This is a genomic window from Streptomyces inusitatus (assembly GCF_014651115.1).
Lineage (GTDB): Bacteria > Actinomycetota > Actinomycetes > Streptomycetales > Streptomycetaceae > Streptomyces > Streptomyces amakusaensis.
Map to the genome: position 1 here is coordinate 1 of NZ_BMWG01000007.1, position 113,361 is coordinate 113,361.

Sequence of the window (113,361 nt, forward strand, 5' to 3'; positions counted from 1 at the left end):
GCGCCGGCCGGGGCCCGCCCCCCCGGCCGGAGCGGCCGCCCCCCGGGGCGGGCCCCCCCGCCCCGGGGGGGCGGGGCCCGGCGGGGGGGGGGGGCGGACGCCGCGGTGACGGCGGCCGACGCCGCCCCGCCGGGCGCGAGCCAGATCGCGACCGCGGCGGCCGGGACGGCTCCGGTCAGCGAACCGGCCAGCCCCAGCGCCGCGCCCTCAGTCAGCACCAGCCGGGCGATCGTCCGGTCCGTCCAGCCGGTGGCCCGCAGGGTGGCGAACTCACCGGCCCGGTCGCGGATGTTCAGATACATGACATCGCCGACGGCGACCGCGGCCAGCAGCGCCATCAGCGTCACGGCCGCGATGTCCGTGCCCCGCACCCGTACCGAGACCGCGTCGCCGAGCAGCGATCCGGCGAGCACTCCGTCGAAGGTCACGAGGGCCGCCATCAGCAGCGTGACCGAGCCCGCCGCGATCGCCGACGCGGCGATGCCGAGCAGGGCGCGGGCCCGGGAGCGGGCCGTGTTCACCAGCGCCAGCCGCCCGACCCCGCCCACCGGGCGGGCCCGGCGGCCGACCGCGACGGGCGGACGCAGCGCCTCCAGCGGCCTCGCCCGGGACGCCCGCCAGGCCGAGGGCACCCCGCCGAGCACCGCGACGCCGATCGCGCCGGGCACGGAGAGCAGGGCGTACGCGGTGCTCACGGCCGTGTCCAGCATCGCCGACGCGGCCAGCGCGAGGCCTGCCCCCAGCACCCCGGCGAGGGCCCCGAGCACGAGCAGCTCCCCGAGCACGGCGGTGAACAGCCGCCCCCGGCTCCAGCCGACGGCACTGAGCAGCCCCAGCTCCGCGCGCCGGGCGCGCACGGACGCGGCGGTGGCGTTGCCGATGAACAGACAGCACACGGTGAGCATCAGGACGAGCAGCACCACGCTCTTGCGGTCCACCGCCTCAAAGACCGCGGCCACCACGTTCTTCTTGCTCCACCACTCTTGAAGCCGCAGCTCGGGGCGGCCGAAGTCGCCTGCGGGCAGCTCCACCGCGCGGGCGGCGGGCGAGGAGCCGAGCACGATGTCCACCGCCAGGCCGGTGCGGCTCGCGAGGGCCTCGGCGGCGACCCGCACCCGTTCCCGGGAGACGGCGTCGGCCCCGGTGACGCCGGCGACCGAGACGCGCACGGCGGAGATCGGGGCCCGCGCCTGCCGGTCGGTGAGCAGCCCGGCCCGGCCGAGCCAGCCGACGGCGTCGAGGGTGGTGAGCATGAGCGGCGGCTGCTGGGGATAGCCGGTGGGGGAACCGGCGGGCAGCAGCGGCTTCCCGCCGAGGCGCTCGCGTGAGGCCCGGTCCGCGCCGTGCAGCCCGGGGGCGGTGTACGCGCCCATCGGCACCCGGGCGGCGGCGTCGTACGCGGGCAGCCGCCCCGGGTCGAAGACGCCGGTGTTCCGGCCGTGCACGGCGGGCGGCGCGGCGGGGGCGGCCGGGCGCGACAGCGGGCGGAACCAGCGGTCGCGCCCGTCGAGGGCCAGTTCGGCGGAGCGCGGCACGGCCCGGGGCCGCAGCGTGCCGTCCGGGGCCGCCGTGTGGCGCACCGGTCCCGCGACCACGAGTTCGCCGAGCGGGCTGACGGTGCCCGGCGCGCTGTCGCGCACGGTGTCGGTGGTGGACAGCTCGGCCCGGTGCAGGGGCGCGCCGCCGCCGCTCCGGCGGACCTCGGTCCGCAGGGTCAGGCCCGTCGTGGCCCCCCGGGCGCGCAGCAGGGGGAGTTCGGTGGAGTCCGCGTACCCCTCCTCGCCCTCGACCGTCACCGGCCGGCCGGGGGTGAGATAGCGGCCCGAGGTCAGCGCCCGGTCCAGGCCGAACAGCTCGGCCTCGGCCGCCGGGTCGATTCCGGCGAGGACGTAGGAGGAGGGGAAGGTGAGGACGGCGACGGTCGGCGCGAGATCGTGCCCGGCGCCGGGCCCCTGGTGGCGGCTGGTGACGCCCGCCCAGGAGAGACAGAGGACGGGTTCCTCCGAGGTGTGGAGGTTCTTCGCCGAGGGGGCTTCGTGGCGGCCCCGGCAGACCTCCGCCTCCTCGCCGGACGGCAGCCGTTCCCGATAGCGGTTGGTCACCCGCCGGCTCCCGCCGGCCAGTGTCACCGTCGGACCCTCCTCGACGGTGATCGGGTTCGGGGTGAGGTAGACGCGCCGGCTGCTCTGCCGGATCGTCGAGAGCCCCTGGTCGTACGTCCAGTCGCGGGTGATCTCGAAGGAGCCCCGGGTCCCCCTCGGCAGGATCCGGGCGAGGTCGAGGGTGGCGCGTCCGGCCGTCGGCGCGAAGCCCAGCACGGCGATCGGGGCGGCGACCCGGACGCCGGGGGTCCGCCGGATCCGGGCCAGCTGGGCGGTGGTGATGCCGCCGTGGACGTCCGACACGGCGTTGGGCCGCACCAGGTTCAGCCGGGTCTCCAGCTCTCCGGCGGCGCTCCGGGGGCGGACGAGGATGTCGTACGCGCCCCGGGTGCGGGACAGCTCGCCGTGCACATCGAGCCGGGAGGACTCGGTCGTGGAGGAGAGCACCACGAAGGAGGAGACGGCCGTCAGCACCCCCAGCAGCAGGGCGAGCGATCTCGCGGGCCGCCCCGCCAGCTGTCGCCGGACGAAGAGAAACACCCGGTCCTCTTCCTCTCCTCCCGCCTTCGTGCGGGCTCTCGTGGTGGTTCGCCGCGTCCGCCGCGTCCGCCGCGTCCGCCGCGTCCGCCGGGTCCGCCACGTCCGCCCGGAGCGGACGGACCCGGCGGCCGGGATCCGTCAGCAGGCTCCGACGGTGTGCCAGGGCTCGCAGTAGGGGCGCGGGCAGGCCGATCCATAGGCCTGGTAACAGCAGCGCTCCTGCTTGAGCCCGCCGTTGCACCTGGTCTCCTTGCGGACCGGGCAGGCCCCGCTGGTGCAGGTGAGCGCGCGGGCCTCGGTCTCCGGCACGAGCTTGCTCAGCAGGGTGTCGCCGATCTTTCTGAGAGCTCTCATGTGATCCCTTTCGCAGGTCCGGTTCCGGTGTCGCGCCGTTCCTCGGGGGAACCGGACCCCCGCCCGGGCGAAGGGCTGGATCCGGTGACAGGTCCGCTCAGCAGAACGACCGGGTGAACTCCCATTCACCGCAGTAGGCGTTCATGCAGGCAGGGGGGCGGGCCATGTAGCAGCACCGCTCATGGAGCCGATTGACGATGCACTTGTACTCCTTGCGGGACGGGCACGCCGTACCGCAGGTCACCGCTCTGGCCTCGGCCTCGGGGACCAGCTTCCGCAGTAACGCGTCGCCGACTCGCCGCAGGGCGTTCATACGATCCCTTTCATCGGGGATGAAGCGGCTGAAGTGGATCACTCGTCCGAACCGGGCCGCAACGCTGCGTTCATGATTGTGATCCAGTTCACATTGACGCTTCGCCGGGCCCCTGCACCGGCGGCCCACCGCCCCCACGCCCCCCAGCAGTAGGGGTGGCAGAATCGCCCATGGCGGACGCCGTCCGCCGCCGGCCCCTGGTGGGCGACCTCATCACGTGATGGCCGGCCCCACGACACCAGGGACGACGCGACCCGTGCGAGCATCCGCCCCCAACAGCTCCGCCGCTTTGGACCACGCCCTGTGAGCACCTATCGCGACTTCGCCCACCGGGGCTCCGCCCGGGCCACCGTCCTGCGCACCGTCGGCACCCGCGAGCGGCGCTCGCACCTCACCGCGCCCCGCGTCCCCACCGTCGGGATCGACATCGGCGGCACCAAGGTGATGGCCGGCGTCGTCGACGCCGACGGCGTCATCCTGGAGAAGGTCCGCACCGAGACCCCGCACAAGTCCAAGAGCCCCAAAGTGGTCGAGGACACCATCTGCGAACTCGTCCTCGACCTCTCCGACCGCCACGACGTCCACGCGGTCGGCATCGGCGCGGCCGGCTGGGTCGACGCCGACCGCTCCACGGTCCTCTTCGCCCCCCACCTCGCCTGGCGCAACGAACCCCTGCGCGACGCGCTCTCCGCGCGCCTCGCCGTCCCCGTCCTCGTCGACAACGACGCCAACACCGCCGCCTGGGCGGAGTGGCGCTTCGGCGCCGGACGCGGCGAGGACCATCTGGTCATGATCACCCTCGGCACCGGCATCGGCGGCGCGATCCTGGAGGACGGCCGGGTCAAGCGCGGCAAGTTCGGGGTCGCCGGAGAGTTCGGCCATATGCAGGTGGTGCCCGGCGGACACCGCTGCCCCTGCGGCAACCGGGGCTGCTGGGAGCAGTACAGCTCCGGCAACGCCCTCGTCCGCGAAGCCCGTGAGCTGGCCGCCGCCGAGTCGCCGGTCGCCCACTCCCTCATCGACCGCGTCGGCGGAAACGTCGCGGACATCACCGGCCCGCTCATCACCGAGCTGGCCCGCGAGGGCGACGCGATGTGCGTCGAACTCTTCCAGGACATCGGCCAGTGGCTCGGCGTCGGCATCGCCAACCTCGCCGCCGCCCTCGACCCCTCCTGCTTCGTCATCGGCGGCGGCGTCAGCGCCGCCGACGACCTCCTCATCGGCCCCGCGAGAGACGGCTTCCGCCGCCATCTCACCGGCCGCGGCTACCGGCCCGAGGCCCGCATCGTCAAGGCCCAGCTCGGCCCCGAGGCCGGCATGGTCGGCGCCGCCGACCTCGCCCGCCTCGTCGCCCGCCGCTTCCGCCGCGCCAACCGCCGCCGCCTCGAACGCCACGAACGGTACGAGCGCTACGCCCAGGCCCTCCGCAACTCCGCCTCCCCCCGAGGCACCACCCCGGAGTCCTGAGGCCATGTCGGGATTCCGTCCGACCGCCGCACCCCGGCGCGCGCCCCGGGGCGGCGCGCCCCGGCGTACCCCCAGGTCCGGGCGGGTCCACCCCGCGGACTCCGGCGAAACCGTACACTTCGGTTCAGTCCGCCCTCCCCGGAACCGCCCAGGAAACCCCGCAGTCATGACCGTGCCCCGCCAGTCCGCCTCCCCGGACGAGACCTTCCGGCCCCCCGAGGGCCGCCGAAGGATGATCGTCCGCCGCTGGCTCACGGCGATCATCATCGTTCTCCTCGTCGGCATCCCGGCCGGCTATCTGGTGATCTCCGCCGAGCAGAGCCGCGAGAGCGGCCGGCACAAGGCGGCCGAGTCCTCCGCGAGCGGACTGCGGGACAACTGGCCGTCCCAGATGAAGCGCCGGGTCTTCGAGATCCCGATCCCGATGAAATCCACCGACGTCGCCTACTTCGAAACCAGCAACTGGCAGACCAGCCGACTCTACGTCCAGTTCACCACCACCGCCGCCGGACTCGACCGCTTCCTCGAAGAGATCGGCACCGGCCGCGAGGCGCTGACCGAGGGCGAGATCGCCATCAGCCAGCGCCACGCCGAGACCGTCGGCTGGGACTTCGGGGGCGACCTCTCCTGGGCGAGCGTCAGCCAGACCAACCCCCACCCGCGCCCCAGCCAGGACATCACCGTCGACCAGACCGACCCCGACCGCCCCAGGGTGTTCGTCGTCTCCGCCGCCAACCCCTGAGCGGCCCCGGCCGCCACACGGCGACAAGGGGCCGTCCGCTCGGAAAGCGGCTGTGTCACCCGGCCACACGGAGGGTCACCCGGTCACACGGAGGACACCATCGCCACCAGACAGGCGAACAGACCGCAGCCGAGCACGGCTGTGGCGCAGACGGTCCCGATCCTGGACCGGGACAGCCCCTTGGCCCGCCCCACCGCCAGGACCACCGCTCCCGCGACGAAGGGGAGGGCCGCCGCCCCCAGCAGGGTGAGACCCCACCCGAGCGAGGGTGAGGCGCCTTCGGCCAGCTCCGCCCTCCCCAGGGCGCCCAGCGTGTGCTGTGCGCCATTGAATGTGAGCGGAAGAGCCGCCAGGAGGGCGGGGACGAACGCCAGGCCGATCCTGGCCACCGTGCCGAGAGCGCGGCCCGGTCGGTTCACTGTCATCGCCTTCATCGTTTCCCCCTGCTGGCTGTTCGACGAGGACACGGCTTCGCCCTGTCCTCCAGGTGCCCCTTGACCGACGTGTACTGCCAGTATGTCCTGCCCATACGCGTCACCCCGATCGGGTTGCCGCCCGCAAGGCCGCGGCGCTCACCCTTGGGGAGGGGGGCCTCGCCCGCCCCCCTTCCGTGAGAGATTGTGAGATATGGGAGCGTGAGCGGGTGAGTGAGACGACGACCAAGACCCTGCAATACCGCGTTGACGGGCCGGACGACGCACCCGTCCTCATCCTGGGCCCCTCCCTCGGCACTACATGGCACATGTGGGACCGGCAGATAGCGGACCTGTCCCGCGAGTGGCGGGTCTTCCGCTACGACCTGCCGGGCCACGGCGGCGCACCCGCCCACCCCGCCGCCGCCGTCGGCGACCTCACCGACAGACTCCTCGCCACTCTCGACGGACTGGGCATCCAGCGCTTCGGCTACGCGGGCTGCTCCGTCGGGGGAGCGGTCGGCATCGATCTGGCGCTGCGCCACCCTCAGCGCGTCGCCTCCCTCGCGCTGGTCGCCGCCTCCCCCCGGTTCGGGACGGCCGACGAGTTCCGCAGGCGCGGGGTGGTGGTGCGCACCAATGGGCTCGACCCGATCGCCCGGAGCGCCCCGGAGAGCTGGTTCACCCAGGGCTTCGCCGCGGCCCAGCCCGCGATCGTGGAATGGGCCGTGCAGATGGTCCGCACCACCGACCCCGGCTGCTACATAGCCGCCTGCGAGGCGCTCGCGGCCTTCGACGTCCGCGAGGAGCTCGGCCGGGTCGGGGTGCCCACCCTCGTGGTGGTCGGCTCGGAGGACCGGGTCACCGGGCCCGCCGAGGCCCGCACGCTGGTCGCCGGGATAGCCGACGCCCGGCTGGCGCTGGTGCCGGGGGCCTCGCACCTCGCGCCCGTGGAGCAGCCGGCCGCCGTCACCGACCTCCTGGCCGGTCACTTCGCCGGGGTCGCCCAGGACACCCACTCCGCGATCCCCGCGCCGCCCTCCGCCATGCTCTCCGCGCCCGTCGCCCCCATCGCCGAGATCGCCCCCGCGATGCCCCAGATGACCGCGTCGGGCCGCCCCGACCCGTACGAGCCGGGCATGAGGATCCGCCGGGAGGTCCTCGGCGACGCCCATGTCGACCGGGTGGGCGCCGAGACCGACGGCTTCAACGCCGACTTCCAGGAGCTGGCCACCCGCTACGCCTGGGGCGAGATCTGGGCCCGGGACGGCCTGGACCGGCGCACCCGCAGCGTGGTCACGCTCACCGCCCTGGTCGCGGGCGGCCACCGGGAGGAGCTGGCCGTCCACACCCGGGCCGCCCTGCGCAACGGCCTCACCCCCGACGAGATCCGGGAGATCCTCCTCCACACGGCCGTGTACTGCGGGGTTCCGGCCGCCGCCGCGGCCTTCGCGGTGGCCCGTACGGTCGTCCAGGAGGAGACCGCCCCCGGTCCGTAGCAGGATGGGCCCATGAGGCTCACCAAGAAGAGGCACTCCTGCGTCCGGCTGGAGAAGGACGGGGCGACCCTCGTCATCGACCCCGGCGGCTTCAGCGAGGAGGACGCCGCGGCCGGCGCCGACGCCGTGCTGATCACCCATGAGCATCCCGACCACTTCGACGAGGGTCGCGTCCGCGCGGCCCTCGCCGCCGGGGCCGAGGTGTGGACGCTCCGGAGCGTCGCCGAGCGGCTCTCGGCGGCGTACCCGGGGCGGGTGCGGACCGTCGGGCACGGCGACGCCTTCACCGCGGCCGGCTTCGGCGTCCAGGTCCACGGCGAACTCCACGCCGTGATCCACCCCGACCTCCCCAGGATCACCAATATCGGCTTCCTGGTCGACGGTTCGCTCTTCCACCCCGGCGACGCGCTCACCGTGCCGGACCACCCCGTCGACACGCTGCTGCTCCCCGTACAAGCCCCATGGAGCAAGATCTCCGAGGTCGTCGACTATCTCCGCGAGGTCGCGCCGGGGCGCGCCATCGACGTCCACGACGCGCTGATCACCGATCTCGCCCGGCCGATCTACGACACCCACCTCGGCAATCTCGGCCGCGCGGAGCACGGCCGGCTGGCCCCGGGGGAGAGCGCCGATCTGTGACTGTCGTACCCCGGCGCTAGGCTTCCTCCCATGCGCATCGCCACCTGGAACGTCAACTCGATCACCGCCCGTCTGCCCCGGCTGCTGGCCTGGCTCCAGAGCAGTGGTACGGACGTCCTGTGCGTCCAGGAGACCAAGTGCACCGAGGCCCAGTTCCCCGCCGAGGCGCTGCGGGAGATCGGCTACGAGTCCGCCGTCCTCGCCGACGGCCGGTGGAACGGCGTCGCGCTCATCTCCCGGGTCGGCCTGGCCGACGTGGTCAAGGGCCTCCCCGGCGGCCCGGAGTACGACGGGGTGCAGGAGCCGAGGGCGATCTCCGCGACCTGCGGCCCGGTCCGCCTCTGGTCGGTCTATGTGCCCAACGGCCGGGAGATCACCCACGCCCACTACGGCTACAAGCTGGAGTGGCTCGGCGCGCTCAAGGACGCGGTCGCGGCCGACGCGGCGGGGACGCGCCCCTTCGCGGTCCTCGGCGACTTCAACATCGCGCCCGCCGACGAGGATGTGTGGGACCGCGCCGCCTTCGAGGGCGCGACGCATGTGACCGAGCCCGAGCGGGCGGCGCTGACCGCGCTGCGCGGCACCGGCCTCACCGATGTGGTGCCCCGCCCGCTGAAGTACGCCCACCCCTTCACCTACTGGGACTACCGCCAGCTCGCCTTCCCGAAGAACCGGGGCATGCGCATCGACCTCGTCTACGGCAATGAGCCCTTCGCCGCCGCCGTCAAGGACGGCTATGTCGACCGCGAGGAGCGCAAGGGCAAGGGCGCGTCCGACCACGCGCCGGTCGTGGTCGACCTCGACGTCTGAGGGACGTCTGAGGGCCTTGACGGACCCGCCGTCCCGGTCCGGGGCCCCGCCGTCCCGGAACTCCCGGCGGGACGGCGGCGCGCGCCTGTGGTGTGCGCGGGTGCCGGGGTGCGAGGGTGGGCGGTATGAACATCCCTTTCCTGGGCAACTGGCGCAGGAGGCACCCGGCCGCCCCGCCGCCCGGGGACCCCGTCGCCGAGGAGGACCCCGAGCGCGCGGCGGCCATCGCCGAACTGCTCTCGGAGTGCGAGCTGCTGAGAGTCCGCGCCGAGGGCCTCGGGCTCGCACTCGACGACACCCCGGCCTCCCTCGCCGCCCTCGACCAGCTTCCGCCGCGCTGGCGCGAGGACCCCGAGGAGCTGCCCTGGGTGGGCAATGACGCGGGCCTCTACCTCGGCACCGTGATCGTCCGCACGGTGCCCGGGGCGCACTGGCACATCTGGCCGAGTGGTCACCCAGTGGTGAGACTCGCCTCCGGGCGAGAGATCGCCGTGGTGGAGGCCGGTCTCGACTGGGCGGTCAATGGAGCGCCCCAGTTGTCCCAGGTTTACGCGGAGGCCGCCGAAGTCTGAGCCGGCCGGGACCGGGCCCCGTGGGCCCCGGCCGGCCAAGCCGATAAATACGGCTTATGCCCTATTTATGCGTGTCGTGCGCGAAGTCCCTTATCGGGATGGATAGTTTGCGCTGACCTCGACACAGCGATGAGTGGGTAGGGCAGCGTATGGCCGTCGTCGATCCGTTGATCGAGCTGCGGGACGTCAATAAGTTCTACGGACAGTTGCACGTACTCCAGGACATCAATCTCACCATCGGGCGCGGGGAGGTGGTGGTGGTCATCGGGCCGTCCGGCTCCGGGAAATCGACCCTCTGCCGGACCGTGAACCGGCTGGAGTCGATCGAGTCGGGCACGATCACCATCGACGGACAGCCCCTGCCGGAGGAGGGCAAAGGGCTCGCCGCGCTCCGCGCGGACGTCGGCATGGTCTTCCAGTCCTTCAATCTCTTCGCCCACAAGACCGTGCTCGCCAATGTCTCGCTCGCCCAGATCAAGGTCCGGCGCAGAAAGAAGGACGAGGCCGACCGGCGCTCCCGGGAGCTGCTGGAACGGGTGGGCCTCGCCTCCCAGGCCGACAAGTACCCCGCCCAGCTCTCCGGCGGCCAGCAGCAGCGGGTGGCCATCGCCCGGGCGCTCGCCATGGACCCCAAGGTCATGCTCTTCGATGAGCCCACCTCGGCCCTCGACCCCGAGATGATCAACGAGGTGCTCGAAGTGATGCAGCAGCTCGCCCGGGACGGCATGACCATGGTCGTGGTCACCCACGAGATGGGCTTCGCCCGCTCCGCCGCCAACCGTGTGGTGTTCATGGCCGACGGCCGCTGCATCGAGGACCGCGCCCCGGAGGACTTCTTCAACCATCCGGAGAGCGATCGCGCCAAGGACTTCCTCTCCAAGATCCTCAAGCACTGACGGGGGCACGGCAGATGCCACGTACACGACGCGCCCTCGCGGCGCTGGCGCTCGCCCTCCTGGCGGTCACCGCGGCCTGCGGCAAGGAGGGCAGCCCGCCGGTCAAGGGCCCGCAGCCCGACCAGCTCCCGCACTACCGGGTGAACACCGGCTTCCAGCTGGACGCCTCGCCCACCTGGCGAAAGGCGAGCAAACGCGGCCACTTCGTCGTCGGGGCCAAGGAGGACCAGCCCTATCTCGGCGAGAAGGACCCCGCCACCGGCCTGTACTCCGGCTTCGACATCGAGATCGCCAAAATGGTCTCCGCCTCGCTCGGGCTCGACCCCGCGCGGATCGTCTTCCGGACCATCGCCTCCGCCAACCGCGAGACCGCCCTCCAGAACGGCCAGATCGACTACTACGTCGGCACCTACACCATCAACGACAACCGCAAGAAACTCGTCGGCTTCGCGGGCCCCTACTACCTCGCCGGCCAGTCCCTGCTGGTACGGGCCGACGAGAAGGACATCAAGGGCCCCCAGGACCTCGCGGGCAAACGGGTCTGCTCCGCCGCCGGATCCACCCCGTACCAGCGCATCCAGCAGGACTACCCCCGGGCCGACCTCGTCGCGTACGACACCTACTCCGTCTGCGTCGACAACCTGCTGACCTATCAGGTCGACGCCGTCACCACCGACGACGCCATCCTCATCGGCTACGCGGCCAAGGCCCCCGACGAACTCAAGGTCGTCGGCAAGCCCTTCTCCGAGGAGCCCTACGGCATCGGCGTCCCGCGCGACGACAACGCCCTGCGCTTCGCCATCGACGACGCGCTGGAGGCCGACGAGAAGAATGGCTACTGGAAGGAGGCGTACGACGCCACCCTCGGCCTCTCCGGGGTCCCGGCGCCACAGCCGCCCCCGATCGACCGCTACCCGGCGAGCTGAGGCAAGGAAGAGGACGGACATGGACGTACTGACCGACAACTTCTCCCTGTACGCCGAGGGCTTCCTCGGCACCGTCCGGCTGACGGTCTACTCCTCGCTGCTCGCCCTCGTCCTCGGCTTTCTGATGGCCTCCTTCCGGGTCGCCCCCGTCGGCTCCCTGAGGGCCATCGGCACCGTCTGGGTGACCGTGCTCCGCAACACCCCGCTGACCCTGCTCTTCTTCGCCGTGCTGCTGGGGCTGCCGCGCTTCGGCCTGGTCCTGCCGTTCACGGTCTTCGCGGTCATCGCCCTGGGCTGCTACACCTCCGCCTTCATCTGCGAGGCGCTGCGCTCCGGCATCAACACCGTGCCCACCGGCCAGGGCGAGGCCGCCCGCAGCCTGGGCATGAGCTTCGGCCAGACACTCACCAGCGTGGTGCTGCCCCAGGCGTTCCGCACCGTCATCCCCCCGGTCGGCTCCACGCTCATCGCCCTCGCCAAGAACTCCGCGATCGCCGGGGCGTTCAGCGTCACCGAACTCCTCGGCACCTACAAGACCCTCAGCGAGCTGGGCTACAACATCATCTGGACCTTCGTCTGGATCGCCGTCGGCTATCTGATCATCACCCTCACCATCAGTGCGCTGTTCAACGTGCTGGAGAAGCGCTATGGAGTCGCCCGATGACCGATTCCACCGCCCTCTACGACATCCCGGGGCCCAGAACCCGCCGCCGCCACCGGCTCTACGGGATCATCTCGACCGCCGCCATCGCGGCGCTGCTGGGCTGGATCGTGTATCTGCTCTTCGACACCGAGCAGTTCACCGCCGAGAAGTGGACGCCGTTCGAGTACAAGGGCATCCAGGAACTGCTGCTGCGCGGGCTCGGCAACACCCTCAAGGCCTTCGCCTACGCCGCCGTCCTCTCCCTGGTGCTCGGCGGGATCCTGGCCTGCGGCCGGCTCTCCGACCACCGGCCGGTGCGCTGGGTCGCGACCCTGCTGGTGGAGTTCTTCCGCGCCATGCCCGTACTGGTGATGATCTTCTTCATCTTCGTGGCGCTGAAGGTCCAGCCACTGCCCGCGCTGGTCGCCGGGCTGACGCTCTACAACGGCTCGGTGCTCGCCGAGGTCTTCCGGGCGGGCGTCAACTCCGTCGACCGGGGCCAGCGGGAGGCCGCTTACGCGCTGGGCCTGCGCAAGACCCAGGTCATGACCCATGTCCTGGGCCCGCAGGCACTGCGCGCCATGCTGCCCGCCATCATCAGCCAACTGGTGGTCGCGCTGAAGGACACCTCGCTCGGCTATCTGATCACCTACGAGGAATTCCTCCACGCGGGCAAGCTCATCGCCTCCAACCTCGACTACGATCTGCCGTTCATCCCCGTGGTGATGGTGATCGCGCCGATCTACATCGGGCTGTGCATGCTGCTCTCCTGGTTCGCCAACTGGGTGGCCAGAAGACAGCGGCGCAATCCGAAGACGAAGGCCGCGGACATCGCCCCGGCCGAACCAGGGACGCTGCTGACCCAAGGCCCCAAGGCGCCCGGAAGGACGTAGGGGCCCGGACAGCAGCTCATGGGGCATGAACCGGCCTCCCCGGGAAGGGGGCCACGGCGGCAGCCGGTGATCACTTCTCGCGCAGCGGGACCGACAGATACGACGGGTCGGACGCGGGCGAGGAGAAGGTCAGCTGCGCGCCGGCCGGATTGTGCTCGATGTAGAGCGGGTCGACAGTGTCGACGACCACGGCGAGACGGTGGCCGGCCGGAACGTCGTAGGCGGTGGAGAACAGCTCCAGGTCGACGGCGAACGGCTTGCCGGGCGTCTTGCCGTGGAAGGTGTACGGGGCATTGCCGACCAGCTTGCCGAGGCCGAGCGGGCCCACGTCGTAGAGATGGGCGACGAGGGTGCCGCTCTCCTTGGTGCTGGTGACCGTGGTGTGCAGTTCGGCGGCGCCGCGGATCCGCCGGGGGGACGCGTACCGCTCCGACTCCCACACGGCCGCGAAGGCGCGCGGGAGCAGTGGGACCGAGACCGCCGGGGGCAGCTTCGCGAACTGGTCCAGCGCGCCGGAGAGGAAGACGAGCCCGCCGTTGGCCCCCGAGTCGATGTTCGTGTGGATCCGCCGGCTCTCCGGCAGCGGGATCCGCTCCCGGTCCGGACCGGCCGACGGCCAGTCCGGATAGCTCTCGTACGCCTCTGAGGTGCGGGGCTTCAGCCGGACCGGGCGCTCGCGGTCGACCCCGTTGTCGACACCCCTCAGATGGTGGTCGAGCCAGCGGTGCGCGCTGGTCCAGGTGTCGTTGGGGAGCCCGAGCAACCCGGTCGCCTCGGCCGTGACATGGTCGCCGGGCCGCAGCTCCAGCCGTTTGGGTACGGTCAGCCGCTCGAAGAAGTCGGTGTACTGGTTGGGCGGGAAGAGCGAGTCGCCCCAGGCGTTGCCGAGCATCACGGCGGTGCCGTTGGCGTTGATCCGGTCCACCCGGGCGGCGGGGGAGCGCAGCGCGCCCCACTTGAGCATCTTCTCCTCCTCGGCCAGGTTCGAGCCGAGGAAGTCCTTGAGGATCTCGCGCAGTTCGGGCCCGGGCCGGCCGGTCGCCAGGCCCGCGACGCCGAGCGCCAGCGCGGCCTGGGAGTGCTGGGTCCGGCCGCTGTAGACGGAGTCGATCAGATCGGCCCAGCCGCTCAGCGCCACCACCGCCCTGACGCGCGGGTCGTGAGAGGCCGTCAGCAGGCTGATGCCCGCGCCGTACGACACTCCGGCCATGCCCACCCGCTCCGGGTCGGCCGGAGTGTTGGCGAGCGCCCAGTCGATCACCCGGGAGGCGTCGGCGACATCCCGGGGTCCCGCGACCTCGATCTCCCCGCCCGACTGCCAGAAGCCGCGCGCGTTGTAGCTGACCACCACATAGCCCGAGGCGGCGAGCTTCTTCGCCTGGGCGAGGTACTCGATCTGCGGCATCGCCCAGCTGGTGGGCAGGACGACGACGGGGTGGAGCCGTCCGGAGCCGGTCGCCGGGGTGACGACATTGGCCTTCAGTACGGTGCCGCCGTCGCCCGCGATGTCCGTGAACCGGACCTGGGGCGTCATGGCGGTGCCGACCGGCAGCGGCCGCGCGGTCGCGGCCGGCGCGCCGGCCACCGCCGGTCCGGCCAGCAGCGCGGCCAGCGCGACACCGGTCAAGGCGGTGCGCAGAGCCCTGTGCGACAGTCCCGCGGATCCCATGGGCAACTCCTCACTTGTGTGCCTCAGTTGTGCGCCACTCAGAAGTGACCCGACGGTAACCTCAAGGACTTACTGTCAGTAACTCCCCGGTCGGTCACGCACGGATAACGATTGCCGGTGCGCCGCCGGTGCGTTGGCGCGACCTGTGTCCGCCCGGTGGGGGCGCGGCCCTGTTCCGGGGAGTCCTGACGCCGGGCGGCCGGTGACGTTACAGTGCGCGGACATCCGCTGATCCGGAGGTTTGGATGAGTCGCTCAGCCGCACGGAATCTGTCCGTTCTGGCCGTCGCCGTGGCCCTGGTCTCGTCGGTCGGCGCCGCCGCCCCGTTAACCGCCGCCCCCGCCCCACCGGTGAAGACACCTGTCGCGGTCGGCCACGGCGGGGCGGTCGCGAGCGTCGACGCCGATGCCTCGGCGGTCGGGATCGAAGTGCTGCGGCGCGGCGGGAACGCCGTCGACGCGGCCGTGGCGACCGCCGCCGCGCTCGGCGTCACCGAGCCGTACTCGGCGGGGATCGGCGGCGGCGGGTACTTCGTCCACTACGACGCCCGCACCCGTTCCGTCCAGACCATCGACGGCCGGGAGACCGCGCCGCGCTCCGCCGACTCCGCCCTGTTCCTGGAGAACGGCCGCCCCATCCCGTTCGACGAGGGGCAGACCAGCGGACTGGGCGTCGGCACCCCCGGCACCCCCGCGACCTGGGACGCGGCCCTGGAGGCCTGGGGCACCCGATCGCTGGGGCAACTGCTGAAACCGGCCGAGCGGCTGGCGAAGAACGGATTCACCGTCGACTCCACCTTCCGCTCCCAGACCGCCGCCAACCAGGCCCGGTTCGCCGACTTCCCCGCCACCGCCGAACTCTTCCTGCCCGGCGGCGAACTGCCGAAGGTCGGCTCCGTCTTCAAGAACCCGGACCTGGCGCGCACCTACCGCGAACTGGGCCGCGAGGGCGGCCGCGCCCTGTACCGGGGCGACATCGCCCGGGACATCGTCCGCACCGTACGCACCCCGCCGGTCGGCGAAGGCGTCACCCGCGAGGTCCGGCCCGGCGATCTGACCACCCGTGACCTGCGGTCGTACGACACCGTCCGCCAGGCCCCCAGCAAACTCTCCTACCGGGGCCTGGACGTCTACGGCATGGCCCCCTCCTCCTCCGGCGGCACCAGCGTGGGCCAGGCGCTCAACATGCTGGAGCGCACCGATCTGTCGAAGGCCACCGACGCCGGGTATCTGCACCGTCTCATCGAGGCGAGCCGGATCGCCTTCGCGGACCGGGGCCGCTGGGTCGGCGACCCGGCCTTCGAATCCGTGCCGACCAAGCAGCTCCTCTCCCAGCGCTTCGCCGACGCGCGCGGCTGCCTCATCAAGGACGACGCGGTGCTCACCAGCCCGCTCGCCCCGGGCGACCCCCGCTCGCCGGTGGCCTGCGGCAGCGCGGGACCGGCGGTTCCCACCGTGTACGAGGGAGAGAGCACCACCCATCTGACGGTCGCCGACAAATGGGGCAATGTCGTCGCCTACACCCTGACGATCGAGTCCACCGGCGGCAGCGGCATCACCGTGCCCGGCCGGGGCTTCCTGCTCAACAACGAGCTGACCGACTTCTCCTTCGCCCCGGCGAACCCGGCGGTCCACGACCCCAACCTCCCCGGCCCCGGCAAGCGCCCGCGCTCCTCCATGGCCCCGACGATCGTCCTCCGGGACGGCCGTCCGGTGCTCGCGGTGGGCTCCCCGGGCGGTGCCACGATCATCACCACCGTGCTCCAGTCCCTGACCGGCCGTCTGGACCGAGGCCTTCCGCTGGTGGAGGCGATCGCCGCGCCCCGCGCCAGCCAGCGCAACCAGACCACCACCGAGCTGGAGCCCGGACTCTGGAACAGCCCGCTCAGGGCCGAGCTGGAGGCCATCGGCCACGCCTTCCGGCAGAACCCGGAGATCGGCGCGGCGACCGGCGTCGAGCGACTGCCCGACGGCCGCTGGCTCGCGGCCGCCGAGAAGGTCCGCCGGGGCGGCGGCTCGGCGATGGTCGTCCACCCCGCCGGTCGGGGTTAGCCCTGGCCGGGGTTAGCCCGTCCGGCCCCAGAGGTCTCGCGGCCCGTCCGGCGTCAACCGCCGGGCGGGCCGCCCGTTTTGCCGCCGGGCGCGGGCCCGGCCCCGGACGTGGGGGGATCGGTTCCGGCCGGGAGCGGGTATGGACGCTTCTCCCCACCGAAAGGCGAGCCTCTCCATGCACTCTCGTACTCTCGCGCTCTCCGCGGCCCTCGGCGTGGCCGTCGTCCCCGGAGCGGCCCCGCCCGCCGGGGCCGAAGGCGTCCAGCAGGTCCTGGTGCCGAGGGCGCACGGCGTGTCGGGGTCGTACGGCGTACTCGGGTCCTACGGCGTACGGGGGGACACGGCCGGGGCGGCCGAGCTGCTGGACAGGGTGAAGGAGTGCGCCCAGATCTCCCGGGGCGCGTACCACGAGGACGCGAACGCCCCGGCGGACGTGCCGGTCTGCGAGAAGAAGGGCGCGGTCTTCTGGAAGGCCGACATGGACATCGACTGCGACGGGCAGCGCACCGAGCGGTGCAACGCCACGACCGATCCCCACTTCCTCGCGCAGACCGCCTTCCGGCAGTCCGACGGGCGACCGCTCAACGCGGAGAAGCTGCCCTTCGTGGTGGTGCCGGGGGCCGGTGATCTCTGGAAGCCCTCCGCGTCGGGCATCGGGGGCGGGGGAGTGGTCGCCGTCATCCACGGGGGCCGGGTCCGGTACGGAGTCGTCGGGGACACCGGGCCCACGCGGATCATCGGCGAGGCGTCCTACGCCATGGCGCGGTCGCTCGGTGTCGACCCGGACCCCCGGACGGGCGGCGTCGACTCAGGGGTCACCTACATTCTCTTCAAGGACTCCCGGGTGGACCCGATCGAGGACCACGGCGCGGCGGTGACCCTCGGGGAGTCGCTGGCCAGGAAATTCCTCAAGGAGAACTGAGGCGCCCCGCCCGGGGCCGGGCCGGTCCCGGCGGGGGGACCCGAGCGCGGTCCTGTGCGTCCCGGTCAGAGCGCGGTCAGCACACGCGGCCCCTCGTCGGTGATCGCCACGGTGTGCTCGGAGTGGGAGGCGCGGCTGCCGTCGATCGTGCGCATGGTCCAGCCGTCCCGGGCCGTGTAGTGGTCGTCCGAGCCGCCGGCGATCACCATCGGCTCGATGGCCAGCACCATGCCGCGCCGCAGGGGCATGCCCCGGCCGGCCCGGCCCTCATTGGGCACGCCCGGGTCCTCGTGCATCTGCCGGCCCACGCCATGGCCCCCGAAGCCGTCCGGTATGCCGACGCCCGCGGTGCGGCACACCCGGCCGATCGCATGGGCGATGTCGCCGATGCGATTGCCGACCCTGGCGGCCGCGATGCCCGCCGCCAGGGCCTCCTCGCCCACCTCGATCAGCCGGCTGTCCTCGGGGCGGGCCCGGCCGACCGTGAAGCTGACGGCGGCGTCGCCCGCCCAGCCGTCCAGGATCGCGCCGCAGTCGACGCTGACCAGATCGCCGTCGCGCAGCGGCCGGGCGTCCGGGATGCCGTGCACGATCGCGTCATTGACCGAGACGCACAGGACCGCGGGGAAGGGCACCGGGGCCCACTCGGGGTGATAGCCGAGGAAGGGCGAGCGGGCCCCGGCCTCCCGCAGCACCTCGCGAGCCACCCGGTCCAGCTCCAGCGGGCTGACGCCGACCGCCGCCGCCTCGCGCGCGGCCGTCAGCGCCTGGGCCACCACGCGGCCGGACGCACGCATCGCCTCGATCGAGGCGTCTGTCTTGATCTCCACCATGCCAATTACTATACCGGTCGAGGCGTTATTCTCATACCGGCTCGACCGGCATTAGAATAACGGCATGGTCCGTACCCCCCTCACCCCGGAAGAGCGCGAACGCGGCGAGCGGCTCGGCCGCCTCCTGCGTACCGCGCGCGGCGAACGCAGCATGGTGGAGGTCGCGGCGGCGGCCGGACTCTCCGCCGAGACCCTGCGCAAGATCGAGACCGGCCGCGCCCCGACGCCCGCCTTCTTCACCGTCGCCGCCCTCGCCACCGCCCTCGAACTGTCCATGGACGACCTCATGACCCGCTGCGCGCCCACACCCGCTATCTGACCCGACCGGAGTGGGCGTTCACTCTCCCCGCACCGGCCCGACGGCGTACCCTCGCACCGTGACCGCCGAGGGATTCGCCGCCGCCAGGTACATCAGCCTGACCACCTTCCGCAAGAACGGGACGGGAGTCGCCACCCCCGTCTGGTTCGTCCAGGACGGCGGCAAGCTCCACGTCCTGACCAACCGCGAGTCCTGGAAGGTGAAGCGGCTGCGCAACGACGCCCGCGTCACCGTGACCGTGTGCGACGCACGCGGCAGGATCGCCGACGGCGCGCTGAGCGCGGGCGGCACCGCCGAGCTGTTCGACGACCTCGGCGACACGCGCAAGCTGCTGGCCCGCAAATACAGCTGGCAGTTCTGGCTGATGGACCGGCCGGCCGCGCTCGTCCGCCGGGGAAAACGGCCCCAGACCGGCATCGCGGTGACTCTCTCCCCGAACAATGAGAACGGCTTGTAACAGCGCGCACCCACGGCCGTCACACGGCCGGGGTTCGATGCCAGCGGATTCCCCGGACATCTCCGGACAGGAGCGGCGGCGATGGCGGTCAACCAACTCCCCTCGGAACGCGATGCCCTCGCACAGTACCTGCGAGGACTGACCGCGCTCCTCGACCAGGACACCGGCTGGTACGCCGTCTTCCGGCAGCGCGACCCCGAAGGGGTGCGGGAGTGCCTGGAAGGCGTCGAAGTCCCCCCGTGGGACGTGGTCGAGGCCCTGCTGCACGACCTCGCGGCGGCCCGCGGCGCGGGGATCGCGGCACGCGAGGAGCCCCGGGCGCGCCGGCTGCACACATCCGCCGCCGCCGCGTACGACCGCCGCCCCGGCGGCCGGGAGGCCCTGGCCGAACGCGTGGAGCTGATGCGCCAGGAGCTGATCCGCTCCACGCTCCGCGCCGAGGAACTGGTCCGCAGACGGACCGCCGAACCGGCGGGCCCGGCCGCCGCCCGGCTCGACCACGAGCTGGAGTGGACCCGGGACGACCAGGCCAGGGCCACCGCCAGACTGGCCGAACTCCGCTCCCGGCTCACCTCCCTGACCACCGTGCCGCCACCGCGCCCCGGGGAGAGCGACAGCGCCCCCGGCGAGGGCTGGTTCGGCCCCGGCCGCGAACGGGAGAGCGGCGAGCCCGCCCCCCGCGCCCCCCGCCCCGCCGACCCCCACCCGGCCGACCCTCGCGCCCCCCGCCCCGACCTGCCCCACCCGCGCCCCTTCGGCCCGCCCCCCGAGCCCGGGCCCACCGCGCCCGCCGAGGCCGCGCCCGCCGAGGCCGCGTCCGGCCGGGCCCACCGCCGCGGCCTGCTGAGAGGCGCGCGGTTCGCGGGCGCGGCCCACTCCGGAGACACCCCCGACACCGCGACCGGCGGCGGACCCCTCCCGCAGCCGCAGGCCCCCGCCCCGCCCCCGCGCGGCGCGCGCCACGGCACCGCCGCCGCCGAAACCGCCGTACCGGCCGCCGAGGCCCCCGCCGGCCCCGGCCACGCCGCCGACACCGCGCGCGAGGTCGTGCGCACCCTCTCCCGGCTGCGCACCGCCGAGCGCGGCGGGGAGGCGCACGCCGTGCTCTGCGAGGCCGCGGTGCTCCCCGCCGCCTGGCTGCCGGTCCTCGCCGGGGAACTCCACCGCGCCGGGCTCGACGCCGACTGGACCACCCTGCTGTGGGAGGCCGCCTCCCAGCCCCTGCCCCGGGTCGCGGCCATCGCCGGAGCGCTCGCCGCCGAAGGACGCGAGAGCGACGGCGAACGGCTGCTCCGACAGGGCGTCGCCCGTCCCGTCGAGGAGATCGCCCGGGCCGCCCTCGAACTCGCCGACCAGGGACGCCTCCCCGAGGCCCACGCCCTCCTCACCGCCTGCGTACAGCTGCACCCCGCCGCCGAAGCGGCCCGAATCGCCGCCGACGCCCCCCAGCGCCTCGTACCCCTGCTGCTCAAGGCGGCCCGCGCCCAGTCCCGCTCCCACGAACACCGGCTCGTCCACGCCCTGCGCGTCGCGGGCCATCTCGCCACCTGAACCGCACGGCACCGCACCGTGCCCGCCGGCCGGGTGAATCGAGATCGACCGCGCCGGTTCACGGCGATGGCCTTGCCCCTGTGTGTGACGGGGCTTACGTTCTCCCTCTACGCACCGCGTCCACCCGCGTAGAGGCTCGCTGACGCCCGGCCGAAGGAGCAGCTCATGGCCCAAGTCGTACGCGCCGCCCTCGTCCAGGCGACCTGGACCGGCGACACCGAATCCATGATCGCCAAGCATGAGGCACACGCTCGTGAGGCCGCCCGCCGGGGCGCCGGGATCATCGGATTCCAGGAGGTCTTCAACGCGCCCTACTTCTGCCAGGTCCAGGACCCCGAGCACTACCGCTGGGCCGAGGCCGTCCCGGACGGCCCCACCGTCCGCCGGATGAGTGAACTCGCCAGGGAGACGGGGATGGTGGTCGTGGTCCCGGTCTTCGAGATCGAGGCCCCGGGCCACTACTACAACACCGCCGCCGTGATCGACGCCGACGGCTCGTATCTCGGCAAGTACCGCAAGCACCACATTCCCCAGGTCAAGGGCTTCTGGGAGAAGTTCTACTTCAGGCCGGGAAACGCCGGCTGGCCCGTCTTCGACACCGCCGCCGGCAAGGTCGGCGTCTACATCTGCTACGACCGCCACTTCCCGGAGGGCTGGCGTCAGCTGGGTCTGGAGGGCGCCCAGCTGGTCTACAACCCGTCCGCCACCTCACGCGGCCTCTCCGCCCATCTCTGGCAGCTCGAACAGCCGGCCGCCGCCGTCGCCAACGAGTACTTCGTCGCCGCCATCAACCGCGTCGGCCGGGAGGAGTACGGCGACAACGACTTCTACGGCACCAGCTACTTCGTCGACCCCCGGGGCCGGTTCGTCGGCGACGTCGCGAGCGACAAGGACGAGGAGCTGCTCGTACGCGATCTGGACTTCGGCCTCATCGACACCGTGCGGCAGCAGTGGGCGTTCTACCGGGACCGACGGCCCGACGCCTATCAGGGGCTGGTGCGGCCATGAGCCTCTTCGAGCGGCACCGGGCCGTCATCCCCGACTGGGTGGCGCTCTACTACCGCAGCCCCATCGAGATCACCCACGGCGAGGGCCGCCGGGTGTGGGACGCGGACGGCAACCGCTACCTCGACTTCTTCGGCGGGATCCTCACCACCATGACCGCCCACGCCCTCCCCGAGGTCACCAGGGCGGTCACCGAGCAGGCGGGCCGGATCCTGCACTCCTCCACGCTCTACCTCAACCGCCCGATGGTGGAACTCGCCGAACGGATCGCCGCCCTCTCCGGCATCCCCGACGCCCGGGTCTTCTTCACTGCCTCCGGCACCGAGGCCAATGACACCGCCCTCCTCCTCGCCACCGCCCACCGCCGCTCCCCCCAGGTGCTGGCGATGCGCAACAGCTACCACGGCCGTTCCTTCTCCGCCGTCGGCATCACCGGCAACCGCGCCTGGTCGCCCACCGGCCTCTCCCCGCTCCAGACGCTGTATGTGCACGGCGGCGTCCGCACCCGGGGTCCCTTCGCCGGGCTCTCCGACGCCGAATTCATCGCGGCGTGCGTCGCCGACCTGGAGGATCTCCTCGGCCACACCCGCGAGGTCGCGGCCCTGATCGCCGAACCGGTCCAGGGCGTGGGCGGGTTCACCTCACCGCCCGACGGCCTCTACGCCGCCTTCCGCGAAGTCCTGGACCGGCACGGCGTCCTGTGGATCTCCGACGAGGTGCAGACCGGCTGGGGGCGCACCGGCGACCACTTCTGGGGCTGGCAGGCCCATGCCGGAAACGGCCCGCCGGACATCCTCACCTTCGCCAAAGGCATCGGCAACGGCATGTCCGTCGGCGGTGTGGTCGCCCGCGCCGAGATCATGAACGGCCTCGACGCCAACTCCATCTCCACCTTCGGCGGCTCGCCCATCACCATGGCCGCCGGCCTCGCCAACCTCTCCCATCTGCTGGAGAACGACCTCCAGGGCAATGCCCGCCGGGTCGGCGGACTGCTCATCGAGCGGCTGAGGGCGATCGCCGCGACCGTGCCCGCCGTACGGGAGGTCCGCGGCCGAGGACTGATGATCGGCGTCGAGCTGGTCCGCCCCGGCACCGACGAGGCCCACCCCGAGGCCGCGGCGGCCGTCCTGGAAGCCGCCCGCGAGGGCGGCCTCCTCATCGGCAAGGGCGGCGGCCACGACACCAGCGTCCTGCGCATCGCGCCCCCGCTCAGCCTCACCGTCGCCGAGGCCGAGGAGGGCGCCGAGATCCTGGCCGGGGCGCTGCGCCGGGCCTGAGCCGCACTCAGACAATCCCGTACCCGTACCCGTACCCGCCTCCGTACCCCTGTACCTCCGTACCCCCGTACCCGAGGGAGCGCACCGCCCATGAGCAGCATCCGCACCCTGGTCCGCGGTGGTCTGGTGATCACGGCGACGGACGAGATCCACGCCGATGTGCTGATCGAGAACGGCAGGGTCGCCGCGCTCGCCGCACACGGCTCGGAGGTCGCGAACGCCTGGACCGCCGAACATGTCATCGACGCCTCGCGGAAGTATGTGATCCCCGGCGGGGTCGACGCCCACACCCATATGGAGATGCCCTTCGGCGGCACCTTCTCCTCCGACACCTTCGAGACCGGGACCAGGGCGGCGGCCTGGGGCGGCACCACGACCATCATCGATTTCGCCATTCAGCCCAAGGGGGGCACTCTCGGCGAAGGGCTCGAAGCGTGGCACGGGAAGGCGGACGGGAAGTGCTCGGTCGACTACGCGTTCCACATGATCATGTCCGATGTGAACGCGTCCTCGCTCAGGGAAATGGACCGACTGGTCTCGGGCGGAGTCAGCTCTTTCAAGCTCTTCACCGCGTATCCGGGGGTATTCCTCTCCGACGACGGCCAGATCCTCCGGGCCATGCAGCGCGCCGGATCGAACGGCGGTCTGGTGATGACGCACGCGGAGAACGGCCTCGCCATCGATGTGCTGGTGGAGCAGGCGCTGGCCCGAGGTGAGACGGATCCCCGCTACCACGGGGAAGTCCGCAGGGCGCTCCTGGAGGCGGAGGCGACGCATCGGGTCATCACCTTGAGCCGGGTCGCGGGCGCCCCTCTCTATGTGGTGCATGTGTCGGCGCGGGAAGCCCTCGCCGAATTGACGCGGGCCCGGGACGAGGGTCTCCCCGTTTTCGGCGAGACCTGTCCGCAGTATCTGTTTCTGTCGACCGAGAATCTGGCGGAACCCGGCTTCGAGGGCGCCAAGTATGTGTGCAGCACTCCGGTGCGCCCGAAGGAGCACCAGGCGGCCTTGTGGCGAGGGCTGAGGACGGACGACCTCCAGGTGGTCTCCACGGACCACTGCCCCTTCTGCTTCACGGGCCAGAAGGAGATGGGTCTCGGCGACTTCTCCCGGATCCCGAACGGCATGCCGGGGGTGGAGAACCGTATGGATCTGCTCCACCAGGCCGTGGTGGACGGGCACATCGGCCGCCGCCGCTGGATCGAGATCGCCTGCGCGTCACCGGCCCGGATGTTCGGCCTGTACCCGCAGAAGGGGACGATCGCCCCGGGGTCCGACGCCGACATCGTCGTCTACGACCCCCACGCGGAGCAGATCATGTCCGCCGGTACGCATCATATGAATGTCGACTACTCCGCCTACGAGGGCAGGCGGGTGACCGGGCGGGTGGATACGGTGCTCTCGCGCGGCGTCCCGGTGATCCGGGACCGGGAGTACGTGGGACACCCGGGCCACGGCGGCTATCTGCCGCGCGGACTCTGCCAGTACGCGAGCTGAGATCCCCGGCGGCCTCACCCGGGCGGTCGGGCCGGGTCGGAGCGTGCGAGCAGGCCGCGCGCGGCGGCCAGGGCCTTCGACTCCTCGTGGGTCCCGGTCAGTACGCAGAGGGTGTAGACGATGCCCTCCATCCGGGGGTGGATCGAGGAACTCGTGTGGCGCACGCCGTGGCTTCTCAGCGTGTCGTAGCGGTTCACCAGCTCGCGCACGACCCCGGGGTCGGCCTTCGGCGCCATCGGCCCTCCTTCGGCCCGGTCCGTCCGAGGCCGTCTCTCCCGATGGTGCCGCGCCGGACCGGGACCCGCCACCGCGGGCGGGCTCATTTCTTTCACGGAAAACCGGGAATGGGATCGCGACGGGGTGGGGAACATTCGACGGATGGACGCCTCGCCATGGCACACTTCTGCTAAATCGGGCCCGTGGGCCGCCCGGGCCGGCCGCATATCCTTTCTTTTCGAATCCATTTTCGCGATGTAAATAAATTCCGCAAAATGGATTCTTTTATTTTATTCTCATTTTACTTATGGTCCACCTCTTTTCTTCCGCCCTCTCCGTGAATATCGTGCCCTGGAAGATTTGACGTGGCAGCGACAAGAATTCTCCTGACGGGAGACCATCCGCAGCCGGGGGCCCCTGTGCCGCCCTGTGTGCGGATTGTCGTGCTGCGCGGATCCGTGAAAGGAGATGGAAGTGCTGGAATCCAGAGGAAGAGATTGGTCCCCCAGGGCGGTCGTGTTCGACTGTGACGGGACCCTGATGGACAGCGAGAGGCACTGGGTGGATGCCCGCAGACAGGTACTCGGTGAATACGGGGCAGTCCCGGACGGGGAGTTCTGGGAACTGTCGAAGGGAGTCCACTACACCGAGTGCGGGGACCTCATGGCGAAGGTGGCCGGACGGAAGGAACTGGCCGGACGGATGACGGATCAGCTCCTGGACGCGTTCCGGACGCTGGCCTCCGGGGATCCGGTCGTCTGCCCCGGAGCGTCCACCGTGGTGGAGGCCGCGGCCGGGAGACTCCCGCTCGCGGTGGCCAGCAACTGCCCCGGTGACGTGGTGGAGGCGTGCCTGGGGTCGGCGGGGCTCCTCGGCCACTTCCGCGAGGTCGTGGTACCGGTCGGCCGGATGAGGCCCAAACCCCACCCCGATGTGTACGCCCACGCGGCGGACCTGCTGGGGGTGGATCCCGCCCGGTGCCTGGCCGTCGAGGACTCGCTGTGCGGGATCCGCTCCGCCGTGGACGCCGGGATGCCCGTCATCGGCGTCGGCGCGGACCCCTCCGCCGAGAGCACCGCCCTCGCCGACGCCTGGGTCGAGTCCCTGGAGGACGAGGAGCTGGCCGCCTGGATCGCGCGCTGGGGCGATCAGGACCACCCGCCCGGAGGCTGAGCACACCTCCGTACGCCCGTCCCCGGACCGCGGTGCGACACGCCGTCCCCGGGGGCGGGGGTACGCGGGTTCAGCCGAGCACCCCGGCGTGGGTGATCCGGGCGGGGTCGGGCAGCCGGGCGGCCGGGCCCGGTTCGTGGACGCGTGCCAGTGCGATGAGGACGAGGGCGACCGCGACCGCGCCGGGATCGGGCCGGCCGGTGCCGTGGGCGCCCGTGTAACTGGCCCTGCCGAGGCGGGCCGGGAGCGCGGCGGTGGCGAGCGCCCCGTCGATGGCGGCCCGCGCGGCGGCGGTCACCGCACGGTGACGGTCCTCCGGCGGCGCGGCCGTGAGGGACCGGGCCGCGGGGGCGAGGGCGTCGAGCAGGGTGCGGTCACCCGGCACGGCGCCGCCGACGGCGCTGATACGGGTGAGCGCCTGCTGAAGGGCGGCGGCGAGCCGGCGGACATCGGCCGGGACGCGGTCGGCCACCGGCGCCATCGCGGTGAACAGCAGGCCGAACAGCGGGCCGCTGGAGCCCCCGACCCGGTCACGGAAGGTGTCGGCGAGGGCGGCCGTGCCCGCGAGGCCGCTCTCGCGGGCATGCCGCGCCGCCTCGGCGACCCCGCCGCGGAAGTTGTCGCCGAAATCCCCGTCCCCGGCCGCCTGGTCGAGCGCGGTGAGATCCGCGTGCGCCGCCAGGACCAGCCGGTGCAGTTCCCTCAGGAACGCGCCCTCGGCCCGGGGCGCGTTCCTGAGGGAAGCGCGGCGGGGGACGCCGTCCGACAGCCGCGGGGGAGTGAGCGCCGTACCGCCGCCGGCCGGTCCGGGGAGGCGCAGGGGCGTGTCCGTCGGCGATGTCCACAGCTCCAGCCAGCCGGGGGCCGTACGGGTGAGCGTGATGCTGAACCCCGCCATGTCCAGAGCGGTGGCGTAGACCCCCGCGGCCAGGGAGCGCACCGGTGTCCCGCGCGCGGTCAGCTCCCGGTGGACCAGCGCGCTGATCGCTCTCAGTTCCAGCTCCCCGGTCCCTCCCAGCCCCGAGATCACCGCGATCACCCCGTCGTCGGCCCGGGGCCGGGAGGGACCGTCGGGGAGGCCGGTGGGGAGAGTGGTGGGGAGGCCGTCGGGGAGGGCGGCCAGCAGCTCGTCGAGCATGCGGCCGACGGTGTGCTCGACGGGCCCGGAGGCGGCGACCGTACGGGCCGCGCGCTCGCCGTGGATCCCGACGCCGTAGTCCAGCGCTCCCGGCGGCAGGGGGAACGCGGGCAGACCGAGCGAGGGGGAGGTGTGGGCGCGGGCGCAGACCGCGAGGCTCCGGGTGGCGGCAGCCACGCGCGAACCCAGCTCGGCCAGGGCCGCGAGGCCGGCGCCCCGGTCGGCCATCGCCCCCAGCATCTTCTCCACGACCAGGACACCCGCCGTCCCGCGCCGCCCCGCAGCCGTGCCCGCGGTGGCGAGATCGTCGTCCACCACCACCTCGGCCACCTCGATCCCGGCGGCCCGGACCCGCTCCGCCGCCAGGGCGAAGTTGATCCGGTCCCCGGTGTAGTTCTTCACGATCAGCAGCACACCGTCCCGCGCGCCGAGCGCGGCGGCGGCCCGGGCCCCCGCCTCCACCTGGGCGCCGGTCGGAGAGGTGAACACCGGGCCCGGCACCACGGCGTCCAGCCCCCCGCGCCCCAGCAGCCCCGCGTCGAGCGGCTCGTGCCCCGCGCCGCCCCCGGCCACCAGCGCCACCCTCCGCCCCGGGGAGGGACGGGTCGCCAGCAGATACAGCGGGTCCGGACAGACCCCGATGCCCGGATGAGACAGCGCCAGTCCCCGGCACCCCAGCAGAACCGCCTCATGACCGGGAAGGAAGAAGCTCATCGGGACCTCCAGAGGAGAGGGCCTCAGCACAGGAGCGCCCCGCGGGCCGCGGTTCGGCCCGCGCGGCCGGGCCCGCGAAACCGTCCGCCCGGGGGAACATCGCGCGGAACCCCATTGTCGCCCCCGTCGCGCCGCCCGCAACGCGAGCGGCTCCCTGAGCTGCCCCCGGGCGCCGTCGGCGCGGGGCGGGAGACCCTCTTCCCAAAGCGCGGGAGGCGGACCAGGATTGTCCCTCCGCGACGCGCGCCCGTGGCGTCGTCGTACCGGGCCCGGCACGGCCCGATGTGGAAGGATCTTTTCGAGGAGGCCGCACGGGGGCAGTGCGCCCCGCGCGGCATCCGTCGGCACCCGAACGAAAGGCCGGCCATGGACTTCGGACTCGTTCTCCAGACGGACCCGCCGTCCTCCACCGTCGTCGAGCTGATGCGGCGCGCGGAGAACCAGGGCTTCCGCTACGGCTGGACCTTCGACTCGGCGGTGCTCTGGCAGGAGCCCTTCGTCGTGCACAGCCGGATCCTGGAGCACACCGAGAGCCTGATCGTCGGCCCCATGGTCACCAACCCGTCCACCAGGACCTGGGAGGTCACCGCCTCCACCTTCGCCACCCTCAATGAGATGTACGGGAATCGCACGGTCTGCGGCATCGGGCGCGGCGACTCGGCGATGCGCGTCGTGGGACGCCCGCCCAACACCCTCGCCACGCTCGGCGAGGCGATCGGCGTCATCCGCGATCTCGCCGAGGGCCGCGAGACGGCGGTGAACGGCCGCCCGCTGCGGCTGCCCTGGGTGCGGGACGGCAGGCTGCCGGTGTGGATGGCCGCGTACGGGCCCCGGGCGCTGGCCCTCGCCGGGCAGCGGGCCGACGGATTCATCCTCCAGCTCGCCGACCCCTTTCTCGCCGAGTCGATGATCACCGCCGTGCGCACGGCCGCGTCCGACGCGGGCCGCGACCCCGCCGCCGTCACCGTCTGCGTCGCCGCGCCCGCCTATGTCGGGGACGATCTCGCCCACGCCCGGGACCAGTGCCGCTGGTTCGGCGGCATGGTCGGCAACCATGTCGCCGACCTGGTCGCCCGCTACGGAGAGCACTCCGCGCTGGTGCCCGAGGCGCTCACCTCGTACATCAAGTCCCGGCACGGATACGACTACAGCCACCACGGCCGCGCCGGGAACCCCTCGGCGGACTTCGTGCCGGACGAGATCGTCGACCGCTTCTGTCTGCTGGGCCCGGCCGAGGCCCACATCGAGAAACTCCGCGCCCTGCGCGCCCTCGGTGTCGACCAGTTCGCCGTCTACGCCATGCACGACGCCAGGGAGACCGTCATCGACGCCTACGGGGAACGGATCATTCCGGCGGTCGGCGGCTGACACCGGCGCACGGCGGCTGACACCGGGCCGCCGGACGGACGGGTCCGGCGGCGGGCGGTGCGAAAGCGCCGGTTCAACGGTTGGAGCTCGCCCCGTCCGCAGGGCTCAGGGGAGCGCTCGGGGGCGCCTTCGGACGGCTCCAGCGGCGCATGACGGGCATTTCCACGGCGTGGTAGAGCACCCAGCTGATCAGGAGGGTGAGCGCGAACCAGCCGCCCGTGCGCACGATCGCCTCGAACACCCCCCACTGCCGCCCGGTCCCGAGGGCCACCGGCCCGTGGTACGCCACGGCCAGATGCACCATGTAGAAGGCGAAGGACAGCTCCCCGAGGCGTACCGCCTTTCTGCCGCTCAGCAAGGAGGGCCGACCGGCCGCGTCGGCATGGGCTCCGCTGGCCACCACGAGGGCGAGCGGAATGACCGCGGGAGCCACCAGTCCGTACGAGCCCGGCAGCCAGACCGTCAGAAGATAGCCGGGCACCACCGAAAGCATCGCCATGGTGCGGCTGATCGGAATCCACCGGCCGGTCATCACGATACGGGCCAGGAGAATTCCGATGACGAATTCGAAGAGCCGGCTGGCCGGCAGGAAGTAGACGGCCCAGAACTGCAACCATCCGAATTTTGCGCCGGCTGCGGGTTCATTGGGCAGCAGTGTTTCCGCCAGTATCGGGACGGCGAGCACGCACAGCATCATGATGCCGGCCCATTTCCATAGGCTGCCCGGGCGGATCTTGTTCACGAGCAGAAGCAGGGCCGGGAAAAGCAGATAGAATATTAATTCCACGGAGAGGGACCACGCCACCCCGTTCATTCCGTAGAGGACCTCGTACTTCGGCACCCAGGCATGGACGAGGAACAGGCCGGGGGCGAACTCGGTCATGGACACCGCCCGGCCGGTCAACAGGATCAGCAGCAGCCCGCCGATCCAGGTGACGAAGTGGGTCGGGTAGATCTTCGCCAGCCGGCGGCGCCAGAACAGCAGCGGCCGGTCGTCGGCGCGCGCCGACCAGGTGAGCACGAAGCCGCTGAGGATGAAGAAGAACGAGACTCCGATGCTGGCCAGCATGCCGAAGTATTTATCGATTTCCTTGTTCAGCTGCTGATCGGTGAACATCCGGGCCAAAGACATGTGGGCGAGGAAGACCAGCAGTGCGGCGATGAATCTCATACCGGTGAGGGACGGCAGTGCCGTTGGGCGCGGAGAGGGGCTCTTCTCTGACATGCGCTTTCCTCGCCTTTTCGGTATTCGCTTGACCGGAACGGTGCGGCGGTAAATCCGACTGGGCCCGTGCAGGCATTTACCGAGGGGGACTGTACAGAGCTGTCTCCCTGTTCCGTCAATCAAAAGTCAACCGGCGAGTAATGGGTGGTAAACCTTCTGCTTCCGCCGATGCCGAAAAGGGGATGGTCCCGATGCCCGCGGCTTCGGGACCATCCCCTTGACCGCGCGGCCGAGCCCCTCACCGGGGGGGGGGGGGTCAGGGCACGCGCGCGGTCCACTCGTCGTTCTGGAACTTGGTCCTGACCAGATCCCGGGCGCGCGCCATCTCCTCGTCGGTGACCTCGCCGTCCGTGAGGCCGTAACGCCCCCGGAAGGATTCGATCATGCGCTCGATGACGGCCTCACGGGGCAGCCCGGTCTGCCGGCGCAGCGGATCGACGCGCTTCTTGGCGCTCTTGGTGCCCTTGTCGGAGAGCTTCTCCCGGCCGATGCGCAGGATGTCGAGCATCTTGTCGGCGTCGATGTCGTACGCCATGGTCACATGGTGCAGCACCGCGCCGGGGCCGCCGTCCGGGCCTACCACGCGCTTCTGGGCGGCTCCGGCGACCTTGCCCATATCGGTGGCGATGTCGTTGAGCGGCTGGTACCAGGCCTTGATGCCCATGTCGCCGAGCGCGCCGAGGACCCAGTCGTCGAGATACGCGTACGAGTCCGCGAAGGAGAGACCCGAGACGAGGGACTCGGGGACGGCGAGGGAGTACGTGATGGTGCTCCGCGGCTCCGCGAACATCGCGCCGCCGCCGGAGATCCGGCGGACCACCGTGGCCCCGTGGCGGGCCGCGCCCTCGGGGTCGACCTCATTGCGGAGCGACTGGAAGCTGCCGATGATGACGGCCGGCGAGTCCCACTGCCAGACCCGGAGCGTCGGGGGCCGCCGGCCGGCCGCCACCTCGCCGGTGATGACCTCGTCGAGCGCCATGTGCAGGGCGGGGGACTGGGGAGCGTCATGGATGAGCTGCCAGTCGTAGTCGCGCCAGTCGGTGGCCTGCGCGAGCGCGCGGCGCACCGCGACGGCCACGCTCTCGGCGGTGAAACCGAAGAGGACCGCCGACTCGGGCAGCGCGGCGACGATGCGCGAGGTCAGGCCCTCGGTGCCGGTGTCGGCGGGCGCGCCCTCCAGCGCCGCGTCGATCAGCAGGATGGCGTCGTCGGGCTCCAGGAAGAAGTCTCCGGCCACCCGGACGTTCTTCAGGAGGCCGTCGTCGACCTCCAGGTCGACGACCACCAGCTTGCCGCCGGGGACTTTGTACTCGCCGTGCATGGTTCCTCCGCGGCCGTGGGCGCTCAACGGCCTCAAGCCGTTCTTGAAGTCGTTCCTGCCGACTCCAACGCGACCGGGCCCCGGAGTGTTCCTGCGGCGGGCCCCGACCCGACACCGCGATGTCACAGGGCCGTGCTTAGCTGGTCATATGATCGATGACTATCTGGCCGGTGACCTGTCCGCCGTCGAAGAGGCGATCCGGAAGGCGGCCGCCGCCGAGATCATGCCGCGGCACCGGCAGCTCGCCGCGCACGAGATCGTGCAGAAGAGCGGCCCGCACGATTTGGTGACCACGGCCGACCGTCTCGCCGAGGAACACCTCACCGCCTCCCTGACCGCCCTGCTGCCCGGCTCGGTCGTGGTCGGCGAGGAGGCGGTCCACGCCGATCCGTCGGTCTACGGCGCGCTCGGCGGGGACGCGCCCGTGTGGATCGTCGACCCGGTCGACGGGACCCGGCAGTTCGTCCGCGGCGAGGCCGGTTTCTGCACCCTGGTGGCCCTCGCGGTCCGCGGCGAGGTGCTGGCGTCCTGGACCTACGCGCCGGTGCTCGACTGGATGGCCACGGCCGTCAAGGGCCGGGGCGCCTGGCTCAACGGCGAGCGGCTGCTCCCGGGCCCGCCCGAGCCCGGCGCGGATCTGAGAGTGGCGATGTCCCACCCCGACTACACCACCGAGGACCAGAAGCGCGCCCTGCTCGTCCTCGACACACCGGGGGTGCGGGCGCGCCCCTGCGGTTCGGCCGGTCTCGAATACCTCGGGGTGGCCCGGGGCGATCAGGAGGCAATCGCCTTCTCCTGGGAGAACGCCTGGGACCACGCGGCCGGACTGCTGCTGGTGACCGAGGCGGGGGGCGCGCATCTGACGCTCTCCGGCGAGGAGTTCCGCATAGCCGGGGACAACGCCATGCCGTTCACCGCCGCCCGCACACCCGAGACGGCCGAGCGGATCCGCGCGCTGCTCGCCTCCGCCTCCTCCGGCTGACCGCGCCGCCCCCGCGCAGGGGTACGGGGGTGGCGCGCGGCGTATTTCAGTGCGCCCCTCGCCCGCCCCCCGGCACCCCGTGAGCGGCCGGAGTGCTCCTCCCGCGCCCCGCGTCGGGGCGCACCCGCCGACGTGCCGCCCCCGCGCCGGAATATCCTGGGTCCTCCGGGCCACCGGCCTACCGAAGGAGTCGTTGGAGTGAGGGCGATGCTCGACGCCGTCGTCGTGGGGGCGGGTCCCAACGGACTGACGGCCGCGGTCGAACTGGCGCGCAGAGGCCGTACCGTCGAGGTCTTCGAGGCCAAGGAGACGGTCGGGGGCGGTGCGCGCACCGAGGAGCTGACCCTCCCCGGCTTCCGCCACGACCCGTGCTCCGCCGTGCATCCGCTCGGCATCGGCTCCCCGGCCTTCGCCGGGATGCCGCTCGACCGGTACGGGCTTGAGTGGCTGCACCCCGAGCTGCCGATGGCGCACCCCTTCGACGACGGCACGGCCGCCGTCCTCTCCCGCTCGGTCGCCGAGACCGCCGCCTCCCTCGGGCCGCGCGACGCGGGCGCCTACCGACGGCTGCTCTCCCCCTATCTCGGCACATGGGACGTACTGGTCCGCGACTTCATGTCGCTGCCGCTGACCGCGCTGCCCCGGGACCCGGTGGGGCTGGCCCGGTTCGCCGCCGCCGGACTCCCCCCGTACAGCTGGCTGATGCGCCGCTTCCGGGACGACCGGGCCCGCGCCATGATGGCGGGGCTCGTGGCCCATGTGATCGCCCCGCTCACCGGCATCGCGACCAGCGGCGTCGGACTGCTCTTCGCGCTCGCCGCGCACGAGAAGGGCTGGCCGCTGCCGCGCGGCGGCTCCCAGTCCATCGCGGACGCCCTCGCCCGCCATCTGGCCGACCTCGGCGGCACGGTCCACACCGGTTTCGAGGTCAAGCGGCTGGACGATCTGCCCCCGGCGCGCGCCTATCTCTTCGACACCTCGCCCACCGCGCTCGCCCGGATCGCCGGTCTGGGCCGGAGCTACGAGAACTACCGCTACGGCGCCGCCGCGTTCAAAATCGACTACGCGCTGGACGGGCCGGTCCCCTGGACGGCCGAGGAGCCCCGCCGGGCGGGCACCGTCCAGATCGGCCCCTCCAGCCGGGAGATCGCCACCGCCCTCGGCGCGGCGACCGGGGGATCGGCCCCCGCCACCCCGTTCCTGATCACCGCCCAGCCCAGTCTGGTCGACCCCTCCCGGGCCCCCGAGGGCAAGCATGTCTTCTGGGCGTACGGCCATGTGCCCAACGGATGGGACGGCGATCTCACCGACGCGATCGAGCGGCAGATCGAGCGCTTCGCCCCCGGCTTCCGGGACCGGGTCCTCGCCCGGGCCACCGCGGGCCCCCCGGAGCTGGAGGCGCGCAACGCCAACTACGTCGGCGGAGACATCGCCTGCGGGGCCGCCAGCGGACTGCAACTGCTGCTCCGCCCCACCGTCTCGCTCTTCCCCCACCGCACCCGGCACCCCTCCGTCTTCCTCTGCTCGGCGGCCTCCTGGCCCGGCCCCGGAGTGCACGGCATGTCCGGGCACAACGCGGCCAAGGCGGTCTGGCGGGCGCTGCGCGCGGCCGACGCGCGATGAGCGCGCGGGGGCCGCGCGAGCGGAGGTCCGGGGAGTGTCAGGACCAGGCCCCGGCCGCCGCCGCCCCGGCCGCGTACTCCTCGAAGGACCGGGCCGGCCTGCCGAGCAGCTTCGGCACGCCGTCCGCGGGCGCGGAGGTGTGCCCCGCCCGGAACAGGGTGAACATCGAGTCCAGCGCGGTCACGAAGGACTCCGGCACACCGGCGGCCCGCAGTTCGGCGACGTACGCGTCCGGGGTCAGCTCCTCGAAGACGACGGGCCGCCCGGCGGCCCGCGCCATGGTCTCGACCGCCTCGCCGAAGGTGAGGGCGCGCGGTCCCGACAGTTCGTAGATCCGGCCGTGGTGCTCGTCGCCGGTCGCCGTGAGGAGTACGGCCGAGACCTCGGCGACGTCCGAGACATCCACGAACGGCTCGGGCACCGACCCGGCGGGCAGCGCCAGCCGGCCGGACCGCACGGGCGGCCCCCACAGGTCCTCGTCGAAGTTCTGGTTGAAGTTGTTGGGGCGGATCACCGTCCACTCCACCCCCGACTCGCGCACCGCCCGCTCCGCCTCGGCCATCCCCGCGCCGAAGTCGCTGGAGTCGCCGGAGTGCTCGATGCCCCGGCCGGACAGCACCACGAAGCGCGTCACCCCGCCGGCGACGGCCTGACGCACCAGGGCGCCGACGGGCTCCGGGTCCTCCGGGGCCACCAGTTGGACGGTGTTCGCGCCGTCCAGCGCGGGGGCCCAGGTGTCCGGGCGGTCCCAGTCGAACGTCACTTCGCCGGAGCGGGAGGCGGCACGCACCCGGTGCCCGGCGGCTCGCAGCAGCGGCACCAGCCGGCGTCCGGTCTTGCCGGTCGCCCCGAGCACCAGGATTTCCTTTGTCACATGATCGGTCATACGGTCAGCCTGCCGTCGGCGACCGCCCCTGACCATGGCCGACGGTCCGCGCCCCATGTGTGTGCGTACGGTGGGCGGATGGATCCCTTGGACGACCTGTTACGGGGTGTGCGGGCGGACGGCGCGCTGTTCGACCGCTCCGTGCTCACCCCGCCGAAGACTCTCCGGCTGGGCGGGGGAGCGTCGCTGACGCTCTGTGTGCCGCTGCGCGGGGAGGTGACCGTCCGGCAGGGACGGGAACGGCGGACGCTGCGGCCGGGCGATGTGGCGGTGCTCCACGGCCCGGAGCCGTTCGCCGCCTCCGCCGCCGCGGGGTCCGCCGAGGACACCGCGCTGCTGGCCGGGGTCTACCGGGTGCGCTCGGCGGTGCCGGGCCGGCTGCTGCGGATGCTGCCGGGCTTTCTGCTGCTGCGCGAGGAGTACGACTGGACCGTGACCCGTGACCATCTGGAGGCCGCGGTGGCTGTCACCGGTCCCGCGCACCAGGTGGTGCTGGACCGGCTGCTCGACTGGCTGCTGGTCTGCACCCTGCGGCAGTGGTTCGACCGGCCGGACGCGGACCCGCCGGCCTGGTACCGCGCGCTGGGCGACCCGGTGGTGGGCCCCGCGCTGCGGGCGATGCACGAGCGGCCCGGCCAGGCCTGGACCCTGGCCGCCCTCGCGGCCGAGGCCGGGGTCTCGCGCACCACGCTGGCCAAGCGTTTCCCCGAGGCGGTGGGGGAGTCGCCGATGAGCTATCTGACGGGGTGGCGGATGGCGCTCGCCGCCGATCTGCTGGCCGAGTCGCGGGCGACGGTCGCCTCCGTCGCCCGCCGGGTCGGCTACGCGGACGCCTTTGGCTTCAGCGCCGCGTTCAAACGCACCAGGGGCGTCAGCCCCACCGCCTTCCGGGCCGACGCCAACGCCGCGGCCGACACCGAGACCGCCGAGGCCGTCGAGGTCGCCGGGGCCGTCGAGGTCGTCGGCCCCGGCCCGACGGCGGCGATCGTGAGACGGCCGCCGTCGGGCCCGAAGCGGGATCCGCTCAGCTCCAGGGGTTCGACGGCTGGTCGTTGATCGCCGTCCAGAAGCGGGTGCCCAGCGGAACATCACCGTGGGCGTAGTAGCTCCAGCCGCCCGAGTACGCCAGATTGGGCCCGTACCGGCCGTCGTGGAACTCGGCCATCCGCCAGCCCGCGCCCAGGCTGTTCGCGCACACCTGGTCCGCGATGGCCCGGCTGGTCAGCCGCGTCCCGCGAATGGGGCTGGTCGCGGCGACCGTGCCGCGCGCCCAGCCCGCGTAGAAGTCGGGGGTGATGCCCGCGGGGACCGGGCTGCCGTCGATTCTCAGACACAGCAGCGGGAGCGAGGCGGTGGTGGCGGTGTCCCCCGTGTACGGGTTGCTCAGGGGGCCGCCGCCGACCCGGACCGTGCCGCTCGGTCCGTCCCCGAGCAGGGTCCATGTCATCGCGGACGCGGCGGCCGGGGCGGGCGGGGCGGCGGCGGACACGGGGGACACGGCCGTCGCCAGGGCCGCCGCGACGGCGGCGACGACAGCGAAACCTGATGTGATCCTGCGCAAGGGGGTCTCCTCACTCGCGTGAACACAGAATGTGCTTCACCGCTGGTGGATTCTTCACGTTCTCCATGTCTTCGCCATAGGAGAGAACCGGTCAGCATCCCCACCCGACCGACCGCCCCGGGCGCAGCACCAGCCCCACCCGAGCCGCTCCCACCTCCGCCCCCGACCGCCCGATTCCCGCCGGGGGCCGCTCCCGCGCGCCGCCCCGCCGCACACGGAAAGGGCGACCCGGCCGTATCCGCCGCCCCGGGGGCCCGGACCGCCGACAGCCTCGCCGATGAACTTCAGCCGCCGCCCGCCACCCGTCGTTCCAGCAGCTCAGAGCGATCGACGGCCCCTTCCCCACTCCTTCGGCCGGTCCGCGCGAGCGGCCCCGAGCAGCCCCGGCGGCGAAAGGCTGATGTCGTTTTCTCGCCAGCATCACCCGATGCGATGCCCGATGCTTGACCTATGCACGCCGACACCGAGCGCTGTGTACGCGCCGTCCAGTCCAAGGACGCCCGATTCGACGGCTGGTTCTTCACCGCCGTACTGACCACGGGCATCTACTGCCGCCCCAGCTGCCCGGTCGTTCCCCCCAAACCCCAGAACATGACCTTCTACCCGAGCGCCGCCGCCTGCCAGCAGGCCGGCTTCCGGGCCTGCAAGCGCTGCCGCCCCGACACCAGCCCCGGATCGCCCGAGTGGAACGCCCGGGCGGACGCCGTGGCCCGCGCCATGCGGCTGATCGGCGACGGAGTCGTGGACCGCGAGGGCGTGCCGGGACTCGCCGCCCGCCTCGGCTACTCCACCCGGCAGATCGAGCGCCAGCTCCGCGCCGAACTGGGCGCGGGCCCGCTCGCCCTGGCCCGCGCCCAGCGCGCGCAGACCGCGCGGCTGCTCATCGAGACCACCGCCCTCCCCATGGCGGAGATCGCCTTCGCCGCCGGTTTCTCCTCCGTGCGCACCTTCAACGACACCGTCCGCGAGGTCTTCGCGCTCTCCCCGGTGGAGCTGCGCGCCCGCGCCGCGCGCGGCGGCGTCCGGCCCTCGCCGACCCCGGGGGTGATCGCGCTGAGACTCCCGTACCGCGAGCCGCTCAACCCGAGCAATCTCTTCGGCCATCTCGCCGCCACCGGAGTCCCCGGCGTCGAGGAGTGGCGCGACGGCTCCTACCGGCGCACCCTGCGGCTGCCGTACGGACACGGCGTCGTCTCCCTCGCCCCGGCCACCGGGCACATCGCCTGCCGGCTCGCCCTCACCGACCCGCGCGATCTCACCATCGCGATCAGCCGGTGCCGCCGCCTCCTCGACCTGGACGCCGACCCCGTCGCCATCGACGACCGGCTCCGCGGCGACCCGCTCCTGCGCCCGCTGGTGGACGCCGCGCCCGGCCGCAGAGTGCCGCGCACCGTGGACGCGGCCGAGTTCGCCGTACGCGCGGTGCTCGGCCAGCAGGTCTCCACCGCCGCCGCCCGCACCCACGCGGCCCGGCTGGTCCGGGCCCACGGCGAACCGGTCGAGGACCCCGAGGGCGGTCTCACCCATCTCTTCCCCTCGGCCGAGGCGCTCGCCGGGCTGGACCCCGACTCCCTCGCCCTGCCCCGCACCCGGCGCACCACCCTCACCACCCTGGTGACGGCGCTCGCCGACGGCGCGCTGAAGCTCGGCACCGACAGCGACTGGGAGGAGTCCCGCGCCCGGCTCGCCGCGCTGCCCGGCTTCGGACCCTGGACCGTCGAGGTGATCGCGATGCGCGCCCTCGGCGACCCCGACGCCTTCCTCCCCACCGACCTCGGCATCCGCCGCGCGGCGGCCGGCCTCGGACTGCCGCCCACCCCGGCCGCCCTCACCGCGCACGCGGCGGCCTGGCGGCCCTGGCGGGCCTACGCGGTCCAGTACCTCTGGGCCACCGACACCCACCCGATCAACCATCTCCCGGACTGAGGAAACAACCATGATCAGGCAGCACACGGTCCTCGACAGCCCCTACGGCCCGCTCACCCTCGTGGCCACCGACGGGGTCCTCAGCGGGCTGTACATGACCGACCAGCGCCACCGCCCGGACGAGGAGACCTTCGGCGAGCGGGACACCGCCCCCTTCGGCGAGACGATCCGCCAGCTCGACGCGTACTTCGCCCGCGAGCTGACCGAGTTCGACCTCCCCATGTCACTGGCGGGCACTCCCTTCCAGCGCGGCGTCTGGGAGCGGCTCCTCGCCATCCCGTACGGGGAGACCCGCACCTACGGAGAGCTGGCCGAGGAACTCGGCAACCCCAACGCCTCCCGCGCGGTGGGCCTGGCCAACGGCAAGAACCCCGTCTCGATCATCGTCCCCTGCCACCGGGTGATCGGTTCCACGGGAAGCCTCATCGGGTACGGGGGAGGCCTCACCCGCAAGCAGCGCCTGCTCACCTTCGAATCCGGCGCCTCCGCCGAACCGGAGGCCGCCCTCTTCTGAACCACGCGGGGGCGTCAGCCCCGGAGGCCCGGAGCCTTCGCCGCCCCCGAGCCCACCGGCCGCCCGTCCACCAGCTCCACCGGCCCCGCCCCGGCGGCCAGCGCCTCCAGCGCCGCGTTGAGCCGGTCGCCGAAGCGCCCCGGGAGCAGCTCGTACAGCTCGTCACGGGCGACCAGCCGCCAGGACAGCAGCTCCTCCTCCTGGAGCCGGATCGCCCCCAGCTGCTCGTCGCTCAGCACCCCGCCGTCGTACAGATGGAGCGTGATCGGCGGCCTGAGGTCGCTGCGCGTCCAGTCCACCGCCAGCAGCGCCCCCGGCTCCACATCCAGCCCGATCTCCTCCAGCGTCTCCCGCCGGGCCGCCTCCCGGGGCGTCTCCCCGGCGTCCGACTCGACGGTCCCGCCGGGCAGCGTCCATCCGTCCCGGTAGTTCGGCTCGACCAGCAGAATCCGGCCGTCCCGGTCCCGCAGGACGGTCGAGGCACTCGCGAGGATCTTGGGCAGGGAGGCGATGTACGCCGTGTAGTCCATGGTCACACCGGCAGACTAGGGCCTGTCGTTCGGATCAGGAGGACATCGAGGCCAGGCGGACCGTGCGGGCGGCGAGTTCGCTGATGCGCGCGCCGTCGAAGCCGAAGACCGCGCTGCGGACCCGGTCGTGGAGCGGATCGGTCCAGACGGCGGGGATGGCGCGCGCGCCGTACAGCACCCCGGCGACCGAGCCGGCGGTCGCGCCGTTGGAGTCGGTGTCCAGGCCGCCGCGGACGGTCAGGGCGATGGTGCGGGTGAAGTCGCCCGCGCCGTAGAGCAGCCCCGCGGTGATCACGGCGGCGTTGGGCACGGTGTGGATCCAGTGGAGCGAGCCGGTGCGGGACTCCAGCTCGTCCAGCGTCCCCGACCAGTCCGTCCCCGACTCGTGCAGCGCCGTCGTGTGGCGGACGGTACGGGCGAGCCGGCCGCCCGCGGGGATGTGTTCCAGGGCGGCGTCGATCGCCTGCCGGGGGCCGTCGGCGGTGAACGCGGCGGCGATCAGCGCGGCCGCCCACATCGCGCCGTGGACGCCGCTGCCCTGGTGGGAGAGGACGGCGTCCCGGCGGGCCAGCCGCGCGGCGCGGTGCGGATCGCCGGGCGAGGTCCAGCCGAAGACATCGGCGCGGATCAGCGCGCCGATCCACTCCTGGTAGGGGTTGTCGTACGTCGCGGTGCGCGGCGGCTTCAGCCCGTTCGCGAGATTGCGGTAGGCCGCCCGCTCGGCGGTGAACGTCTGGAGGTACGGCAGCCGCCGCAGCCACATCTCGCCCACCTGCTCGGTGGTGAACGAGAAGCCGTGGGCCTCCAGCAGATGCAGCCCCAGGATCGCGTAGTCGACGTCGTCGTCGCGGCAGCTGCCGTTGATCCTGCCGCGTACGCACTGGGGCCACTCCGGGCGCAGCTCGAATTCGCCGGGCTGGGCGTCGGGCGGGGGAGCGGGCAGATAGTCGGTGAGCGGGAGCGCTCCCGTACGGCGCAGATAGCGGTCGATGCGCTCCCGTGTCCAGTACCCGCCGCGCTCCACGGGTTTGCCGAGCATATTGCCCGCGACCCTGCCCTGCCAGCCGCCGAGGATCCGGTCGGTCAGCTCCGAGTGATGTAGACCCATGTCTCTGGTGTACCCCGGAGGGAGCGCCCCTCCTCCGGGAACACGACGAGGGCCCGGGCGCCAGATGCGGCCCGGCCCCCGAAGGGGGGGAAACCAGGGGAACTGTGGCGCCCCCGCCCCACCGGGGGTGGCAACGAAGGGGGTGGCGGCGCGTGCGGTGGCGAAGAGCGGGATCACCGCGCCCAGCACCACCTGGAGCGCACAGCCGGTCTGGAGCAGGAGCTGCCCGTTGGGGGCGTCGAAGGCCCAGGCCGCCAGCAGCCCCATCGCGGAGACGATCCAGCCGAGCATCGCGACCGCGAGGATGCCCCGCGGCTTCGGGTACTCGACCCGGCTCACCATCAGCCATGCCGTGCCGATGATCGCCAGGAGGGTCGGTACGAAGGGCAGCTCCAGCAGCACGATCGAGACGATCGTGAGCGCTCCGAAGGGGCTCGGCATGCCCTGGAACATGCCGTCCTTCATCGTCACACAGGAGAATCTCGCGAGCCGCAGTACCACCGCCAGCAGCACCACGATGGCGGCCAGGGCCGACACCTGTTCCACCGCGTCCGCCGTGACCATGCCGTACACGAGCACGAAGTACGCCGGCGCGAGTCCGAAGCTGATCAGATCGGAGAGATTGTCCAGCTCCGCGCCCATCGGCGAGCTGCGGAGCTTGCGCGCCACCAGCCCGTCGAAGAGGTCGAAGATCGCCGCGAGCAGCATCAGGATGACGGCGGTCGCGGCGCTGTGCCGCGCCATGCCGGACTCCTGGCTGCCCTCCAGATGCGGAATGAGGATTCCGGTGGTGGTGAAGTACACCGCCATGAATCCGCAGGTCGCGTTGCCGAGGGTGAGCGTGTCCGCTATCGACAGCCGCAGAGAGAGAGGCATCTCCTCCGCTTCTTCCTCGGCCTCCGCGGTGGCCTCGGCGACCCAGCCCGCCTGTGTCTCAGGATCAATCACGGTCAATGCGAGTCACCCCCGCGGTCGTGGTCTGACCGACCTCGACCGCGACCTCGACACCTTCCGGCAGATAGATGTCGACGCGCGAACCGAAGCGGATCAGACCGATCCGATCCCCCTGCTCGACCTTCGTGCCCTGGGGCACGTACGGGACGATGCGCCGGGCGACGGCGCCCGCGATCTGCACCATCTCGATGTCACCGAGCTCGGTGTCGAAGTGCCAGACAACGCGCTCGTTGTTCTCGCTCTCCTTGTTGAACGCCGGCACGAAGCCGCCGGGGACGTGCTCGACCGATGTCACGGTGCCCGCCAGCGGGGCGCGGTTGACATGGACGTTCAGCGGGCTCATGAAGATCGCGACGCGGGTGCGCCCGTCCTTCCACGGCATGATGCTCTGCACCACTCCGTCGGCGGGCGAGATGACCCTTCCCTGGGTGATCTCGCGCTCGGGGTCGCGGAAGAACCACAGCATGCCCGCCGCGAGCGCGGTGGTGGGCACGGCGATGACCGCGGCCGCCCGGGAGCTGCGCGCCCGGGCCAGGCTGAGGGCGGCGGTGGCGACGGTCGGCAGGAGCCACGGCGATGCTCCGCGCGCGAGGCGGACACGGCCGCGAGGTGCAGAGGTTTGGCTGTGGGGCATGGATGACCTTCGTGGCGGACGATGCCGCACTGGTTGACGGGTACTGCGGCTTTCCGTCGATGCTATCGGGTGGGAGCCGCAACTGGGAAAGCCAGGAACCGAGTCGGCGGCCGGAAGCGAATGACGAGATGTGATCTTCTTCGCGGAGAAAGCACCCCAAACAAGACAATCAACCCTCGATTCGGTACTCCTCCAGCAAACGCCGGCCGATGATCATTTTCTGGATCTCGGCGGTACCTTCACCGATCAACAGCATCGGGGCCTCCCGGTAGAGGCGCTCGATCTCGTACTCCTTGGAGAAGCCGTAGCCGCCGTGGATGCGGAAGGCGTCCTCGACGACTTCCTTGCAGTACTCGGAGGCGAGGTACTTCGCCATCCCTGCCTCCAGGTCGTTTCGTTCCCCGGAGTCCTTTTTGCGTGCAGCCTTCACCATCATCGCATGGGCGGCCTCGACCTTGGTGGCCATTTCGGCCAGCTTGAACTGAATGGCCTGGTGGTGGGCGATGGCGCGGCCGAAAGTGTGCCGCTGCTGGGCATAGGAGATCCCCAGCTCGAAAGCACGCTGCGCGACGCCGCAGCCACGCGCGGCCACATTGACCCGGCCCACCTCGACGCCGTCCATCATTTGGTAAAAACCTCGGCCGGTGACCCCGCCGAGCACCCGATTCTCCGGAATGCGCACCCCATCCATGATCATTTCGGTGGTGTCGACACCCTTGTAACCCATCTTGTCGATCTTCCCCGGGATGGTCAGCCCCGGACGGACCTCGCCGAATCCCGGCTCCTTCTCGATCAGGAAGGTCGTCATCGACTTGTGGGGAGCCGTTCCCTCGGGGTGTCCTTCGTCACTTCGCACCAGAACGGCCACCAGATTCGAGGTCCCGCCGTTGGTGAGCCACATCTTCTGGCCGTGCAGCAGATGGCCGTCGCCGTCGCGCACCGCCCTGGACGTGATCGCGGACACGTCCGAGCCGAGCCCCGGCTCCGACATCGAGAACGCGCCCCGCACCTCGCCCAGCGCCATCCTCGGCAGAAAGGTCTCCCGCTGCTCCGGGGTGCCGTGCTGCTTGATCATGTACGCGACGATGAAATGGGTGTTGACGATGCCCGAGACCGACATCCATCCCCGGGCGATCTCCTCGACGCACAGGGCGTAGGTCAGCAGCGACTCGCCGAGCCCCCCGTACTCCTCCGGAATCATCAGCCCGAATACGCCGAGTTCCCTCAGCCCCTCCACTATCCGGGTCGGATACTCGTCCCGGTGCTCCAGCTCGGTCGCGACCGGGATGATCTCCTTGTCGACGAATTCCCGGACCGTGGCCAGGATCTCCCGCTGGACGTCGGTCAGCCCCTCGGTCTGGGCGAGTCGCGCCACCGTCACCCCTCCCTCTTCGCTTCCCCGGCCGAGGGGGTCCCCGGCTCCGGGCGGCCGGGCTGCTCCCCGCCGCGCTCCTCGATGTACGCCTCGGTCGGCACCATCACCTTGCGCCGGAAGACGCAGACCAGCGTCCCGTCCTGCTTGTGACCCCGGGTCTCGACCGTCACGATCCCCCGGTCGGACCTGGACCGTGAGGGGGTCTTGTCCAGTACGGTGCTCTCGCCGTAGACGGTGTCGCCGTGGAAGGTCGGCGCGAGGTGCCGCAGCGACTCGACCTCCAGATTGGCGATCGCCTTCCCGGAGACGTCGGGCACCGACATCCCCAGCAGCAGCGAGTACACATAGTTTCCGACCACGACGTTCCGCCCGAAATCGGTGCTGGTCCCGGCGTAGTGGGCGTCGAGATGGAGCGGATGGTGGTTCATCGTCAGCAGACAGAAGAGATGGTCGTCGTACTCGGTGACCGTCTTCCCCGGCCAGTGCTTGTAGACGTCCCCGACGGCGAACTCCTCGTAGGTACGGCCGAACCGCATGGCGCTCACACCTCCGGGGCCGTGAAGGAGGAGGTGCGGACCATCCCGGCCGCGCGGCCCTTGCCCGAGACGACCAGCGCCATCTTCCGGCTCGCCTCGTCGATCATCTCGTCGCCGAGCATCGCCGAGCCCTTCCGGCCGCCCGCCTCCGAGGTGTGGTGGTCGTACGCGTCGAGAATCAGCTCGGCGTGGTCGAAGTCCTCCTGCGAGGGCGAGAACACCTCATTGGCCGCCTCCACCTGACCCGGGTGCAGCACCCACTTGCCGTCGTAGCCCAGCGCGGCCGCCCGCCCGGCGACCTCCCGGAAGCCGTCGACATTCCTGATCTGGAGATAGGGGCCGTCGATCGCCTGGAGGTCGTGCATCCGGGCGGCCATCAGAATCCGCATCAGGATGTAGTGGTAGGCGTCCGCCGGATAGCCGGGCGGCTGCTCGCCCACCACCAGCGACTTCATATTGATGGACGCCATGAAGTCGGCGGGGCCGAAGACGATCGTCTCCAGCCGGGGGGAGGCCCCGGCGATGGCGTCGACGTTCACCAGCCCCCGCGCGTTCTCGATCTGCGCCTCGATGCCGATGCGGCCCACCTCGAAGCCCATCGCCTTCTCGATCTGGGTCAGCAGCAGATCCAGCGCCACGATCTGCTGGGCGTCCTGGACCTTCGGCAGCATCACACAGTCCAGATTCTGGCCGGCCCCCTCCACCACGGTCACCACATCGCGGTAGGTCCACTCGGTGGTCCAGTCGTTCACCCGGACGACCCGGGTCTTGCCGGTCCAGTCGCCCTCGTTGAGGAACTTCACGACGGTGTGCCGGGCGTCCGGCTTGGCGAGCGGGGCGCAGGCGTCCTCCAGATCCAGGAAGACCTGGTCGGCGGCGAGCCCCTGGGCCTTCTCCAGGAAGCGGGGGTTGGAGCCGGGGACCGCCAGGCAGGAGCGGCGCGGGCGCGGACGGTTCACGGGCCGGGTCATACGGAGACCTCCAGAGGGTCGAGGTTGTTGGCTTTCCGGATCTCGTCGACGATACGGCCGATGATCTCCGTGATGCCGAAGTCCTTCGGGGTGAAGACGGCGGCCACCCCGGCCGCCCGCAGCGCGGCCCCGTCCGCCGGGGGGATGATCCCGCCGACGATCACCGGAATGGGGGTGTCCCCGGTGTCGCTGGTACCGCCGGTGTCGCTGGTACTGCCGGTGCCGGTGCCGGTGCCGGTGCCGTCGCCTGTGCCTCCGCCGGGCGCGGAGTGGCTCGCGCCCGCCGCGCGCAGCCGCTCCAGCACCTCGGGCACCAGCGCGGTGTGCGAGCCGGAGAGGATCGAGAGCCCCACACAGTGCACGTCCTCCGCGAGCGCGGCGGACACGATCTGCTCGGGGGTGAGCCGGATGCCCTGGTAGACCACTTCAAAACCGGCGTCCCTGGCGCGCACCGCTATCTGCTCCGCGCCGTTGGAGTGCCCGTCGAGCCCCGGCTTGCCCACCAGCAGCCGCAGCCGCCCGCAGCCCAGCTCGGCGGCGGTCCTGGCCGCCATCGACCGGACCCGGGCCAGCGGGGTGCCGGGCTCGGCGGCGACGGTGAGCGGCGCGCCCGAGACCCCGGTGGGGGCCCGGAACTCGCCGAACACCTCGCGCAGCGCCCAGGACCACTCCCCGGTGGTCACCCCGGCCCGCGCGCACTCCACGGTGGCGGCCATCAGATTCCCGCTGCCCTCGGCCGCCTTCCGCAGCGCGGTGAGCGCCTCGGCCGCCCGGAGTCCGTCGCGCCGCTCCCGCCACTCGTGGAGCGCGGCCACCACCGTGGCCTCGTTCGCCGGGTCGACCGTCATGACCGCCGAGCCGAGGTCCGCCGTGAGCGGGCTCCGCTCGGTCGCCTCGAAGACATTGACGCCGACGATCTTCTCCTCGCCGCTCTCGATCCTGGCCCGCCGCTCGGCGTGCGAGGAGACCAGCCGCGACTTGAGATAGCCGGACTCGACGGCCGCCATCGCCCCGCCCATCGCGTCGATCCGTTCGATCTCCGCGAGGCACTCGGTCACCAGCGAGGCCACCTTGGCCTCGACGACATGGGAGCCCGCGAAGATGTCCTCGTACTCCAGCAGATCCGACTCATGGGCCAGCACCTGCTGGATCCGCAGCGACCACTGCTGGTCCCAGGGGCGCGGCAGCCCCAGCGCCTCGTTCCAGGCGGGCAGCTGCACGGCGCGGGCCCGGGCGTCCTTGGAGAGGGTGACCGCCAGCATCTCCAGCACGATCCGCTGGACGTTGTTCTCCGGCTGCGCCTCGGTCAGCCCGAGGGAGTTGACCTGGACGCCGTAGCGGAAGCGGCGCTGCCGGGCGTCCTCGACCCCGTACCGCTCACGGGTGACACGGTCCCAGATCCGGGAGAACGCCCGCATCTTGCACATCTCCTCGATGAAGCGGACGCCGGCGTTCACGAAGAACGAGATCCGGCCGACCACCTCGCCCCGGCGCTCCCGAGGCACCTGGCCCGAGGCGAACACCGCGTCGAGCACGGCGATCGCGGTGGACATCGCGTACGAGATCTCCTGGACCGGGGTGGCCCCGGCCTCCTGGAGGTGGTAGCTACAGATGTTGATCGGGTTCCAGCGGGGGATCCGCTCGACCGTGTAGGCGATCATGTCGGTGGTCAGCCGCAGGGAGGGGCCGGGCGGGAAGACATGCGTCCCGCGCGACAGATACTCCTTGACGATGTCGTTCTGGGTGGTGCCCTGGAGCGCGGCGGGGTCCGCGCCCTGCTCCTCGGCGACGACCTGGTAGAGCGCCAGCAGCCACATCGCGGTGGCGTTGATCGTCATCGAGGTGTTCATCCGCTCCAGCGGGATGTCCCGGAAGAGCCGCCGCATGTCGCCGAGATGGGCGACGGGGACGCCGACCCGGCCGACCTCGCCCCGGGCGAGGAGGTGATCGGGGTCGTACCCCGTCTGGGTGGGCAGGTCGAAGGCGACCGAGAGCCCGGTCTGCCCCTTGGCGAGATTGCGGCGGTACAGCTCGTTGGAGGCGTCGGCGGTCGAGTGGCCGGCATAGGTCCGCATCAGCCACGGCCGGTCCTTCTGGCGCTCTGTCATGGTCGGTGCGGCCCCTCAGGCGTCATGGTCGGCGCGGAAGAGATTGATGGAGTCGAGATGCCGCGCGCGGGTCTCGGGATCGCGGACCCCGAGGCCCTCGCGGGGGGCCAGCGCGAGCACGCCGACCTTGCCCTGGTGGACATTGCGGTGGACGTCGTACGCGGCCTGGCCGGTCCGCTCCAGCGGATAGACCCGGGAGAGGGTGGGGTGGATCTTTCCCTTGGCGACCAGCCGGTTGGCCTCCCACGCCTCGCGGTAGTTGGCGAAGTGGGAGCCGATGATCCGCTTCAGTGACATCCAGAGGTAGCGGTTGTCGTACTCATGGGTGTAGCCCGAGGTGGAGGCGCAGGTGACGACGGTGCCGCCCTTGCGGGTGACATAGACGGACGCGCCGAAGGTCTCCCGGCCGGGGTGCTCGAAGACGATGTCGACGTCCTCCCCGCCGGTCAGCTCGCGGATGTGCTCGCCGAACCGCTTCCACTCGCGCGGGTCCTGGGTCCGCTCGTCCTTCCAGAACCGGTATCCCTCCGCGCCCCGGTCGATGACCGCCTCGGCCCCCATCGCCCGGCAGACCGACGCCTTGCGCTCGCTGGAGACGACACAGATCGGATTGGCCCCGCCGGCCAGCGCGAACTGGGTGGCGTACGAGCCGAGTCCGCCGCTCGCGCCCCAGATGAGCACATTGTCGCCCTGCTTCATCCCCGCGCCGTTGCGCGAGACGAGCTGGCGGTAGGCGGTGGAGTTCACCAGGCCCGGGGCCGCCGCCTCCTCCCAGCTCAGATGGTCGGGTTTGGGCATCAGCTGATTGGATTTGACCAGGGCGAGTTCGGCGAGCCCGCCGAAGTTGGTCTCGAAGCCCCAGATCCGCTGCTCGGGGTCGAGCATGGTGTCGTTGTGCCCGTCGGAGGACTCCAGCTCGACCGAGAGACAGTGGGCGACGACCTCGTCGCCGGGCCGCCAGGCGTTGACCCCGGGGCCGGTGCGCAGCACCACGCCCGCCAGGTCGGAGCCGATGACGTGGTACGGGAGATCGTGCCGCCGGGCCAGCTCGGAGAGCCTGCCGTAGCGCTCCAGGAAGCCGAAGGTGGGCAGCGGCTCGAAGATCGAGGTCCAGACCGAGTTGTAGTTGACGGAGCTGGCCATGACGGCCACCAGCGCCTCGCCGGGGCCGAGTTCGGGCACGGCGACGTCCTCGATGTGCAGGGACTCGCGCGGGTCCTTCTCTCTGCTCTCCAGCCCTTCGAACATCGCGGCCTCGTCCTTGTGGACGGTGACGGCGCGATAGGACTCGGGGACCGGCAGCGCGGCGAAGTCGGCGGCGGTGCTGTCCGCCGATTGGATCGCGTCCAGGATTTCCTTCACGGTGTTGCCTCCGGCGAAGCGCGTCGGGGCGCAGAGGGACGCCCCGTGCTGAGTGAGGGTCGGGCTTGCTGCTGTGGAGGTGTGCCGTCGGTTCGGCGAGTGGTGACACAGGTGACACAGGTGACGCGGGTGAGCGGCGCCGGGTGGGCGCGGTGGGGAGCCTGTGACGCAGGCGTCCGGGCGCGGGGGCGCGATGGCCCCCGGGGACAGCCGGTGTACGAGAGTTCTCCGTACCGGCCGCCCGGACGGTTTCAACGTATGGCACTGCGTGTCGGCTGACAAGGCACTGCGTGCCATTACTTGTCTCAGATGCCATCGACGCGGCACGCATGAGCGAGAACGGCCGCCCCCGGGACTCACCGGGGACGGCCGTGACAGGGCAGGGGTCTAGTTCCGGCGGTCCTTGAGCGCCCGCTCGATCGTGCGCATCACCTCGTCCAGCGGCGCGTCCGTACGGGCCACCGCCACCAGTACCTCGTCCGCGCCGTCCACGGAGGCCGAGACCGGGGCCGGGGGCAGAGCCGGCTCACGGCTCTCGGCCGTCTGCTCCGGCGGCCGGGGGCCGCTCGCGCCGATGCCGGTGCCGAAGGTGTCCCGGACGATCGCGAAGGCGTGGTCCAACTGGGCCTCCACATCGCCCTCGCCGCCCGCCCGCAGCCAGCGGCGCAGCACATGGTTGTGCGCGGTGACCACGGCGGACGCGGCCACCTCCGCCAGCAGCGGATCGTCATTGCCGTCGTGGTGGTCGCGCTCGTCGAAATGGCCCAGCAGATAGCGGGTGAACAGCCGCTCGTAACGCGCCACCGAGGCGATCTCCCGCTCCCGCAGCGTCGGCACCTCACGGGTCAGCCGGTAGCGCTCCACCGAGACCGAGGGGGAGGCCGCGTACATCCGCATGACCTCCTTGATGCCCCGGCACACGGTGTCCAGCGGCGGTTCGTGCGCCGGGGCCGCGTTGAGCACCGCCTCGGCGCGCACCAGCGTGTCGTCGTGGTCCGGGAAGATCGCCTCTTCCTTGGAGCGGAAGTGACGGAAGAAGGTGCGCCGCGCGACCCCGGCGGTGGCCGCGATCTCGTCCACGGTCGTCGCTTCGTACCCCTTGGTCGCGAACAGCTCCATGGCCGCCGCCGCGAGTTCGCGGCGCATCTTGAGCCGCTGCGCGGCGGCGCGGACGCCCGCGGCGCTCCCGGGGGCGCCGGCGGTGATCTTCGGGCGGATGGCCTTGGCGGGCTGGGGCATGACCTGAACGTACTGCATTCGCGCAGGAGAGCGCGCTCGCGGGTGGTCCGCGCCGGACCGGAAGCGCCCCCTCCGCAGGGGTGCTCCCGGTGCTCTCCGGTGCGCCGGGCGCACCCTGCCGGGGCGGGCCGTCAGCGCCCGCGGTGCGCGCGGAAGCCCCGCCCGGTCTTCCGGCCGAGACAGCCCGCCGCCACCAGCCGCTCCAGCAGCGGCGCGGGTGCGAGCCCCGGATCGCGGAACTCCCGGTGCAGCGCCCGCTCGATCGCCAGCGAGACATCGAGCCCGACGGCGTCGAGGAGCTCGAACGGCCCCATCGGATAGCCGCCGCCCAGCCGCATCGCCGTGTCCACGTCGTCGAGCGAGGCGTAGTGCTCGCCGACCATCCTGACCGCGCTGTTCAGATAGGGGAAGAGCAGCGCGTTGACGATGAAGCCGGCCCGGTCCCCGCACTCCACCGGATGCTTCTTCAGCGACGAGACCACCGAGCGCACGGTGTCGTGGACCTCGTCCCCGGTCAGCACCGTACGGACGACCTCCACCAGCCGCATCGCCGGGGCGGGATTGAAGAAGTGCATCCCGACGACGTCCTGCGGCCGCCCGGTGGCGCGGGCGCACGCCACCACCGGCAGCGAGGAGGTGGTGGTCGCGAGCACCGCGCCCCTCTTGCAGACCTTGTCCAGCGCGGCGAACAGCTCCCGCTTGACCGCCAGATCCTCCGCGACCGCCTCCAGCGCGAGATCCACCTCGAAGAAGGCGTCGAGCGAACCCGCCGGAGTGATCCGGTCCAGCGTCAGCCGTCTCGCCTCCGCCGTCGTGCGCCCCTTGCCCACCGAGCGGGCGAGCGAGGCCGCGATCCGGTCCCTGGCGGCCCCGGCCTTCTCCGCCGAACGGGCCGCGATCACCACCTCGTACCCGGAGGCGGCGAAGACCTCGGCGATGCCGCTCGCCATCGTCCCGGAACCGGCCACTCCCACGGACCGCACCTCACGGCCCGAACCCCCGCGCCGGGTGGGGCGCGGGGTGAGGGAGTCGCCGACCACGGCCGGGGCGCCGGCCGCCGCGTAGGAGTAGAAGCCGCGCCCCGCCTTGCGGCCGGTCAGACCCGCTTCGCTCAGCTGGCCCAGGATCGGGGCCGGTGCGTGCAGCCGGTCCCCGGACTCGGTGTGCATCGCCTCCAGCACGGTCCGCGCGGTGTCGATCCCGATCAGATCCAGCAGGGCGAGCGGCCCCATCGGCAGCCCGCAGCCCAGCCGCATCGCCGCGTCGATGTCCTCGCGGGAGGCGTACTTGGACTCGTACATCGCGGCGGCCCGGTTGAGATAGCCGAACAGCAGCCCGTCGGCGACGAACCCCGGCCGGTCGCCCACCGCCACCGGTTCCTTCCCCAGCTCGCGGGCGAGCGCGGTGACGGCGGCCACGGCGGCCGGATCGGTCAGCACCGAGGACGCCACCTCCACCAGCCGCATCACCGGGGCCGGGTTGAAGAAGTGCATCCCGAGCACCCGCTCCGGATGGGCCGAACCGGCGGCCAGCCGGGTCACGGACAGCGCGTTGGTCCCGGTGGCGAGGATCGCGTCGGGCCGCACGACGGCGTCCAGCCCGGCCAGGACCCGCTGTTTGACCTCGTACGACTCGGGGACCGTCTCCACCACCAGATCGGCGGCCCGGGCGGTTCCCAGATCGCCGGAGGCACGGAACCGGGCGAGGGCGGCGCGCCGCTCCTCCTCGCTGATCCGCCCGCGCTCGACGGCGCGCGCGGTGGAGACCTCCAGCGAACGGACGGCCCGCCGGGCCGCCGACTCGCTGATGTCGACGCCGACGACCTCGCGCCCGGCGAGGGCGAGGACTTCGGCGACGCCCGTGCCCATGGTGCCGAGGCCGACGACGGCGATGGTGTGCAGAGGAGTTTCCATCGGGGGACTCCAAGGTGAGTGACGACTGAGAGGGGAAGGCCCGCACACGAGGCGAAGCCCTGTCCCGGGCCGCCCTGAGCGGTACGCGGCACGCGACCGACTCACGCGCCGAACTGTTCGCCGAACCGACCGCGCTCACGGCGGCTGCGTCACCAGGCCGCCGTGAGGTGGTACGAGAAATACGGGGGTAACCCGCTCATGTGAGGTTAACCGGCGGGTAACGAGCGCGCCAGACCCGTGCGGGTGTGATCTGAATCGCCGCCCGCCCGGCCCCCGTCCGCCTCGTTACGCTGAAGGACATGAAGGATATGAAGGACATGGACGCCGAGTTACGGTCACTGGCCCGGCGGCTGCGGCACGAGTCCGGGGGCTCCCCAACGTACGAACGACTGCTGGCGACGGCGGACCGGGAGGAGCTCGCCGACGTCCTCATCGCCCCCCTGTGCCCGCTCTGGGCGCGGGAGCTGGCCGCCTTCCGGCTCGGCCGCGCGGGCGACCGACGGGCCTTCGAAGCCCTGGTCCTGCTGCTCAACCACCGCGACCCGCAGCGCTGCGGCTCCGCCGCCCACGCCCTGTTCGAACTGGCCGACCCCCGCACCGCCCGGGCCGCCGCCGCCCTCGCCACCAATGAACTGCGCGTCGCCTACGCCCTGGTGCCCGTCCGGCTGCTCACCCGGCTGCGCGCCCCCGAGTCCGCCCCCGCGCTGATCACCGTGCTGCGCCGCCGGCTCGTCCCGGGGGACCCGCACTGGCGGGTGGCGCTGGCGTGCGTGGAGGGGCTGGGGGCGCTCGGCGACGGCCGGGCCGAGGGCGTGCTCTCGGCGGCCCGCGACCACCCCCGGCTCACGGCGGCGGCGGAGGCGGCCCGCGCCCGGCTCGGCTGAGCGGGCCGCCGTCGGCCGGCTCAGTACAGCTTGGCCACCGAGGTGCGGGCCGTCTTCTGGAAGCCCTTCAGATGCGACTTCTTGAGGTCGCCCAGCTGCCCCCAGCTCACGACGGTCACCGTCCTGCCGTCCCGGCCGACCGAGTACAGCGCGACATCGTCCGCGCCGGTCCTCGGGTCGGCGGTGTCGATGCTGTAGACGTGGGCGCCCTCCTCGACGGCGATTTTCCCCTCGTACTCGCTCTTCCCCTTGAGCCCCGGGTACTCCTTCTTGAGCTCCGCCAGACAGCCGTCCAGCGCCTTACGGACCTTGGCGACCAGCGCCCCGGCCTTGGCGTCCGAAGCGGCGACGGTGATCGTCTGCCTGGCCGAGGTGTCCATCTCGGTGTGGAAGGCGCGGTGCCCGCTGGACGACTTCGGCAGGATCGTGCCGACACAGAAGTCCTCGGCCCGGCCCGGCTTCACCTTCTCCGCCGTCCACGGGGTGCGCGCGGTGGGCAGCTCCTTCGCCGCGAGGAACTTCGCCTTCGGCCTCGGCTCCGCGGCGGCCTCGGCCGGAGCGGCGGTCGCGGCGGAGAGCGGGGTCAGGATCAGCGCCGCGGTCGCGGCCGTCACGGCGGCGGCGGTGTGGAATCGGTTCATGGTGGTGCTTCCCCCTGCTGGTTCGTTCTGCTCGGTCGTGGTCCTGCCAACGCCCAACAGCTTCGGGAGTCCGCCCGTCCCAGGACAAGGGAAACGGCCACAGGTGGCACGGTGGAACCATTCCACCCCCGCTGACGTGGGGTTCTTCGGGAGGGGTGGAACGCCGCCCCGGAACGGGCGGGGAGCTGGGGACGGTTGAGCACGAGGGAGTCCGACACCGAGGCGTTCGCGCGGAGGCTGAGCGGGATACGGGAGGCCTCCGGCCGCAGCTACGGCGCGCTGGCCCGCCGCGCCGGGATCGGCGCGTCGACGCTGCACCGCTACTGCTCGGGCCACTCGGTGCCCATGGAGTTCGCCCCCGTCGAACGCCTCGCCCGGCTCTGCGGCTGCCGGGGCGAGGACCTCATCGCCCTGCACCGCCTGTGGGTGCTCGCCGACGCCGAACGCGGCCGCCGCGCTCCGGCCGCACCGGAACCGGAACCCGCACCGGAACCGGCACCCGCACCGGCGCCCTCGCGTGAACCTGCCGTCCCGCGGACGGCACGCCGACGGCGGCGGCGGTGGTACGGGGCCGTCGCCGTCGCCCTGGTCACCGCGCTGGCCGCCCTGTTCACACTGCTCGCGTACGAGCCGCTGCCGTCCGACCCGGACCCGGAGGGGCGGCGGACCGCCGCCGGGCGGCCCGCCGGGGATGCCGTCCCGTCGGCCGGCGCGGCGACCCCGTTCACCGTGAAGACCGATTCGCACCTGTGGCGGTACGGCTGCGACCACACCTATCTCGTCGGCCGGGCCCCCGCCGCCGTGCCGCCCCCGCCCGCCGAGTCCGAGGCCCGGCCGTGGGCGGGCGCCCTCGGCGCGGTGCACGGCGGCGACACCCTCGTACGCCTCACCGTGCAGGGCACGGCCGAGAAGGCGGTCGTGCTCCAGGCGCTGCGGGTCCGGGTGGTCGCCCGGCGGGCCCCGGTCCAGCACAACGCCTACCGGATGAGCATGGGCTGCGGCGGATCCCTCACCCCCCGGATGTTCGAGGCCGACCTCGACCGGCCCCGCCCGATCGCCCGCCCGGTCGCGGGCGACGACTCCGGCACGGAGATCCCCGCCGTCTCCTTCCCCTACCGGGTCTCCGCCAAGGACCCGGAGATCCTGACGGTCTCCGCCCGCGCGGCCCGCTGCGACTGCGACTGGTACCTGGAGCTGGAGTGGAGCAGCGGCGACCGCTCGGGCACCACCCGGATCGACGACGGCGGCCGCCCCTTCCGCACCAGCGGCGCGGCCGGGACGGCCCACGACTACGACATCGCCGCCCGCCGCTGGGTCGAGGTCACCCCGGAGAGCCCCTGAGCCCCTGAGCCCCTGCCCTGCCCCGGTCTCAGCCGCGGTCCTCCGGGACGATCGCGTACGCCTCGATCTCGACCAGCAGCTCCGGCAGGATCAGCGCGGAGACCTGAACCGCCGAGCTGGCGGGCAGCCGCGCGGGGTCGAAGACCTCGTCCCGCGCGGTCCGCACCGGGCCCAGGTGGGCTATGTCCGTGACGAAGTACGTCAGCTTCACCACGTCCTCGAAGGTCGCCCCCGCGCTCTCCAGGCACCGCCGTATGTTCTCGAAGACACGCCGCGCCTGCGCCCCGGGGTCGCCCACCCCCACCACACGCCGCTCCTCGTCGAAGGCGCACTGCCCCGAGACGGCGACGAACCGGCCGGAGCCCCAGACGACATGGCTGTAACCGGTACCGGGGGCGAGGCCCTCGGGGGCCTGGACACGAGTGAGATGAGTGCTCATGGGCTCATGATCGCTCACATCGCGGAAGGCCCCGGATTTGGGCCCCCGCACCCGAGGTGGTTGGCTAAGCCGGGCCCACGCGGCACCCCTGAACACACCGAGTGCTGGAGGAACAGCTATGGCGCAGGTCGAGGCCACGACTGAACGGATCATCGCGGCGGACGCGGAGACCGTGATCGACACACTGGCCGACTACGCGAACACGCGCGCGTCGATCCTTCCCGGTCAGTTCAGCGAGTATGAGGTGCGCGAGGGCGGCGACGGCGAGGGCACCCTCGTCCACTGGAAGCTCCAGGCCACCAGCAAGCGGGTCCGCGACTGCCTGCTGGATGTCACCGAGCCCGTCGACGGCCAGCTTGTGGAGAAGGACCGCAACTCCTCCATGGTCACCACCTGGACCGTCACCCCGGCCGGCGAGGGCAGGTCGAAGGCGGTCGTCACCTCCGTCTGGAAGGGCGCGGGCGGTATCGGCGGCTTCTTCGAGCGGACCTTCGCCCCGAAGGGACTCGCCCGGATCTACGACGCCGTGCTCGCCAACCTCGCCGCCGAGATCGAGAAGTCGGCGGGCAAGTCCGGCTCCTAGGGAGTGTCTTCGAGCGGAGGGCCATGGGTTGTGCGCGGGCGCACAACCCATTTCGCCGTTGCCCGGCGCGCGGCCTCCGCAGCGCCGTACCGTGGTCGCCAGGCCGCTCCCCCGCGGCCTCCGGCGCGGGGGGACCCCAGGCGGCGGGGAAGGAGCCTCCCACCCATGCACCGTGGTGTTCCGCCGAGAAGACCACAGCGGTACCCCGTGCCGGGCCGGATCCCCCTCGCCGTGGTCGTGGTGGACGGCGACGGCCTGGTCTCGCACTGGTCGACGGGTGCGCGCAGGCTGTTCGGGCCCGCCCGTGAGGAAGCGGTGGGCAGGCCCGCGCTCGATCTGCTCCCGGTCTGCGGAGCGCTGGCGGCGGACGGCGAGTACGCGGCGTACGACGGCGGCCCGGGCCTCGACGCGCCGCTGACCGGCCGTACCCCCTACGCGACGGCGGGCAGGGCCCGGCTCTCCGGGCCGGGGCGGGAGCGGGTCGACGTCCTCTGGTGGGCGTACCCCATGGTCGGCCCCGGGCCCGAACGGCTGATCGTGCTGGCGGCGGACGCCGCACGGTTCACGGGCACCGGCCCGAGCGGCGACGGCGACGAGAGCACTGAGAGCACCGAGAACGGCGGCGGGGTACGGCGGATCGCGCCCGGGTTCGCGCTGCACACCGACTTCCCCGGCTCGGACGATCTCGCGGGCGGACTGCCGGAGATCCTCCCCAGCATGAGCGTCCAGGAGGCCACCCGTACCGTCTCCCAGATCCTCGAACTCGGCTATCCGGTGGTGGAGCTGAGCCGCCACGAACGGGTCCCGGTCACCCCCGACTGGGGAGTCGCCCGGCGCACCGAGCGCGCCGAGCGCCGACGCGCGGCCCGCGCCGCGGCGGCGTCCGGGGAGCCCGTCGACTCCGCCGATCTGGAGCGGGACCTGGAGTACACGGCGGTGCGCGAGCGCCTGGAGTTCCTGAACGAGGTGAGCGGGCGCATCGGCTCCTCGCTCGACCTCGCCCGGACGATCCAGGAGGTCAGCGCCGCCGTCGTGCCGCGCTTCACCGATGTCGCGGGCACCTATCTGCGGGAGCAGGTCGTCGCGGGCGAGGGCTTCCCCGACGGGCCGCCGGACGCCACCACGCTGTGGCACCGTGTCGCCGTCGAGCATGTGGACGAGCCGGGGCGCTGGGACGATGTGGTGCCGGTCGGCGAGTCCATGCCCTTCCCCGAGCACACACCCTTCTTCCAGTGCATGACCACCGGCGATCCGGTGCTGGTGCCCCGGATCAGCGAGCGGATGGGCACCGCCATCGCCTCGCAGTTCGAGAAGCGCGACATCCGCCCGCTGATCAGCGGACGCTCAATGCTGGTGGTCCCGCTGAAGGCGCGCAATGTCGTCCTGGGCTTCATGATCCTGCTGCGCCACGCCGAGCGCGCCGTCTTCAACGACATGGACCGGGTCACCGGCGCGGAACTCGCCGCCCGCGCCGGGCTGGTGATCGACAACGCCCGGATGTACACGTACCAGGAGAATGTCGCCGAGACCCTCCAGGACTCGATGCTTCCGCAGATCACCCCGAAGACCGCCGCCTGCGACACCGCCACCCGCTATCTCCCCGGCACCCTGCTGGGCAGGGTCGGCGGCGACTGGTTCGACTCCGTCAAACTCCCCGGCTCCCGGGTGGCGCTGGTGGTCGGCGATGTGATGGGCCACGGCCTCAACGCGGCCGCGATGATGGGCCAGCTCCGGACCGCCGTGCAGACCATGGCCGCCCTCGACCTCCCGCCGGTCGAGCTGCTGCGCGGTCTGGACGATCTCGCCCAGCGGCTCGGCGAGAACTACCTCGCCACCTGTCTGTACGCCGTCTACGACCCCATCCGCCACGAGCTGGCGCTCGCCAACGCCGGTCATGTGCCGCCGGTCCTGGTCCGCGCCGCCGACGGCCGCAGCGAGCTGCTCCGGCTGCCGACCGGGGCCCCGATCGGCGTCGGCGGCGTCCCCTTCGAGGCCGTGACCGTGCCGGTGGCCCCGGGGGACCGGCTGGTGATGTTCACCGACGGGCTGGTGGAGGTGCGCGGCGAGGACATCGGGGTGGGCCTGGCGAAGCTCTGCGAGTCCGCCGCGCACCCCGCCGCCTCCATGGACGACGCCTGCGACACCATCATCCGCGCGCTCAACACCCGGGGCGGACGCAAGGACGATGTCGCGCTGCTGATGGCCCGCCTCAACGGCGTCCCCGGCGGTTCGGTCGCCGCCTGGGAGCTGTCGCTCACGCCGGACGAGGCGGCCAGGGCGCGCAGGCTCGCCCGTGAGCAGCTTCGCGCCTGGGGGCTCGGCGCGCTGGCCGAGACGGTGGAACAGCTGGTGGGCGAGGTCGTCGCCAATGCCGTGCGCCATGCCCGGGGCCGCCGCGCCGAGCTGCGGATGGTGCTGGCCGGCTCGCTCCAGTGCGAGGTCCGGGACGAGGACCCCACGCTCCCGGCCCTGCGCGCCGCCGTCTCCTCGGCCGAGGAGGGCCGGGGGCTCCGGGTGGTCGCCGCCCTGGCCCGGGAGTGGGGCGCGAACCGTACGGCCGACGGCAAGACCGTCTGGTTCGAGGTGCCGCTGCCCTAGTAATCCGACCCGTCCGGCAGGCCGTGTCGTCTGATCCAAAGACAGGCCCCGGATCCGGTTGCCGAGCCGACGGTCACGGGGTAAACCGCTCATGACGTTGTGTCATATCATATGGGAGCTGGTCATGAGCGTGACAAAAAGATACGCGGACGCCTGGGACGGTTTCTGGGGCGAGATCTCCGGCGAGCCCGGCGAGGTCATCTGGGACGCCGAGCCCGAACTGACCGCCGGGCTCCATCTGGCGCTGTACGAACCCCATGTGGACCACCCCGGACTGCCCCTGGTGGACCTGGGGTGCGGCAACGGCACCCAGACCTGGTTTCTCGCCGACCGCTTCCCCCGGGTGGTGGGAGTCGATCTGTCGGCCGCCGCGATCGAGCTGGCCCGCAGCCAGGAGAGGCCCCGGCGGTACGGGGACGCCTCGTCGGGCCGCCCCGGATTCCGCCGGCTGGACGCGGTCGACGCCCCGATGGTGGCCGCGCTCCGGGAGGATCTCGGCGGCGACTGCAATGTCTATGTGCGCGGAGTGCTCCACCAGACCGATCCGCAGGACCGCCGCGCCCTCGCCGACTCGGTGGCCGCGCTGGTCGGCGTCCGGGGCCGGGCCTTCGTCGTCGAACCGGCCGAGGCCGCGGGCCGCCGGCTCGCGGAACTGGCGTCCCGGCCCTCGGGGCCGCCGCCCAAGCTCCTGCCCGTACTCCGGCACGGGATCGCCCCGGCCGCGGTCCCCGACGCCGACATCCCCGGATACTTCACCGCCGCCGGACTCACCGTGCTGGCCGCCGGGGAACTGCCCCTGACGACGACGGAGTACGAGCCCGACGGCTCCCGGGTCGAGCTGCCGTCGAAGTGGCTGGTCGTCGGCCGGGACGACTGACCGGCCGACCGGTCGGCCGTCCCGGCCGGAGCGGTCCGTCCGCACAGGACGGACCCCCCGCCGACGGCTGAACCGGGAGGGTTAGGGTGAATCATGAAGATCCTGATCAGCGCCGACATGGAAGGCGCGACCGGAGTCACCTGGCCGGCCGATGTGCTGCCCGGCCATCCGCAGTGGGAACGCTGCCGGGCCATGTTCACCTCGGACGTGAACGCCGCGGCGCTCGGCTTCTTCGACGGCGGCGCGGACGAGGTCCTCGTCAACGAGGCCCACTGGAGCATGCGCAATCTGCTGCTGGAGCGGCTCGACGAGCGGGTCCAGATGCTCACCGGCCGTCACAAGTCGCTCTCCATGGTGGAAGGCGTCCAGCACGGCGACGTCGACGGCATCGCCTTCATCGGCTACCACACCGGCGCGGGAGCCGAGGGCGTCCTCGCCCACACCTATCTCGCCAACCAGCTCACCGGCGTCTGGCTCAACGGGGTCCGCGCCTCCGAGGGGCTGCTCAACGCCCATGTGGTCGCCGAGTACGGCGTCCCCGTCGTCCTCGTCACCGGCGATGACCTGACCTGCGTGGACGCCCAGGGGTACGCCCCGGACTCCCGCAAGGTCGCCGTCAAGGACCATGTCTCCCGGTACGCGGCCGTCTGCCGCACCCCCACCCGTACCGCCGCCGACATCCGCGCCGCCGCCAAGGAGGCCGCCGCGCTCGCGGTCCGGCACGAGCCGGTGCGCGGCGGACCGTTCGCGATGGAGCTGGAGTTCGACGCGGAGCATCTCGCGGCCGCGGCCACCGTCGTACCCGGGGTGACCCGCGGCGGCGGCGAGCGCCGGGTCGGCTACACCAGCGAGACCATGTACGAAGCCATTCGTACCTTCAAGGCGGTCACCACGATCGTCTCGGCAGCAGTGGAGGAGCAGTATGGCTGATGTGAGAACCCCCGCCGACGGCACGAGCCCGGTCGACGGGCGCGCGCTGGACGAGGTGGTCGACTTCACCTCCGAGCTGATCCGCATCGACACCACCAACCGGGGCGGCGGCGACTGCCGGGAGCGGCCCGCCGCCGAGTACGCGGCCGAGCGCCTGGCCGGGGCCGGGCTCGAACCCGTGATGCTGGAGCGCACCCCCGGGCGGACCAATGTGGTCGCCCGGATCGCGGGCACCGACCCCTCGGCCGACGCCCTGCTGGTCCACGGCCATCTGGACGTGGTGCCCGCCGAACCCGCCGACTGGAGCGTCCACCCCTTCTCCGGGGAGGTCCGCGACGGAGTCGTCTGGGGCCGGGGCGCGGTCGACATGAAGAACATGGACGCGATGATCCTCGCCGTGGTGCGGGCCTGGGCGCGCGCCGGGGTACGGCCGCGCCGGGACATCGTCATCGCCTTCACCGCCGACGAGGAGGCCAGCGCCGAGGACGGCTCCGGCTTCCTCGCCGATCAGCACCCGGACCTCTTCGAGGGGTGCACCGAGGGCATCAGCGAGTCCGGGGCCTTCTCCTTCCACGCCGGCGGGGGCATGACGCTCTACCCCGTCGCCGCCGGGGAGCGCGGCACCGGCTGGCTCAAGCTCACCGCCCACGGCAGGGCGGGCCACGGCTCCAAGGTCAACCGGGCCAACGCGGTGAGCAGACTCGCCGCCGCCGTCGCCCGGATCGGCGACCACCAGTGGCCGATCCGGCTCACCGCCACCACCCGCGCCGCCCTCGCCGAACTGGCCGCCCTGCACGGCATCGACGTCGACGTCCACTCCGAGGACTTCGACGCCGACGCGCTCGTCGCCAAGCTCGGCCCGGCCGCCGCCCTGGTGGAGTCCACCCTGCGCAACAGCGCCAACCCGACGATGCTGGACGCCGGATACAAGATCAATGTGATCCCAGGCCATGCCACGGCCCATGTCGACGGACGGATGGTGCCCGGCGGCGAGGACGAGTTCCACACCACCATGGACCTGCTCACCGGGCCCGATGTGGAGTGGGAGTTCCAGCACCGCGAGGTGCCGCTCCAGGCCCCCGTCGACTCGCCCACCTACGCCAAGCTGCGCGCCGCGATCGAGCACTTCGACCCGGCCGGGCATGTCGTGCCGTACTGCATGTCGGGCGGCACCGACGCCAAGCAGTTCTCCCGCCTCGGCATCACCGGCTACGGCTTCACCCCGCTGAAGCTGCCCGTCGGCTACGACTACGCCGCGATGTTCCACGGCGTGGACGAGCGGGTTCCGGTGGAGGCGCTGCACTTCGGCGTCGAGGTGCTCGACCACTACCTCCGCTCGGCATGACGGCGACGAGGGCGACCCGGGCGCCCCGGGCGATCCAAGGGAGTAAGGACATGGCCTCCACAGGCCCCTACGGCAGCTGGCCCTCGCCGATCGACGCGGCGCTCGCCGCCTCGCACGACGGCCGGCCCGAATATCTCGGCACGGTCGGCGCGGAGGTCTGGTGGACCGCGCCCCGCCCCGCCGAGGGCGGCAGAAGGGCGCTGATCCGCCGCCGCGCCGACGGCACGGAGGAGTCCGTCCTCCCCGAGCCGTGGAACGCGCGCAGCCGCGTCATCGAGTACGGGGGACACCCCTGGGCGGCCGTGGCACGCGACGGCGGCCCGCTCGTCGTCTTCGTCCACTTCCCCGACCAGCGGCTGTACGCGTACGAACCGGACGCGCCCGGCTCCGAACCCCGCCCGCTCACCCCCCTCTCGGCCGTCGGCGACGGACTGCGCTGGGCCGATCTGCGGATCGAGGAGGACCGGGGCGAGGTGTGGGGCGTGCTGGAGGAGTTCACCGGCCCCGCGCCCACCGATGTACGCCGGGTGATCGCCGCCGTCCCGCTGGACGGCTCGGCCGCCGACGACCGGGCGGCGATACGGGAACTCTGCGAGGACCGGCACCGCTTCGTCACCGGCCCCCGGCTCTCCCCGGACGGCAGGCGCGCCGCCTGGATCGCCTGGGACCACCCCGCGATGCCCTGGGACGCCACCACCGTGGTCCTCGCCGATGTCACCGGGGACGGGGAGTTCACCGGGGTCCGGGACGTGCCCACGGGGACGGCGTCGATCTGCCAGGTCGACTGGGCCCCCGACGGCGGCCTCCTCTTCCTCACCGACGCCGACGGCTGGTGGCAGCCGCACCGGGCCGAACCCGGCGCGCTCTCCGCGGCCGGTGCGACGGCCGGGCCCGCGCGCCCGGCCTTCGGCGCACCGGTCCTCCCCGGCCGTGAGGAGGAGTTCGGCGGCCCGCTGTGGAAGATCGGCCTCCAGTGGTTCCACCCCCTGGAGAACGGTCTGATCGCCGTCATCCACGGCACCGACACCACCGCGCTCGGCATCCTCGACCCGACCACCGGGGAGCTGGCCGACGCCGTCGGCCCCTGGACGGAGTGGGCGCCCTCCCTCGCCGTCCAGGGCGACCGGGTGACCGGCGTCGCGGCGGGAGTGCGCGGCGGCTACGAGATCGTGGAGCTGGACACCCGTACCGGCCACACCCGGGTGATCGGCGCGGCGCACACCGACACGGTGGACCCCGCCCACTACCCCGAACCCCGGATCCGTACCTTCACCGGGCCCGGCGGCCGGGAGATCCACGCCCATGTGTATCCGCCGCACCACCCCGGGTGGACCGCGCCCGAGGGCGAACTCCCGCCCTTCGTGGTGTGGGCGCACGGCGGACCCACCGGCCGCTCCCCGCTCGTCCTCGATCTGGAGATCGCCTACTTCACCTCGCGCGGCATCGGCGTCGCCGAGGTCAACTACGGCGGATCCACCGGATACGGCCGGGCCTACCGCGAGCGGCTGCGCGAGGAGTGGGGCGTGGTGGACGTCGAGGACTGCGCCGCCGTCGCCCAAGGCCTCGCCGCCGAGGGGGCCGCCGACCCCGGCCGGATCGCCGTCCGGGGCGGCAGCGCCGGGGGCTGGACCGCCGCCGCCTCGCTGGCCGGCACTGACGTCTACGCCTGCGGCACCATCCTCTATCCGGTGCTCGACCCGCTGGGCTGGGCGACCGACGGGACCCACGACTTCGAGTCGCACTATCTGGAATCGCTGCTCGGCCCCCTCGCGGAGTTCCCCGACCGCTATCGCAGCCGCTCGCCGCTGGAGCGCGCCGACCGGATCACCGCGCCGTTCCTGCTGCTCCAGGGGCTGGACGATGTGATCTGCCCGCCCGCGCAGAGCGAACGCCTCCTCGCCCGGCTGGCCGGACGCGGGGTCCCGCACGCGTACCTCGCCTTCGAGGGCGAGAGCCACGGCTTCCGCAGGGCGGAGACCATGATCCGCGCACTGGAGGCGGAACTCGGCCTCTACAACCGGACCTTCGGCCTCACCCGTACCGACGTCCCCGATCCGGAGCTGATCGCATGACTCTCACCGAGCTGACCCGGCCCCGCGGGCTCAGGTCCGGCGACCGGGTCGCCGTCGTCGCCACCAGCGGGCCGGTGCCCGACGAGCGGCTCGACGAGGGCCTGGACATCCTCCGCTCCTGGGGCCTGGAACCCGTCGTCATGCCCCATGTCCGGGGGCGGCACACCCGGTTCCGCTATCTCTCCTCGGACGACGCCGACCGCGCCCGCGATCTCACCGAGGCCTGGTGCGATCCCTCGGTCGCCGCCGTGATCTGCGCCCGGGGCGGCTACGGGGCCCAGCGGATGGCCGACCTCCTCGACTGGACGGCGATCCGGGCCGCCGGTCCCAAGGTCTTCGTCGGATACAGCGACGTCACCGTCCTCCACGAGGCGTTCGCGGCCCGGACGGGCCTCGCCACCCTGCACGGCCCGATGATCGGCGCGCTCACCTTCCTCAAGGACGAGACCACCCGCGAGTCGCTGCGGGCCACCCTCTTCGAGCCCGAGTCCGTCCGGGTCCTCGGGCTGCCGACGGCGCGCGCCCTGGTCCCCGGCCGGGCCCGGGGCATCACCCTCGGCGGCTGCGCCAGCATGCTCGCCGCCGAGCTGGGCACTCCGCACGCCAGGGTCTCGGCCCGGGGCGGGCTGCTGCTCCTGGAGGACGTGGGGGAGGAGGACTACCGGCTCGACCGCATCCTCACCCAGCTCCTCCGCGGCGGTCTGCTGGACGGCGTCACCGGCGTCGCGCTCGGCTCCTGGGCCGACTGCGGCCCGTACGAGCGGGTGCGCGAGGTGCTGCGGGACCGGCTCGGCGGGCTGGGGGTGCCGGTGGTCGAGGAGCTGGGGTTCGGTCACGGCGACGTCAATCTGACGATGCCGCTGGGCGTCTCCGCCGTACTCGACGCCGACGCGGGCACCCTGACCCTGGACCGGCCGGCGCTGAGCTGAGCTGAGCCGAGGGGGCGGCTCCCGCACGGGAGCCGCCCCCCCCTTTTTTTGCTAGCGCAGGGCCGCGTACCCCGGGCGGACGACCTCGTCGATCAGCCGGCGGCGCTCCGGCAGGGGCAGGAACGCGGACTCGACCGCCGCGACCGTCAGCTCCTCGAAGACCTCGGGGCCGTAGCCGAAGGCCTCCGCCATGTGCCCGAACTCCTGGCTCATGGTGGTGCCCGACACCAGCCGGTTGTCCGTGTTGAGGGTGACCCGGAAGCCCAGTCGGCGCAGCAGGTCGATCGGGTGCGTGGCGTAGTCCTTCGCCGCGCCCGTCTGGAGGTTGGAGGTCGGGCAGACCTCCAGGGCGATCCGGTTGTCGCGGACGTACTCCGCCAGCCGGCCGAGGGTCGCCGTGCCGTCGTCGTGGACGGTGATGTCGTCGGTGATCCGCACCCCGTGCCCGATCCGCTCCGCGCCGCAGATCTGCACGGCCTCGTGGATGGACTCCGCGCCGACGGCCTCGCCCGCGTGGATGGTGAAGTGGCAGTTGTGCCGCTTGAGGTGCTGGAAGGCGGGCAGATGACGGGCGGGCGGGTTGCCGATCTCGCCGCCCGCGATGTCGAAGCCCGCCACCCCGCGGTCGCGGTGGGCGACGGTGAGCCCGGCTATCTCCAGGGAGCGGTCGGTGTGGCGCATCCCGGTGAGCAGGGCGCGGACGGTGATCTTCTGGCCGCTGCGGCGCTCGCCCTCACGGAATCCGGCGTTCACCGCCTCGACGACCTCGTCCAGGGTCAGCCCGCGCTCCAGGTGCTGCTCGGGGGCGTACCGGATCTCGGCGTAGACGACGCCGTCGGCCGCCAGGTCCTCCGCGCACTCCGCCGCGATCCGCTCCAGCGCCTCGCGGGTCTGCATGACCGCGCAGGTGTGGGCGAAGGTCTCCAGATAGCGCTCCAGCGAGCCGGAGTCCGCGGCGTCCCGGAACCAGACCGCGAGCGCGGCGGGGTCCTCGGTGGGCAGCAGGCCGTAGCCGTACTCCCGGGCCAGTTCGATGATCGTTGCGGGGCGCAGTCCGCCGTCGAGGTGGTCGTGGAGTACGACCTTGGGCGCGCGGAGGATGTCAGACAAGTGCATGCCCCGGGAGTGTACGGCACCGGAGCGGCCGGTGCTGTACACGTCAGGCCGTACGCGTCAGTTCGACTGGAGCACCGGCAGGGCGGGCGCGCCGGTCGGCAGCATGTGCTTGGCGGCCAGCACGGGGGACTCCCCGACCCGCACCACCTGGGTGACCAGCACGGCGGGGGTGTCCGGCGCCCGGCCCAGCTGCTCGCCGCGCCGCGCCCCCAGCAGGGTCGCGCTCACCGCGCTGTGCCCGCTCAGCGCGATCCCCCGGGAGGCTGGAGCCAGCACCGCGAGCATCGAACCGCCCGGCGCGGTCGGCGCGCGCAGCGCCTCGGCGAAGGCCGGGTGCGCCCGCTCCAGCACCTCCTCGGGGGCCGCCCACTCCTGGCTGAGCACCCCCGCCGAACCGTCCCCGGTCAGCACGGACTCCCAGAACCGCAGCTCCGAACCGGCCGGTGCGAGCAGATGCTGGGCGCTGAAGTCGGTCGGCTCCTCCAGGGTGCGCAGCAGCGGGCGCACCCGCAGCGGAGCGCCCCCGGCCAGCAGCTCCTCCAGCGGTCGCAGCAGCTCGTAGCCGCGCCTGGGCGGGCTGGCGTTGACGGTGCGGCCCACCCCCCGGCGCACCGAGAGCAGCCCGTCCTCCTGGAGCAGCAGCAACGCCTCGCGCAGCGCGGGCCGGCCCACGCCCAGCTCGGCCGCGAGCCGGGGCTCCGAGGGCAGGGTCGAGCCCGGCGGGTAGACGCCCTCGTGGATGGCGTCCGCGATCCGTCCGTACAGGGCTACGACGGGTCTGCGCTGCGGCCGGCCGGCTGTCACTGGTTCCTCCTCGGCTCGCTGCTCCGGACCGCCGTACGGTCGGCCCAAACCAGCGCTCAGCTTGTCAGACAAGGTTTGGTCGGTGCGGACCCTACCCCGGGTTCTGGCGCTCACCCGTACGGCCCGCTCGCCCCGCCGTCCGGCCGGGCCGGGGCCCATTCTGGTGCCATGAGCGCCAAACAAGCACCGAGGACCGGGAAGAGCCGGGCGGCGGAGTGGTTCACACCGTCGAGGATCGCGGTCACCGTGCTCGCGGTCCTGGCCGTCGTCTTCATCTTCGAGAACACCCGCGAGGTCAAGATCCGGCTGCTGATCCCCGAGGTCACCATGCCGCTCTATCTGGCGCTGCTCGCCATGTTCGTCATCGGCGCGCTCTGCGGCGCGTACTTCTTCCGCCGCCGCGACCGCTGACGCCCCGCCGCCCGCCGCGCCCGTCGGCGAACCCCGCCGCACCCGGGGCGGCCCCCCGCTAACCTGGCCGGATGCCCGAGCCCGTCCCGCCCCGTCCCGCCGCAGGCGCGCCCCCCGTCGCCGCAGGCCCCCGCGTCACGCTCCGGCCGTTCACCGCCGACGACGGCGAGGAGTTCACGGCGGCGGCCCGCGCCGCCACCGCGCACCACCGCCCCTGGCTCCACCCCCCGCTCACGGCCGCCGAGTACGCCCCCTACGCCGCCCGGCTCACCGAGGACCCGGCCCGGGCCGGCTTCCTGATCCATGAGCGCGCCTCCGGCCGCCTCGCCGGATTCATCAACATCAACAACATCGTGGCGGGCTCCTTCCGCTGCGGAGCCCTCGGCTACGGCGCGTTCGCCCACGCCGCAGGACGAGGACTGATGAGCGAGGCGCTCGCCCTGATCCTCCAACACGCCTTCGGCCCGATGGGACTGCACCGGCTGGAGGCCAACATCCAGCCGGGGAACACCGCATCGATCGCCCTGGTGCGCCGGGCCGGCTTCCGGCTCGAAGGCTTCTCGCCCGACTTCCTCCACATCGACGGGGCCTGGCGCGACCACGAACGCTGGGCGATCACCGCCGAGCCGCAACAGGCCCCCGGCCCCGGGCCCGGCTCCGGCTCCGGCGAGGACTTTGCCGAAGTCTGACCCCCGGAAACCCTGTTCGGCACGGCGTCGACCCTGTTCCATGGTCACCGGGTCGCCCAACAGCGGTCGGCGGCCCTTCTCCAGAGTGAAGCGAGGTTGCCTTGGCCACGACCGTGCGGCGTACCGTACTGACCCTGCCCGCCGCCCCGGTGGGGCCCGCGAACCCGCTGCCCCCGCTCCGCAGGCTCGCCGACCCGCACTCCGTCGACGAGCGCACCAGGCGGGAGCTGCCGCGCGAGATGGTCCGGCAGATCGACTACGAGCCGCTGCGCACCCTGCTGCCCGTGCGGATCCTCGACGGCTACGGACGCGACCGCACCCCCACCGCCATCGACGCCCTGGTCATCGAGAACGACCAACTGCGCGCCACCGTCCTGCCGGGCTTCGGCGGCCGCGTCCACTCCCTGCACCACAAGACCACGGGCCGGGAACTCCTCTACCGCAACCCCGTCCTCCAGCCCGCCGACTTCGCCCTCAACGGCGCCTGGTACTCCGGCGGCATCGAGTGGAACATCGGCGCGACCGGCCACGGGGCGCTCTCCGTCGCCCCCCTCCACGCGGCCGTCGTCCCCGCCCCCGACGGCGGCGAGATGATCCGCCTCTGGGAGTGGGAGCGACTGCGCGACCTGCCGTTCCAGATAGACCTCTGGCTCCCCGCCGACTCGGCCTTCCTCCATGTCGGCGTACGCGTCCGCAACCCGCACGAGCGCGCCGTACCGCTCTACTGGTGGTCCAACACCGCAGTCGAGGAACACCCCTCCACCCGGATCCTCGCCCCCGCCGACGAGGCCTGGCACTTCGGCTACGAACGCACCCTGCGCCGCGTGCCCGTGCCGGACTACCGGGGCGAGGACCGCACCTACCCGCTGCGCTCCGAGCACCCCGCCGACTACTTCTACGAGGTGCCCGCCCCGGCCCGCAAATGGATCGCCGCGCTCGGCGGCGACGGACACGGCCTCGTCCAGACCTCGACCGACACACTGCGCGGGCGCAAGCTCTTCCTCTGGGGCTCCGGGCGCGCGGGCCGCCGCTGGCAGCGCTGGCTGACCGAACCGGACACCGTCGGATACGCGGAGATACAGGCGGGCCTCGCCCGCACCCAGCTGGAGCGGGTGCGTCTGGAGGAGGGCGCGGAGCTGAGCTGGCTGGAGTGCTACGGGCCGCTGGCCGGCGAGGCGGGCACCGTGCACGGCGCCAACTGGGCCGCCGCCGTCGCCGAGGTCGAGTCCAGACTCGCCGCCGCACTGCCGAGGGAGGCCGTCGAGGCCGCCTACCGCGACTGGCTCCCGCACGCGGACAGCGAGCCGGTGCGCACCCTCGCCGTCGGCTCCGGCTGGGGGGCGCTCGAAGTGCTGCGCTCCGGGGCCAAGCTCCCCGGCACCCCCTTCGTCGAATCCACCCTCGGCGAGGAACAGGCCCCCTGGCGCGAGCTGCTGACCACCGGGGCCGTCCCCGAGCCTCGCAGGGTCGCCCCGCCCGGCCCCTCGCTCGTCTCCCCGCACTGGCGCGACATGCTGGAGACCGCCCCCGCCGACCCGCTGACCGAGTACCACCTCGGGGTCGCCCAGTGGCACGCGGGCGACCTCGCCCAGGCCGTCCGCAGCTGGGAACGCGGCCTCGCGCTCGCCCCCTCGCGCTGGCCGCTGCTGCGCTGCCTCGCCGTCGCCGACGAGGAGAGCGGGCACGAACAGCGCGCCGCCGACCGCTATCTGGAAGCCTTCGAGGACCTCCTCCAGGAGCGCCGCGACGACGGCGAGACCTGGACCGCCGCGACCGCCTCCCTCGGCCGCGAGGCCATCGAGAGCCTGCTGCACGCCGGCCGCGCCGCCGACGCCCGCTCCGTCTGGGCCCGGCTCCGCCCCCCGGTCCAGCGACGCGGCCGGTTCCGGCTGCTCCACGCCCGGCTGCTGCTCGCCGAGGGCCTCCGGGAAGAGGCCCGCGCCGTCTTCGACGCGGGCTTCGAGGTGGCCGACCTCCACGAGGGCGCGGAGATCCTGGGCGAGGTCTGGGCGGCGGTCTCGGACGATCCGCTGCCCGAGCGGTACGACTACCGGATGCGGCCCGAGACCCCGTAGACGCTCAGGAGGCTGGCGCGGTCACCTTGCGGTCGACGTACTCGAAGACCGAGCCGTCCGGGTGGACCGCGATCAGATTGCGGCCCGCCGGGGTCGGCACCGGGCCCGCGACGATCCGCGCGCCGACCTCGGCGAGTGTGGCGTGGGCCTGGTCCACGTCCTTCACCGCGATCGTCGCCGTCACCTTGCGCAGGATGTCCAGCTCCGCCGCCGGCCCGCTCATCAGCAGAAAGCAGCCGACCGCCGCGACCGACACCCCGCCGCGCTCGAAGCGCTGCGGGGTGGCTCCGGTGAGTCGTTCATAGACCGCCGCGGCCGCGTCCAGATCGTCGACGCAGATGCGCAGCGTGGTTCCGAGGATCTCCATGGGACGACCCTAATTCGGTTCCCGCCCAGGTGGGGCGTTTTCGCGCGGGGCGGTCAGGCGCGGCAGAGGAGTTCGCCGTGCGGGACCAGGAACCAGGCGTCCGGATCGCCGCCCCACTCCCGCCAGCCCGCGGCGATCTCCGCCAGTTGCTCGGCGGTGGCGTGGCCGCCGTCGACGGCGAGGTCCGCGTACCCCGAGGCGGTCGTGCGGTCCGCCCACAGCCCGCTCCACCAGGCGCGCTCGTCCTCGGTCGCGTAGCACCAGGCGGAGCCGGTGGCGGTGATGTCGGTGAAGCCGGCGGACCGGGCCCAGGAGAGCAGTCTGCGCCCGGCGTCGGGCTCCCCGCCCGAGGCGCGGGCCACCCGGTGGTAGAGCCGGTTCCATGTCTCCAGCGCGGGGGACTCGGGGAACCAGGTGAACCCGCCGTAGTCGGAGTCCCGTACCGCGACGAGGCCGCCGGGGCGGCACACCCGGCGCATCTCGCGCAGCGCGTGGACGGGGTCGCCGAGGTGCTGGAGCACCTGATGGGCGTGGACCACGTCGAAGGAGTCGTCGGGGAAGTCCAGTCCATTGACGTCCGCGACGGCGAACTCGGTGTTGGCCAGCCCCCGCCCGGCCGCCTCGGCCCTGGCCCGCTCGACGATGCCGGGCTCCCGGTCGACCCCGGTGACCCGGCCCTCGGGGACCAGCGCGGCGAGATCGGCGGTGATGGTGCCGGGGCCGCAGCCGATGTCCAGGACCAGGGCCCCGGGCGTCAGCTCGCCGAGGAGGTACGCGGCGGAGTTGGCGGCGGTCCGCCAGGTGTGGGAGCGGAGTACGGACTCATGGTGGCCATGGGTGTAGACGGCGGACTCAGAGGGCACGGCGGGGCCTTCCTTTCGCTGTGGCGACTGCCTCCATGATCCCGTAGATTCACATGGTGAGATGAAGTGTCTTGAATGGCGGACGGTCTGGGAGGGGTTCAGAGCAGCGTCTGCGGACGGTAGACCGTCAGCGCCCCCACCGCCTTGTCCACCGTCAGCGCGGCCGGCGCGTCGACCACCTCGCCGTCGTACGCCATCGGCGTACCGGGCTCCAGACCGGTGATCCGCACCCGGTGCAGCTGCTCCGCCGCGTGCACCGGCGAACGGCTCAACGGGCCCGCGAGCGCCGCCGCCAGCAGCCGCAGCCCCGGCCACCGGCCGCCGTGGACCACCCGTACGTCCAGCAGCCCGTCCGCCAGATCCTGGCGGTGACCCGGTGTCGGCCCCACCCGCTGGTAGATCCCGTTCCCCGCGAACAGCAGCCACATCGGGCGGCGGCGGCCCTGGACGGAAGCCTCCAGCGGCCGTCCGTGGCGCAGCACCTTCGCCGCCGCGATCACCCCGGCGGGCCAGCCGCCGACGCGCGGGGACCACCGCTCGCGGATGTTCACCAGCTCCGGGTAGACGCCCAGGCTGAAGGTGTTGAGGAAGTACCCCGGACCCCCGCCGTCCCCGCCGTCCCCGCTGTCCCCGCCGTCCCCGCTGTCCCCGCCGTCCTCGCTGTCCCCGCCGTTCTCGCCGTCGGAACCGTTCCGGGGCGGCCCCGGGGTGAACCGCCCCAGGTCCACCCGTACCGCGTCACCGCTCTCCAGCGCCCGGCAGGTGTCCTGGAAGGTCTCGATCCCCAGGTCGTACGCGAAGTGGTTGAACGTCCCGCCGGGGAACACCGCCAGCGGCAGCCCCCGCGCCACGGCGACGGCCGCCGCGCCGTTGATCGTGCCGTCCCCGCCGATGATCCCCAGCGCCCGGCCGCGCTCCGCCGCCTTCGCCAGCGCGGGGCCCAGCTCACCGGGGCCGCACTCCACGATCTCGGCCAGCGGCAGCGCCTCGCGCACCCGCTCCGCCGAGTCCGCCGACCCCGCGTCCTGGTTGACCACGATCACCAGCCCCTCGCCGCGCGGCAGCGCAGGCGCGTCACCCTGGGCCCGGCCCGGCGGCGGCAGCTGGGACCTGGTCGGCACCAGCCCCCGTACCGCGAACGCCGCACCCACCCCCAGCGCCGCGCCCACCAGCACATCGCTCGGATAGTGCGCCCCCGTGTACACCCGGGAGAACGCGACCGACGCCGCGACCGGGGCGACGACCGCGCCCCAGCCCTTCGACTCCAGGGCCACCCCGGTCGCGAACGCCGCCGCCGACGCGGCGTGCCCCGAGGGGAAGGAGGTGGTGAACGGCTGCCGCTTCAGCTGCCGTATCACCGGAACCGCGTCGATCAGCGGACGCGCCCTGCGCACCGACCGCTTCCCCACCGTGTTGATCACGGCCGAGGCCAGCGCCAGCGACGCCATTCCGCGCACCGCCGCCCGCCGCGACCGCTTCCCGCCGCCCAGCGCCGCGATCCCGGCCGCCGCGCCCAGCCAGAGCACCCCGTGGTCGGCGGCATGACTCAGCCGGGGCAGCACCGGCTCGGCCGCCGGCCACTCCCGTTCCGCCACGGCGTGGAAGACCTTCCGGTCCCACCGGCCGAGCGGGCCCGGGGTCTTCGGCCGCCGCCAACCGCCGGTGCTCCTGCCGGGCTGTGCCTTTTTGTGCGGCTGTGCATTTTTGTACGACATGGGTCGCGAGTACCCCGTAACCGCCGCCGCCACGCGGACCGGCGCCCACCGACCGGGCGGGCCGCGCGTTCCGGCGACCCGCCGACGGATCCCCGGGACAGGCCCTAAGCTCCCGCCCATGACCGTCGTCCCGGGCAACAGCGCTTCCACGGCAGCCCCTTGGGGCCGCCCGCTCTCCTCCCGCTCCTGTCCCCGGTGACACCGGCGGGCCGCCACCCGCCCTCCCGTACGGCACTGTGATCCGCACCCTCCCCGCCCCTCGCCCAGGAGGCCTCCTTGCCCTCTTCACCCGACCGCCGTGAACTGCTCAAGCTGCTCGCCGCGACACCGCTGGCCGCCGGGGCCCTGGCCGCGACCGCGACCGCGCACGCCACCGCAGCCCCGATCCGTACCGCGACCGCCCCGGCCGCTGCCGCAGGGATCGTCAAGCCCGTCCCGCCCGAGCTGTTCACCCTGCGCGGCACCAACGCCGAGACCGTCTTCTCCGCCCTGCGCGACACCGGCCGGCTCACCCCCGCCGACCGCTTCTTCGTCCGGAACCACACCTCCACACCCAGACTCAGCGAGCGCGACTGGAAGCTCACGGTGTGGGGGAGCGGACTGACCGGCCGCCGCAGGTCGGTCGAGTTCGACTACGCCACGCTGCGCTCGCTGCCCGCCGTCACCCGCACCGCCGTGATCGAGTGCGCCGGAAACGGCCGCAGCCTCTTCACCACCCAGCAGGGCGAGAGCGTCAGCGGCACCTCCTGGACGCTCGGCGCGATCGGCGCGGCGCGCTGGCGCGGCGTACGGCTGAGAGACGTGCTGCACCGGGCCGGGCTCTCCTCGTCCGCCGTCGACGTCATGCCCAGCGGACTCGACGACGAATTCGTCACCGGAGGCGTCAACCTCGGCCGGGTGCGCCGCCCGCTGCCCGTCGCCAAGGCTCTCGACGATGTGATCCTCGCGTACGAGATGAACGGCGAGCCCCTCCCGTACGACCACGGCTACCCGGTCCGGGTGGTCGTCCCGTCCTGGATCGGCATAGCGTCCGTCAAATGGCTCGGCGACATCGAGGTCAGCGACACCCCGCTCGCCTCACCGTGGAACACGCAGTTCTACCGTCTCTTCGGAGCCGCCCACCCGCCCGGCGGCAGCGCGCCCCTCACCCGGCAGACGATCAAGAGCGCCTGGGAACTGCCCTTCGGCGCGACCCTGGCGGCGGGCGAGACCCACACCCTCACCGGCCGCGCCTGGTCGGCCGCCGCCCCCCTGGAGACCGTGGAGATCAGCACCGACGGCGGGCGGAGCTGGCGGCGGGCGCGGGTGCTCGACCGCCCGCGCCGGGGCGGCTGGGTCCGCTGGCGCGCCGACTGGCTGCCGGACCGCACCGGGCCCGCCGAACTCCTCGCCCGCGCCACCGACCGGGCCGGGAACCGCCAGCCGGAGCGGACCGTCCACAACACCCAGGGGTATCTCTTCGACGCCGTCGTGCGTCACCCCGTCACCGTCGTCTGACGCGCCCGTCGGCCCCGCCGTTTGTATAAAGGGCTCGTGGGCACCCGCCCACGACACCGACCGACCGACGGACGGCGAGGCCACGGCATGGCGCGCACGCCCCCCGAGCGCACGCCCCCCGGGCGGACACCTCACGGGCGGACACCTCACGAAGGGCACGGCCCCGTCCGCTACGGCCCGCCCGCGCCCGAACCGGGGCTGCCCGTGCCGGACGGCCTCGCCGAGGTGCTCGCCGCCGCGTCCCGGCGCTTCGCCGGGGAGCCGCCCGGCGGCGGGCCAGCCCTGCGCGAGGCGGCGGCGGGCTACTGGCGGCGGCGCGGCCTCGCCGCCGGACCGGACGGCGTCGTCGCCGCGCCCGGACCGCAGCCGCTGCTCTTCGCCCTGCTCGGCGCGTACGGCGGTGCGGGCGCGCACGGCCGGGGCGATGTGCTGCTGCCCCGGCCCAGCCCCGCCTGGTGGACACCGCAGGCCCGGCTGCTCGGCCGGCCCGCCTACCGGGTCCCGACCCCCGCCGAGTGCGGGGGAGTGCCCGACCCGTACGCCCTCCTGGAGACCGTCCGCCGGGTGCGCGCCGAGGGCGGCGCGCCCGCCCTGCTGCTGCTCTCCGTCGCCGACGACCCCACCGCCACCGTCCCGCCGCCCGAGATCCTCCGCGAGGCGTGCGAGGCCGCCGTCGGCGAGGGGCTGCACATCATCAGCGACGAGACCTGGCGCGACACCCTCCACCGGCCCGGCGGGACCACACTGATCAGCCCCGCCGAGATGTGCCCCGACGACGTCACCGTCATCGCCGACCTCGCCGGGGCGCTGCTGCCCTCGGCCTGGCCCGCCGCCGTCGCCCGCTTCCCGCCGACCGCCGCGGGGGCCGCCCTGCGCGCCGGGACCCTCGACCTGCTCACCGCGCTCGGCGCGAACGTCGCCGAACCCGTCGCGGCCGCCGCCGCCCACGCGCTCGCCGAACCCGCGCCCGTCACCGCCCACCGCGAACGCGCGGTCGCCCTCCACGCACGGGTCGGGGCCGCCGCCCACCGCGCCGTCCTCGCCTCCGGCGCGCTCGCCCGCCCTCCCGCGGCCGGCCGCCATCTCTACGCGGACCTCGGCCCGCTCCGCCGGGGCCTCGCCGCCCGGGGCGTCGGCGACTCCATGGAGCTGGAGGAGTATCTGACCGGCCGTCTCGGGACCCCCGTCCCCGGCGGACACCGCTTCGGCGACGAACTCGGCGCGCTCCGGGTACGGCTCTCCACCGCCCCCCTCCTCGGCGCGACCGCCGAACTGCGCGCCGAGGCCCTCGCCTCCCCGGACCCCCTCGCACTGCCCCAGGTCGCCGACGCCCTCACACTGCTGGCCACCGCCCTCGGTGAACTGCGGTGAGCTGCGGTGAACTGCGCTGACGCGGCCGAAGACCCCGCCGCCCGCCGCCCCCCGTACCGGGACCCTCAGGCGTGCTTGCCCGGCGGGTCCGGGCGCGGGCGGCGCAGTCTGCGCCACACCGGCGGCGTCGCACTGATCAGCACGGTCAGGGCCACCGCCACGGCCACGCCCTTCCACGCCTGGTCGAAGAGGGCGCCGCCCAGGATGCCGATGAGCTGATACGTCACCGCCCAGGCCAGACAGGCCGGCAGATCGCCCCGGACGAAGGTCCGCAGGGGCATCCGGGCCAGCAGACACGCCAGCATCACCGGGATCCGCCCCGCCGGGATCAGCCGGGAGAGCACCAGGACCGCGACCCCGTGCTCGGCCAGCTTCAGCTGGGCCTGCTCCAGCCGCTCCGGCGCGGCGTGACCGCGCAGCCGCTCCAGCCAGCGGGAGCCGTTCCTGGAGCGGACCCCGCGCCGCCCGAGCCAGTACAGCGTCACATCGCCGAGCAGCGCCGCCGACGAGGCGGTCAGGAAGATGAGGAGCAGCGCCAGGGGCGAGGCCTGGTGGAAGGCCACCACCGCCGCCGAACTGACCAGCGCCCCCGTGGGCACCACCGGCACCAGCGCCCCCAGGGCGACCAGCAGAAAGAGCGACGGATAGCCCACGGCCTGCTGGGTGGACTCCGGGGGCAGCGCCCCGAGAACCTCGGACACCCGCTCCCACCCCTGTGACGGCAGGGAGCTCACCGCGCCGCCTCCGGCCGGAACCGCTCCCCGTGGCCCAGTCGCCGCACCGCCACCAGCGGCGCGAGCCGGGCCGCGTGCCGGACGAACTCGTCGCCCGGCGCGTGGAACTCGTGCGGGCGCACCCCGTCGAGACCGATCGGCCAGTAGGTGCCGTAGTGCACCGGAACGGCCCAGTCGGGCCGGAGCGCGGCGAGCGCCTGCGCCGCGCGGCCCGCGTCCAGATGACCGTGGCCCAGATAGGGGCCCCAGCCGCCGACCGGCAGCAGCGCCACATCCACCTCGCCGACCTCCTCCGCCATCGCGTCGAAGAGCCCGGTGTCCCCGGCGAAGTAGGTACGCGCCTCCCCGGCGATCACATAGCCCAGCGCGGGCGAGCGGCGCGGCCCCACCGGCAGCCGCCGTCCGTCGTGCAGCGCGGGCACCACCCGTACCGTCAGCGGCCCCACCCGGAACTCGTCCCCCGGGGACACCTCGCTCACCCGCAGCCCCAGCCGGGTCAGCCCCGGCACCGCCCGCGCCGCGCCGCGCGGCACCACCAGCGGGGTGCCCGGAGCCAGCCGGGCCAGCGAGGGCAGATGCAGATGGTCCGAGTGCAGATGCGAGACCAGCACCGCGTCCGCGACCGCGGCCTCGGGCGGCGGCAGCTCCCCACGCCGTCTGCGCAGATGCGCCAGCCGCCGCGCGAACAGCGGATCGGTCAGCACCCGGGTCCCGGAGTCCTCGACCGTGCAGGTGGCATGACCCCACCAGGTGACCTCCACCGGCACGTGCCCTCCTTCTTCCGCCTTCTGCCCGAACCGCTCCCGTACGACCGCTCCCGTACGAGCCTAGGTCGTGTCTTCGAAGTCCCGTCTGCCTGTCGTGCCCTGGCACGCACTCCCCCTGGGCTTCGCCCGGGGGGACCCCCACGCCGCGTTGTCGTCAGTCGCCGACGGCCCCCTGGGCTTCGCCCGGGAGGTACCCCCACCGCGTGGGCTCCTTCCTCCGCCTTGCGATCGTACGCACCAGACCCCGCCAGACCCTCCCTACGGGAGGACGACGCTACTTCGAAGACACTCCCTAGGGCCTCTGCCCGGGGAGCCGATCGGGAGTAGGGTCTGCGGCGAACGACGAGAGCAGGGTGACCCACCATGAACGGCTTACGCGTGGCGACCATCGCCAGCCTGACCCCCCTCGAAGAGCTCGACCGGGAACCCTTCCTGGTCGACACCCGCCGACAGCAGGCGATGTGCGCGCGATGGGCGGCCGAGCGGGGGCACACCGTCACCAGGGAGCTGCTCTTCTACGGGCTGAGCCCCGGCCACCGCGGACTGTGGGCCGATGTCGACGACGGGCAGGTGGACCTCTTCCTCGTCCCCACGGAACGGGTGCTGGCCCGGGCGGTGGTCTCGGTCCCGGACTTCCTCGCGGAGTGCGAGCGGCGCGGCGTCCCGGTGGAGACCGCCGGACGGGAGGAGCCGGTGTACGACGCGGCCATGAAGGCGGACGTCCACCGCAGGCTCTCCATGCCGACGGCGGGCTACGACGGCTGCTGAGCCCCCCGCCCGTGGAGCCCCCAGTCCGTGGAGCCTCCCGCCCGTGGAGCCTCGCCGCCTGTGGAGCCCCCCGGGCCCCGCGCGCCCCCGCACCCGCCCCCGTGCTCCGGCCCAGCCGGCGGAACCTTGCCGTCCGGTCTGCTCGCGTCCGCCGCTGTGCCAGGCTGGACGCCTGATCCGGGATGAGGTGGCGGCGTGACCGAGGGGCGATGGCGCAGGGCGAGCGGCGCCCTGCTGCGGGTGGCCGTGGTGTGGGCGGTCTCCACCCTGACGATGCTGGCGCTCGCCGCCGCGCTCCCCGACTTCCGGCTCCAGTCCCCGGGCGGGGACAGCGTCACCCGCACCGCCCTGACCGCCGCCTGGGGCGCGGGAGCCTTCGGCCTGCTGACCGCGCTGGTGTGGCCGCTGGTGGTGCGCGCCCTGCTGCTCGTGCCCGCCCTCGTCCTCGGCCTGCTGGTCTTCTTCCTCAACGGCTCACTGCTGCTGATCGCCCTGCGGCTGATCCCCGACGGCCGGGGCGACGCGGCCCCCGAGACCGCGGTCGTCGTCGCCGCCGTGATGTCCGCCGTCGCCTCGGCCACCTCCACCGCCCTCGCCGTGCGCGACGACAACGCCTACCGCCGCCGGCTCTCCCGGCTCGCCACCCGCCGCCGTCGCCGCTCCGGCCAGGGCGAGGCCCCCGGCCCCTGCCCGCCCGGCCTGCTCTTCCTCCAGCTCGACGGCGTCGGCCACGAGGTACTCCTGCGCGCCGCCAAGGACGGCCTGATGCCCACCGTCGCCGACTGGCTCGCCGGCACCCACCGGCTCACCCCCTGGCGCACCGACTGGTCCAGCCAGACCGGCGCCAGCCAGCTCGGCATCCTCCACGGCTCCAACCACGACATCCCCGCCTTCCGCTGGTACGAGAAGGACCGCGGCCGGCTCATGGTCAGCAACCGCCCCGCCTCCGCCGTGGAACTCCAGCGCCGCGCCATCGCCCGCACCGGCGACGGCGGACTCCTCACCCACGACGGGGCCAGCCGGGGCAACCTCTTCAGCGGCGGGGCCGACCAGGTCGCCCTCGTCCTGTCCGTGTCCACCCGGCGCGACCGCGCCAACCGCTCACGGGCCGGATACTTCGCCTACTTCTCCGACCCCGCCAACGCGGTGCGCACCGCGCTCTCCTTCACCGCCGAAGTCGCCCGCGAGCTGCGCCAGTCCGTCCGCGCCCGGCTCCGCGGCGACCGGCCGCGCGTCTCCCGGGGCGGGCTCTACCCCTTCATCCGGGCCTTCGCCACCGTTGTCTCGCGCGATGTGGTGGTCGCCGCCGTCATCGGCGACATGCTGGCCGGACGTACCGCCGTCTACGCCGACCTCGTCGCCTACGACGAGGTCGCCCACCACTCGGGGCCGCACAGCGGGGACGCGGCACGGGTCCTCACCTCCCTGGACCGCTCGCTGGCACTGATCGCCAAGGCCTCCGAGCACGCGCCCCGCGACTACCGGATCGTGCTCCTCTCCGACCACGGGCAGAGCCCGGGGGAGACCTTCCAGGGCGCGTACGGGCTCAGCCTCAAAGACCTCGTACGCGCCGGCTGCGGACTGCCGGTGTCACGGCGCGCCGAGCGCTCCCGGTGCGGCGCGGAGGCCCGCGACGCCGCGGGGGACGCCCTGCGCCGCGCGCTGCACCGGCGGCTGGAGGAGGGCGAACCGCCGCCGGAGACCGGCCGGGGCACGGCCTTCGACCCGATCGTGCTCGCCTCCGGCAATCTCGGGCTGATCTCCTTCCCCGACGTCCCCGGACGGCTCAGCAGGGAGGAGATCGAGGCGCGCCACCCCGCACTCCTCGGCACCCTCGCCAACCACCCCGGCATCGGCTTCCTGCTGGTCCGCAGCGAGCGGTACGGCTCCGTGGTGCTCGGCGGCGGGACCGAGACGCCCCTCGCCGAGCTGGCCGACGGCCAAGGACCGCTCGCGGGCTTCGGCGAGGGCGCGGCCGACGCCGTACGCCGTACCGACTCCTTCCCCCATGTCGCCGACATCATGGTCAACTCGATGTACGACCCGGAGACCGGCCGGGTGCACGCCTTCGAGGAGCAGATCGGCTCCCACGGCGGCCTCGGCGGAGAGCAGTCGCGCCCCTTCCTGCTCTCACCCGCCGAGCTCTCCGCCCCCGTCGCCCCCGGCGCGGAACTCGTCGGCGCGGAGGCCGTCCACCGGGTGCTGCGGCACTGGCTCCACGAGTGCACGGGCCCCCAGATCCCCGTCGGCGACTCCGCGCCCGGCCCGGCCGCACCCCAGGACCAGGCCCAGGCCCAGGACGACGGCGTCGAGGCGATCTGAGGCCCGGAGCGGCCCGCCCGGCATTACCCGGCGGGTAATCGACCGGCCCCCGCACTCTCCAGCACTCTGGTCCCACCGGAACCCGGGCGGCGCACACCGTCCGGGCTCCGGCTCCCCGACCAGTACCTGTACCTGTACCTCCCTGGAGGCTGATCCGCCATGACCGCCACCCTGCTCACCGGCCTCGCCCGCACCACCGAGCCGCAGACCGCGCTGCGCCGCTTCCTGGCTCTCGACGCCGTCGTGACCGGGGGCAACGGGCTGATCTACCTGGCCGCCGCCGGGCCCGTCGGACGGCTCATCGGCGTCGGCCCCGTCTTCCTCACCGCGCTCGGCGCGGTCCTCACCGTGTACGGGGCGGCCGTCGGCCTCCTCGCCGCCCGCGAGCAGCCCGCCGCACTCGTGGTGAAGGCGGTCGTCGACATCAATCTGGTGTACGCCGTCCTCAGCGTCGCCGCACTGGCGCTCTGGCTCGACCCGACCACCGCGGGCGTCGTCTGGATCCCGCTCCAGGCGCTGATCGTCGCGGGCTTCGCGGTCCTCCAATTCCTGGCCCTGGCGGCCCGTGCCGCCAGGAACACTGCCTAGAACTCCAGGGACCGCAGATAGTCGACGGTCGCCGGATCGGCCGGGAGGAAGGTCTCGATGGCCAGCTCGGCGACCGTCACATCCATGGGCGTGTTGAACGTCGAGATGGACGACACGAAGGACAGCGTCCGTCCGTCGTGCTCCACCACCATGGGCAGCGCGAAATAGGGGTACGGGGTGAAGTCCGCCAGGTCCGCCCCGCCGGTGCTCTCCGCCAGGGGGTAGGCGATGACCTCCTGGTACAGCTCGCGCAGGGCCTCGGAGCGGGCCAGCGCGATCTGACGCTCCATCTGGTGCAGCAGATGGCCGCGCCACTCCCGGAGGTTGCGGATGCGCGAGGCCAGCCCCTCGGGGTGGAGCGTGATCCGCATCGCGTTCAGCGGCGGGGCCAGCAGATGGGCGGGCAGCCCCTCCATCAGCATCATGATGCCCCGGTTGGCCGCGATGACGTTGTACAGCCCGTCCACGACCAGCGCCGGATAGGGCTCGTACCCCGTCAGCAGCCGGTCCATCCCCTCCCGCAGCGCCGCCATCGACGGATCGTCGATGGCGGTCTCCGCGTACCGGGGCGCGTAACCCGCCGCGAGGAGCAGGGAGTTGCGCTCCCTGACGGGTACGTCGAGATGTTCGGCCAGCCGCAGGACCATGTCCTCGCTCGGACGGGAGCGGCCGGTCTCGACAAAGCTGATGTGGCGCGCCGACGAGTCGGCGCGCAGGGCCAGATCCAGCTGGCTCACCTGCCGGCGCTGCCGCCAGCCGCGCAGCAGGGGGCCGATACCGGTACCGGATGCAACAGTCGTCATGCCATGACCGTATTACGGCCCGCGATTATCACGGCGTGGCGATCCCCGGCCCCGGCCGCCGCGCTCACTCCTGTGTGTCCCGGGCCCCGGGCAGCAGGGCCGCCAGCGCCGCGTCGATGCCCAGCGCCCGCGATTCCAGGTCGGCGGGGACCGCCGTGTAGGAGTGGAGCAGGAAGTGCCGCAGCCTGCCGGTGGCGAACCGCAGCAGCGCCACCCCCTGCGGCGACCGCAGTTCGACCGTCGTACGGGTGCGTCCGCACGGCCGGATCCGTACATCGCCCCGGCCGGAGGGGGCGCGCAGCCCCGAGTCCAGCAGATCGCGGGCGAAGACCCAGGTGACGCTGGAGCCGTGGAGGGAGGCGGCGGCCGGGAAGGTCATCCGGACCGCGAGCGGGTCATCGGCGGTGTAGACCAGGCGGACCGTCATGGAGGCGATGGGCGGGGTGCCGTTGACGAGATGGGCCGGGATCGACTGCTCGACAGTGCGTAACACGAGTCGCTCCTCTGCTGCGGGTTCAACTCCTTGTACTCAAGACGTGCTTGAGGGCCGAGGCGCAGCACAGGAATCGCCATCAAGTATTGTGAGGTGCGTCACAGCGGGTCGGGTGTCCGGTCGGCCTCAGGAGCCTTGCCGCGCGCGGCGATCCGCCGCTCCCACGCGGTCAGCGGCGGCCCGGTGAGCGCCGCCCGGCCCGGGCCGCGCAGCGCCGCCACCACGAGATCCGGGTGCAGCCAGGACGACGGAGGCTCGGCCAGGGCGAGCACCCCGAGATGGGCCCGGGCGAGACGGGCCCGGCCCGTCGCCGCCCGCGACAGCCGGGCGACACCGAGGCCGGCCAGCGCGCTCCCCGGGTGCTGGAGGTCCTGGGCCGCCGCCAGACGCCAGGCCGTCGCCACCGGGCGGGCCAGCGCCCGCTGCGCCCGCCGGGCGAGTCCCGGCTCGTCCAGCCGGTGTCCGCGCAGGGTGCGGCGGAGCTCCACCAGGCTCCGCGCCGCCACGCTCAGGCCCTGTCCGAGGAGTGGGTGGTGGGCGGCCACCGAGTCGCCGACGGCGATGAAGCCGTCGGGCCGCCCGGCCGTCTTCTCGAATCGGCGGCGGTCGACGGTGATCCGGGTCAGCGCCACCTCGTCGGAGAGCGGGACCGCCCCGGAGATCAGCTCGCCGACCAGCGGATGGCGCACCGCCGAGCGGGCGAACGGCTCGAACTCCGCCGGGTCCGAGGACGGTTCGCCGCCCCGGGCGCCGGACAGGGTCACCATCCAGCGGTCGCCCTCGATCGGCACCAGCGTCGCCGTCCGGCCAGGCGCCGGGGCCGCCGGGTCGGCCTGGACGCTGACGACGGGGAAGCCCGCGCTGCCCGCCGGGGCCCGGTACAGCCGGGTCGCGCACACCAGGCCCGCGTCGACCCGGATCTCCTGGACCCGGCCCCGGCCGCCCAGTTCCGCGAGCCACCGCGGGGCCGGTGAGTCCCGCCCGGAGGCGTCCACGACGAGATCCGCCCCGAGGAGCAGCTCCCTGCCGTCGGCCCCGGTCGCCCGCACCCCGGTCACCCGGCGCGCCGTGCCTGTGAGTCCCAGTGCCGCGCAGCCCCGCAGCAGGGTGACGGCCGGACGGTCCAGCACCTCTTCGCGGACCACCCAGTCCAGCAGGTCACGGCTGCACGCGAGGGCGAAGTGGGTCTCGGGCCAGCGTCTGAGCCAGCCCTGCGCCGACAGCGTCACCAGCCCCGTCGGCAGCGGCACCCGGTGCGCGCCGGCCGCCCGCCAGCGCGCGGTGACGCCCGGCAGCAGCTCCTCACAGGCCCGGACGCCGCCCGACCGGAGCAGATGGGCGTGGCGCGCCTGGGGGAGCGCGGCGCGCGGCTCGGGGCCCGGCGGCAGTGTGTCGCGTTCGACGACGGTGATCTCGTCCGCGAGGCCGTCCAGGGCCGCCGCCGTGAGCATCCCGGCCCAGCCGCCGCCGATGACGACGGCGCGGCGGTGCGCGGTGACGAGGGAGCCGGCGGCACCGGGGCGCGTCATCGCGTACCGGCCTTCGCGTTCGGCGCGGACAGGGGACCGGGGGCCGCGCCGGGAGCGGTGCGGGCGGCCGGGTGCGGCCGTACGGCGGCGACGACCGGCGACTCCAGCGCCCGGGAGAGCCGTACCAGCCGGTCGCGCCCGGGTCCGAGCGCTGCCGTGAGCGCCCGCGCGCCCTCCTGCGCGTGTTCGTCGTCGGCGGGCGGGCGTCCGAGGTCACGGGCGGTCGCGGCGGCCACCACCATCGCCGCGACGCCCACCGTGTGCGCCCGTCGTCCCCGTGCGCCGCCGGTGAGGGCGGCGGCGTGGGCCCGCCGCCGCACCCGGTCGTCCAGATACGGCTGGAGCCTGAGCAGCTCGTCGTGGATCACTGTCTCCCGTACCGTCAGCCGCAGTCCGGCCGGGGCCCACCAGGGGATCCGGGGCAGTGGCGCGTGCGCTCCCGGCGTCGCGCGCAGACACCGCGACAGCGCGCCCAGCCGGGTGTAGGTCTGCCAGCTCCGCCGGAGCCCGGTGAACCGGGAGCCCAGCAGCGGCAGCAGAAAACCGGCGGCGATGACCAGCCCCGCGGCGGCGGCGACCGGCGGGGCCACCGAGGTGCTGAGCGCATCGCCGTCGCGGCCGGTCCACCGCAGCACCACGGCGGTCAGTTTGCAGAGGCCGAAGACGAGATTGAGCGCGAGACCGACGACCAGCACGATCAGACCGAGCCGCAGCCAGTGCGCCACCGCCCGTGCCCAGCGCAGACACATCATCGTGGTCACGGCGGCGGAGGCGATGTGCGCGACCAGATAGGTCACGATCATCTCCCGGATGAAGGGGGTGTTCGCGTAGTACGTGTCGAGGTCCCGCAGCCGCTCCACCGGGGCCTCGCCCAGCGCGAAGAGGACGGGCAGCGCGACGACGGCCGTTCCGTAGACGGTGATCCAGCGCCGGGAGTCGCGCCGGACCCGGTCGCCCGGCCCCCCGCGCCAGTTGACGATGAGCACCAGACAGGCGCAGCTGAAGGCACACATGACGCAGTAGACCAGCGGGGCCGAGACATTGGGGATTCCCGTGATCTCATTGACCGCGGCGACGGTGGGCGGCGCGGCGAGGAAGAAGCAGACCGCTCCGGTGAGGAGGAGGAAGAGGACCGAGCGCACCAGCGGGTCGCGGGGATCGCGCCGGAAGGCGGGCAGTTTGGCGGCGAAGGCGATTCCGAGGGCGATGGCCGGAATGTAGTAGTCGCTGTTGCGCATGGATGATCAGACCTGGCGGTGTCCGAGGGAGTCCTGGATGCGCTGGGCGACCGGGCTGCGCGGTGTCGTGGCGGGCCTTCGCTCCAGCCATCCGCGCAGCTGGGCCCCCAGCTCCAGACCAAAGGTCTCCGCCTCGGTCTCCTGGGCCTGCCGGAAGCCGGTGCGCGCGGCGAGCTGCCGCACGGCGCTCTTCAGCTCGTCCCCGGCCGGTCCGCAGGGTCCGCCGGGCTCCCCGGTCACCAGCCGCGCGGCGGCGGCCGGACCGGCGGGGCCGGAGCGCGCGGCGGCCGCGGCGCCCCCGCCGTGGTGCCCGGTGTGCCCGGCGACCATGTGCCAGACCTCGTGCCCGAAGATGATCAACTGGTGGACGGGGTGGGTGCTGGCCTGGACGCAGATCACGTCACGGTCCGTCATGTCGAGGTAGAGCCCGCTCGCGGTCCCCGGAGGGAAGTCGACGAACCGCAGGAGCACCGGCCGGCCCCGATGCTCGCCCAGCCGTGCGCACAGGGCGGCGAACACCTCGTCGGGACCGGCGGGGTCGGCCTGGTCAAGAGCCCGCGCGAGTTCATCACGGAGCTGGCGCATGGCGCTCCTGGTGCCCACTGCACTCTCCCCGGTCGGTCGGCGGCTCAGCCTGGCACCACACCGTACAGAGGGTTGGGTTCGCGGTCTCGGGCCCCTGGCGAGGTTGCGAGTTTTCCGGACAGGCTGAGGGCGTGTCAGCCATGCGCGGGTGCTCGGCGAGGGGGCCGGCGGGCCGGAGAGTGCGCCGGTTGGGACTGTAATGGGCATGTCGATCAGCTCCGGTGGCGCGACCCGGGCCCGGACCCGGCCCGTACGGCGCCTCACCTCACCTTTGGCGGGATTCTGACGGGTGCGCACTCCCGGGGGAACCGGACGGCCGGTCGGGACGTCGCACCCCGGTGCGCCCCGGCCCCGGCGGGCTCCCCGCCCGGGCCCCGGACCGGCCCGGCCGTCCCCCGGCGGTCCCCCGGCCGTCCCCGAACCGCCCTCCGACGAGCCCTTCCCGGCCGGGTCAGACGTCCGAGAGCGCCGCCCGTCTGCTCGCCTCGTGGACCAGGGGCGAACTGCGCAGCGCGAGCGACATCCGTACGAGATCGTCCGCGCGGGTGGACGGCTGGACGCATCTGCCGTCCCCGGCCAGGACCGTCCGCCCGGGGTCCGCCTCGTGCGCCAGCCCCGCCGCCGCGATCATCGCGGCGTCCGCCAGGATCTCGGCCTCCTCGGACGAGTGCCCCAGCGCCAGCGCACGGGCGTGGACCTCGTCGCGCACCGTCCCGTCGAAGTACGGGCGCAGACTGATGATCCCGTCGTGGATCGCCGCCTCCCGCCGGATCAGCCGCAGCTCCAGAGAGGCCCAGGGACCGATCGTCACCCCCGGCGCCCCGCCGCCCGCCGCCCCCGTCAGCCTGCTGGCCAGCGGGCCCAGCCTGCGATAGCGCACCGCCGTCCGCCAGCCGATGCCGAGCCGCTGGGTCACCAGCGGAAGCACGAACCCGCCGCCGATCAGCGGCGCGGCCAGCGCGGCCAGCGGCGGGGCCGCCTGGGTGCTCAGCCAGTCCCAGTCCCGCCCCGCCCAGCGGGCCGCGACCGCGACCAGCTTGGTGCCGTCGAACCCCAGATTGAGCAGATAGCCGATGAAGATCAGCACCAGACCGGCGCGCAGCTCACCGGTCACCCGCCGGGACCAGTGCCAGCACAGCGCCGCCGTCACCACCGCCGCCGCCGTGTGCGCCAGCAGATAGAGAACGATCATCTCGCGGATGAACGGGGTCCTCGCGTAATGGGTGTCGAAGTCGCGCAACCGCTCCTCGGGGGCCTCCCCGACCAGGAACAGCAGAATCAGCGCGATGATCACCGCGCCGTAGGAGACCACACAGATCCGCGAGGTGCGCCGGGTGCTCTCGGTGGTCCCGCCCCGCCAGATGATGATCAGTACGAGACAGGCCCCGCTGAAGGCCGTCAGCACGCTGTAGACCACGGGCGCGGCGACATTGGCCACGCCCGTGACCCGGTTGATCGCCGCGATGGTGGGCACCGCCGCGAGCAGAAACACCAACGACGCCATCAGCAGCAGCCCGCACACCGCCCCCAGCAGAATGTCCTGCCGATTGCGGCACAGCGCGGGCAGCTTCAGCAGAAACGCCCCGAAGAGCAGCCCCGCCGGAATGATCATGCCCAGCTCTCCCATGACCGGCCGCCCTCAGCGGGCCCGGCAGGGAAGCCGGCCCGCGAGCGCCCCCCGGCGCCCCAGCGAGGCCCCGATCCGGTCCGCCACCCCGTGCGGGGGAGCGCCGGCGAGGGCCGGATCCTCCTCCAGCAGCGGCCGCAGCTCGGTGCCGAGCAGCAGCCCGAACAGTTCGGCCGCGCGCTCCTCGGAGCCCGCGAAACCGGAGCGCGCCGCCGCGTCCTCGATGGCCTCACGCAGCGCCACGCCGTCCGGCACGGCCTCCGCCGGAACCAGGGCCCGGGCCGCCGCGGCCGCGCCGTCGGCGTGCCCGCCGCGGTGCCCCGCGTGCATGTGCCAGATCTCATGCCCCGCGATCACCAACTGGTGCTGCGGCGGCACCCGCTCCTCCACGACGATCAGATCGTGGTCGCCCCGGTCCGCCCAGAGCCCGCTCACCGTCTCCGGCGGGAAGTGGACGAAGACGATACGGACCTCACGCCGACGCAGCGCGCTCAGCACCCCGGCGAGCGCCGTGAAGACCAGAAAAGGCTCGGCGGGAACCCGGAGCCGAAGACTTCTCGCCAAATGCGCGCACAGCCGACGCATCTCCCTGCTTCTGCGGCACACAGCACCCCACCCCGTCCGACCGTCCCCGGCGCGAACCCGCCGGAGCCCGCACTTCCGCCATCACCCCCGGTGCGCGCGCACCCGGGCCGTCCCTTAAAGCCCCGTCCGCCCACCGTCCACCGTGCCCCGGCGGCCCGCGAGGAACCCACCCGGGCGGAGGCACCACTTCGAAGACCCTCCCCCTCGGGAAGTCCCCGCGCAACCGTACTTCGTACCCGCACGTCCCGCGCACGACGGTCTCCCAAGTCATCCCCCGCGGGCCACCCTTCGGCCACCCTCAGGCTCCGGCGCCGCCAGAACCTGAGGGGGTGCGTATGCCGCCATCCCCCCGCCGACCGGCGAAGCGTGCGAATCACCACGGACCGCTCGCGGGTGCGGCCGGCGTCCGGCCGACGCACCATGGGCCCATGACTCCCGACACCCCACCCGGCGAGAGCCCCGCCCTGGCCGGGCTCGCGGAGGTGTCCCGGGAGGTGGCCGCCGACTCCGCGCGCTCCCGGAAGACCGCGCTGCTCGCCGCCCTCTTCGCCGCCACCCGCCCCGACCAGGTCGGGCTGGTCATCTCCTATCTCTCCGGACGCCTCCCCCAGGGCCGTGTCGGCGTCGGACCCGGCCTCCTCAAGAACCTGCCGCCGCCCGCCGGGGCCGCCACCCTCACCGTCACCGACGCCGACGACGCGATCACCGCCCTCACCCGGCTCACCGGCCCCGGCTCCCGCGCCGCGCGCGAACGGGTCCTGCACGGGCTGATGGCCGCCGCCACTGCCGCCGAACAGCGCTTCCTCACCCGGCTGCTGCTCGGCGAGGTACGCCAGGGAGCCCTGGACGCCATCGCCCTCGACGCGGTGGCCGAGGCCGCCCACGCCCCCGCCGGCGCGGTCCGCAGAGCCGTCATGCTGGAGGGCTCCCTGCCCCGCGTCGCCACCGCCCTCCTCACCGAAGGGCCCGCCGCCCTCGACCGGTTCCGGCTCACGGTCGGCACCCCCGTACTGCCCATGCTCGCCCACACCGCGCCCACCGTCACCGAAGCCGTGCGCACCCTCGCCGCCCCCTGCGCCGTCGAGGAGAAACTCGACGGCATCCGCGTCCAGGTGCACCGCGACGGCGACCTCGTCCGCGTCTTCACCCGCTCCCTCGACGACATCACCGGCCGGCTCCCCGACATCACCGAGGCCGCCCGGAGCATCGCCTCCGACCGCTTCGTCCTGGACGGCGAGGTCATCGCGCTCGACCGCGCCGGACGCCCCGCCCCCTTCCAGGAGATCGCCTCCCGCGTCGGCTCCCGCACCGACGTCGAGGCCGCCCGCGCCGCCCTCCCCCTGACCCCGGTCTTCTTCGACGTCCTCGCCGCCGACGGCGACGACACCCTCGACCTGCCCGCCGAACAGCGGCACACCGTCCTCGCCCGGCTCGTCCCCGAACCCCTGCGCGTACGCCGCACCCTCGTCACCGACCCCGACGACCCCCACACCCTCGCCGCCGCCGAGGAGTTCATGGCCGCCGCCCTGCGCCGGGGCCACGAGGGAGTCCTCGTCAAAGCGCTCGACGCGCCCTACGCCGCCGGCCGCCGGGGCCGCGCCTGGCTCAAGGTCAAACCCGTCCACACCCTCGACCTCGTCGTCCTCGCCGCCGAATGGGGACACGGCCGCCGCACCGGCCTGCTCTCCAACCTCCACCTCGGCGCACGCGACGGCGACGGCTTCGTCATGCTCGGCAAGACCTTCAAAGGACTGACCGACGCCATGCTGACCCGGCAGACGGAACTGCTGGGCGCACTCGCCGTCGACGACGACGGCTTCACCGTACGGGTCCGCCCCGAACTGGTCGTGGAGATCGCCTACGACGGTCTCCAGCGCTCCCCGCGCTACCCGGCCGGAATCACCCTGCGCTTCGCCCGGGTGCTGCGGCACCGCCCCGACAAGCCCGCCCGGCAGGCCGACACCATCCAGCGGATCCTCGAACAGTCCCCGCCGCCGCCCGCCCCCTGAACCACCCGGGACAGCACCCTCCGTTGCCGAAACCGCAACAGATCTCGCCCCCGCGCCCCCGGTCGCCCACCATGACCGCATGAGCCGTCACCATCACCACCACAACCACACCAGCACCCAGCCGGACTGGGACGCCATGGGCCCGCTCCTGGAGAGCAAGGCCGAGGTCGAGAGCCCCCTCTACCGCCAGGCCGCCGCATGGCTCGGCGAACTGACACCCCCGGCCGGCGTCCGCCGCGTCCTCGACGTCGGCAGCGGCCCCGGAGTCCTCACCACCCTGCTCGCCGAGGCCTTCCCCGCCGCCGAGACGGTCGCCGTCGACCCCACCCCCCAACTGCTGGAGCGCGCCCGGGCCCGCGCGGAGCGGGCCGGCGTCGCCGACCGCTTCCAGGCGCTGCGCGCACAGCTCCCCGGCGACCTCTCCGGACTGGGCAGCGCGGATCTCGTCTGGGCGGGCAACATGGTCCACCACGTCGGCGACCAGCGCACCGCCCTCGCCGACCTCGGCGCACTGCTGCGCCCCGGCGGGGTGCTCGCCGTGGTCGAGGGCGGTCTGCCCACCCGCAGGCTCCCCCGCGACCTCGGCATCGGACGGCCCGGCCTGGAGGCACGGGTGGACGCCGCCCACTCCGAGTGGTTCGCCGCGATGCGGGCCGATCTGCCGGGCGTGAAGGACGTGGTCGAGGACTGGCCCGCGCTGCTCGCCGCCGCCGGTCTCACCCCGAGCGGCTCCCGTACCTTCCTCCTCGACATCCCCGCGCCCGCGCCCGCGCCGGTCCGGGAACACCATGTCGCCTTCTTCGAGCGGCTGAGGGAGGCCCCCGGGGGACTGCTCACGGACGAGGACCTCGCCGTGATCGACCGGCTGCTCGACCCCCACGACCCCGAGGGGCTGCTGAACCGCGCCGACACCTTCCTGCTCACCGCGCACACCGTCCACACCGCCCGCCGCTGAGACCGGTCACCCGGCCCGCCGCTCAGCACCTGGCCGGCTCTCAGTCGCAGGGCTCCAGCCGCCACTGCTGGGCGGGGGAGTCGGTGTCCTCCCACTGCCGCACCCGGGCCCCTTCCTCCGTGCTGCCGTCGGCGACCTCCAGCAGGAGGCCGCTGACAAAGCTGACCACGGAGAAGGTGCCGGGCGCGTCGACATGGCCCTCGATGATCCACTCCTGCGCGCCGAAGTTGTTCGGCCGCCACTGCTGGATCCGCGCGCCGTTCTCGGTGGACGCCCCGGTGACATCGAGGCGCTTGCCGCTGGCCACATTGACGAAGTGGTAGAGCCCGCTGCCGTTCGGCACGGGGTCGATCCGCCACCGCTGGGCGTCCGCGCCGCTCTCCCGGCCCTGCTGGACGACGGCTCCGCTGCCCCGGGCCCCGGCGTACACCTCCAGAAGCAGCCCGCTGCCCACATTGCGCACCAGATGCCGGCCCGGTTGGAATGCCCCGCTCAAAATCCCCGTACTCCTCGCTCGGTCCCATGACTCGCCGCCGCATGATCGTACGAGAGGCCGGGGCCGGGCGCGCTCCCGCCCGGTCAGCGCCGGACGTGGACGGTGAAGGGGGCGGAGGCCAGGCCGCCGCCGATGATCCGCAGGGTGTTGCGGCCCTGGAGGCCGAGGCGGACCCGCATCCGGTAGGTCGACTCCTGGGTGACGCTCATGGCGGCGGGCAGGGTCACCCACCGTCTGCCCTGCCGCTGCTGGAGCGCCACCCGGGTGCCGGGCCGGAGGTCGTCGGCGCTTCCGTGCACCCGGAACTGCTCCCAGGCGCGGACGCCGCTCGCGGTGGCCCGGGCGGTGAGCGCCTCTCCGCCGCCCCCGCCGGGCCCCGGCCGGGCGGCGGAGAGCCTCGCCGGGCCCGGGGCGGCCGGGTCGACGACGGCGATGGCCATGCCCACGGTCCCGACCAGCAGGGCGGCGGCGCTGAGGGCGGTGACGGTGGTCCGGGTGCGGCGCTCCATGGGGCTGCCTCCAGCGAGTGGGGAACCTGGAGCGCCAAGTTAGGCATACCGTACGTAAATATGATGAGACGCGCGCATGGGGGTGGAAGGAATGCCACGCCCGGCCGTACCCGCCCGTCGCGACACGCGGCGAGCGGGCACGGAGGCCCTCGGGCGTGCAGGCCCTCGGGCGCGGAGGCCGCCGGGCGTGGATGCTGTCGGGCGTGGATGCTGTCGGGCGTGTGCGCGCGCCGCCCGGCTCAGACGACGTCGAAGGTCGCCGGGTCCGGCCCCAGCCGCTTGCCCTCGTCCAGCGCGGTCAGCGCGGCCAGATCGTCGGCGTCCAGTTCAAAACCGAAGACGTCCAGGTTCTCGCGGATGCGGGAGGGCGTCACCGACTTGGGAATCACCACATTGCCGAGCTGGAGATGCCAGCGCAGCACCACCTGCGCCGGGGTCCGCTCGTGCTTCTGGGCGACGGCGACGACCGTCGGGACCTCCAGCAGCCCCTTCCCCTGGCCCAGCGGCGACCAGGCCTCGGTCGCGATGCCGTGCTCCGCGTGGAAGGCGCGCACCGCGGACTGCTGGAGCTGGGGGTGGAGTTCGATCTGATTGACGGCGGGGACCACCGAGGTCTCGGCGAGCAGCCGCTCCAGATGCTCCGGCAGGAAGTTCGACACACCGATGGCCCTGGCCCGGCCCTCCGCGAGGATCCTCTCCAGCGCCCGGTAGGTGTCGACGTAGGAGTCCTTCGACGGCAGCGGCCAGTGGATCAGATACAGATCGACCTGGTCGAGGCCCAGCCTGCCGAGGGAGTCGTCGAAGGCCCGCAGTGTCGTGTCGTACCCCTGGGAGTCGTTCCACACCTTGGTGGTGACGAAGAGGTCCTCACGCGGCAGCCCGGATTCGGCGATCGCCCGGCCGGTGCCGGTCTCGTTCCCGTAGACGGCCGCCGTGTCGATGCTGCGGTAGCCCGCGTCCAGGGCCGTGCCGACCACCCGCGCGGCCTCGTCGTCGGGCACCTGCCACACGCCGAAGCCCAGCTGCGGCATCGCTGCACCGTTGTTGAGGGTGATGGAGGGAACCTTGCTCACGAGAGGCGGTCCTTACGTCGTCGGTCAGTCCGTCGGTCAGTCATCCCATGGTCAACGATCAGCGCCGAAGGGGCATTCCCGGCTATCGGATCCGGCCGGTCCCGAAGAGCAGCCGGACGCCGGGCCGGGATCCCGCTCCACCGTCAGCCTGACCTCGAACGACGTATCGCCGGACGCGCCCGGGGCGCCCGGGGCCGGGGTCAGTCCGAAGGTCACGTCCATGCCGGAGATCCGCCATCCGTCGGCGTCCGGGGTGTCCGGGGTGCTCGCCAGCGACCGCCGCGCGCTCTCGGACGCCTGTGTGATGGCCTCCTCCACCCCCGCCGCCCGCGCCCCGCCGCTCTGGGGGCTCCTCCCGCCGTCGCTGCTGACGGCCTCGACCCTGACCACGGTCATCGTGTTCAATTCCCCCTTGAGGAGCGGACGTACGGCGGCGCTGATCCGCTGCCACCCTAGGGCTTTCCCGCCCGGTCGTACGAGAGTTCCGCGGTTCCGCCGTACGGGGTGCGGCCGGGCCCGTGACACGCGCCCCTCAGGGGTACAGCGCGTCGACCTCCGCCGCGTACACCTCCTCGATCGCCCGCCGTCTCAGTTTCAGTGAGGGGGTGAGCAGCCCCTCCTCCTCGCTGAAGGGGAACGCCAGAATCCTGAATGTACGGATCGACTCGGCCTGCGAGACCAGGGTGTTGGCCGCCACCACCGCCCGGCGGATCTCCGCCTCCAGGCTCGCGTCCCGCACCAGCTCGGCGGGGAGCAGCGGCGGACGGTGCCGCACCGACAGCCAGTGCGCCACGGCCTCCTGGTCGAGGGTGATCAGCGCCGCCACGAACGGCCGGTCGTCGCCGACCACGAGGCACTGGGAGATCAGCGGATGCGACCGCACCCGGGCCTCCAGGGCCAGCGGCGAGAGGCTCTTGCCGCTGGAGGTCACCAGGATCTCCTTCTTCCGCCCGGTGATGGTCAGATAGCCGTCCTCGTCCAGCGAGCCCAGGTCGCCGGTCGCCAGCCAGCCGTCGCGCAGCACCGCCCCGGTGGCCCCCGGGTCGCCGAGGTACCCGGAGAAGACATGGCCGCCGCGCAGCCACACCTCGCCGTCCTCGGCGACATGCACCGTCGTGCCCGGGATGGGCCGGCCCACCGTGCCGAAGCGGGGGCGCTCCGGCGGATTGGCCGTCGCCGCCGCCGTCGACTCGGTGAGCCCGTACCCCTCGAAGACGGTCACCCCCGCCCCCTCGAAGAACAGCCCCAGCCGCCGGTCCATGCCCGATCCGCCGGACATCGCGTACCGCACCCGGCCGCCCAGCGACTCGCGCAGCTTCGCGTACACCGCCTTGTCGAAGAACTGGTGCCGCACCCTGAGCGCGGCCGAGGGCCCGGGGCCCAGCCCGAAGGCCCGGAGCTCCCTGGCCTCCGCGTGCCGCACCGCCACCTCGACCGCCCGGTCGAAGGGGCCCGCCCGCCCCTCGGTCTCGGCCCGGCGGCGGGCCGCGTCGAAGATCCGCTCGAAGATATAGGGAACGCCCAGGAAGAACGTCGGCCGGAACGCCGCCATGTCCGGCAGCAGCACATTCGCCCGCAGCACCGGCTGATGGCCGAATTTGACCCGGCTCCGCACCGCCGCCACCTCGACCATCCGGCCGAAGACATGCGCCAGGGGCAGAAAGAGCAGGGTGGCGGGCTCGTCCCCGGGCCGGGCGCGGAACACCGAGGCCCAGCGCCCGGCGACGGTGTCGGTCTCGAACATCAGATTGGCATGGGTGATCACGCAGCCCCTGGGGCGGCCGGTGGTCCCCGAGGTGTAGATCACGGTGGCCGTCGAGTCCGGGGTGACCGCCCGCCGGTGCCGGTGGACGACCTCGTCGTCCAGATGCGCGCCCGACGCGACCAGCTGGGCGACCGCGCCCGCGTCCAGCTGCCACAGCCGCTTCAGCAGCGGGAGCCGGCCGATCACCGAGCCGACGGTCATGGCGTGGTCCTCGTGCTCCACGACGCAGGCGGAGACCCCGGCGTCGTACAGCGTCCAGAAGACCTGCTCGGCCGAGGCCGTCGGATAGACCGGGACCGACTGCGCGCCGACCGTCCAGATCGCGAAGTCGAACAGCGTCCACTCGTACCGCGTCCGGCACATCAGCGCGATCCGGTCCCCGAACCGGACCCCGCTCGCGAGCAGTCCCCGGGCCAGTGCGAGCACCTCGTCCCGGAACTGCGCGGAGCTCATGTCGTGCCAGTGGCCCGCCGAGTCCTTGCGCCCCAGCGCGACCCGGTCCGGGTCGCGTTCCGCGTGCTCGAAGACCGCGTCGGCCAGTCCGCCGACCAGAGGCGCGGCGTCCAGGGGAGGGGCGGTGAACTCGCGCAAGGGCCTGCTCCTCGTGGTGCTCAGCTCAGCGCCGCGACGCTATCCCACCCCGGTGCGCGGGCCCGGGCGCCGCCCGTGCGCCGGGCATCGGGCGTCCGGGGGCGTCATCACAGGTCAGACACGGGGCTTTGGTCACAGGGCGGAGAGGGCAGCGGAGTTCTGACGACGGATCAGACAGGTCGGGACAAAATCTCCACGGAATCGCCACTTGACGCTCACCGTCGTTTTACCTTCTCCCGGGGATTTGGTCCGGACCTTTCCGGAAAACACTGATACCGCCACCTCCCCGCCGCCCCGGCTCCCCCGGACCGGGGGCCTACCAGATACGGACATTTGTACGAGGGCCTCTGTGCTCGGGCCGCCGGGGCTGAGACGATCATGCGGTGACCTCGTATGCGATAAGCCCCCTCCGCGCCCGCCCCTGCACCCTCGTCGTCTGCCGGGGCTGCTGCTGCGGCAGCGCCGCCAAGCACCCGGGCACCGACCACGAGGGCCAGCTCATCCGGCTGCGCGAGGCGGCCGCCGCCTCCGGGGGACGGATCGAGATCCGTACGAGCGAGTGCCTCGGCCCCTGCGGACAGGCCAATGTGATCGTCGTCCAGCCCTCCACCGAGGGCCGCCGCCGGGGCGCCCGCGCCACCTGGATCGGCTGGGCCCTCGACGACGACGCCCTCGGCGAGGTCGTCGCCTGGGCGGAGGCCGGCGGCCCCGGACTCGCCGAACCGCCCGCCGCGCTCACCCTCCAGACCATCCCGGCGCCGACCCCCGCCAAGACCGAGACGGGCGCCAAGGCCGGTGCCAAGGGCAAGGGCAGGGGCAGACGCCGCTGAGGCCGCCGAGGCTCCTGAGGCCGAGACCGGCGGAGACCGGCGGCGGCCGGAACGGGCCCTCAGGCCCAGCCGTCGCCGCCGTCGCCGCCGTCCAGGACCACCCGCTCCTCACCCGCGTACACATTCATCTGCGTACCCCGCAGAAAACCGATCAGCGTCAGACCGCTCTCCGCCGCCAGATCCACCGCCAGCGACGACGGCGCGGAAACCGCCGCCAGCACCGGCACCCCCGCCATCACCGCCTTCTGCGCCAGCTCGAACGACGCCCGCCCGGAGACCAGCAGAATCGCCCGCGACAGCGGCAGCCCACCGCCGCGCAGCGCCCGCCCGACCAGCTTGTCGACGGCGTTGTGCCGACCCACGTCCTCCTGGACGTCCAGCAACTCGCCCTCCTCGGAGAAGAGCCCGGCCGCGTGCAGCCCCCCGGTCCGCTCGAAGACCCGCTGCGCCGCCCGCAGCCGGTCCGGCAGCGCCGACAGCAGCGACGGCGCGATCCGCAGCGGGGGAGCGTCGGCGATCGCGAAACGCGCGGTGGTGCGCACCGCGTCGAGACTCGCCTTGCCGCACAGCCCGCACGACGAGGTGGTGTACACATGGCGCTCCAGACCGATGTCCGGCACCGCCACCCCGGGCGCGAGCGTCACATTCACCACGTTGTAGGTGTTCACCCCCTCCGCGGTCGCCCCCGCGCAGTACGCGATCGTCCGTATGTCGTCCGCCGCCGCGATCACGCCCTCGCTCACCAGGAAACCGGCCGCGAGCGCGAAATCGTCGCCCGGGGTGCGCATGGTGATCGCGAGCGCCTTGCCGTTCAGCCGGATCTCCAGCGGCTCCTCCGCCACCAGGGTGTCGGGGCGGGACGAGACCACCCCGTCACGGACGCGGATGGTGCGGCGGCGCTCGGTGAGCCGTCCCATGGTGATCAGTCCCGATTCTTCGCTGAGGTTCTTCGCTGGGGTTCTTCGCCGAGAGGCTTTCGACCGCCCCATTCTCACCGACGGCGGCCCCCCGGGGCCGGGGCGGGCACGGCACGGGTACCGTCACCCTTCGGGAAGCTCCAAATTCATGGGCCCCAATCCTGTGGGATCACCTGCCGTCGTACCGGTTGGTAGCAGCGAAGACTGGGGCATTCCACTGCCCGCACGGAGGGGATCCGACATGACCGGTTCACGTATCACCGCCCTCGGGCACTACCAGCCCGCCGCCGTACTCACCAATGAGTACCTCGCCGGCCTGGTCGACACCAGCGACGAGTGGATCCGCAGCAGGGTGGGCATCGAGACCCGCCACGCCGCCGCGGACGACGAGCCGGTCGACGAGCTGGCCGCGCACGCCGCGGCCAAGGCGCTCGCCTCCGCCGGACTCGGCCCCCAGGACATCGACATGGTCCTGGTCGCCACCTCCACCGCCATCGACCGCTCCCCGAACACGGCGGCGCGCGTCGCCGCCCGGCTGGGCATGGAGTCCCCGGCGGTGATGGACGTGAACGTCGTCTGCGCCGGATTCACCCACGCCCTCGCCACCGCCGACCACACGGTCCGCGCAGGGGCCGCCGAGCGGGTCCTGGTCATCGGCGCGGACAAGATGACCGCCGTGACCGACTGGACCGACCGCACCACCTGCGTCCTGGTCGGCGACGGCGCGGGCGCGGCGGTGGTCGAGGCCGCGCCGGACGGCGAGCGGCCCGGCATCGGCCCGGTGCTGTGGGGCTCGGTCCCCTCGATGGGCCACGCCGTACGGATCGAGGGCACCCCGCCCGTCTTCGCCCAGGAGGGCCAGGCCGTCTACCGCTGGGCCACCACCCAGCTGCCGCCCATCGCCCGCAAGGTCTGCGAACGCGGCGGCGTACGCCCCGACGAACTGGCCGCCGTCGTACTCCACCAGGCGAATCTCCGGATCATCGAACCGGTGGCACAGAAGATCGGCGCGGTGAACGCGATCATCGCCCGCGACGTCGTCGAGTCCGGCAACACCTCGGCCGCCTCCATCCCGCTGGCCCTCGCCAAACTCGCCGAGCGCGGCGAGATCTCCTCCGGCGATCCGGTGCTCCTCTTCGGCTTCGGCGGCAACCTCTCCTACGCGGGCCAGATCATCCGCTGCCCGTGAGCCGTCCGCCGTCCTGAGCCGTCCGCGGTCCGTGAGTCGTCCGCCGTCCACCCCGCCCCCAGGGGCACACTGGCAGGCATGACGGCTGTGACGAGTGCGGGACTCCTGCTGTTCCGCGGCCGGGGCACACACCTCCAGGTGCTCATCGGCCACATGGGCGGCCCCTTCTGGCAGGACCGCGACGAGGGAGCCTGGTCCGCGCCGAAGGGGCAGTACACCCCCGACGAGGAACCGCGCGCCGCGGCCCGCCGCGAGTTCGAGGAAGAACTGGGACTCCCCCCGCCCGACGGACCCTGGCTCCCCCTCGGAGAGTCACGCCAGCCCGGCGGCAAGACCGTCACCCTCTGGGCGCTCGCCGGCGACCTCGACACCGACCTGGTGGTACCCGGCACCTTCACCATGGAATGGCCCCCGCACTCCGGCCGCACCCGGGAATTCCCCGAGATCGACCGGGCCCAGTGGTGCGGCCTCGACGAGGCCCGCCGCAAGCTGGTCAAGGGACAGCACATCTTCCTCGACCGGCTGGCCGCCCTGCCCGAGACCGCCCCCCACTGACCGCCCAGCCCTTTGTCCCGGGTGTGGAAGAAGTCGCACCAGAACTCCGCGCAAGTTCTTCCCACCCGGTGAAAGCGCTGCTACGTTCCCCTCGAAGCCGCAGCACCGACAGCCGCATCGGGTTCCCCGCGCCGAAGCCCGGGGGATGGGAGGGGCAGTTGAGACGGATGACCGCTCGACCCGCGAACGCGCACCAGGCCAGGCTGCTCCGGCTGCTGCGCGACCAGGGACCCAACTCCCGCGCCCAGCTCGGCGATCTGATCGACCTCTCCCGGTCGAAACTCGCCGTCGAGGTCGACCGGCTCCTCGACACCGGTCTCGTCGTCGCCGACGGCCTCGCCGCCTCACGCGGCGGCCGCCGCTCCCACAACATCCGGCTCGCCCCCGGACTGCGCCTCCTCGGCGTCGACATAGGGGCCACCTCCATAGACGTCGCCGTCACCAACGCGGAACTGGAAGTACTCGGCCACCTCAACCACCCCATGGACGTCCGCGAAGGCCCCGTCGCGGTCTTCGAACAAGCCCTCTCCATGGCCGCCAAACTCAAAGCCACCGGACTCGCCGAAGGATTCGACGGCGCGGGCATAGGAGTCCCCGGACCGGTCCGCTTCCCCGAGGGCGTCCCGGTCGCCCCGCCGATCATGCCCGGCTGGGACGGCTTCCCCGTACGCGAGGCCCTCAGCCAGGACCTCGGCTGCCCCGTCATGGTCGACAACGACGTGAACCTCATGGCGATGGGGGAGCAGCACGCCGGCGTCGCCCGCTCCGTCGCCGACTACCTCTGCGTCAAAATAGGCACCGGCATAGGCTGCGGCATCGTCGTCGGCGGAGAGGTCTACCGGGGTACGACGGGCAGCGCGGGCGACATCGGCCACATCCAGGTCGAACCCGGCGGACGCCCCTGCGCCTGCGGCAACCGGGGCTGCCTGGAAGCCCACTTCAGCGGTGCCGCGCTCGCCCGCGACGCCGAGGACGCCGCCCGCTCCGGCCGCTCCCCGGAACTCGCCGAACGCCTCGCCGCCACCGGAACACTCACCGCCGTCGACGTCGCCGCAGCGGCCGCCGCAGGCGACACCACCTCGCTCCGGCTCATACGCGAGGGCGGCAACCGCGTCGGCCAGGTCATCGCCGGCCTCGTCAGCTTCTTCAACCCGGGCCTGGTGGTGATAGGCGGCGGCGTCACCGGCGTCGGACACACCCTCCTCGCCAGCATACGAACCCAGGTCTACCGCCAGTCCCTCCCCCTCGCGACCGGCAACCTCCCCATCGTCCTCGGCGAACTCGGCCCCCTCGCCGGCGTCACCGGCGCCGCCCGCCTCATCACCGACCACCTCTTCTCCCCCGCCTGACCGGCCAGCCCCAGCCCCGGGAGGTCCCTCCCGTCCCTCCCATCCCTCCCGGGCGAAGCCCTGGGGGTCCGTCAATTCCAGCCCGTCCGGCGTTTGAGGACGGACCTGACGCCCGGAGATCCGCACCATCGGCAGGCCGGTCAATTGAAGCCCGTCGGGGGGTCCCTCCCAGGCGAAGCCCTGGGGGAGTTCGCGGACGAACCTCGCCCGGAGAGCCCGCACCATCGGCAGGCCGGTCAATTGAAGCCCGTCCGGCGTTTGAGGACGGACCTCACACCCGGAGACCCGCACCATCAGGCCCCCGCACCCCACCCCGCCTCAACGCACCCCCCGGAGGCACCCCATGCCCCCATCCACCCCCCTCCTCACCATGTCCGCCATCACCAAAACCTTCCCCGGCGTCCGCGCCCTCGACGGCGTCGACCTCGAAGTCCGCACGGGCGAGGTCCACTGCCTCCTCGGACAGAACGGCGCCGGCAAATCCACCCTCATCAAAGTCCTCGCCGGAGCCCACCGCCCCGACAGCGGCACCATCACCTGGCGAGGCGAACGCACCGCCCTCACCTCGCCCATCGCCGCCATGCGCCTCGGCATCGCCACCATCTACCAGGAACTCGACCTCGTCGAAGGACTCTCCGTCGCCGACAACATCCACCTCGGCCACGAACCCACCACCGCCGGATTCCTCGTACGCCGCAAAGACGCCCGCGCCTCGGCCACCCGCCTCCTGGCCCGCCTCGGCCACCCCGAGATCGACCCGGCGCGCCTCGTCGCGGACCTCCCCGCCGCCCAGCGGCAGATCGTCTCCATGGCACGCGCCCTCTCCCACGACGTACGCCTCATCGTCATGGACGAACCCTCCGCCGCCCTCGACCCCGACGAAGTCGACAACCTCTTCCGCATCGTCGGCGACCTCACCGCCGAAGGAGTCGCCGTCATCCACATCTCCCACCGCCTCGAAGAGATCCGCCGCATCGGCGACCGCGTCACCGTCCTCAAGGACGGCCGCGCCGTGGCCGGCGGACTCCCCGCCAAGACCACCCCCACCCGCGACATCGTCGCCCTGATGACCGGCCGCGACACCGAGCACACCTTCCCGCCGCGCCCCTCTCCGACCGCCGCGGATCTCCCGCCGCCCGTCCTCCGCGTCGAAGGCCTCGCCCGAGCCGGCGAATTCACCGCCCTCGACCTCGAACTCCGCCCCGGCGAGATCGTCGGCATCGCCGGACTCGTCGGCTCCGGCCGCTCCGAGATCCTGGAGACGATCTACGGAGCCCGCCGCCCCACCGCCGGACACGTCCTCGTCGACGGCACCGCGCTGCGCCCCGGCAGCGTACGCTCCGCCGTGCGCGCCGGAATCGGACTCGCCCCCGAGGAACGCAAGGCCCAGGGCCTGCTGCTCATCGAGACCGTCACCCGCAATGTGTCCCTCGCCGCACTGCCCCGCCTCTCCCGCGCCGGCTGGGTCGACCGCGCCGCCGAACGCGCCGCCGCACAGCGCGCCACCAGGGAGATCTCCCTGCGCCCCGACAACCCCGACGCCCCGGTCCGCACCCTGTCCGGCGGCAACCAGCAGAAGGCCGTACTCGCCCGCTGGCTGCTGCGCGGCTGCAAGGTACTCCTGCTGGACGAACCCACCCGGGGCGTCGACGTCGGAGCGCGCGCCGAGCTGTACGCGGTGATCCGCGCCCTCGCCGCCGAGGGCCTCGCCGTACTCCTGGTCTCCAGTGAGGTGCCCGAGGTGCTCGGCCTCGCCGACCGGGTCCTCGTCCTGCGCGAGGGGACCGTCGTGCACACCGCCGACGCCCGCGACCTGGACGAGCACCGCGTACTCGATCTCGTGATGGAAGGGAGCCCGGCGGCATGACCCAGCCAGCCACACCGGCCCGGCGGAACGACCCCGCCGGCCCCCCGAAGACCTCGCCGCCCCGGCGCGGCGACCCCCGCGCCGCGCCGGGAGCGCGCGCCGACGTCCGCACCCTCTCGCTCCTCGGCGTGCTCGCCGCCCTGATAGCCGTCGGAGGCCTCACCCGCCCCGAGGAGTTCCTCGCCACCAGCAACCTTCAGCTCGTCCTCACCCAGGCGTCCGTCATCGGCGTCGTCACCGTCGGCATGACCTTCGTCATCACCAGCGGCGGCATCGATCTGTCGGTCGGCGCGATCGTGGCGCTCTCCTCGGTGTGGGCGACCACCGTCGCCACCCAGGAGTACGGATTCACCGGCATCCTCTTCACCGCCGTCGCCGTGGGCGTCGGCTGCGGACTGGTCAACGGAGTGCTGATCGCCTACGGGGGCATGGTGCCGTTCATCGCGACCATCGCGATGCTCGCCTCCGCCCGGGGGCTCGCCCTTCAGATCACCGACGGCAAGACCCAGATCGTCACCGTGGACTCCGTGCTCGACCTCGGCGTCAAGGACGCCAACATCCTCGGCGTCCCCCCGCTGGTCCTCGTCTTCGCGGTCGTCGTCGCCCTCGGCTGGCTGCTCCTCAACCGCACCACCTTCGGCCGCCGGACCCTCGCCGTCGGCGGCAACCCGGAAGCCGCCCGGCTCGCCGGCATCGACGTCCGCCGCCAGCGCCTGTATCTCTATCTGCTCTCCGGACTCTGCTGCGGCATCGCCGCCTTCATGCTGATCGTGCTCTCCGGCTCCGGCCAGAACACCAACGGCAACCTCTACGAACTGGACGCCATCGCCGCCGCCATCATCGGCGGCACCCTGCTCAGCGGCGGCCGGGGCACCATCGCCGGCTCCCTCCTCGGCGTCCTGATCTTCACCACGATCACCAACATCTTCGCCCTCAACAACCTGGAGAGCGCCGTCCAGCAGATCGCCAAGGGCGCGATCATCGTCGCCGCCGTCCTGGTCCAGCACCGCACCCTGCGCGAGGGCCGCGGCACCTGACCCGGTGCCCCGCCCACCCCCGTACACATCCCCTGGAAACCCGTCCGAAGGGCCGGTCCCGCCATGCCACAGAGCCCCGTACCCAGCCGCAGAGGCATCCTCCTCGGCACCGCCGCCGTCTCGGCGGGCGCCGTCCTCACCGCCTGTACCAGCAATGAACCCGCCGGGAAGAAGCCCGCGAACAGCCCCGCCAACGACCCCGCGCCCGCCGCGGACGACCGGCCGGGCAAAGCCGTCACCATCGGCTTCGCCGGACCCCAGGCCGACCACGGCTGGCTCAACGCCATCAACGACAACGCCCGCGCCCGCGCGAAGAAATACTCCGACGTCACCCTGGAGATCACCGAAGGCTCCAACGACACCGCCGCCCAGATCGGCCAGATCCAGACCCTGATCAACAAAAAGGTCGACGTCCTCGTCATCCTCCCCGCCGACGGCAAAGCCCTCACCCAGATCGGCCTCCAGGCCATGAGAGCCGGCATCCCCGTCATCAACCTCGACCGCGTGTTCGCCTCCCCCCAGGCCTACCGTTGCTGGATCGGCGGCGACAACTACGGCATGGGCCTCAACGCCGGCCGCTACATCGGCGAACACCTCAAGAACAAGACCGGCGCCAAAGTCATCGAACTCGCCGGAGTCGACAGCCTCGAACTCACCAGACAGCGCACCAAAGGCTTCGACGACGCCCTCAAGAACTACCCCAACATCACCAAAGTCGCCCGCCAGGCCGCCGATTTCACGGTCGAGTCCGGACAGGCGAAGACCGCCCAGCTCCTTCAGGCCCAGAGCGACTTCGACGCCTTCTGGAACCACGACGACGACCAGGGAGTCGGCGCACTGCGCGCCATCGCCCAAGCCGGCCGCGACGACTTCCTGATGGTCGGCGGCGCAGGCGCGAAATCCGCCATGGACGCCATCAAGGCCGACGACAGCGTCCTCAAGGCCACCGTGCTCTACCCGCCGACGATGTCCGCCTCCGCAATCGACATCGCCCGCGCCGTCGCCCAGGGCAAAGGAGTGGGCGGCCTGGCCGAACTGGAGATCCCCGCCACCATCACCCTCTACTCCGCCGTCGTCACCAAGGACAACGTCGACCAGTACCTCCCCACCGGCTTCAGCTGACCGGCGACCCGGCCACCACCGCGCAGACCGACGAGGAGGAACCCCTACAGATGGACCGTACGGAACAGAGCGACAGCGACACCGGGCCGCCGCCGACACTCGGCGTCGGCATGGTCGGACACGCGTTCATGGGAGCCGCCCACTCACAGGGCTGGCGCACCGCCGCCCGCGTCTTCGACCTGCCCCTGCGGCCCGTGCTCGCCGCGATCGCGGGCCGCGACCGCACCGCCGTCCACGCCGCCGCCGCCCGGCACGGCTGGGCCGCCGCCGAGACCGACTGGCGCGCCCTCGTCGCCCGGGACGATGTCCAGCTCGTCGACATCTGCGCACCGGGCGACCTCCACGCCGAGATCGCCGTCGCCGCCCTCGAAGCCGGCAAACACGTCCTGTGCGAGAAACCCCTCGCCAACACCGTCGCCGAAGCCGAAACCATGTCCGCCGCCGCCGACCGCGCCCGAACCCGCGGCCAAGTCGCCATGACCGGCTTCAACTACCGCCGGGTCCCCGCCGTCGCCCACGCCCGCCGCCTCATCGCCGAAGGCCGCCTCGGCGCCCTGCGCCACCTCCGCTTCAGCTACCTCCAGGACTGGCTGGTCGACCCCGCCGCCCCCCTCACCTGGCGACTGCTGCGAGAACACGCGGGCTCCGGCGCGCTCGGCGACCTCGGGGCCCATATCGTCGACCTCGCCCAGCACCTCTCCGGCGAACTCCTCACCGGAGTGAGCGCACTCACCGAGACCTTCGTCCGCGAACGCCCCCTGCCCCACGACTCCACCGCCGCCAGAGGGTACGGAACCGTCACCGTCGACGACGCCGCCCTCTTCAACGGACGGCTCGCCTCCGGCGCACTCGCCTCCTTCGAGGCCACCCGCATGGCAACAGGCCGAAAGAACGCCCTCCGCTTCGAGATCAACGGAGAACACGGCTCACTCGCCTTCGACCTGGAACGCCTCAACGAACTCTCCTTCCACGACCACACCGAACCCGCGGCCTCCGCCGGCTTCCGCCGCATCCTCGTCACCGAACCCGACCACCCCTACCTACGGGCCTGGTGGCCGCCCGGCCACGCCCTCGGCTACGAACACACCTTCACCCACCAGGCCCGCGACCTGATCGAAGCCATCGCCCACGGCACCCCGCCCGAACCCTCCTTCGCCGACGGACTCCAGGTCCAGCGCGTCCTCGCCGCCGTCGAGGAAAGCGCCCGGAAGAACGCCGTCCACACCCCCGTACCCACACAATCCGCACAGCCTGTACCTGTACAGCCCGCACCCGCACCCGCACCCGTACAGCCCTGAACCGGAACGAGGGAGGCCGAGCACCATGCCACGACCCTTCACACTCTTCACCGGCCAATGGGCCGACCTGCCCCTGGAAGAGGTCTGCCGACTCGCCCGCGACTTCGGCTACGACGGCCTGGAACTCGCCTGCTGGGGAGACCACTTCGAAGTCGACCGCGCACTCAACGACCCCGCCTACCTCCCCGGCCGGCACGCCCTCCTGGAGAAGTACGGACTGAGCTGCTGGGCCGTCTCCAACCACCTGGTCGGCCAGGCCGTCTGCGACAACCCCATCGACGAACGCCACCGCGGCATCCTGCCCGCCAGGATCTGGGGCGACGGCGAACCCGAAGGCGTACGCCGACGAGCCGCCGCCGAACTCCAGGACACCGCCCGCGCCGCCGCCGCCTTCGGCGTCGACACCGTCGTCGGATTCACCGGCTCCGCCATCTGGCACCTCGTCGCCATGTTCCCACCCGTACCCCCCACCATGATCGACCGAGGCTACGAGGACTTCGCCGAACGCTGGAACCCCATCCTCGACACCTTCGACGCCGAAGGAGTCCGCTTCGCCCACGAGGTCCACCCCGGCGAGATCGCCTACGACTACTGGACCACCCGGCGCGCCCTCACCGCCCTCGGCGACCGCCCCGCCTTCGGCCTCAACTTCGACCCCAGCCACTTCGTCTGGCAGGACATCGACCCCGTCGGCTTCCTCTACGACTTCCGCGACCGCATCTACCACGTCGACTGCAAAGAAGCCCGCAGACGACTCGACGGACGCAACGGCCGACTCGGCTCCCACCTGCCCTGGGGAGACCCCCGGCGCGGCTGGGACTTCGTCTCCGCCGGACACGGCGACGTCCCTTGGGAAGACGTATTCCGGATGCTGCGCTCCATCGACTACCAAGGGCCCGTCTCCGTGGAATGGGAGGACGCCGGAATGGACCGGCTCACCGGCGCGCCCCAGGCACTCGCCCATCTGCGGCAGTTCGACTTCGACCCCCCGGCCGCCTCCTTCGACGCCGCCTTCGGATCCGGCGACTGACACCCCCGGCACCCTCACCACAGGCCCTCACCACAGGCCCTCACCATAGGCCCGGACCGGCCGGCCGGCCCCGCCGCCGTACCGCTCCGCCATGCCCCGGCCCGGCTTTGTCCTGTCGCGGGGGAAAGGCCGACTTAGGCACCACGCAAGGGCTATCCGATCCGTACCTACGCGTCTACCGTCCCAGATGTGTACAGCACCTAGGTCGTGCCCGGTGTGACGGCGCACTCCGGTTCCACGGCAGCCCGCCCGCCCGACCGGTCCATTCCGGAGGATCACGTGCACGCGAACCCGCACAGGAACCCCCCAGCCCGAAGGACACGACCACGACCAGGGCCACTGCCACAGTCCTGGCCACAGCCACAGCCACGGCCACGAGCGCGCCGCACCCTCGCACTCGTCACCGGCCTCCTGCTCGCCGCCTCCACCCTCGCCCTCGGCGCGCCCCAGGCCGCCGCCGACCCCGCCCCGGACCCGGCAGCCGAACAGTTCCAGCAGGTCACCCTGGCCAAGGGCGCGGCCGAGACCGGCGAGCCCATATCACTGGCCGTCCTCCCCGACCGCAGTGTGCTGCACACCTCCCGCAACGGCGAACTGCGGCTCACCGACAGCGCGGGCACCACCCGCCTCGCCGGCACCGTCCCCGTCTACACCCACGACGAGGAAGGCCTCCAGGGCATCGGCCTCGACCCCGGGTTCAGCGAGAACCGCTTCATCTATCTGTACTACGCCCCGCCCCTGGCCACCCCGGCGGGCGACGCCCCCGCCACCGGCACCGCCGCCGACTTCGCCCGCTTCGACGGCGTCAACCGGCTCTCCCGCTTCGTCCTCAAGCCCGACGGCACCCTCGACAACGCCAGCGAGAAGAAGATCCTCGACGTCCCCGCGACCCGGGGCATCTGCTGCCACGTCGGCGGGGACATCGACTTCGACGCACAGGGCAACCTCTATCTGTCGACCGGCGACGACTCCAACCCCTTCGCCTCCGACGGATACACCCCCATCGACGAACGGCCCGGCCGCAACCCCGCCTACGACGCCCGCCGCACCTCCGCCAACACCGACGACCTGCGCGGCAAAATCCTCCGCATCAAGGTCGCCGCCGACGGCTCCTACACCGTCCCCACCGGCAACCTCTTCGCGCCCGGCACCGCCAGGACCCGCCCCGAGATCTACGCGATGGGCTTCCGCAACCCCTTCCGCTTCAGCGTCGACCGGAAGACCGGCCACCTCTACGTCGGCGACTACGGCCCCGACGCGGCCGCCGCCGACCCCGCCCGCGGCCCGGCCGGAAAAGTCGGCTTCGTACGCGTCACCGGCCCCGGAAACTTCGGCTGGCCCCTCTGCAACGTCGCCGGCGAGCCCTACGTCGACTACGACTTCGCCACCAAGACCCCCGGAGCCGCCTTCAACTGCGCGGCCCCCAAGAACGACTCCCCCCACAACACCGGACTCGTCGATCTGCCCGCCGCGCAGAAAGCGTGGATCGTCTACGACGGCGGCTCACTGCCCGCCTTCGGCAGCGGCTCCGAATCCCCCATGGGCGGACCCGTCTACCGCTATGACCCCGCCAACCCCTCCCTGGTCAAATTCCCCGAGGCCTACGACGGCGACTACTTCGCCGGAGAATTCGGCCGCCGCTGGATCAAACGCATCGAACAGGGCCCCGACGGCGCCGTCAGCACCATCAACCCCTTCCCCTGGACCGGCACCCAGGTCATGGACATGGCCTTCGGCCCCGACGGCGCGCTCTATGTACTCGACTACGGCACCGCCTGGTTCGGCGGCGACCACAACTCCGCCCTCTACCGCATCGAGAACGCCACCGGCGGACGCTCGCCCGTCGCCGAGGCCACCGCGAACAGAACCTCCGGGAAAGCACCGCTGAGCGTAGCCTTCTCCTCCGCAGGCACCACCGACGCCGACGGCGACACCCTCACCCACCACTGGGACTTCGGCGACGGCACCACCTCCACCGAAGCCAACCCCACCCACGTCTACCGCACCAACGGCACCTACACCGCCACCCTCACCGCCAAAGACCCCAGCGGCCGCACCGGATCCGCCGGCGTCCGCGTCGTCGTCGGCAACACCGCCCCCAAAGTCACCCTCCAACTCCCCCAAGACGGATCCCTCTTCAGCTTTGGCGACGAGATCCCCTTCAAGGTCAAGGCCACCGACGCCGAGGACGGCACCGTCGACTGCGCCAAAATCAAAGTCAGCTACATCCTCGGCCACGACAGCCACGGCCACCCCATCACCTCCGCCAACGGATGCACCGGCACCATCAAAACCTCGTCCGACGGCGGACACGACCCCAACGCCAACATCTTCGGCGTCTTCGACGCCGAATACACCGACGGCGGAGGCGGCGGCCAGGCCCCCCTCACCACCCACGACCAAGTACAACTCCAGCCCCGCCACCGCCAGGCCGAGCACTACACCGGATCGGCCGGCGTCCGCACCTACAACAAAGCCACCGCCAACGGCGGCAAAACCGTCGGCGACATCCACAACGACGACTGGATCTCCTTCAAGCCCTACAACCTGACCGGATCCACCAAACTCACCGCCCGGATCTCCTCCAACGGAGCCGGCGGCTTCCTCGAAGTCCGCACCGGATCCGCCGGCGGCACCATCCTCGGATCCAGCGCCGTCCCCGTCACCGGCGGCTGGGAGACCTTCCAGGACATCGACATCGCCCTGAGATCCGTCCCCAAGAAAACCACCGAACTCTTCCTCGTCTTCAAGGGCGGCAGCGGAGCCCTCTACGACCTCGACGACTTCATCCTCTCCAACAGCCCCCGCGACCGGACCGCCAAACGCGTCCTCGTCTTCTCCAAAACCGCCGGCTACCGCCACGACTCCATCCCCACCGGCATCACCGCACTCAAAGAACTCGGCAGAACCAGCAACATCACCGTCGACTCCACCGAGACCGCAGGACAGTTCACCACCAGCAACCTCGCCCGCTACGACGCCGTCGTCTTCCTCTCCACCACCGGAAACGTCCTCAACGCGGCCCAGCAACAAGCCTTCGAGAACTACATCACCACCGGCGGCGCCTACCTCGGCGTCCACGCCGCCGCCGACACCGAGTACGACTGGCCCTTCTACGGCGAACTCGTCGGCGCGTACTTCAGCTCCCACCCCCGAATCCAGCCCGCCACCGTCCGCGTCGAAGACCACAGCCACCCCGCCACCCAGCACCTCGGCCAGGAATGGCAGCGCACCGACGAGTGGTACAACTACGCCGCCAACCCCCGAGACCGCACCCGAGTCCTCGCCACCCTCGACGAGACCACCTACGAGGGCGGCACCATGAACGGCGACCACCCCATCGCCTGGTGCCAGACCTACCAGGGCGGCCGCTCCTTCTACACCGGCGGCGGACACACCAAGACCTCCTACGCCGAACCCGACTTCCGCCAACACCTCCTCGGCGCACTGCGCTACGCCTCCGGACAGGTCACGGCCGACTGCCGGCCCAAGACCGGCGAACGAGCCCTCTTCAACGGCAAGACCCTCAACGGCTGGAAGCAGGCCGGACCCGGGAAATTCACCGTCGCCAACGCCGAACTGCGCACCGAGGACGGCATGGGAATGCTCTGGTACCAGGCCAGAGAACTCCACTCCTACACCCTCGAACTGGACTGGAAGATCACCGGCGACTCCAACTCCGGAGTCTTCATCGGCTTCCCCGCCTCCGACGACCCCTGGTCCGCCGTCAACCACGGCTACGAGATCCAGATCGACGCCACCGACACCCCCGACCGCACCACCGGCTCCGTCTACGGCTTCAAATCCGCCGACCTCAGAGCCCGCGACCGGGTACTGCGACCCCCGGGCCAGTGGAACACCTACGAGATCAAGGTCCGAGGCGAGAACGTCCAAGTCTTCCTGAACGGCTCCAAGATCAACAGCTTCACCAACACCGACCCCGAACGCAGCCTCGCCGACGGACACATCGGCCTCCAGAACCACGGACCCGACGACCAGGTCTCCTTCCGCGACATCACCCTCAAGGAACTCCCCGGCTGACCCACCCCACCCACGGCGACGGGCGAGGAGACGCCGTACCCCCGCCCGCCGCCCCACCCCCCGAAACACCAGCCAGAAAGGCGAGCGGTACGTGCCGAACGAGAGAACGCACACCGGAGTCTGGCTCATCGGAGCACGCGGCTCCGTCGCCACCACCACCATCGCCGGATGCGCGGCACTCACCGCCGGACTGCACCCGCCCACCGGCCTCCTCACCGAAACCCCACCCTTCGCCCACGCACACCTCCCCGCCCTCGACTCCCTCGTCTTCGGCGGCCACGACACCACCGACTGCCCCCTGCCCAAACGCGCCGAAGCCCTCACCGCCGCAGGCGTACTGCCCCACGGACTCACCCCCGCCATCCACACCGAACTCACCACCGCCGACCGGGCCATCCGCCCCGGCGGCCCCCAACCCGGCGACACCCGCACCGACGAACAGCTCATCCAGCGATTCACCGCCGACATCACCGACTTCCGCGAACACCACAACCTCACCCGCGTCGTCGTCATCAACCTCGCCTCCACCGAACCCCCACCCCCGCCCCACACCACCCGCCTCACCCCCAGCTCCCTCTACGCCGCGGCAGCCCTCCGCACCGGCTCCCCCTACATCAACTTCACCCCCTCCACCGGACTCCGCACCCCCGCCCTCGCCCACACCGCCACAGCACCCGGCGCGCCACCCCACGCGGGCCGCGACGGCAAAACCGGACAGACCCTGCTCCGCTCCGTACTCGCCCCCATGCTCACGCAGCGCGCCCTCACCGTCCGCGCCTGGTCCGGCACCAATCTCCTCGGCGGCGGAGACGGCGCCGCCCTCGCCGACCCGGCCGCCGCGGCCGCCAAGAACAAGGGCAAGGAACGCGTCCTCACCGACACCCTCGGCCACACCCCCGAGGGCGTCGTCCACATCGACGAGGTCCCCGCCCTCGGCGAATGGAAGACCGCCTGGGACCACATCGCCTTCGACGGCTTCCTCGGCTCCCGCACGATCCTCCAGACCATCTGGCAGGGCTGCGACTCCGCACTCGCCGCCCCCCTCGTCCTCGACCTCGCCCGGCTGGCCGCCCGCGCCCAGGAAGCCGGACTCACCGGCCCCCTGCCCCAGCTCGGCTTCTACTTCAAGGACCCCGACGGCGGCCCCGCCTCCCTCCACGAACAGTTCACCGAACTCCTCGCCCTCGCCCGGCGCCTGGGGGAGACCCGATGACCCTCCTGGGCCGCATCGCCCGCCCCCGCCCCCCGGCCACCCGCCTCCGCACCGCACTCCACCGCCTCACCGCCCCCGCCCCCCGGTACACACCCGCCCCCGCCCACTCCCGAAGCACCGCACCGAACCAGGACCGGCGGACACCAAGAGACCGGCTGTGGGCCTGGGCCGAACTCCTCCGGGTCTCCGCACTCGCCACCGTCCCCGGCGACACCCTCACCGGCGCCGCCACCCTCGGCATCCGCCCCAACCGAGGCACCGCGCTCGCACTCGGAGCCTCCCTCTGCCTCTACGAGGCCGGCATGGCCCTCAACGACTGGGCCGACCGCGAGGAAGACACCAGAGACCGCCCCCACCGGCCCATCCCCTCAGGGCGCATCACCCCCACCGCCGCCCTCACCGCGGCCACCGTCCTCACCGCCGCCGGCCTCACCCTCGCCGCCCGAGCCGGCCGCCCCGCACTGACCGTCGCCACCACCCTCGCCGCCACCGTCTGGGCCTACGACCTCCACCTCAAACACACCCCCGCCGGCCCCGCGACGATGGGCGCGGCAAGAGCACTCGACCTCCTCCTCGGAGCCACCGCCACCGCACGTCCGCAGCGGAAACCGCCCACCGCCGCCCTCCGCACCGCGCTCCCCGCCGCCCTCACCCTCGCCGCCCACACCTGCTCCGTCACCGCCGTCTCACGACACGAAGCACACGGCGGCTCCACCACCGCCCCCCTCACCGCCCTCGCCACCACCCTCACGATCGCCGCCCTCACCGCCACCGGCCCCTCATCACCCCCCGCACGACTCCTGCGCACCGCCCTCGCCACCCGCTACGCACAGACCGCCGCCACCCCCTACCTCCACGCCGCGCTCAACCCCTCCCCGCCCCTCACCCAACACGCCGTCGGCAGCGGCATCCGCGCCCTCATCCCCCTCCAATCCGCCCTCGCCGCCCACCACCACAGCCCCACCGGCACCCTCACCGCCCTCACCCTCATGACCCTCGCCCCCCTCGCCCGCGGACTCGCCCGGAGGATCACCCCCACATGAGGCCCGCCCCCACCCACCCACACCCCCTCCACTACGGCTACGGCACCAACGGACTCACCGACCTACGCCTCGACGACGCCCTCGCCCTCCTGGCCGACCTCGGCTACGACGGCGTCGGACTCACCCTCGACCACATGCACCTCGACCCCCTCGCCCCCGACCTCCCCGCCCGCACCCGGCACACCGCCACCCGGCTCGCCGAACTCGGCCTCCACGTCACCATCGAAACCGGAGCCCGCTACATCCTGGACCCCCGCCACAAACACGGCCCCTCCCTCCTCGACCCCGACCCCGACGCCCGCGCCACCCGCACCGACCTCCTCATCACCGCCCTCCACATCGCCGCCGACCTCGGAGCCCACGCCGTCCACTGCTTCAGCGGCACCACCCCCCACCACACCGACCCCGCCACCGCCTGGAAACGCCTGGCGGAATCCCTCACCCCAGCACTCCACGCCGCACACACCGCCGGAATCCCCCTCGCCATCGAACCCGAACCCGGCCACCTCCTCGCCACCCTCGACGACTTCCACCACCTGCGCGGACTCCTCGGCGACCCCGAACCCCTCGGACTCACCCTCGACATCGGCCACTGCCAATGCCTCGAAGACCAGCCCCCCGCCGACTGCGTCCGCACCGCCGCCCCCTGGCTCCGCCACGTCCAGATCGAGGACATGCGCCGAGGCATCCACGAACACCTCCCCCTCGGCGACGGCGACATCGACTTCCCACCCGTACTCCACGCCCTCACCGACATCGGCTACCAGGGCCTCACCGTCGTAGAACTGCCCCGCCACTCCCACGCGGGACCCGAACTCGCCCGCACCTCACTCGAATTCCTCCGAACCCAGGAAGCGACCGCGTGCTGACCCCCCGCACCGAACTCGACACCCGCCTCGACGCCACCGCCCGCACCTGGCTCGACCACGCCCTCACCGAAGCCACCACCCGCCAACCCGCCTGGGAGACCCGATTCGCCACCGCCGGCCGCCACTGCGGCAGGCACAACGCCGACCCCGTACGCGCCCTCCTCCTCACCGCGGCCAGACCCGACCCACCCACCCTCACCCGCCTCTACCACCACGGCAGCGCCGCCGAACGCCGAGCCCTGCTCCTCGC

At 72.7% G+C, this 113,361-nt stretch carries 102 protein-coding genes and 1 pseudogene (1 of these 103 only partly in view); 58 read left to right on the top strand and 45 right to left on the bottom strand.

From position 1 onward, the window contains the following. From IE247_RS13900 to IE247_RS13910, 3 genes are all read right to left on the bottom strand, one after another. On the bottom strand, nucleotides 1–2,642 hold a 2,642-nt coding region (locus IE247_RS13900; protein WP_190123391.1), incomplete at its 3' end, for an FtsX-like permease family protein. Between the two features lie 138 nt (nucleotides 2,643–2,780). Beyond that, nucleotides 2,781–2,996 carry a hypothetical protein gene (locus IE247_RS13905; RefSeq protein WP_190123392.1) on the bottom strand — a complete coding sequence of 72 codons (216 nt, stop codon included), beginning with the start codon at nucleotides 2,994–2,996 and terminating at the stop codon, nucleotides 2,781–2,783. 97 nt (nucleotides 2,997–3,093) lie between these two features. Next, nucleotides 3,094–3,309, bottom strand: a complete 216-nt coding sequence (locus tag IE247_RS13910) for a hypothetical protein (RefSeq protein WP_190123393.1) — start codon at nucleotides 3,307–3,309, stop codon at nucleotides 3,094–3,096. 303 nt (nucleotides 3,310–3,612) lie between these two features. On the opposite strand from IE247_RS13910, the gene IE247_RS13915 reads away from it, so the two are divergent. Beyond that, entirely contained in the window at nucleotides 3,613–4,776 is a 1,164-nt protein-coding gene (locus tag IE247_RS13915; protein WP_190123394.1) for an ROK family glucokinase, read from the top strand. A 166-nt stretch (nucleotides 4,777–4,942) separates the two neighbouring features. Continuing rightward, a complete protein-coding gene (locus tag IE247_RS13920) occupies nucleotides 4,943–5,518 on the top strand; it encodes a hypothetical protein (protein WP_190123395.1) in 576 nt (191 codons plus the stop codon). 83 nt (nucleotides 5,519–5,601) lie between these two features. Here IE247_RS13920 and IE247_RS13925 read toward each other — a convergent pair whose 3' ends face one another. Beyond that, the gene (locus IE247_RS13925) at nucleotides 5,602–5,943 is read right to left on the bottom strand and encodes a hypothetical protein (RefSeq protein ID WP_229869107.1); all 342 of its coding nucleotides are present in this window, start codon (nucleotides 5,941–5,943) and stop codon (nucleotides 5,602–5,604) included. 218 nt (nucleotides 5,944–6,161) lie between these two features. Between IE247_RS13925 and pcaDC the strand changes: the two genes are divergently transcribed. From pcaDC to IE247_RS13965, 8 genes are all read left to right on the top strand, one after another. Beyond that, the gene (gene pcaDC, locus IE247_RS13930; protein WP_190123397.1) at nucleotides 6,162–7,430 is read left to right on the top strand and encodes a bifunctional 3-oxoadipate enol-lactonase/4-carboxymuconolactone decarboxylase PcaDC; all 1,269 of its coding nucleotides are present in this window, start codon (nucleotides 6,162–6,164) and stop codon (nucleotides 7,428–7,430) included. A gap of 12 nt (nucleotides 7,431–7,442) precedes the next feature. Continuing rightward, a complete protein-coding gene (locus tag IE247_RS13935; protein WP_190123398.1) occupies nucleotides 7,443–8,069 on the top strand; it encodes an MBL fold metallo-hydrolase in 627 nt (208 codons plus the stop codon). 30 nt (nucleotides 8,070–8,099) lie between these two features. Continuing rightward, nucleotides 8,100–8,879, top strand: a complete 780-nt coding sequence (locus tag IE247_RS13940; RefSeq protein WP_190123399.1) for an exodeoxyribonuclease III — start codon at nucleotides 8,100–8,102, stop codon at nucleotides 8,877–8,879. Nucleotides 8,880–9,004: 125 nt separating this feature from the next. Next, complete coding sequence (locus IE247_RS13945; RefSeq protein ID WP_190123400.1) at nucleotides 9,005–9,451, top strand: DUF6278 family protein; 447 nt, start codon at nucleotides 9,005–9,007, stop codon at nucleotides 9,449–9,451. 149 nt (nucleotides 9,452–9,600) lie between these two features. Then, the gene (locus IE247_RS13950; RefSeq protein WP_190123401.1) at nucleotides 9,601–10,347 is read left to right on the top strand and encodes an amino acid ABC transporter ATP-binding protein; all 747 of its coding nucleotides are present in this window, start codon (nucleotides 9,601–9,603) and stop codon (nucleotides 10,345–10,347) included. A gap of 14 nt (nucleotides 10,348–10,361) precedes the next feature. Continuing rightward, nucleotides 10,362–11,273 (top strand): glutamate ABC transporter substrate-binding protein, encoded by a 912-nt coding sequence (locus IE247_RS13955; RefSeq protein ID WP_190123402.1) that lies wholly within the window; start codon nucleotides 10,362–10,364, stop codon nucleotides 11,271–11,273. 19 nt (nucleotides 11,274–11,292) lie between these two features. Next, nucleotides 11,293–11,937, top strand: a complete 645-nt coding sequence (locus IE247_RS13960) for an amino acid ABC transporter permease (RefSeq protein WP_190123403.1) — start codon at nucleotides 11,293–11,295, stop codon at nucleotides 11,935–11,937. Then, complete coding sequence (locus tag IE247_RS13965) at nucleotides 11,934–12,809, top strand: amino acid ABC transporter permease (RefSeq protein WP_190123404.1); 876 nt, start codon at nucleotides 11,934–11,936, stop codon at nucleotides 12,807–12,809. The genes IE247_RS13960 and IE247_RS13965 overlap by 4 nt, the downstream gene beginning before the upstream one ends. A 70-nt stretch (nucleotides 12,810–12,879) precedes the next feature. Here IE247_RS13965 and IE247_RS13970 read toward each other — a convergent pair whose 3' ends face one another. After that, on the bottom strand, nucleotides 12,880–14,478 hold the full coding sequence (locus IE247_RS13970; RefSeq protein ID WP_190123405.1) for an alpha/beta fold hydrolase: 1,599 nt from the start codon (nucleotides 14,476–14,478) through the stop codon (nucleotides 12,880–12,882). Between the two features lie 245 nt (nucleotides 14,479–14,723). Between IE247_RS13970 and ggt the strand changes: the two genes are divergently transcribed. Then, nucleotides 14,724–16,529 carry a gamma-glutamyltransferase gene (ggt, locus tag IE247_RS13975; protein WP_190123406.1) on the top strand — a complete coding sequence of 602 codons (1,806 nt, stop codon included), beginning with the start codon at nucleotides 14,724–14,726 and terminating at the stop codon, nucleotides 16,527–16,529. Between the two features lie 175 nt (nucleotides 16,530–16,704). After that, nucleotides 16,705–17,451, top strand: a complete 747-nt coding sequence (locus tag IE247_RS13980) for a glycoside hydrolase family 75 protein (RefSeq protein ID WP_190123407.1) — start codon at nucleotides 16,705–16,707, stop codon at nucleotides 17,449–17,451. A 65-nt stretch (nucleotides 17,452–17,516) separates the two neighbouring features. Here IE247_RS13980 and map read toward each other — a convergent pair whose 3' ends face one another. Then, nucleotides 17,517–18,284 carry a type I methionyl aminopeptidase gene (gene map, locus IE247_RS13985; protein ID WP_190123408.1) on the bottom strand — a complete coding sequence of 256 codons (768 nt, stop codon included), beginning with the start codon at nucleotides 18,282–18,284 and terminating at the stop codon, nucleotides 17,517–17,519. A gap of 64 nt (nucleotides 18,285–18,348) precedes the next feature. Between map and IE247_RS13990 the strand changes: the two genes are divergently transcribed. The 6 genes from IE247_RS13990 to hydA all read left to right on the top strand — a co-directional run bounded on the left by IE247_RS13990 (nucleotide 18,349) and on the right by hydA (nucleotide 24,390). Beyond that, nucleotides 18,349–18,603 (top strand): helix-turn-helix domain-containing protein, encoded by a 255-nt coding sequence (locus IE247_RS13990; RefSeq protein ID WP_190123409.1) that lies wholly within the window; start codon nucleotides 18,349–18,351, stop codon nucleotides 18,601–18,603. A gap of 58 nt (nucleotides 18,604–18,661) precedes the next feature. Next, nucleotides 18,662–19,060, top strand: coding sequence for a PPOX class F420-dependent oxidoreductase (locus IE247_RS13995; protein ID WP_190123410.1), 399 nt, complete (start codon nucleotides 18,662–18,664; stop codon nucleotides 19,058–19,060). Between the two features lie 81 nt (nucleotides 19,061–19,141). Beyond that, complete coding sequence (locus IE247_RS14000) at nucleotides 19,142–20,611, top strand: hypothetical protein (RefSeq protein WP_190123411.1); 1,470 nt, start codon at nucleotides 19,142–19,144, stop codon at nucleotides 20,609–20,611. Between the two features lie 165 nt (nucleotides 20,612–20,776). Next, nucleotides 20,777–21,619, top strand: coding sequence for a nitrilase-related carbon-nitrogen hydrolase (locus tag IE247_RS14005; RefSeq protein WP_190123412.1), 843 nt, complete (start codon nucleotides 20,777–20,779; stop codon nucleotides 21,617–21,619). Further along, on the top strand, nucleotides 21,616–22,893 hold the full coding sequence (locus tag IE247_RS14010; RefSeq protein ID WP_190123413.1) for an aspartate aminotransferase family protein: 1,278 nt from the start codon (nucleotides 21,616–21,618) through the stop codon (nucleotides 22,891–22,893). Before IE247_RS14005 ends, IE247_RS14010 begins: the two co-directional genes overlap by 4 nt. 90 nt (nucleotides 22,894–22,983) lie before the next feature. Next, on the top strand, nucleotides 22,984–24,390 hold the full coding sequence (gene hydA, locus IE247_RS14015; RefSeq protein ID WP_190123414.1) for a dihydropyrimidinase: 1,407 nt from the start codon (nucleotides 22,984–22,986) through the stop codon (nucleotides 24,388–24,390). Between the two features lie 14 nt (nucleotides 24,391–24,404). On the opposite strand, the gene IE247_RS14020 is transcribed toward hydA, so the two are convergent. Further along, on the bottom strand, nucleotides 24,405–24,626 hold the full coding sequence (locus IE247_RS14020) for a DUF5133 domain-containing protein (protein ID WP_190123415.1): 222 nt from the start codon (nucleotides 24,624–24,626) through the stop codon (nucleotides 24,405–24,407). Nucleotides 24,627–25,146: 520 nt separating this feature from the next. Between IE247_RS14020 and IE247_RS14025 the strand changes: the two genes are divergently transcribed. After that, complete coding sequence (locus IE247_RS14025) at nucleotides 25,147–25,779, top strand: HAD family hydrolase (RefSeq protein WP_229869108.1); 633 nt, start codon at nucleotides 25,147–25,149, stop codon at nucleotides 25,777–25,779. A 70-nt stretch (nucleotides 25,780–25,849) separates the two neighbouring features. Here IE247_RS14025 and IE247_RS14030 read toward each other — a convergent pair whose 3' ends face one another. Further along, complete coding sequence (locus IE247_RS14030; protein WP_190123417.1) at nucleotides 25,850–27,631, bottom strand: dihydroxyacetone kinase subunit DhaK; 1,782 nt, start codon at nucleotides 27,629–27,631, stop codon at nucleotides 25,850–25,852. Nucleotides 27,632–27,997: 366 nt separating this feature from the next. Between IE247_RS14030 and IE247_RS14035 the strand changes: the two genes are divergently transcribed. Then, nucleotides 27,998–28,999, top strand: a complete 1,002-nt coding sequence (locus IE247_RS14035) for a TIGR03842 family LLM class F420-dependent oxidoreductase (protein ID WP_190123418.1) — start codon at nucleotides 27,998–28,000, stop codon at nucleotides 28,997–28,999. Nucleotides 29,000–29,072: 73 nt separating this feature from the next. Here the strand turns inward: IE247_RS14035 and IE247_RS14040 are convergent, their stop codons facing one another. Beyond that, nucleotides 29,073–30,224: an acyltransferase family protein gene (locus tag IE247_RS14040; protein ID WP_190123419.1), complete on the bottom strand. Its 1,152-nt coding sequence runs from the start codon at nucleotides 30,222–30,224 to the stop codon at nucleotides 29,073–29,075. Nucleotides 30,225–30,480: 256 nt separating this feature from the next. After that, nucleotides 30,481–31,545, bottom strand: coding sequence for a lipoate-protein ligase LplAB (lplAB, locus tag IE247_RS14045; protein ID WP_190123420.1), 1,065 nt, complete (start codon nucleotides 31,543–31,545; stop codon nucleotides 30,481–30,483). 148 nt (nucleotides 31,546–31,693) lie between these two features. Between lplAB and IE247_RS14050 the strand changes: the two genes are divergently transcribed. Together IE247_RS14050 and IE247_RS14055 are read left to right on the top strand one after the other, a co-directional pair. Then, on the top strand, nucleotides 31,694–32,527 hold the full coding sequence (locus tag IE247_RS14050) for an inositol monophosphatase family protein (protein ID WP_190123421.1): 834 nt from the start codon (nucleotides 31,694–31,696) through the stop codon (nucleotides 32,525–32,527). Between the two features lie 207 nt (nucleotides 32,528–32,734). Beyond that, nucleotides 32,735–34,150 (top strand): phytoene desaturase family protein, encoded by a 1,416-nt coding sequence (locus IE247_RS14055; protein WP_373305562.1) that lies wholly within the window; start codon nucleotides 32,735–32,737, stop codon nucleotides 34,148–34,150. 37 nt (nucleotides 34,151–34,187) lie between these two features. On the opposite strand, the gene IE247_RS14060 is transcribed toward IE247_RS14055, so the two are convergent. Next, entirely contained in the window at nucleotides 34,188–35,036 is an 849-nt protein-coding gene (locus IE247_RS14060) for an NmrA family NAD(P)-binding protein (protein ID WP_190123423.1), read from the bottom strand. Nucleotides 35,037–35,114: 78 nt separating this feature from the next. Here IE247_RS14060 and IE247_RS14065 point away from each other — a divergent pair, with 78 nt between their 5' ends. After that, entirely contained in the window at nucleotides 35,115–36,092 is a 978-nt protein-coding gene (locus IE247_RS14065) for an AraC family transcriptional regulator (RefSeq protein WP_190123424.1), read from the top strand. On the opposite strand, the gene IE247_RS14070 is transcribed toward IE247_RS14065, so the two are convergent. Next, entirely contained in the window at nucleotides 36,061–36,597 is a 537-nt protein-coding gene (locus IE247_RS14070; protein WP_190123425.1) for a flagellar hook-length control protein, read from the bottom strand. The two genes, IE247_RS14065 and IE247_RS14070, sit on opposite strands and share 32 nt — an antisense overlap. Nucleotides 36,598–37,047: 450 nt before the next feature. Between IE247_RS14070 and IE247_RS14075 the strand changes: the two genes are divergently transcribed. Continuing rightward, entirely contained in the window at nucleotides 37,048–38,523 is a 1,476-nt protein-coding gene (locus IE247_RS14075; protein ID WP_190123426.1) for an AlkA N-terminal domain-containing protein, read from the top strand. Between the two features lie 10 nt (nucleotides 38,524–38,533). Then, nucleotides 38,534–39,037, top strand: coding sequence for a methylated-DNA--[protein]-cysteine S-methyltransferase (locus IE247_RS14080; RefSeq protein ID WP_190123427.1), 504 nt, complete (start codon nucleotides 38,534–38,536; stop codon nucleotides 39,035–39,037). A 14-nt stretch (nucleotides 39,038–39,051) separates the two neighbouring features. Here IE247_RS14080 and IE247_RS14085 read toward each other — a convergent pair whose 3' ends face one another. From IE247_RS14085 to IE247_RS14135, 11 genes and pseudogenes are all read right to left on the bottom strand, one after another. Then, the gene (locus IE247_RS14085; protein ID WP_190123593.1) at nucleotides 39,052–39,567 is read right to left on the bottom strand and encodes an NUDIX domain-containing protein; all 516 of its coding nucleotides are present in this window, start codon (nucleotides 39,565–39,567) and stop codon (nucleotides 39,052–39,054) included. Nucleotides 39,568–39,601: 34 nt separating this feature from the next. Then, entirely contained in the window at nucleotides 39,602–40,675 is a 1,074-nt protein-coding gene (locus tag IE247_RS14090; protein ID WP_190123594.1) for an ADP-ribosylglycohydrolase family protein, read from the bottom strand. Between the two features lie 96 nt (nucleotides 40,676–40,771). Then, nucleotides 40,772–41,623, bottom strand: a pseudogene (gene pssA / locus IE247_RS14095) (CDP-diacylglycerol--serine O-phosphatidyltransferase); the annotation flags it as partial. Then, nucleotides 41,616–42,263: a phosphatidylserine decarboxylase gene (locus tag IE247_RS14100; protein ID WP_190123428.1), complete on the bottom strand. Its 648-nt coding sequence runs from the start codon at nucleotides 42,261–42,263 to the stop codon at nucleotides 41,616–41,618. The pseudogene pssA and the gene IE247_RS14100, both read right to left, overlap by 8 nt. 169 nt (nucleotides 42,264–42,432) lie before the next feature. Next, nucleotides 42,433–43,638 (bottom strand): acyl-CoA dehydrogenase family protein, encoded by a 1,206-nt coding sequence (locus tag IE247_RS14105; protein ID WP_190123595.1) that lies wholly within the window; start codon nucleotides 43,636–43,638, stop codon nucleotides 42,433–42,435. A 2-nt stretch (nucleotides 43,639–43,640) separates the two neighbouring features. Continuing rightward, a complete protein-coding gene (locus IE247_RS14110; RefSeq protein WP_190123596.1) occupies nucleotides 43,641–44,174 on the bottom strand; it encodes a MaoC family dehydratase in 534 nt (177 codons plus the stop codon). A gap of 5 nt (nucleotides 44,175–44,179) precedes the next feature. After that, complete coding sequence (locus IE247_RS14115) at nucleotides 44,180–45,145, bottom strand: HpcH/HpaI aldolase/citrate lyase family protein (RefSeq protein WP_190123429.1); 966 nt, start codon at nucleotides 45,143–45,145, stop codon at nucleotides 44,180–44,182. Then, nucleotides 45,142–47,253 (bottom strand): ethylmalonyl-CoA mutase, encoded by a 2,112-nt coding sequence (locus tag IE247_RS14120; protein WP_190123430.1) that lies wholly within the window; start codon nucleotides 47,251–47,253, stop codon nucleotides 45,142–45,144. Before IE247_RS14120 ends, IE247_RS14115 begins: the two co-directional genes overlap by 4 nt. Nucleotides 47,254–47,268: 15 nt before the next feature. Then, entirely contained in the window at nucleotides 47,269–48,615 is a 1,347-nt protein-coding gene (gene ccrA / locus IE247_RS14125) for a crotonyl-CoA carboxylase/reductase (RefSeq protein ID WP_190123431.1), read from the bottom strand. Nucleotides 48,616–49,002: 387 nt separating this feature from the next. After that, a complete protein-coding gene (locus IE247_RS14130; RefSeq protein WP_190123432.1) occupies nucleotides 49,003–49,872 on the bottom strand; it encodes a TetR family transcriptional regulator in 870 nt (289 codons plus the stop codon). 113 nt (nucleotides 49,873–49,985) lie between these two features. Then, nucleotides 49,986–51,767 carry a 3-hydroxyacyl-CoA dehydrogenase family protein gene (locus IE247_RS14135; RefSeq protein ID WP_190123433.1) on the bottom strand — a complete coding sequence of 594 codons (1,782 nt, stop codon included), beginning with the start codon at nucleotides 51,765–51,767 and terminating at the stop codon, nucleotides 49,986–49,988. Between the two features lie 317 nt (nucleotides 51,768–52,084). Here IE247_RS14135 and IE247_RS14140 point away from each other — a divergent pair, with 317 nt between their 5' ends. After that, the gene (locus IE247_RS14140; RefSeq protein WP_190123597.1) at nucleotides 52,085–52,651 is read left to right on the top strand and encodes a HEAT repeat domain-containing protein; all 567 of its coding nucleotides are present in this window, start codon (nucleotides 52,085–52,087) and stop codon (nucleotides 52,649–52,651) included. Nucleotides 52,652–52,671: 20 nt separating this feature from the next. Here the strand turns inward: IE247_RS14140 and IE247_RS14145 are convergent, their stop codons facing one another. Further along, nucleotides 52,672–53,292: a hypothetical protein gene (locus IE247_RS14145; protein WP_190123434.1), complete on the bottom strand. Its 621-nt coding sequence runs from the start codon at nucleotides 53,290–53,292 to the stop codon at nucleotides 52,672–52,674. Between the two features lie 195 nt (nucleotides 53,293–53,487). Between IE247_RS14145 and IE247_RS14150 the strand changes: the two genes are divergently transcribed. Beyond that, on the top strand, nucleotides 53,488–54,633 hold the full coding sequence (locus IE247_RS14150) for a helix-turn-helix domain-containing protein (protein WP_190123435.1): 1,146 nt from the start codon (nucleotides 53,488–53,490) through the stop codon (nucleotides 54,631–54,633). Nucleotides 54,634–54,661: 28 nt separating this feature from the next. Here the strand turns inward: IE247_RS14150 and IE247_RS14155 are convergent, their stop codons facing one another. Next, on the bottom strand, nucleotides 54,662–55,072 hold the full coding sequence (locus tag IE247_RS14155) for a RidA family protein (protein ID WP_190123436.1): 411 nt from the start codon (nucleotides 55,070–55,072) through the stop codon (nucleotides 54,662–54,664). A gap of 118 nt (nucleotides 55,073–55,190) precedes the next feature. Between IE247_RS14155 and IE247_RS14160 the strand changes: the two genes are divergently transcribed. The 7 genes from IE247_RS14160 to IE247_RS14190 all read left to right on the top strand — a co-directional run bounded on the left by IE247_RS14160 (nucleotide 55,191) and on the right by IE247_RS14190 (nucleotide 64,406). Then, nucleotides 55,191–55,655: an SRPBCC family protein gene (locus IE247_RS14160; protein WP_190123437.1), complete on the top strand. Its 465-nt coding sequence runs from the start codon at nucleotides 55,191–55,193 to the stop codon at nucleotides 55,653–55,655. Between the two features lie 165 nt (nucleotides 55,656–55,820). Then, nucleotides 55,821–58,253: a SpoIIE family protein phosphatase gene (locus IE247_RS14165; protein ID WP_190123438.1), complete on the top strand. Its 2,433-nt coding sequence runs from the start codon at nucleotides 55,821–55,823 to the stop codon at nucleotides 58,251–58,253. Nucleotides 58,254–58,377: 124 nt separating this feature from the next. Further along, a complete protein-coding gene (locus IE247_RS14170) occupies nucleotides 58,378–59,130 on the top strand; it encodes a class I SAM-dependent methyltransferase (RefSeq protein WP_190123439.1) in 753 nt (250 codons plus the stop codon). A gap of 93 nt (nucleotides 59,131–59,223) precedes the next feature. Beyond that, nucleotides 59,224–60,060, top strand: a complete 837-nt coding sequence (locus IE247_RS14175) for a M55 family metallopeptidase (protein ID WP_190123440.1) — start codon at nucleotides 59,224–59,226, stop codon at nucleotides 60,058–60,060. After that, the gene (locus IE247_RS14180) at nucleotides 60,053–61,405 is read left to right on the top strand and encodes a M20/M25/M40 family metallo-hydrolase (RefSeq protein ID WP_190123441.1); all 1,353 of its coding nucleotides are present in this window, start codon (nucleotides 60,053–60,055) and stop codon (nucleotides 61,403–61,405) included. The genes IE247_RS14175 and IE247_RS14180 overlap by 8 nt, the downstream gene beginning before the upstream one ends. 50 nt (nucleotides 61,406–61,455) lie before the next feature. Next, on the top strand, nucleotides 61,456–63,477 hold the full coding sequence (locus tag IE247_RS14185; protein ID WP_190123442.1) for a S9 family peptidase: 2,022 nt from the start codon (nucleotides 61,456–61,458) through the stop codon (nucleotides 63,475–63,477). After that, nucleotides 63,474–64,406 (top strand): S66 peptidase family protein, encoded by a 933-nt coding sequence (locus IE247_RS14190; protein WP_190123443.1) that lies wholly within the window; start codon nucleotides 63,474–63,476, stop codon nucleotides 64,404–64,406. Before IE247_RS14185 ends, IE247_RS14190 begins: the two co-directional genes overlap by 4 nt. A gap of 51 nt (nucleotides 64,407–64,457) precedes the next feature. Here the strand turns inward: IE247_RS14190 and IE247_RS14195 are convergent, their stop codons facing one another. Both IE247_RS14195 and IE247_RS14200 read right to left on the bottom strand, forming a co-directional pair. Next, the gene (locus IE247_RS14195) at nucleotides 64,458–65,522 is read right to left on the bottom strand and encodes an adenosine deaminase (RefSeq protein ID WP_190123444.1); all 1,065 of its coding nucleotides are present in this window, start codon (nucleotides 65,520–65,522) and stop codon (nucleotides 64,458–64,460) included. Between the two features lie 57 nt (nucleotides 65,523–65,579). Next, a complete protein-coding gene (locus IE247_RS14200; RefSeq protein ID WP_229869109.1) occupies nucleotides 65,580–66,326 on the bottom strand; it encodes a GntR family transcriptional regulator in 747 nt (248 codons plus the stop codon). A gap of 168 nt (nucleotides 66,327–66,494) precedes the next feature. Between IE247_RS14200 and IE247_RS14205 the strand changes: the two genes are divergently transcribed. The 3 genes from IE247_RS14205 to IE247_RS14215 all read left to right on the top strand — a co-directional run bounded on the left by IE247_RS14205 (nucleotide 66,495) and on the right by IE247_RS14215 (nucleotide 69,501). Further along, nucleotides 66,495–66,737, top strand: a complete 243-nt coding sequence (locus tag IE247_RS14205) for a LapA family protein (protein WP_190123446.1) — start codon at nucleotides 66,495–66,497, stop codon at nucleotides 66,735–66,737. A gap of 71 nt (nucleotides 66,738–66,808) precedes the next feature. Further along, the gene (locus IE247_RS14210) at nucleotides 66,809–67,426 is read left to right on the top strand and encodes a GNAT family N-acetyltransferase (RefSeq protein WP_190123447.1); all 618 of its coding nucleotides are present in this window, start codon (nucleotides 66,809–66,811) and stop codon (nucleotides 67,424–67,426) included. Between the two features lie 101 nt (nucleotides 67,427–67,527). After that, on the top strand, nucleotides 67,528–69,501 hold the full coding sequence (locus tag IE247_RS14215) for a DUF5107 domain-containing protein (RefSeq protein WP_190123448.1): 1,974 nt from the start codon (nucleotides 67,528–67,530) through the stop codon (nucleotides 69,499–69,501). Nucleotides 69,502–69,505: 4 nt separating this feature from the next. Here IE247_RS14215 and IE247_RS14220 read toward each other — a convergent pair whose 3' ends face one another. The 3 genes from IE247_RS14220 to IE247_RS14230 form a co-directional block, all read right to left on the bottom strand. Next, nucleotides 69,506–69,868, bottom strand: coding sequence for a VOC family protein (locus tag IE247_RS14220; protein ID WP_190123449.1), 363 nt, complete (start codon nucleotides 69,866–69,868; stop codon nucleotides 69,506–69,508). Nucleotides 69,869–69,921: 53 nt separating this feature from the next. Continuing rightward, complete coding sequence (locus IE247_RS14225) at nucleotides 69,922–70,731, bottom strand: methyltransferase domain-containing protein (RefSeq protein WP_190123450.1); 810 nt, start codon at nucleotides 70,729–70,731, stop codon at nucleotides 69,922–69,924. Nucleotides 70,732–70,829: 98 nt separating this feature from the next. Further along, on the bottom strand, nucleotides 70,830–72,446 hold the full coding sequence (locus IE247_RS14230; RefSeq protein WP_190123451.1) for a bifunctional phosphatase PAP2/diacylglycerol kinase family protein: 1,617 nt from the start codon (nucleotides 72,444–72,446) through the stop codon (nucleotides 70,830–70,832). 276 nt (nucleotides 72,447–72,722) lie between these two features. Between IE247_RS14230 and IE247_RS14235 the strand changes: the two genes are divergently transcribed. Next, nucleotides 72,723–73,943 (top strand): sulfite oxidase, encoded by a 1,221-nt coding sequence (locus IE247_RS14235; protein ID WP_190123452.1) that lies wholly within the window; start codon nucleotides 72,723–72,725, stop codon nucleotides 73,941–73,943. A gap of 87 nt (nucleotides 73,944–74,030) precedes the next feature. Continuing rightward, nucleotides 74,031–75,314: an aminotransferase class I/II-fold pyridoxal phosphate-dependent enzyme gene (locus tag IE247_RS14240; RefSeq protein ID WP_190123453.1), complete on the top strand. Its 1,284-nt coding sequence runs from the start codon at nucleotides 74,031–74,033 to the stop codon at nucleotides 75,312–75,314. Between the two features lie 65 nt (nucleotides 75,315–75,379). Here the strand turns inward: IE247_RS14240 and IE247_RS14245 are convergent, their stop codons facing one another. Next, nucleotides 75,380–76,015 (bottom strand): DedA family protein, encoded by a 636-nt coding sequence (locus IE247_RS14245; RefSeq protein WP_229869110.1) that lies wholly within the window; start codon nucleotides 76,013–76,015, stop codon nucleotides 75,380–75,382. 29 nt (nucleotides 76,016–76,044) lie between these two features. Further along, nucleotides 76,045–76,815: an MBL fold metallo-hydrolase gene (locus tag IE247_RS14250; protein ID WP_190123455.1), complete on the bottom strand. Its 771-nt coding sequence runs from the start codon at nucleotides 76,813–76,815 to the stop codon at nucleotides 76,045–76,047. Nucleotides 76,816–77,178: 363 nt separating this feature from the next. On the opposite strand from IE247_RS14250, the gene IE247_RS14255 reads away from it, so the two are divergent. From IE247_RS14255 to IE247_RS14265, 3 genes are all read left to right on the top strand, one after another. Further along, nucleotides 77,179–77,583 carry a recombinase family protein gene (locus IE247_RS14255; protein WP_190123456.1) on the top strand — a complete coding sequence of 135 codons (405 nt, stop codon included), beginning with the start codon at nucleotides 77,179–77,181 and terminating at the stop codon, nucleotides 77,581–77,583. A gap of 195 nt (nucleotides 77,584–77,778) precedes the next feature. Then, nucleotides 77,779–79,905 carry an alkaline phosphatase family protein gene (locus IE247_RS14260; RefSeq protein ID WP_190123457.1) on the top strand — a complete coding sequence of 709 codons (2,127 nt, stop codon included), beginning with the start codon at nucleotides 77,779–77,781 and terminating at the stop codon, nucleotides 79,903–79,905. A 159-nt stretch (nucleotides 79,906–80,064) separates the two neighbouring features. After that, complete coding sequence (locus IE247_RS14265) at nucleotides 80,065–80,493, top strand: hypothetical protein (protein WP_190123458.1); 429 nt, start codon at nucleotides 80,065–80,067, stop codon at nucleotides 80,491–80,493. Here the strand turns inward: IE247_RS14265 and IE247_RS14270 are convergent. The 7 genes from IE247_RS14270 to IE247_RS14300 form a co-directional block, all read right to left on the bottom strand. Beyond that, nucleotides 80,490–81,296, bottom strand: coding sequence for a helix-turn-helix domain-containing protein (locus IE247_RS14270; RefSeq protein ID WP_190123459.1), 807 nt, complete (start codon nucleotides 81,294–81,296; stop codon nucleotides 80,490–80,492). The genes IE247_RS14265 and IE247_RS14270 overlap by 4 nt on opposite strands. A gap of 64 nt (nucleotides 81,297–81,360) precedes the next feature. Continuing rightward, the gene (locus IE247_RS14275; protein WP_229869111.1) at nucleotides 81,361–81,789 is read right to left on the bottom strand and encodes an SsgA family sporulation/cell division regulator; all 429 of its coding nucleotides are present in this window, start codon (nucleotides 81,787–81,789) and stop codon (nucleotides 81,361–81,363) included. Between the two features lie 98 nt (nucleotides 81,790–81,887). After that, nucleotides 81,888–83,318, bottom strand: coding sequence for an FAD-dependent monooxygenase (locus tag IE247_RS14280; RefSeq protein WP_190123460.1), 1,431 nt, complete (start codon nucleotides 83,316–83,318; stop codon nucleotides 81,888–81,890). Further along, nucleotides 83,315–84,556, bottom strand: coding sequence for an MAB_1171c family putative transporter (locus IE247_RS14285; protein ID WP_190123461.1), 1,242 nt, complete (start codon nucleotides 84,554–84,556; stop codon nucleotides 83,315–83,317). The genes IE247_RS14280 and IE247_RS14285 overlap by 4 nt, the downstream gene beginning before the upstream one ends. Nucleotides 84,557–84,562: 6 nt before the next feature. After that, complete coding sequence (locus IE247_RS14290; RefSeq protein ID WP_308433230.1) at nucleotides 84,563–85,159, bottom strand: hypothetical protein; 597 nt, start codon at nucleotides 85,157–85,159, stop codon at nucleotides 84,563–84,565. Nucleotides 85,160–85,592: 433 nt separating this feature from the next. Then, a complete protein-coding gene (locus tag IE247_RS14295; RefSeq protein WP_229869112.1) occupies nucleotides 85,593–86,753 on the bottom strand; it encodes an MAB_1171c family putative transporter in 1,161 nt (386 codons plus the stop codon). Between the two features lie 27 nt (nucleotides 86,754–86,780). Beyond that, nucleotides 86,781–87,332 (bottom strand): toxin-antitoxin system, toxin component, encoded by a 552-nt coding sequence (locus tag IE247_RS14300; RefSeq protein ID WP_229869113.1) that lies wholly within the window; start codon nucleotides 87,330–87,332, stop codon nucleotides 86,781–86,783. 449 nt (nucleotides 87,333–87,781) lie between these two features. Here IE247_RS14300 and IE247_RS14305 point away from each other — a divergent pair, with 449 nt between their 5' ends. Together IE247_RS14305 and IE247_RS14310 are read left to right on the top strand one after the other, a co-directional pair. After that, nucleotides 87,782–89,362, top strand: a complete 1,581-nt coding sequence (locus tag IE247_RS14305; protein WP_190123464.1) for an ATP-dependent DNA ligase — start codon at nucleotides 87,782–87,784, stop codon at nucleotides 89,360–89,362. 79 nt (nucleotides 89,363–89,441) lie between these two features. Next, a complete protein-coding gene (locus IE247_RS14310; RefSeq protein WP_190123465.1) occupies nucleotides 89,442–90,317 on the top strand; it encodes a class I SAM-dependent methyltransferase in 876 nt (291 codons plus the stop codon). A gap of 40 nt (nucleotides 90,318–90,357) precedes the next feature. Here IE247_RS14310 and IE247_RS14315 read toward each other — a convergent pair whose 3' ends face one another. The 5 genes from IE247_RS14315 to IE247_RS14335 all read right to left on the bottom strand — a co-directional run bounded on the left by IE247_RS14315 (nucleotide 90,358) and on the right by IE247_RS14335 (nucleotide 94,751). Continuing rightward, on the bottom strand, nucleotides 90,358–90,813 hold the full coding sequence (locus IE247_RS14315) for an RICIN domain-containing protein (RefSeq protein ID WP_190123466.1): 456 nt from the start codon (nucleotides 90,811–90,813) through the stop codon (nucleotides 90,358–90,360). Nucleotides 90,814–90,896: 83 nt separating this feature from the next. Next, the gene (locus tag IE247_RS14320) at nucleotides 90,897–91,322 is read right to left on the bottom strand and encodes a hypothetical protein (RefSeq protein ID WP_190123467.1); all 426 of its coding nucleotides are present in this window, start codon (nucleotides 91,320–91,322) and stop codon (nucleotides 90,897–90,899) included. A 239-nt stretch (nucleotides 91,323–91,561) separates the two neighbouring features. After that, nucleotides 91,562–92,395 carry an aldo/keto reductase gene (locus tag IE247_RS14325; protein ID WP_190123468.1) on the bottom strand — a complete coding sequence of 278 codons (834 nt, stop codon included), beginning with the start codon at nucleotides 92,393–92,395 and terminating at the stop codon, nucleotides 91,562–91,564. A 51-nt stretch (nucleotides 92,396–92,446) separates the two neighbouring features. Next, nucleotides 92,447–92,791, bottom strand: a complete 345-nt coding sequence (locus IE247_RS14330; protein WP_190123469.1) for a hypothetical protein — start codon at nucleotides 92,789–92,791, stop codon at nucleotides 92,447–92,449. A gap of 136 nt (nucleotides 92,792–92,927) precedes the next feature. Beyond that, nucleotides 92,928–94,751 (bottom strand): AMP-dependent synthetase/ligase, encoded by a 1,824-nt coding sequence (locus IE247_RS14335; protein WP_190123470.1) that lies wholly within the window; start codon nucleotides 94,749–94,751, stop codon nucleotides 92,928–92,930. 383 nt (nucleotides 94,752–95,134) lie between these two features. On the opposite strand from IE247_RS14335, the gene IE247_RS14340 reads away from it, so the two are divergent. Beyond that, nucleotides 95,135–95,581, top strand: a complete 447-nt coding sequence (locus IE247_RS14340) for a (2Fe-2S) ferredoxin domain-containing protein (protein ID WP_190123471.1) — start codon at nucleotides 95,135–95,137, stop codon at nucleotides 95,579–95,581. 59 nt (nucleotides 95,582–95,640) lie between these two features. On the opposite strand, the gene fdhD is transcribed toward IE247_RS14340, so the two are convergent. Then, nucleotides 95,641–96,498: a formate dehydrogenase accessory sulfurtransferase FdhD gene (gene fdhD / locus IE247_RS14345; RefSeq protein WP_190123472.1), complete on the bottom strand. Its 858-nt coding sequence runs from the start codon at nucleotides 96,496–96,498 to the stop codon at nucleotides 95,641–95,643. Nucleotides 96,499–96,739: 241 nt separating this feature from the next. On the opposite strand from fdhD, the gene IE247_RS14350 reads away from it, so the two are divergent. The 13 genes from IE247_RS14350 to IE247_RS14410 form a co-directional block, all read left to right on the top strand. Further along, complete coding sequence (locus IE247_RS14350) at nucleotides 96,740–97,687, top strand: beta-ketoacyl-ACP synthase III (RefSeq protein ID WP_190123473.1); 948 nt, start codon at nucleotides 96,740–96,742, stop codon at nucleotides 97,685–97,687. A gap of 78 nt (nucleotides 97,688–97,765) precedes the next feature. Further along, nucleotides 97,766–98,242, top strand: a complete 477-nt coding sequence (locus tag IE247_RS14355) for an NUDIX hydrolase (RefSeq protein WP_190123474.1) — start codon at nucleotides 97,766–97,768, stop codon at nucleotides 98,240–98,242. 167 nt (nucleotides 98,243–98,409) lie between these two features. Continuing rightward, nucleotides 98,410–99,591 carry an ROK family transcriptional regulator gene (locus IE247_RS14360; RefSeq protein ID WP_190123475.1) on the top strand — a complete coding sequence of 394 codons (1,182 nt, stop codon included), beginning with the start codon at nucleotides 98,410–98,412 and terminating at the stop codon, nucleotides 99,589–99,591. A gap of 343 nt (nucleotides 99,592–99,934) precedes the next feature. Continuing rightward, nucleotides 99,935–101,458: a sugar ABC transporter ATP-binding protein gene (locus tag IE247_RS14365; RefSeq protein WP_190123476.1), complete on the top strand. Its 1,524-nt coding sequence runs from the start codon at nucleotides 99,935–99,937 to the stop codon at nucleotides 101,456–101,458. After that, nucleotides 101,455–102,495, top strand: coding sequence for an ABC transporter permease (locus IE247_RS14370; RefSeq protein ID WP_190123477.1), 1,041 nt, complete (start codon nucleotides 101,455–101,457; stop codon nucleotides 102,493–102,495). Before IE247_RS14365 ends, IE247_RS14370 begins: the two co-directional genes overlap by 4 nt. 63 nt (nucleotides 102,496–102,558) lie before the next feature. Continuing rightward, nucleotides 102,559–103,617 carry a substrate-binding domain-containing protein gene (locus tag IE247_RS14375; protein ID WP_190123478.1) on the top strand — a complete coding sequence of 353 codons (1,059 nt, stop codon included), beginning with the start codon at nucleotides 102,559–102,561 and terminating at the stop codon, nucleotides 103,615–103,617. A 50-nt stretch (nucleotides 103,618–103,667) separates the two neighbouring features. After that, entirely contained in the window at nucleotides 103,668–104,915 is a 1,248-nt protein-coding gene (locus IE247_RS14380) for a Gfo/Idh/MocA family protein (protein WP_190123479.1), read from the top strand. Nucleotides 104,916–104,940: 25 nt separating this feature from the next. Beyond that, nucleotides 104,941–105,945, top strand: a complete 1,005-nt coding sequence (locus IE247_RS14385) for a sugar phosphate isomerase/epimerase family protein (RefSeq protein ID WP_190123480.1) — start codon at nucleotides 104,941–104,943, stop codon at nucleotides 105,943–105,945. Nucleotides 105,946–106,284: 339 nt separating this feature from the next. After that, nucleotides 106,285–109,986 (top strand): ThuA domain-containing protein, encoded by a 3,702-nt coding sequence (locus tag IE247_RS14390; RefSeq protein WP_190123600.1) that lies wholly within the window; start codon nucleotides 106,285–106,287, stop codon nucleotides 109,984–109,986. Nucleotides 109,987–110,077: 91 nt separating this feature from the next. Then, a complete protein-coding gene (locus IE247_RS14395) occupies nucleotides 110,078–111,199 on the top strand; it encodes an inositol-3-phosphate synthase (protein ID WP_190123481.1) in 1,122 nt (373 codons plus the stop codon). After that, nucleotides 111,196–112,242, top strand: a complete 1,047-nt coding sequence (locus IE247_RS14400) for an SCO3242 family prenyltransferase (RefSeq protein ID WP_190123482.1) — start codon at nucleotides 111,196–111,198, stop codon at nucleotides 112,240–112,242. Before IE247_RS14395 ends, IE247_RS14400 begins: the two co-directional genes overlap by 4 nt. Further along, nucleotides 112,239–113,111 (top strand): sugar phosphate isomerase/epimerase family protein, encoded by an 873-nt coding sequence (locus tag IE247_RS14405; RefSeq protein WP_190123483.1) that lies wholly within the window; start codon nucleotides 112,239–112,241, stop codon nucleotides 113,109–113,111. The genes IE247_RS14400 and IE247_RS14405 overlap by 4 nt, the downstream gene beginning before the upstream one ends. Next, on the top strand, nucleotides 113,105–113,361 hold the beginning of the coding sequence (locus IE247_RS14410; protein WP_190123484.1) for an EboA domain-containing protein. It continues 340 nt past the right edge of the window; the window shows 257 of its 597 coding nt (coding positions 1–257); the start codon lies at nucleotides 113,105–113,107; its stop codon lies beyond the right edge, outside the window. Before IE247_RS14405 ends, IE247_RS14410 begins: the two co-directional genes overlap by 7 nt.

What these genes read in the sequence shown, in the direction of transcription:
- IE247_RS14075 (WP_190123426.1), top strand. Translation starts at nt 37,048, where the DNA reads ATGCACGCCGACACCGAGCGCTGTGTACGCGCCGTCCAGTCCAAGGAC.
- IE247_RS14160 (WP_190123437.1), top strand. Translation starts at nt 55,191, where the DNA reads ATGGCGCAGGTCGAGGCCACGACTGAACGGATCATCGCGGCGGACGCG.
- IE247_RS14265 (WP_190123458.1), top strand. Translation starts at nt 80,065, where the DNA reads ATGACCGCCACCCTGCTCACCGGCCTCGCCCGCACCACCGAGCCGCAG.
- IE247_RS13965 (WP_190123404.1), top strand. Translation starts at nt 11,934, where the DNA reads ATGACCGATTCCACCGCCCTCTACGACATCCCGGGGCCCAGAACCCGC.
- IE247_RS14120 (WP_190123430.1), bottom strand. Translation starts at nt 47,253, where the DNA reads ATGACAGAGCGCCAGAAGGACCGGCCGTGGCTGATGCGGACCTATGCC.
- IE247_RS14140 (WP_190123597.1), top strand. Translation starts at nt 52,085, where the DNA reads ATGGACGCCGAGTTACGGTCACTGGCCCGGCGGCTGCGGCACGAGTCC.
- IE247_RS13905 (WP_190123392.1), bottom strand. Translation starts at nt 2,996, where the DNA reads ATGAGAGCTCTCAGAAAGATCGGCGACACCCTGCTGAGCAAGCTCGTG.
- IE247_RS13970 (WP_190123405.1), bottom strand. Translation starts at nt 14,478, where the DNA reads ATGGGATCCGCGGGACTGTCGCACAGGGCTCTGCGCACCGCCTTGACC.
- IE247_RS13945 (WP_190123400.1), top strand. Translation starts at nt 9,005, where the DNA reads ATGAACATCCCTTTCCTGGGCAACTGGCGCAGGAGGCACCCGGCCGCC.
- IE247_RS14305 (WP_190123464.1), top strand. Translation starts at nt 87,782, where the DNA reads ATGACTCCCGACACCCCACCCGGCGAGAGCCCCGCCCTGGCCGGGCTC.
- IE247_RS14360 (WP_190123475.1), top strand. Translation starts at nt 98,410, where the DNA reads ATGACCGCTCGACCCGCGAACGCGCACCAGGCCAGGCTGCTCCGGCTG.
- IE247_RS14310 (WP_190123465.1), top strand. Translation starts at nt 89,442, where the DNA reads ATGAGCCGTCACCATCACCACCACAACCACACCAGCACCCAGCCGGAC.
- IE247_RS14020 (WP_190123415.1), bottom strand. Translation starts at nt 24,626, where the DNA reads ATGGCGCCGAAGGCCGACCCCGGGGTCGTGCGCGAGCTGGTGAACCGC.
- IE247_RS14100 (WP_190123428.1), bottom strand. Translation starts at nt 42,263, where the DNA reads ATGCCCCACAGCCAAACCTCTGCACCTCGCGGCCGTGTCCGCCTCGCG.
- IE247_RS14010 (WP_190123413.1), top strand. Translation starts at nt 21,616, where the DNA reads ATGAGCCTCTTCGAGCGGCACCGGGCCGTCATCCCCGACTGGGTGGCG.
- IE247_RS13920 (WP_190123395.1), top strand. Translation starts at nt 4,943, where the DNA reads ATGACCGTGCCCCGCCAGTCCGCCTCCCCGGACGAGACCTTCCGGCCC.
- IE247_RS14130 (WP_190123432.1), bottom strand. Translation starts at nt 49,872, where the DNA reads ATGCAGTACGTTCAGGTCATGCCCCAGCCCGCCAAGGCCATCCGCCCG.
- IE247_RS14030 (WP_190123417.1), bottom strand. Translation starts at nt 27,631, where the DNA reads ATGAGCTTCTTCCTTCCCGGTCATGAGGCGGTTCTGCTGGGGTGCCGG.
- IE247_RS14405 (WP_190123483.1), top strand. Translation starts at nt 112,239, where the DNA reads ATGAGGCCCGCCCCCACCCACCCACACCCCCTCCACTACGGCTACGGC.
- IE247_RS14035 (WP_190123418.1), top strand. Translation starts at nt 27,998, where the DNA reads ATGGACTTCGGACTCGTTCTCCAGACGGACCCGCCGTCCTCCACCGTC.
- IE247_RS14240 (WP_190123453.1), top strand. Translation starts at nt 74,031, where the DNA reads ATGGCGCGCACGCCCCCCGAGCGCACGCCCCCCGGGCGGACACCTCAC.
- IE247_RS13935 (WP_190123398.1), top strand. Translation starts at nt 7,443, where the DNA reads ATGAGGCTCACCAAGAAGAGGCACTCCTGCGTCCGGCTGGAGAAGGAC.
- IE247_RS14085 (WP_190123593.1), bottom strand. Translation starts at nt 39,567, where the DNA reads ATGGACTACACGGCGTACATCGCCTCCCTGCCCAAGATCCTCGCGAGT.
- IE247_RS14065 (WP_190123424.1), top strand. Translation starts at nt 35,115, where the DNA reads ATGGATCCCTTGGACGACCTGTTACGGGGTGTGCGGGCGGACGGCGCG.
- IE247_RS14400 (WP_190123482.1), top strand. Translation starts at nt 111,196, where the DNA reads ATGACCCTCCTGGGCCGCATCGCCCGCCCCCGCCCCCCGGCCACCCGC.
- IE247_RS14385 (WP_190123480.1), top strand. Translation starts at nt 104,941, where the DNA reads ATGCCACGACCCTTCACACTCTTCACCGGCCAATGGGCCGACCTGCCC.
- IE247_RS14190 (WP_190123443.1), top strand. Translation starts at nt 63,474, where the DNA reads ATGACTCTCACCGAGCTGACCCGGCCCCGCGGGCTCAGGTCCGGCGAC.
- IE247_RS14060 (WP_190123423.1), bottom strand. Translation starts at nt 35,036, where the DNA reads ATGACCGATCATGTGACAAAGGAAATCCTGGTGCTCGGGGCGACCGGC.
- ggt (WP_190123406.1), top strand. Translation starts at nt 14,724, where the DNA reads ATGAGTCGCTCAGCCGCACGGAATCTGTCCGTTCTGGCCGTCGCCGTG.
- IE247_RS14180 (WP_190123441.1), top strand. Translation starts at nt 60,053, where the DNA reads ATGGCTGATGTGAGAACCCCCGCCGACGGCACGAGCCCGGTCGACGGG.
- IE247_RS14355 (WP_190123474.1), top strand. Translation starts at nt 97,766, where the DNA reads ATGACGGCTGTGACGAGTGCGGGACTCCTGCTGTTCCGCGGCCGGGGC.
- IE247_RS14205 (WP_190123446.1), top strand. Translation starts at nt 66,495, where the DNA reads ATGAGCGCCAAACAAGCACCGAGGACCGGGAAGAGCCGGGCGGCGGAG.
- IE247_RS14350 (WP_190123473.1), top strand. Translation starts at nt 96,740, where the DNA reads ATGACCGGTTCACGTATCACCGCCCTCGGGCACTACCAGCCCGCCGCC.
- IE247_RS14110 (WP_190123596.1), bottom strand. Translation starts at nt 44,174, where the DNA reads ATGCGGTTCGGCCGTACCTACGAGGAGTTCGCCGTCGGGGACGTCTAC.
- fdhD (WP_190123472.1), bottom strand. Translation starts at nt 96,498, where the DNA reads ATGGGACGGCTCACCGAGCGCCGCCGCACCATCCGCGTCCGTGACGGG.
- IE247_RS14165 (WP_190123438.1), top strand. Translation starts at nt 55,821, where the DNA reads ATGCACCGTGGTGTTCCGCCGAGAAGACCACAGCGGTACCCCGTGCCG.
- map (WP_190123408.1), bottom strand. Translation starts at nt 18,284, where the DNA reads ATGGTGGAGATCAAGACAGACGCCTCGATCGAGGCGATGCGTGCGTCC.
- IE247_RS14185 (WP_190123442.1), top strand. Translation starts at nt 61,456, where the DNA reads ATGGCCTCCACAGGCCCCTACGGCAGCTGGCCCTCGCCGATCGACGCG.
- IE247_RS14170 (WP_190123439.1), top strand. Translation starts at nt 58,378, where the DNA reads ATGAGCGTGACAAAAAGATACGCGGACGCCTGGGACGGTTTCTGGGGC.
- hydA (WP_190123414.1), top strand. Translation starts at nt 22,984, where the DNA reads ATGAGCAGCATCCGCACCCTGGTCCGCGGTGGTCTGGTGATCACGGCG.
- IE247_RS14295 (WP_229869112.1), bottom strand. Translation starts at nt 86,753, where the DNA reads ATGATCATTCCGGCGGGGCTGCTCTTCGGGGCGTTTCTGCTGAAGCTG.
- IE247_RS13910 (WP_190123393.1), bottom strand. Translation starts at nt 3,309, where the DNA reads ATGAACGCCCTGCGGCGAGTCGGCGACGCGTTACTGCGGAAGCTGGTC.
- IE247_RS14135 (WP_190123433.1), bottom strand. Translation starts at nt 51,767, where the DNA reads ATGGAAACTCCTCTGCACACCATCGCCGTCGTCGGCCTCGGCACCATG.
- IE247_RS13960 (WP_190123403.1), top strand. Translation starts at nt 11,293, where the DNA reads ATGGACGTACTGACCGACAACTTCTCCCTGTACGCCGAGGGCTTCCTC.
- IE247_RS14375 (WP_190123478.1), top strand. Translation starts at nt 102,559, where the DNA reads ATGCCACAGAGCCCCGTACCCAGCCGCAGAGGCATCCTCCTCGGCACC.
- IE247_RS14380 (WP_190123479.1), top strand. Translation starts at nt 103,668, where the DNA reads ATGGACCGTACGGAACAGAGCGACAGCGACACCGGGCCGCCGCCGACA.
- IE247_RS14285 (WP_190123461.1), bottom strand. Translation starts at nt 84,556, where the DNA reads ATGCGCAACAGCGACTACTACATTCCGGCCATCGCCCTCGGAATCGCC.
- IE247_RS14025 (WP_229869108.1), top strand. Translation starts at nt 25,147, where the DNA reads ATGGACAGCGAGAGGCACTGGGTGGATGCCCGCAGACAGGTACTCGGT.
- IE247_RS13955 (WP_190123402.1), top strand. Translation starts at nt 10,362, where the DNA reads ATGCCACGTACACGACGCGCCCTCGCGGCGCTGGCGCTCGCCCTCCTG.
- IE247_RS13990 (WP_190123409.1), top strand. Translation starts at nt 18,349, where the DNA reads ATGGTCCGTACCCCCCTCACCCCGGAAGAGCGCGAACGCGGCGAGCGG.
- IE247_RS14210 (WP_190123447.1), top strand. Translation starts at nt 66,809, where the DNA reads ATGCCCGAGCCCGTCCCGCCCCGTCCCGCCGCAGGCGCGCCCCCCGTC.
- IE247_RS14155 (WP_190123436.1), bottom strand. Translation starts at nt 55,072, where the DNA reads ATGAGCACTCATCTCACTCGTGTCCAGGCCCCCGAGGGCCTCGCCCCC.
- lplAB (WP_190123420.1), bottom strand. Translation starts at nt 31,545, where the DNA reads ATGCACGGCGAGTACAAAGTCCCCGGCGGCAAGCTGGTGGTCGTCGAC.
- IE247_RS14195 (WP_190123444.1), bottom strand. Translation starts at nt 65,522, where the DNA reads ATGCACTTGTCTGACATCCTCCGCGCGCCCAAGGTCGTACTCCACGAC.
- IE247_RS13980 (WP_190123407.1), top strand. Translation starts at nt 16,705, where the DNA reads ATGCACTCTCGTACTCTCGCGCTCTCCGCGGCCCTCGGCGTGGCCGTC.
- IE247_RS13950 (WP_190123401.1), top strand. Translation starts at nt 9,601, where the DNA reads ATGGCCGTCGTCGATCCGTTGATCGAGCTGCGGGACGTCAATAAGTTC.
- IE247_RS14040 (WP_190123419.1), bottom strand. Translation starts at nt 30,224, where the DNA reads ATGTCAGAGAAGAGCCCCTCTCCGCGCCCAACGGCACTGCCGTCCCTC.
- IE247_RS14320 (WP_190123467.1), bottom strand. Translation starts at nt 91,322, where the DNA reads ATGGAGCGCCGCACCCGGACCACCGTCACCGCCCTCAGCGCCGCCGCC.
- IE247_RS14090 (WP_190123594.1), bottom strand. Translation starts at nt 40,675, where the DNA reads ATGGGTCTACATCACTCGGAGCTGACCGACCGGATCCTCGGCGGCTGG.
- IE247_RS13940 (WP_190123399.1), top strand. Translation starts at nt 8,100, where the DNA reads ATGCGCATCGCCACCTGGAACGTCAACTCGATCACCGCCCGTCTGCCC.
- IE247_RS14005 (WP_190123412.1), top strand. Translation starts at nt 20,777, where the DNA reads ATGGCCCAAGTCGTACGCGCCGCCCTCGTCCAGGCGACCTGGACCGGC.
- IE247_RS14230 (WP_190123451.1), bottom strand. Translation starts at nt 72,446, where the DNA reads ATGTCGTACAAAAATGCACAGCCGCACAAAAAGGCACAGCCCGGCAGG.
- IE247_RS14365 (WP_190123476.1), top strand. Translation starts at nt 99,935, where the DNA reads ATGCCCCCATCCACCCCCCTCCTCACCATGTCCGCCATCACCAAAACC.
- IE247_RS14255 (WP_190123456.1), top strand. Translation starts at nt 77,179, where the DNA reads ATGAACGGCTTACGCGTGGCGACCATCGCCAGCCTGACCCCCCTCGAA.
- IE247_RS14175 (WP_190123440.1), top strand. Translation starts at nt 59,224, where the DNA reads ATGAAGATCCTGATCAGCGCCGACATGGAAGGCGCGACCGGAGTCACC.
- IE247_RS14080 (WP_190123427.1), top strand. Translation starts at nt 38,534, where the DNA reads ATGATCAGGCAGCACACGGTCCTCGACAGCCCCTACGGCCCGCTCACC.
- IE247_RS14145 (WP_190123434.1), bottom strand. Translation starts at nt 53,292, where the DNA reads ATGAACCGATTCCACACCGCCGCCGCCGTGACGGCCGCGACCGCGGCG.
- IE247_RS14115 (WP_190123429.1), bottom strand. Translation starts at nt 45,145, where the DNA reads ATGACCCGGCCCGTGAACCGTCCGCGCCCGCGCCGCTCCTGCCTGGCG.
- IE247_RS14220 (WP_190123449.1), bottom strand. Translation starts at nt 69,868, where the DNA reads ATGGAGATCCTCGGAACCACGCTGCGCATCTGCGTCGACGATCTGGAC.
- IE247_RS14270 (WP_190123459.1), bottom strand. Translation starts at nt 81,296, where the DNA reads ATGACGACTGTTGCATCCGGTACCGGTATCGGCCCCCTGCTGCGCGGC.
- IE247_RS14055 (WP_373305562.1), top strand. Translation starts at nt 32,735, where the DNA reads ATGCTCGACGCCGTCGTCGTGGGGGCGGGTCCCAACGGACTGACGGCC.
- IE247_RS14370 (WP_190123477.1), top strand. Translation starts at nt 101,455, where the DNA reads ATGACCCAGCCAGCCACACCGGCCCGGCGGAACGACCCCGCCGGCCCC.
- IE247_RS14280 (WP_190123460.1), bottom strand. Translation starts at nt 83,318, where the DNA reads ATGACGCGCCCCGGTGCCGCCGGCTCCCTCGTCACCGCGCACCGCCGC.
- IE247_RS14000 (WP_190123411.1), top strand. Translation starts at nt 19,142, where the DNA reads ATGGCGGTCAACCAACTCCCCTCGGAACGCGATGCCCTCGCACAGTAC.
- IE247_RS14050 (WP_190123421.1), top strand. Translation starts at nt 31,694, where the DNA reads ATGATCGATGACTATCTGGCCGGTGACCTGTCCGCCGTCGAAGAGGCG.
- IE247_RS14330 (WP_190123469.1), bottom strand. Translation starts at nt 92,791, where the DNA reads ATGACCGTGGTCAGGGTCGAGGCCGTCAGCAGCGACGGCGGGAGGAGC.
- IE247_RS13925 (WP_229869107.1), bottom strand. Translation starts at nt 5,943, where the DNA reads ATGACAGTGAACCGACCGGGCCGCGCTCTCGGCACGGTGGCCAGGATC.